This is a genomic window from Salinicola corii (assembly GCF_008298015.1).
GTDB classification, from domain to species: domain Bacteria; phylum Pseudomonadota; class Gammaproteobacteria; order Pseudomonadales; family Halomonadaceae; genus Salinicola; species Salinicola corii.
This window is the reverse complement of record NZ_VTPX01000007.1, coordinates 1-113501: the sequence shown is the minus strand read 5'-3', so window position 1 is coordinate 113501 and position 113501 is coordinate 1. Positions and strand designations below refer to the sequence as shown.

Below are 113501 nucleotides of genomic sequence, written 5' to 3'. Positions count from 1 at the left end.
GAGAACGAGGCCCAGGGCGCCTTCCGCACCAATGGTGCCCTGATTGGCCAGACCTGGGATAGCACCGCGTTTCGACTCCAGAGCGAGGACCAACCGATTGCCTACGGGGCGCCCAAGGAAGGGGCGCTAGCCTGGATGGAAGGTTTCGTCATTCCTCAGAACGCACAGAATGTCGACGCGGTCTACGAGCTGATCAACTGGTACTACACCCCGGAAGCGGGGGCGATGTTCGTCAAGTCCACGGGCTATAACTCGACCGCCGTCGGCGCCGAGGAGCTGTTGCCAGAAGCGACGCGTCGGTTCTTCAAGGACTCCTACACGCAACAGGACCTGGACAATCTGTGGTGGTGGCCGGTGCAGGACCCCTGGTACGTCGCGTTGCGTAACGAGTATCAGGATCGATACCTGTCGGCATGAGCGTCGTTTTTGACGAACGAAGACCCCGTGCCAGCTGGCACGGGGCTTGCCGAAATTCGGCAGGTTCCCGGCTCGGATACCACGCTAAGCTCTGTCTGAAAAATCGACGAGCGATAGCCAGGAAAGGCAAAAATCGGCGAAAAAGCGGAGTTTACACGGGGTAAATGAGTATTTTGAGCCGATTTTTAACGCCGTATGGTTGAGCGCAGGCATTTTTGAGACAAAGCGTAAGAGGACGTCATGGACGGTCGCGTAACCCTGAGCCAAGTCGCGATGCGATTCGGCGATTTCACGGCGATTCAGCCGACCTCCCTGGAGATAGCGTCGGGAGAATTCTTCAGTTTTCTCGGCCCTTCCGGCTGTGGAAAGACCACGCTTTTGAACATGATCAGCGGGTTTCTCACTCCCAGCGAGGGCTCGGTCGCTATCGGCGGTGTCGACATGACTCGAGTGCCGGTCAACCGCCGGCCCACCGCGATGATCTTTCAGAATCTGGCGCTTTTTCCGCTGATGAGCGTTTATCGGAACATCGAATTCGGGCTGGAAGTCCGTGGCGTCGACCGGGAAAAGCGCAGGGACAAAGCTGACGAATTGCTGGATCTGGTGGCACTGGCCGGTAGTGGCGACAAGCCGGTCGCCGAACTGTCCGGAGGCCAGAAGCAACGGGTTGCGATCGCCCGTGCGCTGGCCGTGGAACCCCGCGTTCTGCTGCTGGACGAGCCACTCTCTGCCCTGGATCTCAAGTTGCGCCAGCACATGCGCACCGAGCTCAAGGCGATTCAGCGCAAGACGGGAATCACCTTCATCTATATCACCCACGATCAGGGCGAGGCATTGACCATGTCCGACCGGGTTGCCGTGATGTGCGATGGCCGTATCCAGCAGGTCGCCGATCCGATGACGCTGTATCGACAACCCCGGACCGATTTCGTGGCCGGTTTCGTGGGCGAGAACAACCGTTTCCCCGGGCGTGTCACGGCCGTGGACGGTGGGATGGTGACGTTGGACGCGGGACTGCCTGCGCCGTTGCGCGGATACGCCACCTCGCCGCTCGCGTCCGGCGACGAGGCCACGCTCTATGTGCGGCCGGAACAGTGGCGGGTAGGCAGTGCCGGCGATTCGTCGCTGTCGTTCGGCGGCGTGATCCAGGCCGAGCACTTCGAAGGCGCATGGCTGACGCTCGAGATCGCTCTGGACCGGGGAGGGACGGTGCGGGCGCACGTGCCGCAGGCGCTGGAAAGCACCGGCATCGGATCCCAGTTTACGGTCGGCAGCACCTGCCGGCTGGATTACTCGCCGCGTGGGGCGCTGGTCCTGCCGGGCATCGAGCGAGGACGGGCGAACGAGGAGAGCGTCGATGTGGCGGCAACTGCATAGCCGCTTCGGACTGCCGTTGACCATGGCGATCGTTTCGCTGATGGGGATCTGGCTGATCGTGATGGTACTGCTGCCGCAGTGGCAGATGATCGATTACTCGTTTCACCCGGCGCTGCTGCCGGCCGAGCGCGGCGGGGCGAAGGACGTCTGGTCGCTGACCAATTACGCCACCTTCTTCCACAACGAGATTCATCTCGCGATCTTCTTCAAGACGATATGGTCCAGCGTCCTCGTGACGACACTGACCCTGATCGTCAGCTATCCGCTGGCCTACTATCTGGCCAAGGTGGCGACACCGGGCCAGGCAGCCCTCTGTCTGCTGCTGTTGATCATTCCATTCTGGATCAACGAGATTCTTCGCACCTTTGCCTGGTACATCATTTTCGCGTTCCGGGGGCCGCTCAACGAGCTGCTGTTCGCCCTGGGGCTGATCGATCGACCGATCCGCTTTCTCAACGGCGACACCGGCGTGTTGGTGGGCATGGTCTATGCCTACATTCTTTTCATGGTCTTCCCGCTCTACAACGCCATCGAGAGTCTCGACACCAACCAGATTCGAGCTGCGCGGGATCTCGGTGCCGGCTGGGGGCGAACTCACCGGCGTATCGTGATTCCTCACGCCAAGCCCGGCATCGCCACCGGATGTATCATGACGTTCATGCTGGCTGCGGGCAGTTATGCGGTGCCGGCGCTGCTGGGCTCTCCGGGAAGCCGCTGGTTCACTCAGATCATCTACAACTGGTTCTTCGAGGGCGGCGACTGGAATCAGGGCGCGGCCTACGCGTTCTTGCTGCTGATGCTGTGTATCGTCTTCGTCACCGTCATCATGCGGATCTTCAAGGTCGGTCTCGGCGATATCGCCAAATAGGAACGGTGCTTAATGAGTTCTTCGCGATTCTTCTCCTGGGCGTTCAAGGCCTACCTGGTGATTTTTTTCGCCTACCTTTTCCTGCCGTTGTTGATCATGGCGGCAGCGACGTTCAACGAGAGCCGTTTCCCCACCGTCACGCCCTGGACCGGAACGACCCTTCGCTGGTTCTCGGCGCTGTGGGCCGACGGGGGGATGTGGGATTCGTTGGCCAACAGCTTGCTGGTCGCCGTGGGAGTGCTCTGTCTGGCGCTGCCCATTGGGGTGGCCAGTGCGCTTTTTCTGACCACGGTAGATGGTCGTGGCAAGTCCTTCATCTATGCGCTGATCCTGTCGCCGCTGCTGACGCCAGGTGTCATCATCGGTATCTCGACGCTGATCTTCTGGCGCGACTGGGGGGTGAACGGAGGTATCGCGTTGACCGTCATTGCCCAGAGCGCATTTATCGCGGCGTATGTCATGTTGATGGTGGCGGCCAGGCTACAGCGTTTCGATCGCACCCTGGAGCGCGCGGCGCTGGATCTCGGGGCCAGTCAGTGGCAGGTGTTCCGCCGAATTCTACTGCCATACCTCAGGCCGGCCATCCTGTCGGCGGCGGTCTTGGCATTCCTCCAGTCACTGGAGAACTACAACACCACGCTTTTCGTTGCCGGCTACGACACCACGCTGACCGTCTACATTGCCTCCAAGGTCCGTACCGGCCTGACCCCGGCGGTCAACGCGCTGGCGCTGGTGATGATCGTGTTCACGGTGGGGCTGGCGGTGATCTACGAACTCAAGCGCCGCCGCGAGGCCGCCAGGCGAATCGCCTGAGACGGCTCGCGCGGTGCAAGCCGTTCACTGACGCGTCAGTCTGACCAGCCGATGGCGCAGCTCCGGGTCGAAAAGTGCCCGACTGCGCATCTGCGTTTGCCGCACCGAATCGTCGTAGAACAGTCTCTCGTTCTCGACGCGCAACCAGCCCTGCTCTTCGAGCGTCTCCAGCATGCCGCTGAAAAGTCGTTTGTCGAAGAACTCAGGGGCGTTGAGACCCGACAACAGTGTCAGGCGCTCGGCCAGCTGGCGGCTGTGCTCCTCGAGCGCCTCCTGGGTCAACTCACCACTGGGATAGCGCAACAGCGATGCCAGCAACAGGTAGGCGCGCTCCAGGGTTGGCTGTACCGGCTGCCCCAGCAGTCTCAGGTGCTCGCTGGATTCCAGGTGTCCCGGCTGCCGACGCCAGCCGTTGTCGGTCACTTGCAGCAGGCCTTCCTCGGTCAGCGCGGAGAGCGTAGCGCTCAGACGCTCGCGCGGATCGGCAGGGGGCGCGAAATAGAGCTCGTTTGCCAGTAGCGGCCAGGCCGGCGACAGCAGCGTATCGAGATCGTCCAGCGTGAATGCCGCATTATTGCGAAAGGCGAACGCCACCAGGCCCAGGTGCATGAACAGGTGCAAGACGTTGTTGCGATACCAGGTCAGCAGCGTCGCTTGTTCCGGGCGTGCGGTGACCAGTTCGCCAAGGGCCTGGGACTGCCGTGTCACGAAGCCAAGACTGGCCACGTGCTCGATCCAGTCGGCCGGTTCGCCCGCCGGCAGTTGGCAGTGCCGGCTCCCGGGCAGGTTGCGCTGCAGCCTGACCAGAAGGCCGATGTGATGGGCCAGAAGATCGGATTCGATGGTGTGATGGGGTGTCGCCAGCAAGGTCATGGCGACCAGCGAAACGGCGTTCAGGCTGGCGGCGTCGTTGATCCGCCGCGCCAGCGTCTTTCCCAGCAGTGGCACGGCGCGATGCAACCACTCCGGACGCGCCGAAACGGGATCGTTCTGCCAGCCTGGAACGGCCTCGTTCAGGAAGTCCGTCAGCGACAGCGGCTCGCCAACGCTGACGGTGACCCGACCGTGGGGCTCGCGCAGATGCTTGAGTACGCGAAGCAGGTCGAGGGGCGACTCCTTCTTCTTCTGGCCGCCACGCAGCTCGCGCAGATAGCTGTTGCTCTCCAGCACGCGCTCGTAACCGACGTGGACCGGCACGAAGGCGACGTCCCGGATGGCGTCGCGGGCGAACGAGCGCAGCGTCATGGCCAGCATGCCGGGACGGGGCGACAGCATTCTCCCGGTGCGCGAACGACCGCCTTCGATGAAGTACTCCACCGGGTGACCGCGTGCAATCAGGCGGTGCAGGTATTCGTTGAAGACCGCGGCGTAGAGCCGATTGTCCTTGAAGCTCCGGCGCAGAAAGAAGGCACCGCCCCGGCGCAGCAGAGCGCCGATCACCGGCATGTCCAGATTGCGACCGGCGGCGATGTGTGGCGGCATCAGCCCTTCCCGATAGAGCACGTAGGAGAGCAGCAGATAATCGATATGACTGCGGTGGCAGGGGACGTAGATCAGTGTCCGCTCGCCGGCTATCGCCTTGACCGCGTCCAGTCCGTATACGTCGACGCCCTCGTAGAGCCGGTTCCACAGCCGCTTGAGTAACTCGTAGAGAAATCGCATGACCGGGTAGGACATGTTGGAGGCGATCTCGCGCGCGTAGCGTTCGGCCCGACGCCGCTCCCGGGCCGGGGTGCTGCGGTCGGCCTCGACGGCTTCCCGGATGGCTTCCCGCACCGGACGACTATCGACCACGCCGCGCATCAGCGTCCGGTGATGGGAGATATCCGGCCCCAGTACGCGTGCGCGAATGCGCCTGAAGTGGACCCGCAGCACGCGGGCCACCTTGCGTTGGGTCAAGGTGACCTCGGGGTCGTCGATCAGCGGTCTCAGCCGGATTGGCTCGCCGAAGTGCGCTTCAAGGTGGCGGCCGTTGACGATCACCGACAGCAGTCGGCGCAACCGCCCGCTCCAGGCCCAGTCGTCGGCGGCCAGCATCTTCCAGAAGCCGAAATCCTTGCCCGGCGCCCGGCTCCAGAAAACGCTCACCGGCACCAGTTGCGCATCCAGAGTGGCGTCGGCCTCGAGGGCATCCAGCAGATGCTGCAGGTGAGCCGAGTGCTGGCCCTGGATCGCGCCACGGCTGAGTCGCAGACGTGGCAGCGCAAAGCAGCCGGGAAGCGAGGCGTGACCGAGCTGATGCCACTGGCCGGCGTCGGGGAGGTCGAGATCGCGGCTCAACCGATCGATGGCGATTTCATCGGTCAGGGCGGGGCGGGCAATGACATAGAGCGTGGGGAGCGTGGCGTCGAGCTGGAATGGCTCCGGTTCGACCAGGCGGAAGGCGAGCCAGCGATCGAGCAGACGACTGGCCAGACGATGCCACAGCCGTTGAAGTCCCATGGATGCCTGCATCGACGCCATTTCCCCCGCAAATCCATGAGTATAGCGATATCGTCGCGGCGCAGCGATGACAGGATCGACAGGCTTTCCCTGAAACGCCAAACGTGCGTCAATCGGCAGCGACCAGGGAGGCGCGGTTCATGCAAGCGACATGGAAGGATGGCAATCGATTCGAACTGTTGCCGGAAGGCAAGCGCTTCTGGCCGGCCATGCGGGAAGCCATCGAGGGCGCCCGGCATCGCTTGTGGGTCGAGCTCTACTTGATGGAGTCGGGGACGCTGGCCGATCGCTTCATCGAGCTGCTGGTCGCGGCGGCGTCCCGCGGCGTCGAGGTCAAGCTGATGCTCGACGGCGTGGGAAGCATGGGGCTGTCGCGTAGCGACCGGCAGCGGTTGCGGGAAGGCGGCGTCGAGCTGAGATTCTTCAACCCGCTGTCGGTGACGCGGTTGGGCGGCAACCTGATGCGCGATCATCGCAAGCTCGTGATCGTCGACGGCAGCACCGCCTTCACCGGAGGGTTCGGGATCGTCGACGAGTTCATCGATGCCTGGTACGAGGTCGCGGTGCGCATCCTGGGGCCGGTCGTGGAGGACTGGATGCGGCTGTTCGTCCAGGTCTGGGACTCGCCGTTGACCCGGGGAGAGGGCGCCAGGACGCGCCTGGCATCGTCTCTGCAGGCCCTGCCGCCACCCGAGCCGTCGGCCGCAGGCGTGCGTGGCAGAGCGATCTGGGGGCGAGGGCACCGCTATCAGGCCATTCGTGTCTCGCTGCAGAGCCGCATCGGCACCTCCCGCCGCCGGCTGTGGCTGTGCACGCCCTATTTCGTGCCGACGCTCAGTCTCCGCCGTGCGCTGGCCCGCGCGGCGCGGCGTGGCATCGATGTGCGCCTGCTGCTGGCCGGCGGCCATCACGACCACCCTGGCGTTCGCTACGCCGGGCAGCGATTCTATGGCCGACTGCTCAAGGCGGGGGTCAAGATCTACGAGTTTCAGCCCAACTTCATTCATGCCAAGTTCAGCGTGATCGACGACTGGGTCTCACTGGGGTCGTGCAATTTCGATCACTGGAGCCTGCAGTGGAATCTCGAGGCCAATCAAGAGATCGACAACGCGGCGTTTGCCACCGAGGTGTCGCGGCTTTTCGAGCGCAATTTCGCTACCAGCCGGTGTATCGATGCCGCCAGTTGGGCGCAGCGTTCATGGTGGCAGCGAGTGAGGGAGTGGCTGTTCGGGACGCTCAACGCCTGGGTGACGCGTCTCAAGTAGCATCCGGCCCGCTCAGCGCTTGCCGCCGCGCTTCCGGCTTGCGGCGGTCTTCGTCCTGACGGCACCCTTGCCTCTGGGCGGTTCGGGCGGAACCCGAAAATGCAGGTAGAGATCCAGCGTCAGTTCGGCCAGTTGACCCGCCAGGGCGGAAAACTGCGAGTCGTCGGCCACCATTTCCGCCATTTCGGGTTCGTCGTCGAACAGTCCCGACAGCGCCATGAACGGCAGCAGCAGGGCCGCCACATGGGCCTCATCCTGGGAGAACCAGGCGGCCTCGTCCACGAACACGCCTTGCATGAAACCCGCGCACCAATCCTCGATGGCCGCGACCATCTCGCCGTCCGCATCCAGTTCGGTATCGAAAGGCAGTTCGATCCGGTGGCAGCGTTCCATGATGCTCCCGGCGTTGTTCTTGAGCGCCTCGAGCAGCCCCAGAACCTCGTCGCGCTCGGCGGCATGCTCGAACGGTGGCTCGCCCTCGAACAGCTCGGCGAGCCAGACGTCCGGCGGGACCTCGCCGGGAGATACCGCCAGCGCGACCAGATAACCGTGTGTGCCGATCAGGTCGGGCGCTTCCTCGCCGAGGCGCTCGGAGGCCAGGTAATCGTCGAGCCTGGCAAGTGCGTCATCGTCCAATGGCGGCTGGCTGTCGATGGCGTCATCCTGGGCTTCAGGCATGCAACTCTCCGTGGCGTGATGGGGGGCGGGCTGGACGCCCATGGCTGTCGTCGGCATTCTATCACCCCATGACGAATCTGCGTTCCTCCTCTCCCGCCCCCGCGCTCGGGGAAAGCGATGCCCAGGCGCTGGATGCGCTTGACCCCGCCGCGCTCGAAAGACGGCTCTTGCGTCAGGCGGAGGCGGCCTGGCAACTGGCACGGGAGGTGCATCCGGCGCTGCCCCGGCCGCGGATCTGGTTCGATCTGCGTGGACGAAGCGCAGGGCAGGCCCACTACCAGCGTGGCGGGCTACGCTTCAATCGCACGCTGCTGCAGGGAAATCGGCAGGCTTTCATCGATGAGATCGTACCTCACGAGATGGCGCACTGGCTGGTCTTTCATCTCGAAGAGGGCGCGCGGGCCCGTCCCCACGGACGCGAGTGGAAGACGGTGATGCGGAATCTCTACGGCCTGGCGCCAGTCGTCACGCACCGCTTCGACGTGGCGCGCGCCAGTCCCGCGCCCTATCTCTACCGCTGCCGTTGCGAGACACTGCATCGCTTTACCGGTCGGCGTCATTCGCAGGCACTGAAGGGCACCCGTTACCGGTGCCGTCACTGCCGAGCACCACTGAGCTTCGCTCACCGGGAAACGCCCCAATAGCATGAGTGTCGCGCCGGGCCGTCGCTTGCCGGTTTCGTCAATTGCCGCCATCGCCTCGTTCACGGAATTGGCGCAACGGCGCAGGTTGACCGAAACTCGGTGAGACGAAGGTCTAATAGGGGGTGGCCGGTGCCGCCGTTATATGCTGACGGACCGCGCAAGCGAGGGTCTATCACATTGAGTCGGCTAGGCTTTCACCGTCGAATGGGTTCGAACGAAGGGGGATTGGAGCATGAGCGAACAGCAGCGCATATATCCTGTCGATGAGCGCTTGGCAGCCGATGCCTGGATCGATCGCGATCGTTACCAGCAGCTCTATCGCCAGTCGGTGGAAGACCCCGAAGGCTTCTGGCGGGAGCAGGCCGACAGCCTGAGCTGGAGCAAGAAGCCCTCCACCATCAAGAACACGTCGTTTGCCTCCGATAACGTCGATATTCGCTGGTTCGAGGATGGTGAGCTCAACGTCGCCCACAACTGCCTCGATCGTCATCTCGATTCCCGCGGCGACCAGCCGGCCATCATCTGGGAAGGCGACGATCCGAACGACCATAAGATCATTACCTATCGCGAGTTGCATCAGCGAGTCTCGCAGCTCGCCAACGGTCTCAAGTCTCTGGGCGTCGGCAAGGGTGATACGGTCACGCTCTACATGCCGATGGTGCCGGAAGCGGCCATGGCCATGCTCGCCTGTGCCCGGATCGGCGCAGTGCATTCGGTGGTGTTCGGCGGATTCTCTCCGGACGCACTGGCGGGACGTGTCGTCGACTCCCAGTCCCGCGTCGTGATCACCGCCGACGAATCGGTACGCGGCGGCAAGCAGGTGCCGTTGAAGGACAACGTCGACGCGGCGTTGACGCGAGAGGGCACCGACGTGGTCGAGTCGGTGCTGGTAGTCAGGCGCACCGGTGGTGATATCCAGTGGCACGAGGGGCGCGATCGCTGGTTCGACGACGTGGTCGATCAGCAGTCCACCGATTGTCCCGCGGAGCCGGTGAACGCCGAGGACCCGCTGTTCATCCTCTATACCTCGGGCTCGACAGGAACGCCCAAGGGGTTGAAGCACACCTCTGGCGGGTATCTCCTCTATGCCGCGCTGACGCATCGCACGGTTTTCGATTACCACGAAGGCGAGGTCTACTGGTGCGCCGCCGATGTCGGCTGGATCACGGGGCACAGCTATATCGTCTACGGGCCGCTTGCCAACGGTGCCACGACGCTGATGTTCGAAGGCGTGCCGACTTACCCGAGCCACGGGCGTATCGGCCAGATCGTCGACAAGCATCAGGTGGCGATTCTTTACACCTCGCCGACCGCCATTCGCGCGCTGATGGCGCATGGCGAGCACATCATGGACGACAGCCGGCGCGATTCGTTGCGGATCCTCGGCTCGGTCGGGGAGCCGATCAACCCGGAGGCCTGGGACTGGTTCTATCGCGTGGTTGGCAACTCCCGTTGCCCGATCGTCGACACCTGGTGGCAGACCGAAACCGGCGGGCACATGATCACGCCGATGCCGGGGGCGACCGATCTCAAGCCGGGGTGCGCGACCAAGCCGTTCTTCGGCGTTCAGCCGGCGCTGGTCGACAACGAGGGCAGGCGGCTCGAGGGGGCGGCCGACGGCAATCTGGTCATTCTGGACTCCTGGCCCGGGCAGGCCCGCTCCATCTGGAACAACCACGACCGTTTCGTGCAGACCTATTTCTCGACCTACGAAGGGGTCTACTTCACCGGTGATGGCTGCCGTCGTGACGAGGATGGGGATTACTGGATCACCGGGCGCATCGACGATGTGCTGAACGTATCCGGTCACCGCATGGGCACGGCGGAGATCGAGTCGTCCCTGGTCGCGCATGAGTCCGTGGCCGAGGCAGCCGTGGTCGGATACCCGCACGACATCAAGGGACAGGGCATCTACGTCTATGTCACGCTCAATGACGACGTGGAGCCCAGCGACGAATTGAAGCAGGAGCTCAAGCAGTGGGTGCGCAAGGATATCGGTCCCATCGCCACTCCCGACGTGATCCAGTGGGCGCCGGGGCTGCCGAAGACCCGCTCCGGCAAGATCATGCGCCGTATCCTGCGCAAGATCGCAGCCGACGAGTGCGATGGCCTGGGCGACACCTCGACGCTCGCCGATCCCGGCGTCGTGGAGGATCTGATCGAAAATCGTCACGTACGTATCTGAGGGGGCGATGACGAGGGCTAAATGACAATGGCTTTTTCCATTATCAGGGTAACAACTATATGACTAGTTAATATGGGCCATGAGCGCTTATTTTGACTGATGATTGTCGTTCGGTCGTCTTGAAAGAGGCTTTCCTCGCAGTGAGTTTCGTGCCACTCCGAAGGGAGGGAAGCGCGCCAGCTTTCCGGGACGACCGAACTTTTTTTTCGCATATACCACGTGCCTACCCACCGACTATACGGGGATTTTCCCCGCGTTGATTTGAGGCTTGGGATTCCACGATCGCATGGGGTAACATGCCGTTAATCAATAGTTGGATTATATTGTCCAGATGGCGATAGTGAACCGGCTATCTCGCCACATATCTCGACAGCGCCGGAGGAGAATCAATGGCTTTTGCCCAGAAATTCATCGTTGCCGATGACCACCCACTCTTCCGGGCGGCGCTCAATCAGGCATTGCGACAGGTGTCGCCGCAAGCGGAGATCGTCGAGGCGGATACCATGGAGGCGACGACGGAAGTCGTCACTCGCCATCCCGATGCCGATTTGATCCTGCTCGACTTGCACATGCCCGGCGCTCACGGATTTTCGGGGCTGATCCAACTTCGTGGACAGATGCCGGATATCCCGGTGACCGTGGTGTCGGGCAGTGAAGAGGTGGATGTCGTTCGTCGCGCCATCGATTATGGCGCCTCGGGTTTCATTCCCAAGTCCGCTTCGCTGGATACCATTGCCGAAGCCATTGGAGAAGTCCTCAAGGGGGAGGTCTGGTTGCCCTCGGACCTGGCCGATGCCATGGGGGAAGGCAGCGAGGAAGATGCCCGCTTCGCCGAGGCGATCGCTTCGCTGACGCCGCAGCAGTTTCGCGTGCTCAACATGCTGACGGAAGGCTTGCTCAACAAGCAGATCGCTTATGAGCTCAACGTCTCGGAGGCCACCATCAAGGCGCATGTGACCGCGATATTGCGCAAGCTGGGGGTTCATTCCCGTACCCAGGCCGTCATCGCCGCTCAGAAGCTGGAAATCGAGCCGCCCAAGGTGACCGACAACTGAATCGCTTCGATTCCGGATTGTTCGGGCCGTCGCATCCTCGAGGATCGGCGGCTTTCTCGTTTCAGAGCGATTTTTCTCGTGCCCGGCCTAGCGTGCGCTGCCCGCGCTGCATGGGGAAGGCACGGTCGCCGCAGGCGCTGTCGTCTCGCTAGCGCCGACCGGAACCTGTGACCGCTGGTTGGACGCCGACCGGGCCTGATAGAGTGCTTTTCCCATCAGCAACAGTTCGATGCTCGCGAACAGCAGCAGACTGTAGCCGGTCAGTTCCGTTATCTCTTCCGCCGCATCCTTGACGACCCGTAGATAGTGGTCGCCCATCAAGGCTTGCCACAGTTCGCTGCGCCCGTAGAGACGAGAAAATACGTAGGTCGTCAGGAAACCACCCGCGAATAGTCCAAATCCCAGGCTATTACTCACTTGCGCGAACTCGTCGACAAAATCGTGACGAGTACGGATCGTCACGACGAGAGACGGCAGCGCCACCAGCGCGACCAGGCATTCCCAGGCTCCGTCGAAGACATAGGTATCCAGCCACAGATCGTTTTCGCGAATCAACGACATCGCGAAGAAAGCCCCCATCAGCAGGCTGATGGCGCGCAGTACCCTGTAACGGTAGCGTATGTAACCCATCATGACGGCGCAAAGCAGCAGCAGCAGCGCCTGGGTCAGCTCGGTCAACGATGTCTCGCTGAAGTTGGGAGCTTCAGCATGTCTGGCATCGATCGTCAGTACCGCTTGCATGAGCCCCGCGAGGAGGAGGATGTAAGCGCCTGCTCTTGCGGAAACTGCCCGAAAAGAGAATCCGGTCATATTCTATGCCTGCGAGAATTAGTAGCCGGCTAAGAATATCAGGCTTAAGTTTCTTAAGAAACGGTGTTTTCCGATTTTTAAGGAATTCTTAATCTTTTGGTGCGAGTCCCACGCTCAAATGGGCGGCCTCGATGCCCGCGATGGCGGCCTTCTCATCATTCTCGGAGCTATCCCCGCTGACCCCGACCGCGCCGATGACGCGCTCCTGAGAGTCGAGAATCAGCACGCCCCCGGCAACGGGAATGAACTCTCCTCCAGAAGCCGCCGCGACGGTCGAGAGGAACGCCGGGCGCGACTCGTTGCGCTGACCGATGGTTCCGCTGGACACGCCGTAGCCCAGTGCCGCCCTGGCCTTGCCGTGTGCTACAGGCATGCGCAGCGTGGCGCAGCCGTCGGCTCTGTCGCAGCTCAGCGGATGTCCGCTGATATCCATGACGGTCACCGTGATGGGGTTCATCTCCTGTGCCGTCGCATGAGCCAGTGCGGCATCGATGATCCGACGGGCCTGGGTCAGCGACAAGGTCTGGTGAGTCGGGTAGACGTTGCGCATGCTCGTTCTCCTTTTGCTGTTTTGTATTCATAATTCACTTTGGGTGGCGCTATCCATGCGCCATTGGGAGAATAGGGCAAACGAACCCGTCATGAGTGCCCCATGATCAAGATTCAGCAGAACACGCTATACGGCGAGGCGGCAGCCCGTATCCGCGACATGATCAACGAAGGTCTCCTGCTTCCCGGAGCGCGTATCCCCGAGAAAAGATTGTGCGAACAGTTCGGCATTTCCCGAACGCCACTTCGGGAAGCGCTGAAGGTCCTGGCGTCCGAAGGTATGGTCGAACTCCTGCCCAATCGCGGCGCGCGAGTGATGCGCTTGACCCGGCAGACACTGGAAGAGACCTACAGCGTGATGGGTGCCCTGGAAGGGTTATCCGGGGAACTGGCCTGCCGCTACATCACCGAAGAGGAGGTTGCCGATATCCAGGCGCTGCATTACCAGATGATGGCGCATTACAAGCGCAAGGAGATTCGGCCCTACTTCGAGTTCAATCAGCGTATTCACGACGCGATCATGCTGGCATCTCGCAACGAGGTGCTCCGGGAGACTCACAGCAGTCTGAGCTATCGAATTCAGCGTGTGCGATATTCCACCAACATGATCGATGAGTATTGGAAGCAGGCAGTGGCCGACCATGAAGCCATGATCGACTGCTTGCTGGACCGTGACGGCGAGCGACTGGGTAATATTCTGCGGGAACACCTGCGCCACAAGCTTGTCGTCGCGGCCGCGAGCGGCGTGATCGACGACGATCGTGCCGCTTCGTCCTGAGTTTTACCGTTGTCAGTCTCCGGGGCGCTGTGCGAAACCTGCCCGTGCCTGGTAGGGCGGCACTGGCAGTCGGCAGCGCCAGTTCGAGCCAGAGGATCGTCACCATCGCGTGACCCCTGATCCGGCCCGGCCCCTCCGTCGCCGGTTGTCGCCTTGCCGCCGCTCGTCGGCTTCTCCCCCAGCCCTGCACGGGTTGCACCTGTTTCGGTTCCGCCGACCCGCACTTCCTCCCTGGCAGTCATTGCCTCGTCCCGACCGCGGGCCGCCGACGCCGTCGGCACCCTCCCTGGCGAAAACCCGAACTGAATTCATCGAGTCGGGCGATCTCGTGCCGCTCCCCGCAGCCGATGGTCGAGCCCGGGGCGGTGGTGAGACTTTACGCCAATAGACAAATGTTGGATTGGTTAAAATTGAATTATGAATTCATAATTCGATTGCAAGATCCCAAGGTGCTCGCATTTGCGGGGTATCGGCCGAGCGTTGCCCTGATCCGGACGGCGCTTTTTCGGCCCATCGTTCAGGCGAGCCAATACAAAAAGACGGAAGGACGCCAGTGATGAAAAGTCTCAAAGTTGGACTGGTAGCGCTCGCGCTGTTGGCCGGGGTCAGCCACGCCAGCGCTCAGGAAATCCAGGTCAAGTTTGCCCATGTCGGCGAGCCGGGGTCGCTCTTTGCCAATGTGGCCCAGGAATATGCCAAGCGCGCCAACGAGAAGCTGGCGGGCGAGGCCAAGGTGGTCGTCTATGGCTCCAGCCAGCTCGGTGGCGACTCCGAACTGCTGAAGAAACTCAAGTTGGGCACCGTCGATCTGGCGCTGCCCTCGACCGTGATGAGCAGCGTGGCGCCCCAGTTCGCGCTGTTCGAAATGCCGTACCTCATCGCCGATCGCGACCATATGGCCAAGGTGCGCGACGAGGTGGTGAGACCCCAGCTCTACCCGGTGGCCGAGGGCCGCGGCTACCACATCATCGGCGTCTGGGAGAACGGCTTCCGCCAGATCACCAACAACGTCCGTCCGATCAACACGCCGGCCGATCTTTCCGGAATCAAGCTGCGCGTACCGCAGGGCGTCTGGCGGGTCGAGATGTTCAAGAGCTACGGTGCGAATCCTTCACCGATGGCGCTTTCCGAGGTGTTCGTCGCCCTGCAGACGGGCGCGATGGACGGCCAGGAAAATCCGCTGGTCCAGACCTACGCCTCGCGCCTGCAGGAGGTGCAGAAGTATCTCTCGCTCTCCGATCACATCTATACCCCCGCCTTCGTGACCGCCGGCATGAGCTGGAACCGGCTGCCCCAGCACGTGCGTGATGTGCTCCAGCAGACGGCCGTGGAGATGGAGCCCTATGCGTTGGAGCAGGGCGCGAAGCTCGACGAGGAGACGCTCGCCAAGATGCGTGAGGCCGGGCTCGAGATCAACGAGGTCGATCGTCAGGCCTTCATCGATGCTTCCAAGCCGGTCTACGACATGTTCGTCAAGGATGTGGACGGGGGCCAGGAGATGCTCGACAAGGTGCGTGAACTGCAACCCGCCAGTTAACTCGCGCGTCCGGTCGCGTCCGCCAAGCGGGGCGTGGCCGGGCTGCGGACGAAGGAGCCGCCTGTGAAAATCCTGAATACGCTGCGCGATGGCTTCAGCCGCCTGCTCGAGGTCATCGTGGTCATCAACATGATGACGCTGGCGGGAATCGTCATCGTCGGTTTCCTGTCGCGCCTGGTGGGGTCGCCGTTTACCTGGTACGACGAAGCGGCCTCGATCAGCCTGGCCTGGCTGACCTACTACGGTGCGGCGCTCGCCGCGGCCAAGGGGGCACACATTGCCTGTCCGAGCATCGTCAATGCGTTTCCGCCCAGGATACGGCTGCCGATCGCACTGCTGGGAGAGGCGGTGACCATCGCCTTCTTCGTGCTGCTGGCGGTGACAGGGTGGCAGGTCGTCCAGATCCTGGCCGGTTCCACCATGATCAGCCTGACCAGCGTCTCGCTGCAGTTCACCCAGTCGGCGCTGCCGATCGCCTCGGTCCTGTTCATCATCGCCGAGCTGCTGCGTCTGCCGGAAGTCATCCGCCAGGCACGCGGGGAGGGCTTCGTCGATCACGAGCTGGAGGAGGTGGGCCTGAGTCCGAACATGGCAAGTCAGTCCGACGCGGGGAGTGTGACACGATGATTCTGGCGCTGATGTTCGCAGGACTCCTGGTATTGATCGTGCTCAATGTTCCCATTGCCATCGCGCTCGGTCTGGTCGGCGCCATCGCGGTGTACTCCAGCTACGGCGTCTATGCGCTGCCCAATATCGGGCTGACCATGTTCGAGGGTGCGACCAACTTTCCGCTGATCGCCATCCCGCTGTTCATTCTTGCCGGAGCGATCATGAATGCCTCGAGCATCTCGCGGCGTCTGATCGACTTCGCGGCATCGCTGGTCGGCTTCGTCAAGGGCGGCCTGGCCATGGTCACCATCGGTTCGTCGATCTTCTTTGCCGAAATTTCCGGCTCTGCCGTGGCCGGGGTATCCGCATTGGGCAGTCTGCTGATTCCGGCGATGAAGAACCGGGGTTACTCCAAGGAGTTCGCCGCGGCGATCTCGTCGTCCGCCGCCAGCCTGGCGATCATCCTGCCGCCCTCGATCCCGATGATTCTCTACGCGGTGATGTCGGGAGAGTCGGTGGTCAAGATGTTCGTCGCCGGTATCTTCCCGGGGCTGCTGGGCGCCCTGGGCCTGGCGATCGTCTGCTACTTCCTGGCGCGCAAGCACAACTTTCCGTCCGAAGGCCGTTTTCAGGCCAGCCGGGTATGGAAGTCGTTCAAGGCGGCGATCTGGGCGCTGCTGATTCCCGTGATCATTCTCGGCGGTATCTTCGGTGGCATCGTCACTGCCACCGAAGGTGCGGCGTTGGCGGTGGTGGTCGCCATCTTCATCAGCGCGGTGGTCTATCGCGAGTTCTCGCTGAAGACGCTATGGAAGTCCTGTCTGGACGCCGGCATCCAGACCGCGGTGGTGATGCTGCTGGTCGCCAGCTCCGCGCTGGTGGGGCTCTATCTCACCGAGTCCCAGCTGCCGCAGCAACTGGCCAACTCGATCAGCGGCCTCACCGACAACAAGTACGTGATCCTGGCGCTGCTCAACGTCATCTTCCTGATCCTGGGGGTCTTCCTGCACTCGGCGGCGGCGATCATTCTGGTGGTGCCGATCGTGTTGCCACTGATCATCAGCGTCGGGATCGATCCGCTGCATTTCGGGCTGATCGTCACGCTCAACCTGGCCATCGGTCAGCAGACGCCGCCGGTGGCGAGCGTGCTGATCGCCTCATGCTCCATCGCCAAGGCCGATATCTGGCGCACGACCCGAACCAACCTGTGGTTCCTCGGCGTGCTGTTCATCGTGCTGCTGTTCAATACCTACGTCCCCGACTTCGCGCTGCTGCTGGTGCACATGATCTACGGCAGCTGAGACGGGACACCGAATCTGCGGGATCGAGCATGTCTCGATCCGAGGAGAAGCCGCAATGATTCAAGACGACGAGATCCGCTGTTACCAGGAGGGCGGGATCGGCTGGATTCGCTTCAACCGACCCGAGGCTCGCAACGCGATGACCTGGCACATGTACGAGACCATGCACCAGGCCTGCCGGCAGTTCGATGAGGACGAAGAGGTCAGGCTGATCGCCTTTCGCGGCGAGGGTGGCGAAGCCTTCGTGGCGGGTACCGATATCAAGCAGTTCGCCGAGTTCAACGGACCCGAGGATGGCATCGACTACGAGCGCCGGATCGACCGCATGATCGGCGGCCTCGAACAGCTTGCCACGCCGACGGTGGCGCTGCTCGATGGCTACTGCATCGGGGGAGGGGCGGCCATCGCCCTGGCCTGCGATTTCCGTTGCGCCAACGAGAGCCTCAAGTTCGGGATTCCCATCGCCAGGACGTTGGGCAACTGCATGTCGATCACCAACGTGTCGAGGCTGGTCGATCTGATCGGGATCCCGCGCACCAAACGGGTGCTGATGCTGGCGCAGACGATCGAGGCAGAGGAGGCGTCGTCCATCGGCCTGATCGACGCTGTCGTCGAGAGTGGAGCACTGGACGAGGCTGCCAAAAGGCTCGCCGGGAAACTCTCCGGCCACGCACCGTTGACGATGCGAGCCGCCAAGACCTGCATCAATCGCATCCTGGAGGAGCGCCGACCCGCGCATGACGCCGCCGATGACCTGATCGCGCTCTGCTACACCAGCGACGACTTTCGCGGCGCCGTCAGGCGTTTCGTCGACAAGACGCCATACACCTGGCAGGGCCGTTAGGCGACGCCGCCCCGTTCCCACACGCCGGAAAGCGCGGATGCCGAACCCGTCCGCGGTGGGAACGTGCGTGCCCGACCTGTCACGCCACTCGCAGCCGTGCTGCTCGCCATTCGAAGGCCGTTAGGGGGAATCGCCATGTTACCGTTGGAAGGCATGAAAGTACTCGACATCTCGCAGATCATGGCCGGCCCATACTGCACCATGGTGCTGGGGGACATGGGCGCGGACGTGATCAAGGTGGAGAAGACCAATGGCGGCGACGACAGCCGTCAGATGGGACCCTACGTCAATGATGAATCCACCTGTTTCGCGCAGATCAACCGCAATAAGCGCAGCATTTCGCTCAACCTCAAGGAGCCCGACGGGCTGGCGCTGTTCTACCGGTTGGCGAAGGAAGTGGACGTCGTGGTAGAGAACTATCGCCCCGGCGTGACCCAGTCGCTGAAGATCGACTACGACACGCTCAAGGAGATCAACCCCGGTCTGGTCTACTGTTCGATCTCCGGCTACGGGCAGACCGGCCCGTATCGGCGCAAGGGCGGTTTCGACCTGGTCGCCCAGGGGATGACGGGGCTGATGTCGATGACCGGCGAGCCGGGGCGGCGGCCATTGAAGACCGGCGTCGCGGTCTACGACATCGGGGCCGGGATCACCGCGATCTATTCGATACTGGCGGCCTACATCCACAAGCAGAAGACCGGCGAGGGGCAACTGGTCGATGTCGCGATCGCCGAGTGCGGCCTGCCGTGGTTCACCTGGGAAGCGGCCGCTTACTTCGCGGAGGGGCGAGTCCCGCAGCCGACCGGATGGCGGCACCGTGTGTCCGCGCCTTACCAGGCGGTCAAGGTCCAGGACGGCTACATGATGCTGGGATGCGCCAACCAGCGCACCTGGGAGCGGTTCTGCAACGACGTGCTGGAGCGTCCTGATTTGACCGAGGATCCTCGCTTCCTCACCAACAGTGACCGCGGTCGCGACGTCGATGTCCTGGAGTCGTTGCTGGAGGAACTGATGTGCACCGCCGACACGCAGCACTGGCTGAGCCGGTGCGACGAAGCCGGCGTGCCGGCGGGGCCGATCAACGACTTTGCCCAGGCGATGGACGACCCACACTATCGGGAGCGGGGAATGGTCCAGGAACTCGACCATCCCGTGATCGGGCGCATGCAGACCATCGGCTTCGCCAGCAAGCTGTCGGCGACGCCGCCGCAAATCCGGCGGCCGGCGCCGGTCTTCGCGCAACATACCGAAGAGGTGCTGGCGACGCTGGGCGTGGAGGGGGAGCGTCTCGCCGCCTTGCGCGAGCGCGGCGTCGTTCGCTGAAGCCGGGCGAGCGCGCCTCTCTCGGTCGACAGAGCCTTGGTCGACAGGATCTTAGTCGACAGGACTTAATCGACAGGATCTTAGTCGACGGAACCGGAAGAGGGGGCGATCTCCTGGGATCGTCTCGCTTCCTCCTCCAGCCAGTCGTGCACTGCCTGAACCCGACGGTCGTCCAGCGCGCCTTGCTGATAGACCAGCCCGTAGCGCTTGCCGGTCGCGACGGAACCGGCAAACGGTGCAATCAGGCGTCCGCTGGCCAGTTCATCGCCGATCAGCGTTCGCCGGGCGATCGCCACGCCCATGCCGGCGATCGCCGCTTCCACCGTCAACTGGTTGCGGTTGAACGTGTAACCCCGTCTGACATTGACCCGCTCGCCGCCGATCGCCTTCAGATAGTGTTCCCACTCGGCATAATCGTGGCTGCCACGCCAGGCCGTCACGTCGTGTAGCAGGGGGTAGTAACCCAGGGCCTCGGGATGTGTGAGAGGGGGCCGTCTCCTGAGTAACTGCGGCGAGCAGACGGCAAAAATTTTCTCGTCGATCAAAGAGGTGGTCTGAAGGCCGGGATAGTGGCCGTCGTTGAGGTCGATGGCCAAATCGTAGCCGCCGTCCAGCAGCGAGAGGTTGCTGTCCTCGGCGGTGATGTGCATATCGATATCGGGAAAGCGGGCCTGCAGGCGCGGCAGCCTCGGCATCAACCACTTGGCCAGGAACGAGGGCAGGCAGCGTAGCCGCAGCACACCGCTCATGACACCGCCGCGCAGGCGGTCGACTTCCAGCCCGACGGCTTCATAGGCCTGCGACACCACGCCCGCCAGCCGCTCGCCCTCTTCCGTCAATGCCAACTGGCGCGGCAGGCGCCTGAACAGTCGAAAGCCCAGGCGATCCTCCAACTGCTTGATCTGCTGGCTGACGGCGCCAGTGGTGACATGGAGCTCCTCTGCCGCACGGGTGAACGACAGATGGCGGGCGCTGACCGCGAACACCTTGAGCCAGGCGTGAGTCTGTGCGTTGAGTGTATGGATCATGGTTTAGCCAGGCTATAAGGTTCGGCAGTTTTTATCGATTGTTTCCGGTGTAAACGGCTATCACACTGAAGTCAAACTACATCTCGTGCCTGTTCCGACTGCGACGGATCCTTGTGCCCGAGCGACGACGGAGGTGGCGGCATGACATTCAGCGTGTTCGACCTGTTCAAGATCGGTATCGGCCCTTCGAGCTCGCATACCGTCGGCCCAATGCAGGCCGCCCATGACTTCGTCTCGGCGCTGCGCCAGCGCGAGCTGTTGAGTTCGGTGAAGCGGGTATCGATCACGCTCTATGGGTCGCTGTCGGCGACCGGCAGAGGGCACAACACGGATAGCGCTGTCATTGGCGGCCTCATGGGGGAGCGCCCGTTGACCGTCGATCCCGACGACCTGGCGCTTCGGCTGGCGGCGCTGCATCGCGACGGAGAGTTGAAGCTGGCGGGCGTCCAGGCGATCGCCTTCGACGCCCATCGGGACATCCAATGGTGCGACGAGATTCTCGACTACCATACCAACGCCTTGCGGCTCAGCGCTCACGACGAGCATGGCACCGTGCACGACAACACCTACTACTCGGTCGGTGGCGGCTTCGTGGTCGATGCCGAACAGGCCGCCCAGGGCGATGCCGCGTCGTCTGCCGTTCATCTCCCTTACCCTTTCAGGAACGCGGTCGAACTGCTGGAAATCTGCCGTCGTGAAGGGATCTCCATCAGCGATGTGATGATGGCCAACGAACGGGTCTGGCGTAGCGAGACCGAGATTCGCGACGGGTTGTGGAAGATATGGCTGGCGATGAAGGCGTGCGTGGACAGCGGCCTGGACCAGCAGGGCGTGCTGCCCGGCGGCCTCAACGTGAGGCGGCGGGCCCCCGCGCTGCATCGCCGTCTGCTGGCGATGGACGACGAGAAAAGCCTGATCGCCAGCACGTTCTCGGCAATGGACTGGGTCAATCTCTTCGCGCTGGCGGTCAACGAGGAGAACGCCGCCGGGCGTCGCATGGTGACCGCACCCACCAACGGGGCGGCGGGCATCGTGCCGGCGGTGCTGCACTACTACATGAAGTTCCAGCCCGACGCCTGTGAGCGGGACGTGGTCCGTTTCCTGCTGACGGCGGGCGCCATCGGCGTCCTGTGCAAGACCAATGCCTCGATCTCGGGAGCGGAGGTAGGTTGCCAGGGCGAGGTCGGGTCGGCCTGTGCGATGGCTGCCGCCGGGTTGGCGGAGTTGATGGGCGGCACGCCAGCGCAGGTCGAGAATGCCGCCGAAATCGGGCTGGAGCACAACCTGGGGCTGACCTGCGATCCGATCGCGGGTCTGGTGCAGGTGCCCTGTATCGAACGTAACGCCATCGCGTCGGTCAAGGCGATCAACGCCGCCCAGATGGCACTCCGCGGCGATGGCGAGCATTTCGTCTCCCTCGACAAGGTGATTCGCACCATGCGGGATACGGGGCGTGACATGCAGGACAAGTACAAGGAGACGTCCCGCGGCGGGTTGGCAGTCAACACGATCGAGTGTTGATCCGCCGATCGTGACGTGGCCCGGGCCTCCCCGGCCCGAGCCCAGGTCGTCGACCCTGATGCGTGATAACGACAATCGCGTCTGGCTGTGCCAATATCGACTTCCTGAATACAGGGGGCCTGACACGGTCGCACAGGAAGCACGTAACAAGGGCAAGGGTAATGAGCCAAGACAGTTGCATTATCTGTCATTTCAAGCACTACGGTGAGCTTTCCGAGAATGACGAGGCCCTGCTGGCCGAGCTCGAGCAGAGCCCGACGGAAATCAAGGGCGACCAGATACTGTGGCAGGAGGGCGATACCGCCCACGAGTTCTGTACTCTGAGCAAGGGCTGGGCCTACTCTTTCCGTCACATGGAGGACGGTTCCCGTCAAATTCTCGAGATCTACCTGCCCGGCGATATCATCGGCCTGCGGGAGTTCGCCTTCAAGGAGCGGCTGACCGGCGTCGCCATGCTCGAGGATGGTGTCGTGTGTCATTTCCCGCATCGCCGGTTGATCAACGTCTTCCGCGAATCGCTGACCCTGTCGACCATTTTCTTCGCGATCTCCTCGCACCAGCAGGCCCTGCTGACCGAGCGTCTCGTCAACCTCGCTCGTCGCAGCGCGCGTCAGCGCCTCGCCCACCTGATCTACGAAATGTACGTGAGACTGGAGCGCACCAAGGCCCGCCAGGGCAACAGCATCCGGTTGCCACTGTCCCAGCAGCACCTCGGCGATGCCCTGGGGCTGTCGTCGGTGCACGTCAGCCGCACCCTGACCGCGTTCCGGGAAGAGGGGCTGCTGCTGCGCTCGCGCCAGCGTGTTGAGCTGCCCGATCCCGCCGCACTGGCGCGGGAAGCGGAGTTCGGCGATGCCTACCTCAACGACGGTATCGATCACTTCTTCCATCATTGAATCGACGATTCGCGATGTGCCGGGCCGGGATGTCGCCGGCCCGGATGGCCTGCAGTCATGGCGCGAATGCCTAACCGGCCGCAATCGCATCCGGCAGCCGCCCGGCCAGGAAATCGACCAGCAGGCGAATCTTGGAGGAGAGCTGGCGGTGGCGGGGATACACCGCCCACACCGCGGTGTCGGTGAACTGGTAGCGGTCCAGCACCGCCGTCAGCTGGCCCTGGCGGATTGCCGTTTCCACGTAGTAGTCCGGCAGCTGCGCTAGGCCGATGCCCTTGCAGGCGGCATCCAACAGCGCCGGCCCCGAATTGCCCCGCCAGTTCCCCGCCACGCGAACCTCGCGCTGTCGGCCATCGACGCTGAACAGCCAGCTGTCCCGCGATCCGACCAGGCAGTTGTGGTGCGACAGCTCCGAGAGACTGTGCGGCGTCGGGTATCGTTGAAAATAGTCTGGGGCGCCGACGACGTATTCGCGACGCTGGCACAGCCGCCGCGACAGCAGGCTCGAATCCCTGAGCACGCCCATGCGAATGGCCACGTCGAAGCCCTCGTCGATCAGCTCGACCGTGCGATTGGTGAAGTGAAGGCGCACGTCGAGCTGGGGATAACGACAGTGGAAGTCATTGACCAGCGGCGCGATGAAGCGCTCGCCGAACGTGGTTGCGCAACTGATGGCGAGCCGCCCCTGAGGCTGGGACTGAAGCTCGTTGAGCGCGGCCTCGGCTTCCTTGAAGCCGTCGAGCAGCGAACGGCAGTGTTCGTAATACACGGCGCCGCCATCGGTCAGCCGAATCTGACGCGTCGTCCGATAAAGCAGCGGCGTTCCCAGCTCCTGTTCCAGTTGGCTGACCAGCCGACTGACGTGGGAATTGGACACCTTCAGTGACTGGGCGGCGCGCGAGAAGGTGCCCAGTCGGACCACGGCAACGAATGCCTCGATACCATCCCAGCGCGACATACAGGCGGCTCCTCTCTCCTCATTGCGGGGTTATTATTGTTGCATGGCAACAATCATCTGCGAAATGCCAGGTTTATTGCCTGGCGGCGTGCGCCTAGACTGAGACCGGAAGAGTCGCCATGGCGCCGGCCGGATGTCGAGCGACCCGAATCGAAGTTTCTCAAGCTCATAGTGGAGTTCTGGTATGAAATCGCGTGCCGCAATCGCCTGGGAAGCAGGCAAGCCGCTCTCGCTGGAAGAGATCGATGTACAGGGCCCCAAGGCGGGCGAGGTCATGGTGCGTATCGTTGCCACCAGCGTCTGCCATACCGATGCCTATACGCTTTCCGGCAAGGATCCGGAGGGCCTGTTCCCGTCGGTGCTGGGCCACGAAGGAGCCGGCGTCGTCGAGGAAGTGGGAGAGGGCGTCACCAGCCTGAAACCGGGCGATCACGTCATCCCGCTCTACACCGCCGAATGCGGCAAGTGCAAGTTCTGCCTCTCCGGCAAGACCAACCTCTGTGGCGCGGTGCGCGCGACCCAGGGCAAGGGGCTGATGCCGGATGGCACCACCCGTTTCTCGAAGAACGGCACCTCGCTGCACCACTACATGGGCACCTCGACCTTCTCCGAGTACACCGTGCTGCCGGAAGTCTCGCTGGCCAAGGTCTCGAAGGAAGCCCCGCTGGACAAGATCTGCCTGCTCGGCTGCGGCGTGACCACCGGTATCGGCGCCGTGTTGAATACCGCCAAGGTCGAACCCGGTTCCACCGTTGCCGTATTCGGCCTCGGCGCTATCGGCCTGGCGGTGATCCAGGGCGCGCAGATGGCCAAGGCGTCGCGGATCATCGCCATCGATGTCAATCCGGACAAGTTCGAGCTGGCGCGCCAGTTCGGGGCGACCGAGTTCGTCAACCCGAAGGATTACAGCGATCCGATCCAGCAGGTGATCGTCGACCTGACCGACGGTGGCGTCGATTACTCCTTCGAGTGCATCGGCAACGTCAACGTGATGCGTTCGGCGCTGGAGTGCTGCCACAAGGGCTGGGGCGAATCGATCATCATCGGCGTTGCCGGCGCCGGTGAAGAGATCTCCACCCGCCCGTTCCAGCTGGTCACCGGCCGGGTCTGGAAGGGCTCCGCCTTCGGCGGCGTCAAGGGCCGTACCGAGCTGCCGGGCTACGTCCAGCGCTATATGGACGGCGAGATCAAGATCGACGAGTTCGTCACCCACGACATGCCGTTCGACCAGATCAACGAGGCGTTCGAGCTGCTGCACGCGGGCAAGAGCATTCGTACGGTGTTGCACTTTTGATACGCGCCCGAAGTCGCGCGAAAAGCCTTCAACACGCGTCCAAAGCTGCGAAGAGCATCTGATCTATCGCGCCCGAGGTCGCGGGAGGAGCATCTGATTACCGCGCCCGAGGCCGCGCGAACCGCGTCCAATTCGCCGGCGGTGATGCCGCCGGTGCTGCAAGGAGAAAGCCATGTCGATGAGCGAGCAGTTGGAGCTGGTCTCGGCCACCAAGAGTTTCGGTGGCTGGGTCAAGCGCTACAAGCATTACTCCCGGGCGCTGGATTGCGACATGATCTTCACGATCTACCTTCCGCCGCAGGCCGAGGAGGGGCGCGTGCCGCTGATGTGGTGGCTCTCCGGTCTGACCTGCAACGACGAGAATTTCATGCAGAAGGCGGGGGCGCAGAAGACCGCGGCCGAGCTGGGTATCGCGATCGTCTGTCCGGACACCAGCCCCCGCGGCCTGGACCTGCCCGGCGAGCACGACAGCTACGATTTCGGTTCCGGCGCGGGTTTCTACCTCAATGCCAAGCGGGAGCCGTGGTCGAAGCACTACCGGATGTACGACTACGTGACCGAGGAGCTGCCCTCGGTGGTCCGTCTGCATTTTCCGGTCAACGGCCGCGAATCGATCAGCGGCCACTCCATGGGGGGACACGGCGCACTGGTACTGGCGCTGCGCCAGCCGGGCCGCTACGCGGCGGTCTCGGCCTTCGCGCCGATCGTCAACCCGATCCAGGTGCCCTGGGGCCAGAAAGCGTTCGAGAACTACCTGGGCGACGACGTCGGCCTGCGCACGCAGTACGACGCCTGCGAACTGGTCGCCAAGGGCTCGTCGCGCCAGCCGCTGTTCATCGACCAGGGCGAAGCCGACAACTTTCTCGAAGAGCAGCTCAAGCCGGAGCGGCTGGAAGCGGTCTGCGAAGAGCACGATCACCCGCTGACCCTGCGCCGCCACCCGGGCTACGACCACAGCTACTTCTTCATCGCCAGCTTCATCGACGAACACCTGCGCTACCACGCCGAGAGGCTGTACGCCAAGCGCTGAGGCGGCGACGGGTTACTCGTGTTTCCGAAGCCCGCCGCCAGGCGGGCTTTTCATAGGTGGCTCAACCGGAGAACACGTTGGCCGGTGACCATTGTGGCTTCGCGTCCACGTAGTAGGGTTTGTCGCCTTTGATGGTGACGCGTTCTCCACTGCGTGTCTGGCCAGCGTAGTCGTAGATCGCCCGATGTAGCACGCAGCGGTTGTCCCAAATCGCCAGTGTGTTCGGCTTCCAGCGGAAGCGAACCGTGAATTCAGGCTGGGTTTGGTGGTGGTAGAGGAAGTCGAGTAGCGCCCGGCTCTCCGCTGGCGCCAGATCGACGATCTCGGCGGTGAACCCCGGATTGACGAATAACGCCTGACGTCCGGTCTCCGGATGGGTCCTGACGACGGGATGGATCGCTTCAGGGTAGGTCTGCCCGTTCTGGAAGCCGTAGGCGCTTCGATCCTGGGCTTGTCGACCGGCATAGCGCAGCTTGTAGTTCTCCTCCCCTGAATGTCTTGACTTCAGCCCCGTTAAGAATGTTTGCATTGCTGGTGACAGAGCCTCGAATGCGGCGTAGCCGCTGGCGAACAGCGTATCCCCGCCGACAGGTGGGACTTCGTGAAGATACAACAGACTCCCTAATGGTGGCTCCTCGTCGCAAGAGACATCAGAGTGCCAATGATTACCGTTGATGGCGCGCCGCCGACCTTGCCGAATCTCTCGTACATCATTCGATGAATTGGCATCGGCATGAATGGGGAAAATTTCCGGGTAGCCCTCAGGTCCGGGCGTCATCGGGTGAATATGCAGTTCGCCAAATCGCCGGCCCAGCGAGAGATGCTGATCCCGTGTCAGCTGCTGGTCGTAGAAGAACAGCACCTGATATTCCTGAAACGCGAGGTTGAACTCGTCCCATTGGCGTGCAGAGAGCGGGGTTCCCAAATCCAGCCCGCTGATCTCGGCGCCGATGGCGCCCGCTGTGGGTTTAACGTCTAGCGTTCGGTAAGGCATGGCTAGTTCCTCTAGCGTGATTCATAAGTCGAATGATCCTTCACCGAGACGCCTGTGTTAAATCCATTATTGTGTAAAGCAAAGGCGGTTTTTGCTTAGCAAACGTTGTGATTAGCAATGGCCAAACTCTGATTGGTGGCCATTGCCTCGCTTGCCTTAACGTGTTCGGGGTAACGGGTGAGTTTTCTGTGATGATTTACGAATGAAGGAATGACATCGATGCTATCGCGACTATCAACGGCGAATCTGCGAATCTCGGTTATTGCCGGCGCCTTGGCTATTGCGACGTCCACGATGACTATGAGCGAGAATGCCAGTGCCGAGACATTGCGCATCGCCGAGCAGTACGGGCTCGTCTACCTGCCGCTGCATGTGATTCGAGATCAGGGTCTGCTCGAGGAAAAAGCTAAGGCCGCAGGCATTGATCTTGACGTAGAGTGGGTTCAGCTCTCGGGCGGAGCCAACGTCAACAGCGCGCTCCTGTCGGATAGTGTCGATATCGCGAGTGCGGGTGTCGGGCCGCTGCTGACGGCGTGGGATCGCACGCGAGGGAGCCTGGATGTCAAGGCATTTGCAGCATTGGGCGAGTTCCCCAATGATCTGGTAACCAATAACCCTAAAATCGAGTCGCTAAAGGATTTCGGTCCTGGGGACAAGATTGCGGTGCCGGCCGTGAGCGTGTCGGTTCAGTCGCGTCTTCTGCAGATGGCCACGGCCAAGGTGTATGGAGAGGAACAGTACGACAAATTGGATGACCTTACCGTATCGCTACCCCACCCTGATGCCACGGCGGCATTGATCTCGGGAGAGACGGAGATTAGCGCTAATTTTTCCAATATTCCTTATCAATATCAGTCGCTTGAAGACCCGGACGTCCATCGAGTGCTGAGTTCCTACGATATCGTCGGTGGACCGATCACTCCGACGCTGATCTATGCCAAGTCGAGCTTTTATCAGCAGAGCCCGCAGCTCTATCAGTTATTCGTCGAGGCGCTGGAAGACGCCGATCGCTTCATCAACGCACATCCCGAGCAGTCTGCCGAAATCTATCGTCGAGTGACGCATTCAAAGCTCGATACGGCGACGCTAGAGTCGATCATCACCGATCCGAAAATTCGATTCACGCCCGTTCCTCGTAATACATACCCGCTGGCAGCGTTTCTTTATCATGTGGGCGCCATCCGCAATCAGCCGGCGGACTGGCTGGATTACTTCGTCGATGACGCGAGCCGCTGGGAGGGTAGTTAAGTGGGTGTATTGAACCCTCTGGCTGCTCCCGATTTTGAAAAGCCGTCAGTAAACGGCAAAGCGAGGCCGCGGCTGGCAGTCGATGGCGTGACGTTGGATTACGTTACGAGAGAGCGGCGGGTCAGGGCCACGCAGGCGGTCAGTTTCGACGTGCTGCCTGCCGATCGATTCGTGTTGCTGGGGCCGTCCGGATGTGGCAAGTCGACTCTGCTCAAGGCGATTGCAGGTTTCATCTGTCCAACGGCGGGTGCTATTCGGCTGGATGGAATGACCATTCGTGGACCAAGCCCCGATCGCCTGGTGGTATTCCAGGATTTTGACCAGCTCATGCCATGGAAGAGCGTTCGGCAGAATATCGGCTTTCCGCTCCGAATCGCTCGGGGGCTCGATCGTCGAGCTGCCGAGGACAGAGCGAATGAGGTGCTGGAAACGGTGGGGCTATCGAATTTCGCCGATGCCTATCCTCACACGCTCTCCGGCGGAATGAAGCAACGTGTGGCGATCGCCCGGGCATTGGCAATGGAGCCGAAAATCCTGCTGATGGATGAACCTTTTGCAGCGCTTGATGCCCTGACACGCCGAAAGATGCAGGAAGAGTTGCTGGCGCTTTGCGAGCAGACGGCCTCGACGCTGCTGTTTGTCACCCACTCCATCGAAGAGGCACAGATCGTCGGGAACCGGGTATTGCTGCTGTCGCCTCATCCTGGCCGGGTCAGGGCTGAACTCGACTGTGGTACCGATTCGCTGAACAGTCTGGGTAGTCCGACCACACAGCAACGCGGGCAGCACATTCATCGATTGTTATTCGAGGCACCAACATGAACCAGTCCTCCTTCAGGACCCGCGAGGACCGATACGTGGATTTGGCGCCCATCGATAATCGCTCACTGGTGCAAACACGGCCCTTTCGGCAAAGACTCTGGGATATAACGCTCTTCCGCAAGGGTGTCATCCTGTTGGTGCTGGCGCTAATCTGGGAGGCACTGGCGCGCTATCAGAACAATCCGTTGATGCTGCCGGGAGCACTGGAAACGGCGGATGCGTTGCTAGCCGGCACGCTCGACGGCACTTTGCCCGTGAAAGTGGCCAATTCTATTTCGGTGTTGATTAAAGGCTATGCCTTGGGCGTCATCGGTGCTCTCGCACTGACCACTGGCGCGCTATCCACGCGCCTGGGACGAGATCTGCTGGGTACGCTGACCTCGATGTTCAGCCCGTTGCCAGCCATCGCATTGTTTCCCGTTGCGCTGCTGTGGTTCGGCCTGGGGGAAGGGAGTCTGATATTCGTGCTTGTTCACTCCGTGCTATGGGCGATGGCCGTCAACATTCACGCCGGTTTTCAGGGTGTCTCCGAAACCCTGAGGATGGCGGGACGAAATTATGGTCTGCGTGGCATTCGTTACGTGATCCACCTTCTGATCCCCGCGGCGCTCTCGTCGATTCTGGCCGGACTGAAAATCGGATGGGCGTTCGCCTGGAGAACGCTGATCGCGGCCGAGTTGGTATTCGGCGCGTCCTCCGGCGGCGGGGGGCTCGGCTGGTACATCTTCCAGAATCGCAATGAGTTGTATACGGACAATGTATTCGCCGGCTTGGTCGTCGTTATCCTGATTGGCCTGCTGGTGGAGAATCTGGTGTTCGAAAGTCTGGAGAGGCTGACTGTGCGTCGATGGGGCATGCAGAACTCGGGCTGAATTCATCACTAGTGCCGATTTATCAAATTGGGAGGGCTTTCTGATGCCACTTATGCAAGTCGTCGACTATTTCAACCGGCACCTGGATACTTTTAATCCCCGGTCAACGTTATCGGAACATGCCCGATTCCACTATCAGAATGGTGTAGTGTCGGCGACACTGCTTGATCGTCATCTGCATCCAAGACAGCGCACGGTATATTCTCTCAAGCGCCTCGATCACGAGGCACGGGAAGCTTATACCGAGATTCATGATGTGCACGGTAGTGCTCTGGTCGCTGACTCGCTTTACTTTCTTGCGTGGGATAGTGAGGACGTCGTTTTTGTCGATCGCTTTCAGCGGGTATTACACGCGCTCAATCACCTGACCTATGATCCCGAGGCCAAGAAACGTCTCATCGTCGACGTGCACTGGCGTCATATTCAAGCCGTCGAAGCGTCTCACGGTTCGGTCTTCGAAGGGCTGCTCGCTCGTCTCGGCATGTCGCCGGACCGGGTCATCCTTAGGCTTCAGGGTGAGGCATTGCTCGAACACGCACATGCTCGAGATGCCGCGTTGAGCTTTCACCGGCGGGGATATCCTCTGCTGGCGGTGGACGTGGTAACCGAGACGCCCGAACGGGAATGGCTGCTGCTATACGAGCACGGCGTTCGCTGGGTTTCGCCGGCGCGGGATGCGCTGATAGAGGCCAGGAGAGGCAATCTGAGCTTTCCCCGCCTCGATGAATGGACCCGGCAAGCCAAGCGCGGCGGTTTGGACGTTTGGTGGCCCGGACTGAACGAGCCAGGCGATCTGGGCAGGGTATCTCGCTTTGAGCCGGACTTCGTCAGTGGTAACTGGGTCGAGCGAGTCATTTCCGAAGCGTCGGTTTGACTGTCGTTGCTTCACATACCGTCACTTTGTATCTTCCGCTGCTTATAGCTAATGCCGGCTGACGGCCAATACGTCACGATAGCGTATCGCTGCTCGCACCTATATGTAGATCTCCTACGAGCATCACAAACGATAATGTGATCAAGAGTATTTCGTCTTTTATGCAATAGGTATGAATATTTTTTATAAAAGAAACCGATTATATCCATTCGTGATGTACTACTTTGTGGCAATATTACCAACAGGTGAATTCATCCCACTTATAGTGTGAGTCCTTGGCGTATTGTTATGAATTTTCTGAAAAACATCAGACGCCTAGCCGCTTTTGATTATCAAGGTGTCCATACCAAACGTATTGCGGAAGGTGAATATTACAGAATCACACTGCATGATATCGGAAGTGACAAAACCGTCATCAGTTTTGCCTTCCTGGGAGCGGGTGTTTCGGATAAAGGCAGTGACCGGGATTTTTGCCTCAAGAACGGTTACAACAATATCTATGTCTCTTGTTCGGACGAGGACAGATTTCAGAGTCTATCCATTGAAATCTTCGAAAGCGCCGTGACTCCTTACATCAGGGACAAGCAGGTCATAAGTTATGGCACTTCTGTCGGCGCCTATGCTGCGATCTATTTCGGCGGGGGGATCAATGCCAGAATCGTCGCATTCAGCCCAAGAAATTCATTTCACCCGATTTTCAATTGGCAATCGAAAAAATTCAAACACTGCTATTTACGCGACACGGTATGTTCATCAATAACGCCGACGATTATTTATGATCCGTTCGAAAAAACGGACCACCGGTATGTTACGGAATGCATCATGCCGGCCTATCGGAAACTCAATGTCGTCACGTTGGATAACTGTGGGCACACCACATCGCTAGCACTATCACAAGCCGGGCTTTTAAAAGGCTTTGTGTTAAAGGCCTTTCAAGGTGTTATCGAGGTCCCAGAACTACCCAATCTACAGAAGGTGTGGTACTTGACCAAAAAGGTGGAAAGCTTGATTCAGACGGGGCAGGCCGCCAAACGCTACCTTATCCCCCTGCTCGAACTTTCCCAGGATAGCGAGATCATCAAATTGGCCGCACAGTACAATCTGAACTCAGGAGATAACGTGCCGATTCCCAGGCCCAGCCAGAATCGTATCAGAGCCAGCCTGCAGAAATTGAACGGCAGATGCAGTGACAAGCCAATCGGCACCGTCCTTCTGGACATCGCCACTCGGCTAGAAAATGTGGGGGCCTACCGGGAATCGATAGAAATATTATCGCTGGCGCTGATCACAAAAGGTGCGGATGAGAAATTGAGTAAAAGAATGCAAAATCTGAAAAAGTTGGCAGCGACCCAGGTTTGAAACGGACGACGCAGTCGCCATCGCCCCCGGTAGCCATGCGCAATCGGTGGCTCTGATTGTTATCCAAATTGTTTATGGTCGTGAGGTAAGTCGTGAAAAAGAATATTGTTTTGATTGGTGGCGCGGGAGCGCCCAATTACGGGGACGAGCTCATCGTCCGAGGGTGGCTGAAGTTCTTCGGAAACCATGCGGAAGAGTGCAACATCACCTTCTATGAAAACCTGGCAGAAAATTCCAGGAAATTACATGATCAGCACGCCACAGGAAAAAACAGAATCCAATTTCAAGATGATCTGGTTCAGGTCGCCAAAAGCTATGTCGGCATCAACTTCTGGGAACAAATCATTCGTGGTTATACGTTCATCGAAAAACGGGGGCTGGAAAAATACGCAGGATACCAGCTAACGCCATTGCTGGAGGCGGATATCATCCACCTCCATGGTGGCGGCTATCTGAACAACTACGACCCCGAAAAGGGTTTCTATATTGGGCTGCTGGCTGCGCTGAAGGAGAAGCACGGAACCGAGATTTTTGCGACCGGCATTGGCTTTGGCCCGGTACCTGTGCCGGGGGCTGAGATTCAAGGTGTGATCCACGATATATTCAAGCAGTTCAGATTATTCGAGCTACGAGACGTAGACAACTTCCGCTTCTTGAAGAAAACCTTCGGAGAAGCCGCCTTCCACTACGGGCTGGATGACTGCTACCTGTTATCGACCGGAGACCTCTTTCAGCGAGATGAAACCGGTCCACGGCTCTACCTCTCCTATCTCTCCTACAATATCAGTCAGGCCAGTGAAAGATATTGGGATAGACTAAAAAAATTCTCCGAAAAGTTCGAAGAAACAATCTTCTGGGAAAGCTATCCCTGGCAAGATAAAGAGGTCTTCACCTATCTGAAAAAGAAGCTTCCCAACCTCAAAAAACTGGAAGTCAAGGATGCCCTGGATCATAAGGTCAAAATCGGCTCAAAAGACTTCGTCATCTGTTCTCGCTTTCATGTCCATTTCGTCTTAGCCCGAGCCGGATTGCATGGCATATACATGAAAGACAGCAAATACTATGACATTAAGCACCAGTCGATAGTCGATCGGGGGTCGACGTTTACGGTTGCCAACTTTAGTTCGAGTGCCATCGTCAATAAGGGTAAAATATTTGATTCTCCTATCACGGTGTGTGACATGTCCAGTCATGAAAGTAAACTTGAACTCTCTAAGAGGATGTACAGTCTGTGTTCTCCGTAAATAATATATAGATGTCGGGTCCCGTGTGATTGACCATCCGTTTGGTCAATAACTCAGGATGTTGGGTCTGCCATTCCTTCATCACCGCAATCGGTGATTGATGGTGCAGGGCCTTCTGCGGGATGTGGTGATTATACAGCCAAGTGTAGCGTTTGAGCGTCTGCTCCAGGTCCTCGCCTGAGGTATAGCGCCGAGTTGCCAGCACGTCGCTGATACGGCCGTTGAAGCGTTCCACCATGCCGTTCGTTTGTGGTTTTCCTGGCTGGATCAGGCGGTGTTCGATACCATGGACTTGGCACTCTTGATCGAAGGGGGCGGGGGGCGCTGGGCTTGCGCTCACCCGTCCGCGTGAAGCGATCGGTGAACGATTTGCCGTAGTTGTCGACGCCGGAGCTATAAGTCCGTAAATCATCAAAACAGATTGCCCCCCGACCCGCATGACCTTTCCTTGCTGGTGACCAAACCTGTAAGGGCCGCGCCATGCTGAGCCGAGAGGACTTTCTCATGATAAGGCAACTTCACCAGCGAGGCGCCCACCTCGTGGACATCGCTCATCAGATTGGCTGTTGCGAACGGACCGTGCGTCGCCATTTGGCCCGCGAGGAGGCACCCTCCGGGCGACCGACCAAGCCGCGGGTCAGCAAGCTGGACCCCTACAAGCCAATCATCGATCAGCTGCTGGCCGACAATGTCTGGAACCCCGAGGTGATATTCCAGTTGATCCGTGAGCAGGGCTACACCGGCGGCAGCACCATCGTACGCATGTACATCCAGCCCAAGCGAGCGCTACGGCCGAGCAAGCAGACCGTGCGCTTCGAGACTCAGCCCGGCTTCCAGCTCCAGCACGACTGGGGCGAAATCGAGACGGTCATCACCGGCCAGCGCTGCAAGGTCAATTTTGCGGTCAACACACGCTGGGCTATTCGCGGCGCTTCCATGCCTGGGCGGCGCCCAGCCAGGATGCCGAGCACACCTATGAGGCGCTGGTGCAGGCCTTCCGCCACTTCGGCGGCGTACCGCGCACGGTGCTGGTCGACAACCAGAAGGCGGCGGTGTTGAAGCACGACCGGGACCACCGTGTCATCTTCAATGCCGGCTTCCTGCAACTGGCCAACCACTACGGCTTCGCCCCCAAGGCGTGCCGTCCACAGCGCCCGCGCACCAAGGGCAAGATCGAACGCATGGTGGGCTATGTGAAGCAGCACTTCTTCCAGCGTTACCGGCAGTTCGAGAGCTATACCCACCTGAACCAGCTGCTCCAGCTGTGGCTGGAACGGGTCGCCGATCAGCGGCCGTTACGGCAGTTCCGCCAGACCCCGGCCGAGCGCTTTACCGCTGAGGTGGGGGCCTTCCAGGCGCTGCCCGCCACCGACTTCGATACCCGCTACCACGACCTGCGCCAGGTCGGCTGGGACGGCTACATCGAAGTCCGTGGCAACCGCTACAGCGTCCCCGAGCGCTACTGTGGCCAGGCGGTGGTGATCCGGTTGAGCCTGGACGTTGAACTGACCGTCTACTCGCCGGCCGGTGATGCCATCGCCCAGCACCGCCTGCAAGCACCACAGGCCGGATGGCACACGGTCCCGGAGCACCATGCCGCCCTGTGGCAGCAGACCCTGTCAGTGCAGCAGCGTGACCTGCGGGTCTACGAGGAGGTGCTGTGATGGCTCTGGAACAGCGACTCAACCGTCTGAAGATGGAGCATCTCCAGGCCTCGCTCGGCAGCCTCTGCGAGCATGCCAGCAAGCAAGACCTGAACTACCGCGAGTTCCTCGAGCAGGCCCTCGTCCAGGAGTGGGGCGGACGCCACCAGAAGGGGCTGGAATCCCGTCTGAAGCAGGCCCGCCTGCCCTGGATCAAGACCCTGGAGCAGTTCGACTTCAGCTTCCAGCCCAGCATCGACCACAAGATCGTGCGCGACTTGGCCGGCCTGGGCTTCGTCGAACGCGGCGAAAACGTGGTGCTGCTCGGCCCGCCCGGCGTGGGCAAGACGCACCTCGCCGTCGCCTTGGCGGTGAAGGCCGCCGAAGCCGGCCACCGCGTGCTGTTCATGACTCTGGGCTGGTCAGCACGCTGATGCGCTCACGGCAGGAGAATCGTCTGGATCGCCAACTCCAGCAGTTGACCTACCCCAAGGTGCTGGTGCTCGACGAGATGGGTTACCTTCCCATGACCCGCGAGGAAGCCAGCCTGTTCTTTCGCTTGATCAACCGGCGCTACGAGCGGGCCAGCACCCTCCTCACCTCGAACAAGTCGTTCATGGACTGGGGCGAGATCTTCGGCGATCAAGTCATCGCCACGGCGATCCTGGATCGACTTCTCCACCACTCCACGACACTGAACATCAAAGGCGAGAGCTACCGGCTGAAGGACAAGCGACGAGCCGGCTTGGTGACTACACCTGCCACGAAGGAGGACGAGCACTCACACGACCCTGAACCTGTTCCGATGAAAGAGCACTGATAAAAACCGGACAATCTGAAGTGATGAAATCCGGACAGCCTTCAATGGCGTTGACATAGTTCCTACGGAATGACTTTCCAGGGGCAGCCATCGTGGCCTATGAGGTCCTTGTGTGACCCTCATCACAACAAGGAGACCGCCGTTATAGGGAATATTGCCAGCATATTCATTGCCATTATTGGTAGGGTTAGCGAGTTGACGAGGGAATATACCGGAACCACCTCGTTATTCAGAGTGGACGACCTTCGGTCTCGCTTTCAGGAGCTCCATCCGATGACTTATCCCAAACGCCATTATCGTGAGATTCGCCAGGCTCTGTTGGACAAGCAGGAATTGGCGCTGGTAGACGTACGCGAGGAAGCCCGGTATGCCGAGAGCCATCCACTGTTTGCGATCAATATCCCATTGTCTCGACTCGAACTGGTGGACGTCTATGCGAGATTGCTGCGTTTTCACACGCCCATCACGATCTACGACAATGGCGAAGGGCTGGCCGAGCGGGCACTGAGAAAACTGAAAGACTGCGGTTATCGGGATGTTGCCCTGCTGGCCGGCGGGTTGAAGGGATGGGAGGAAAAGCCCCATCGGCCTTGACGGTGGGGCTCTTGGCTTTTGTCATCGCCTTTGGATGGCATTCGGGTACGACTAACATTGGTTCAATCAGCGCCAGGACGCTTACTGGATAGCGGTCTCCGTCTCCAGTCGTGCCTTACTCACGTCTACGGCATTCGGGATCAGACCTATCTCCCTGAAGGTATCGGCCAGATCTTGCTGCTCCGCGAAAATATCGTCGGTCACGGGTTCCAGTGCGTATTGTGTTCGTTCGATGGCGCGCTGCCAGATGGGGGCTGACAGGTCGGTGGCTTTCGACAGAATCTCGGCCGCCTCTTCGGGATGCGCCGTTGTCTGCTGGCTGACATCCGCTATCTGCTGATTGAAAAGTTCGATGAGCGCAGGGTATTTCTCCGCAAAATCCCGGCTCGACAGGTAGAAGCTATAGTGTGGCACCAGGCCCGTGGCGTCGGCTAGCTTGCGGGCACCGGCATTGGTTTCCGCTTCGGCGTAGTAGGGGTCCCAGATCACCCACGCATCTACCGATCCTTGTTGAAAAGCAGCACGGGCATCGGCGGGCTTGAGATATCGCGGTGTGATATCGGTGTATTCGAGCCCTGCGGATTTCAACGCCACCGGCAATAGGTAATTAACGTCAGAGCCTTTGTTCAAGGCAATGGATTTACCCTTGAGGTCTTTCAAGGACCGTATCGACGAGTCCTTGGGTACCAGGATCGCTTCGGTCTTGGGGTTGGCAGGGGTTCGTGACACGTAGACCAGATCGGCATTAGCCGCTTGGGCGAAGATGGGAGGAGCATCGCCAGTGGTGGCGAAATCGATACTGCCCAGGTTCAGCGCCTCCAGCATCTGAGGTCCGGCGGGGAATTCGATCCACTCCGCATCGATATCCTGCTTCTCCAATGCTTCGTCCAACGTCCCCCGCGCTTTGAGAAGTGCCAGAATACTGCCTTTCTGAAAGCCTACCTGCACACTTTCGGGATCATCGGCCGCCACGGCAGAGGCGGCTGAAAACATCAGAATTAGTGCAGAGAGTGTGAGGCATTTCAGTCGCTTTTCATGAGGTGTTTGAGAGTGTTTCCTGACATGTTGTGGTGTTAAAAGCCGCTTTTCGGTGGACTTCATTTCAGAGATCCCTTGGTGACATATGTGAAGGTTAGAATGTAAGTAAGACTTTCTGATGAGAGAAGTGTTTTTAGATAACAAACTTATTCAAGAAAAACAAAAAAAGGGCCGCAATGGCAGCCAGGTATGTACTTTCTATATGTTGTTTAGGATGTCGTTGGGTGGATAATTTTTATGCGGTAGATGCAGATTTTGGTCTTTCAATATTGGCAATTGTTTCGCCAAAAGGCCCCATGTTGGCAGTCTTATCCGATGTATTGATTTCCGTCTCCAGGGGTAGAAGCGGCAGCACGGATTCGCCGAAACGCCACGCCTCTTCAAGATGCGGATAGCCCGACATGATGAAAGTGTCGATACCGATCCCCTGATACTCACGCATACGCGCCGCGACGGTTTCAGGACTGCCGACCAGGGCGGTACCGGCGCCGCCGCGCACCAGCCCGACGCCGGCCCACAGGTTAGGGCTTATTTCGAGTTCAGTGCGGTTACCCTGATGGAGTTTTGCCATTCGTGACTGGCCAACGGAGTCCATCCGTGAAAAGACTTTCTGTGCGGCGGCGATCGTTTCGTCGTCGAGATGTTCAATCAATTTATCTGCCGCCTGCCACGCCTCTTCATCCGTTTCCCTGACGATGACGTGCAGCCGGATGCCAAACGTCACCTCACGCCCGACTCTGGCCGCCGCAGCACGCACGGTAGCAACCTTTTCGGCGACCTGCTCGGGCGGCTCGCCCCAAGTGAGATATTTGTCGATAGTGTTTGCCGCGACATCGATTGCCGAGTTCGAAGAGCCGCCAAAGTAAAGGGGAGGGCCATTCGGCGTGACTGGCTGGAAAATTAGCTTGCCGTCTTCGATGCGAAGATGCTTTCCAGTGTGATTGACGGTGTCGCCCGCCAGCAGACGCTGGTACACATCGAGAAACTCGCGTGTTACTTCATAGCGTTCGTCATGATCCAGGAAAACGCCGTCGCCTTTATTCTCGATCGGGTCGCCTCCCGTCACGACATTGATCAGCAGTCTGCCTCCAGAGATCCGGTCAAGCGTTGCCGTCATGCGCGCGGCTACAGAAGGGGACTGCAGGCCGGGGCGGACCGCGACCAGGAATCGCAGACGCTGCGTCAGAGGCGCCAGTGCCGAGGCGACGACCCAGGAGTCCTCGCAACTGCGGCCAGTTGGAAGTAGTACACCGTAGTAACCGAGCTGGTCGGCAGATTGGGCAATCTGCCGGAGATAGTTGATATCGACGTTACGACCACCTTTCGAGGTTCCCAGGTAATGGCCGTCACCGTGAGTCGGTAGAAACCAGAGCACTTTAAGCTTGGCTGGCGTGTCGGTCGTTTGCGAAGCCATGATCATTGCTCCTCGTTTGTGGGCTCATAAATGTGTGCATCGCGCGTATCGACTTTGCGCGGCAGCACGCCGGCTTCCAGGAATGCATCCACGATTTGCTGCTGCTCGTCGAATTGGGCTTTTGATACTGGCTCGACCTGATAACTGCGATTGCTGAGCGCCGCTTCGATAATCTTCGGATCGATCCCGCCCCAGAGTGGACTCAAGCGTTGGGCCGCCTCGTGGCGATGGGCGCGCACCCAGTCGCCGGCCTCCTTCAGCGTGCGATAAACGGTTCCAACGACTTCCGGATGGGACTCGGCGTAGGGCGTGGCGGCGAGATAGAAGCGGGTATAGTTTGCGAGGCCATCGCTGCCGTCCACTATCGTGCGGGTGTCGTCCTGGGCACGTGCCGTGGAGAGATAGGGCTCCCAGGCAATCCAGGCATCGACGTTCTTCTGTACGAAGGCTGCGCGGGCGTCCGAGGGCGTCAGATAAGAGACCTGGACGTCATCGAGCGTAAGCCCGGCGCGATTGAGCGCGGCCAGCAGCAGATAGTGATTCCCGGCGCCGCGAGTGACCGTGACGCGCTTGCCTTTTAGATCGGCGACACTGTCGATACTGCTGTCGGCATGCACGATCATCGCCTGTCCTGCCGGTGATGGCGCCTCGGTGGCGTAGAACGTCAGATCGACGTTGGCGGCCTGGGCAAAGATCGGCACGGTGTCGGCCACGTCCGCACTGAGATCCAGATCGCCCAAGTTGAGCGCTTCGAGCATGGGCAATCCGCTGGTGAATTCATGCCAGCGAATGTCCACGCCCTGCTGCGCGAGGCGATCATCCAACACGCCACTGTCGCGTATGAGCCCCATCAGGGTGGACGAACGTTGATAGCCGATACGAACGGTATCGCTGGCGAATGTCTCCATTGGTGCCGCGATCAGCGTCATGGCGAATAGTGCCGCGATTGTGCGCGGGAAACGAAGGGACATTGTCTTTCCTCGGGTCCAAGGGAATCGATGGTGCGTCAGCCCCAGAGGTTGGGCACGACATCGGATGAGAATCCCGAAACGAACGGTTTCACCGCGCCGTCCTCGGTAAATACGTGACGTCGAACGCGGCCGATGTTGGCCCCGTAGACATGGATGCTGATCGAGGTGCGATCGGCATGGGCGTTGCGGACCCGGTGGATGTCACCGGTTCTCGGTTCGAAGGTCTCGACGTCGCCGGGGTGCAGGCGAACCGGTTCACCGGCCGTCAGTCTGTCGGCTCCGGAGCGGTAGGGGTGGAAATTTCACTGCCCCGCAGCATGCCGATCAGACCCCAGACGCCATGGTCGTGAATCGGTGTCTGCTGCCCCGGTCCCCAGACGAAGCTGACGACGGAGAAGCGCTCCTGGGCGTCGCAGTGCAGCAGATATTGCTGGTAGTGATCATCGTGGGGCACCGTAAAGGTCGGCAGCAGCCAGTCGTCGTCGCGCAACAGAGCCTGCAGCGCCGGGGTGATCCGACGCAGGGTCTCCGTCGCCGGCAGACGCTCGTCGACGATCGCGGTGACGAACTGGACGAAGTCTCTTAGTGCCACGGTGCGCTGGGCCGCCGATTCGGGCGCTACCGGGGATGCGGCTGTCGCCGCGACGCTACTCATGACAGCAGCTCCGGCTGGCGCGAGGGCGCCGCCTCGTCACGCACGGTGTCCTCGCGGCCGAGGACACGATGCAGAACTTGCGTCTCCAGCGCCGAGACGCCGGGCGAGGCCGGTTCCCGTGGCCGTGGCCGTGGCAGTGGTATCTCTAGATCCAGGCCGATGTGGCCGTCTTCCAGCACGATGACACGGTCGGCCAGTTGCACGGCTTCGGGCACGTCATGGGTGACCAGCAGTACGGTAAAACCGTGGCGTTGCCACAGTTTCTCGATCAGCGCGTGCATCTCCAGCCGGGTCAGTGCATCCAGTGCACCCAGCGGCTCGTCGAGCAGCAGCAGACGCGGCTGATGGATCAGTGCCCGCGCCAGGGCGACGCGCTGCCGTTGCCCTCCGGAGAGCTGTGACGGCCACATGGCCGCCTTGTCCTCCAGTCCCACCTCGCGCAGCGCCTCCAGCGCGCGCATGCGCCAATCTCCCTTGAGACCGAGCCCGACGTTATCGAGCACGCTCTTCCAGGGCAGCAGGCGCGCCTCCTGAAACATCAATCGCGTGTCGTCGCGGTGGGCGGAGAGCGGCTGGTCGTCGGCGCTCAGCTTACCGTCACTGAGCGTCTCCAGCCCCGCGATCAGCTTCAGCAGCGTGCTCTTGCCGCAGCCACTGCGGCCGACGATGGCGACGAACTGGCCCTTGGGTATCTCCAACTGGAGCGCCTCGAGTACCGGCAGGTCGCCGAAACGCTTGGTGACGCCATCGAGCCGCAGATGGCTGCCACCCCGGTGTCGGCTCGCCGCCGAGGTCTCGCGGTAGACGGCCGTCTGGTGGGCGTCGTCATGGCACTCGGAAAAACCGCCGCGACGATGAAAGATCGTGGATGGACTCATTGGACTTGACCTCCGCTATAGGCGGGATTCCAGCGCAACCAGCGGCGCTCGAGAAAACGGGCGGATTCATCGGCGAGCTTGCCGAGAATGGCGTAGAGCACGATGGCGAGAACCACCACATCGGTTTGCAGGAATTCACGGGCGTTCATCGCCAGATAGCCGATACCCGAATTGGCCGAAATGGTTTCGGCGACGATCAGCGTCAGCCACATCAGGCCCAGCGAGTAGCGCACACCGACCAGAATGGAGGGCATCGCGCCGGGCAACACGACGTTGGTAAACAGTGCCCGTCCTGAAAGGCCATAGCTTCTGGCCATCTCCATGAGATCGGCGTCGATGCTGCGGATGCCGTGAAAGGTGTTCAGGTAGATGGGAAAGGCGGTGCCCAGGGCGACCAGAAAGATCTTCGCGGTCTCGTCGATGCCGAACCACAGGATGACCAGCGGGATCAGCGCCAGATGGGGGACGTTGCGCACCATCTGCACGGTGCTGTCGAGGAGCTTCTCGCCCCACCACGAAAGACCGCTGATCATGCCGAGAAGCAGTCCGATGCTGCCACCGATCAGAAAGCCGAACGCGGCCCGCTGGAAACTGATCAAGAGATGATGAAAGAGCTCGCCGTTACGGGAGAGTTCCCAGCCGGCTTGGAGCACGGCCGAGGGCGCCGGCATTACGCGGCTGGAGATGAAACCGGCGGATACCGCCAGTTGCCAAATCAGTAATATGGCAACGGGAACCAGCCACGGAAGGACGCGATTCAGCGTGCGTCGATTGATCGGAGCCATCGCTATTTTCCTCGGATACGGACAATGATGTCGTGCAGTGTTGAAGAAAGTAACAGCGTCCGATCGTGCTGGTGAAATGAGAAATAAAGAATTGGATATGTAGCGAGAAATGGCCATTAATAAGCAAATCACGAAGAGCTTTTCGTGATTTTCATTGAAGCTGAGATGCGCCGAGGGCGATCGATGCCGTCGGCGCGTTTCGTCTGGGGCTCAGCGTGTCGTGTCAGCGGTCGACGCCGTGTCGGTATGGGTGTTGTCGCGGAGCGCGCGGGCGAAGGAGTCATCGAACAGTCGCGAGATGTCGTAGGTGTCGATCAGGCCGATACCGGCGAAGAAATCGACCGTCTGCTGGGAGCCATCGATCACCGCTGGCGTGATCGGCTCCACGCGAGTCCGAGAGCGGGCAAACCACGCCTTGGCGATATCGGGGTCCGCGTGTGTCTTGCCGGCCCAGGCTTCGGCGTAGGCATCGTTATGGCCGGGGTCGTTAAGCGACCAGGCGCGGGCCTGTTGCACCCGTTGCAGGAAATCGCTGATGACCGCGCGCTTATCGCCGATGGCGCTGTCGCTGACAATGATGAAGCTCTGGGCCGGAATCAACCCCTTGGCGGTGGCCAGGACGCAGGCGCCGCGACGTTCGAGCTGAATGACGTAGGGGTCCCATGTGCCGATGGCATCGACCGCACCGCTGTCGAGCGCGTGCGAGGCGTCGAGCGCGTCTAGATAGCGCAACTCGACCGCATCGCGAGGAATGCCGGCCTTTGCCAGCGCATTGAACAGCAACTGCTGACTCCATGAGCCGCGCCAGATCGCGATGCGTTTGCCGCGCAGATCCGCCAGCGAGTGGATATCCGAGTCGCCGCGTACCACGATAGCGACGCCATCCAGGTTCTGACGTGAAACGCCGATGATGTCGAAATCGCCTCCCAGCGCGCCGAGGAACAGCGGGGGAGCGTCGCCGACGAAACCGATGTCGATGTTGCCTGTGTTGAGTGCTTCCGCCACCGGCGAGCCGGAGCTGAACTGCTTCCACTGCACCTCGTAGGGCAGATCGTCGAGCACGCCGGAGGCCTCCATGATCGACAAATTGTTGTAGGCCTGATCGCCAACGACGAGTGTCTCGCTGGCCTGGGCGACAGTGACCATGCCGTCAGTCAGGGCGGAGATGACGACGAGTGACGACAGCAGTCGGGTGAATCGTTTCAAGCGTGGCAAGGTCGAATACCCCCTGGCGTGGGGGGACGGGGAATGATGGCTGCGGCGCTAGCGGGCGTCACCCGCTGGCAGCGAAAAGCTCGTATCGAAGGTCTGGGGGACGTCGAGCGGTTCGGGAATCAGGCCGACACGGTGATAGAAGTTGGCGGTCTTCTGCTGCGCCTCGCGAGTGGTATCGTCGATCGCTTCCCAATGCAGCTCGCGGCGCACGTACTGCTGGCGTGCCACTGCTTCCGGGAATCCGATGATCTGGGCGAGCTTGCGGGCGTACTCGTCGATGTGCTGATAGGACCAGATCTGTGCCTGCTGCAGACGAGCGAGATAGTCCTGAAGGGCGGCACGTTTGACCGGGTCGGCGATCGCCGCGTCGGTCGCCGCGTCGGTCGCCGCGACGAAGCTGTTGCCGAATACCAAGCCGTTGCCTGGCGCAACGACGCGGGCGCCGTCCACCAGCTCGGCATAGCTCGTGTAGGGCTCCCAAGTGCCCCAGGCGTCCACCGAGCCGTTGGCCAGCGCGATGCGAGCGTCCACCGGACCCATGAAGCGCAGTTCGGCATCCTCGGCGGAAAGTCCCGCGCTCTCGAGTGCCTTCAGCGCCACCAGATGGCCGATCGAACCGCGTCCGACGGCGATCCGCTTGCCGGCGAGATCGGCGGACGTCTTGATATCGGAATCGCCGTTGGCGATCACGGCGGTGCCGTAGGGATTGGATTTGTCGACCGCGATGGCCTTGACTTCGGCGCCTGCGGCGAGTGCGAAGACGAGCGGGGCATCACCGATGATCCCGGCGTCGACCGCACTGGCGTTGAGCGCTTCGACCAGCGGTGCGGCGGCCGGGAACTCCGACCATTGAATGCGATAGTCGATGCCTGTCAGCGCATTGGCGGCTTCGAGCTGCGCGCGCATGTTGCCCTTCTGGTCGGCGATCCGGAGCGTGGCGGGGTCGGCCTGGGCCGTGACCGAGAGCAGGACGACGGCAAGGGGCAGTAATCGTGACAGCAGGCGGTGGGTTGGCCGCATGGCAGAGGTTCCTTGATGACGTTGGGACGAATATTGGATGGCGCGGCGCTCGGCCATGTGCTAGGCCAGGCCGGCGAGAAAGGCGTCATCGAGAGGCGTCATTCAACACGGTCTCCTTCCGGTCGCTGATCGCGACATCAAGCGGGTTGTGCCTGGGCCTCGCGCTCGGCGATGCGCTGCCTGACCAGTGGGATGAGCTCCCGGCCATACTCCTCGGCATCGTCGATTGGTGAAAAGCCGCGGATAAGGAAGGTGGTCACGCCCAGCTCGTGATAGGCGAGCAGCGCGTCGGCGACCTGCTCCGGCGTGCCGACCAGGGCGGTCGAGTTGTAGCTGCCGCCGACGAGCGCCGCGATTCCCGTCCACAGGCAGTGGTCCACGCGATCGCCACTGGCCACGGTGTCGCGCAGCCGACGAGCGCCTTCGCTGTCGGTCTTGGTCGGAAACACCGTGCCTTCTCTCTCCAGCCGTTCGCTAGCCTGGGCGCGGATCGTCTCGGCGCGCCGCCAGACCGCGGCCTCGGTCACGCCGAGAATCGGACGAAACGACATGCTGAATTCGATATCGCGGCCATGGCGCGCCGCTTCGGCTCGGATGTTGGCGATGGTCTCTCGGGCCTGCGCCAGCGATTCGCCCCACAGGGCGTAGGTATCGGCGTGCTTGCCCGCAATGCGCTGCGCGATGGGCGACGAGCCGCCGAAGTAGACGGGCAGGTCGCCTTTCGGCTTGATCGCCGAGTAAGCCCCCTCGGCGCGGTAGAAAGAGCCCTGGTGATCGAAGGGCGTGTCGCTGCGCCAGACGCGCTTGACCACATCGAGGTATTCGTCGGTGCGTAGGTAGCGCTGCTGGTGGGGTTCGTAGTCACCATCGCGACGCTGCTCCACGTCGCTGCCACCACTGATGACATGGACCGCCAGCCGGCCATCGACCAGATGGTCCAGCGAGGCGAGCTTGCGTGCCGCCAGGGGCGGGGAGACGAAGCCCGGACGATGGGCGAGCAGCAGCTTCAGGCGGCGGGTGGCCTGTCCGGCCAGCGCTGCGACGATGAAACCGTCGGGTTGATCGGACCAGTAGCCGATGAGAATGCGGTCGAATCCCGCCTCCTCGTGGGTGCGCGCGAAACGCTCGATCACCGGCTTGTCGAAGATAATGTCGCCCGGCGGGAGGGTTTCGGAGGTTTCCCGGTGGCCGATCATGCCGATGAACTGGACACTCATGCGCTATCTCCTTGCGGATCTTTTCAGGGACTGTTGGCGCCGGCCTCGGGTCGAAAGCACGGCATCGCTGCAGGTTTTCGGTCATCAAACCCGAGTTTCGGAGGACAAGGAAGTCACAATCATCGAAGTGTTATTCGGCACCAATCGATAAGCTTTTTCATCCGCAATAGCTATCGATAGGGTCATGAGGTTATCAGTAATCTTGCCGTTACCATCGATGCAATCCTGATAGATTGCTTCGACCTGTTGGCCCGCAGATGCTGGAAAACAGCGACGCTTTGGCCTGCATCTGTGAAAGCCGTAAATGTCGAAAATCCATCACTCAGGAGGCCTCGATGTCGCAGCCACTACGTTATTTTCAAGATATTCACGAAGCGCTCGTCAGCTCGCAGGAGTTGGCGCTGGTCGATGTGCGCGAGGAGGCGAGTTTCGCCAACGCGCACCCGCTGTTCGCTGTCAATCTGCCGCTCTCCCGGCTGGAACTCGACGTGCTGGCGAGAATTCCCCGGCGGGACACGCCGATCACGCTCTATGACGATGGTGAGGGGCTGGCGCAGCGCGCCCGCCACAAGCTGATCGAGATCGGTTATCGGGACGTGGCGCTACTCGCCGGCGGCCTGCAAGGGTGGCGGGAGGCCGGCGGCGAGCTGTTTCGTGACGTCAACAGCCCCAGCAAGGCGTTTGGCGAGTGGGTCGAACACCATCGCGGCACGCCCTCGCTGAGCGCGATCGAGGTCAAGTCGCGGATCGAGACGGGGGCGAATATCGCCATTCTGGATGCGCGCCGTTTCGACGAGTTCGAGACCATGAGTATCCCCGGTGGCGTCAGCGTCCCGGGTGGCGAACTGGCGCTGCGGATCGATGAACTGGTGCCGGATCCCACCACCGAGGTGATCGTCAACTGCGCCGGTCGGACACGCAGCCTGATCGGGGCGCAGTCGCTCGTTGATATCGGCCTGCCCAACCCCGTCAGCGCGCTGCGCAACGGCACCATCGGCTGGACACTCGAGGGGTTCGAACTTGCTCACGGCCAGCGCGCCCGCTATCAGGAGCTTGCGCCCGGCGAGCGTCCGACACTGCGTGCCAGGGCCGGTGCACGTGCCCTTGAACTCGCCACGAGATCCGGCGTGAAACGGCTGTCGCGCGACACCCTCGAGAATTTCCTCGGCGCTGACCGCACCAGCTATCTGGTCGACGTGCGCGCGCCGGAGGAATACCGGCAGGGCCACTTGCCGGGATCGCGTTCGGTACCCGGTGGACAACTGGTGCAGGAGACCGATCACACGCTCGCAGTGCGCGGCGCCCGCGTGGCGCTGATCGACGATGATGGTACCCGGGCCAACATGAGCGCGACCTGGCTGGCGCGGATGGGATGGGAGGTCTTCGTCGTCGATGGCCTGACCTCGGCGGATTTCAGCGAAACCGGTACGGAGCGACTGCCGCGACCGCCGCTGCCCGAGGTCGCCACGATCTCGCCGGCGCACCTGCGCGAACGCCTGGTGGACGGCGAGATCGAACTACTCGACGTCACCAGCCACGCTAATTACCGGTGTGCCCATGTGCCGGGAGCTCAGTGGATTCTGCGCGCCGAGCTGGCGGATCACGTCGCGCGGCTACCCGCCACGACATCGGTGGTGCTGACCTGCGCCAGCGATCTGCTGGCCCACTATGCCTGGGGGGATCTATCACCCGCCGATGTCGGCCGGACCCGGGTGCTGGCCGGTGGTACCGCGGCCTGGCGTGATGCACGACTACCGCTCGAGAGCGGCGATGGCGTGACGTTGTCGCCGACGATAGACCGCTACCGTCGTCCCTACGAGGGCACCGACAGCCCACGCGAGGCGATGCAGGCGTATCTCGACTGGGAGTTCGGCCTGGTCGAGCAGCTGCGACGCGACGCGACCCACGGTTTCGCGACAATCTGACGTTGTGAGTGCCGGCAGGGAAGGGAGGCCGGCTTTGCAATCGCCCGCCGTGTGATGCTGGCACCGCCGGTCGCGGAATGGCCCGGAACGGTGCCCCAGGTCTGGGACGCCACTTCGCGTCCCGATGAGGGTCAGGCCAGCGCGAGCCGGGCCGCGTGCCGTGTTCGGGGTTCGGCGGTCGCGGGGGCGATGGCGTCGATCAGTTCGTCGATGACGACGTTCAGTCGCGATTGCAGTTCCTCGCCGAGGCGGTAGCGGCCGTCCATCTCCTTCTCGATATGCAGCGGCGAGGCGTAGACACCGGCGAGCTGGTGGCGGGCACCCAGCGACGAGAGCACGGGCTTGAGCGCGTAGTCGAGCATCAGCAGGTGGTGGTCGCTGCCGCCGGTGGCCAGCGCCAGCACCGTCTTACGGGTCAGCGCGCCCTGGGGCAGCAGGTCGAGCATCAGCTTGAGACCGCCGCTGAAGGAGGCCTGGTAGACCGGTGTGGTGATGACCACGGCATCGGAGGCGAGGACCGCGTCACGCAGCGCGGCAACGTCGGGGTGGTCCCAGTGCCCCTGAACGAGTGCGTTGGGATCGAAGTCGTCGAGGGCGAAAGACGAGAACTGCGCGTTTGCCGCGCCGATTCGCTGTCTGAGGTAGTCCAGCATGCTGGTGGAACGGGAGTTGGCGCTAGGGCTGCCGGCGAGAGTGACGATATGCATGACGGTTCTTATCCCAAGGAAGTGTTCGTGTGATACGACACTAGCAGGGCCGATCGGCATCCGATAAATGAGAAATGCTGCAGAGGTTATCGCGATAAGGACGTCTCGCACGGCAGGCGACGTAAGCGGGGCGGGAAGCGTCGGATTCACACGACGCTCCCTGAACGACGGCAGTGATCCGTTAGACGGCTTCCTCGAGCGCTGGTGCCGTTTCCTGATGAAACCAGTGCAGATGATGTACCCGGATGCCGACCACCTCGCCGACCTCGAGCGCCAGCGCCTTGAACGCCTGGCGTGTCAGTTCGACCGTCAGGTAGTCGTTCTCGACTTGCGGCCCCTGGACGGTATCCGTGACCGGTGTGACCTCGACGTGATAGCTGCTGCCCATGGGTTGGACGTGGCGAATGCGAACCGGCCACGGCGTGTCGGGGGCGCGAACGATTTCGATGTCGTGCGGCCGTACGAAGGCATCCTGCCTCCTCGAGCGCAGGTTGGCGTCGGCGTCGGGAATCGGCAGGTGCCAGCCGCCGGTGTCGAAGTGGCCGTCGCGAAGGGTGCCATGAAGCACGTTGACGCTGCCGATGAAGGTCGAGACGAAGGGAGTGGCCGGGTAGTCGTAGACCGTTTCCGGTGTGCCCACCTGCTCGATGCGGCCGTGATTCATCACCACGATGCGGCTGGCGACCTCCATCGCCTCCTCCTGGTCGTGGGTCACGAACAGGCTGGTCACGTGCAGCTCCTCGTGCAGTCGTCGCAGCCAGCGGCGCAGCTCCTTGCGCACGCTGGCGTCGAGTGCGCCGAACGGCTCGTCCAGCAGCAGATAACGGGGCTCCACCGCCAGTGCTCGGGCCAGGGCAATACGTTGGCGCTGGCCACCGGAAAGCTGCGGCGGGAAGCGTTTAGCCAGCCAATCGAGCTGAACCAGGTCCAGCAGTTCGTGGACCCGCCGGCGAATCTCGGCCTCCGGCGGGCGCTGGGCGCGGGGTCTGACGCGCAGTCCGTAGGCCACGTTCTCGAATACGCTCATGTGGTTGAACAGCGCGTAGTGCTGGAAGACGAAGCCTACCTGGCGATGACGGATCGGTTCGAAGGTCATGTCGCGACCCTCGAGCAGGATATTGCCGCTGTCGGCGAACTCCATGCCGGCGATACTGCGCAAGAGCGTCGTCTTGCCGCAACCGGAGGGGCCGAGCAGCGCGACCAGCTCGCCGTCGTCGATGGCGAGATCGATGTCGTCGAGCGCGGTGAAGTCGCCGTAGCGTTTGGTGAGATGATTGACCTGAATGCTCATGACGAGGCGTTCTCCCATTGACGTTGCTGGCGCCACTCGACGATCGACTTGATGATCAGTGTGACGATCGCGAGCCCGGCCAGCAGCGTGGCAACGGCGAAGGCGGCGCTGAATTGATATTCGTTGTAGAGGATCTCGACGTGCAGCGGCAGGGTATTGGTGGCACCGCGAATATGACCGGAGACCACCGAGACGGCGCCGAACTCGCCCATGGCGCGGGCGTTGCAGAGGATGATGCCGTAGAGCAGCCCCCACTTGATGCGCGGCAGCGTGATCGTCCAGAACATGCGCCAGGCGCTGGCGCCGAGCATGATCGAGGCCTCTTCCTGCTCGGCCCCCTGTTCCTGCATCAGCGGGATCAACTCGCGGGCGACGAAGGGCAGTGTCACGAACATGGTCGCCAGCACGATGCCGGGCAGGGCGAAGATGATCGGAAATCCATGGCCGGCGAACCAGCCGCCGAACCAGCCCTGGCTACCGAAGATCAGAATGAACACCAGGCCGGCGATGACCGGCGATACCGAGAAGGGCAGATCGATCAGCGTGGTCAACAGGCTGCGCCCCGGAAACTGGAAACGGGCGATGCACCAGGCCGCGGCGATGCCGAACAGCGTGTTGAGTGGCACGCAGATCAAGGCGGTGATCAGCGTCAGCAGGATGGCGTGACCGGTATAGGGATCGGTGATGGCGTCCACGTAGGCGCCGACGCCTTCGCGAAACGCCTCGAACAGTACGGCCACCAGCGGCAGAATCAGAAACAGCGCGATGATCAGCAGCGCAAGCGTGCTCAAGGCGTAGCGCACCCACGGGATCGATTCGGCGGGCGCCATATCGGTTCGCTGCGCCGGTCGCAGGATATTCTGGGTCGTGCTCATGACTCGTTCCTCAGTCGCGTCCGGTGCGTTGGCGTGTCCACTGCTGCAGCCCGTTGATGATCAGCAGCATGACGAAGGCAACCACCAGCGAGGCGAGGGCGATGACGGTGGCCCCCGGATAGTTGTATTGCTCCAGCTTGGTCACGATCAGCAGCGGCACGATTTCCGACTTCATCGGCATGTTGCCGGCGATGAAGATGACCGAGCCGTACTCGCCCAAGCCGCGGGCGAACGCCAGCGAAAATCCGGTGAGCAACGCTGGCACCAGCGGCGGCAGCAGCACACGACGAAACGTTTGCCAGCGAGAGGCGCCGAGACTGGTCGAGGCCTCTTCCTGCTGGCGATCAAGATCCTGCAGCACCGGTTCCACGGTTCTGACCACGAAGGGCAGGCCGATGAAGATCAGCGCAATGGTGATTCCCAGCGGCGTGAAGGCCACGCGGATGCCGAGCTCGGCGAAGAACTGGCCCAACCAGCCATTGGGCGAGTAGAGGGTGGTCAGCACGATACCGGCGACGGCCGTCGGCAGCGCGAACGGCAAATCGATCAGCGAATCCCATGCACGCTTCAGCGGTAGCGGGTATCGGACCAGCACCCAGGCGACGATCAGCCCGAGGAAGAGGTTGAGAAAGGCCGCGGCGAACGCGGTGGAGAAGCTGACCCGGAACGCCGCGAGGACGCGGCGATCCGCCAGCGTGTGCCAGAGTTCGCCGAGACTGAGCTCGGCGGACTTGGTAACCAGAGCCAGCAGCGGGATTAGCACCAGCAGCGAGACGGTGAAGACGGTGACGCCCAGACTCAGTCCGAAGCCGGGGAGCAGTGATCGGCGTTGGCTCATTGCGATCGTGATGTCCTGTCGTCGAAAGGGAATCTTCAGGGTTGATAGATCTGGTCGAACACGCCGCCATCGTCGAAGTAGGTTTCCTGCGCGTTGCGCCAACCACCGAAGACTTCATTGACAGTGTGCAGTTCCAGATCGGGGAAGCGTGCCAAATCTTCTTTCGCGGCGGATTCAGGATTGACCGGGCGGTAGTAATTGGCCGCTGCAAGGGCCTGTGCTTCGGGCGAGTAGAGATGTTCGAGATAGGCGTGGGTGGCTTTCTCGGCGGCCTCGCCCTTGTTCTTGACGTTGCCCTCGACCACGGCGACCGGCGGCTCGGCGAGGATGCTGACCGACGGCACGACGATATCGAACTGATCCTTGCCGAGTTCCTGAGTGGCTAAAAACGCCTCGTTCTCCCACGCCAGTAGCACATCGCCCAGGCCGCGCTGTACGAAGGTGTTGGTGGCGCCGCGAGCACCGGAGTCGAGCACCGGTACATGGCGGTAGAGATTGCCCACATATTCCTCGGCGGCGACCTTGGCGGCCTTCACCTCATCGGCATACTGCGGGTCGTCCAGCTTGCCGAGATCGCCCAGCTCGCGCTTGAGGACGTAGATCCAGGCGGCGAGGAAATTCCAGCGCGCGCCACCCGATGTCTTCGGGTTAGGGGTGATCACCTCGACGCCATCGCGGGTGAGATCGTCCCAATCCTGGATGCCCTTGGGGTTGCCCTTGCGAACCAGAAAGACGATCGTCGACGTATAGGGTGCACTGTTGTGTGGAAACGCGCTCTGCCAGTCCTCGGGTATCTTGCCGGTGCGATCGGCAATCGCGTCGATATCGTAACCCAGCGCCAGCGTCGCCACATCCGCTGGCAGGCCGTCGATGATGGAACGCGCCTGACTGCCAGAGCCTCCATGGCTCTGTTCGATGGTAACGTCGTCACCGGTCTGTTCCTTGTACCACTTGCTGAACAAAGGGTTATAGGCTTGATAAAGCTCACGCGTCGGATCGTAGGAGGCATTGAGTAGCCCGATGTCTTCCGCCTGTGCGAATGCCGTGGCGCCCAGTGCGGAAAGCCCCAATGCGCTGGCCAATGCCCAAGAAGTCAATTTTCTCACTGTTTTCGGTCCCCTGGAGTCGATCGGTAGGAGTTTCTGTCCGATGACTCTAAGTGAGCTGCTATCTATTGAAAAAGTAATAAAAAATGAATTGGTTATCGCATTTTTAACTTAGCGGGTCAGCGCGCACCGAGCGCCTGCTGCACGGTCGTTTCGTCCAGCGCGGCGCTGCAGAGGTGGAGGAATTCGTAGGCGAAGGCGTGCAGGAAATGCCCTCGCCTGAGGGCGAGATAGGTGGTATTGCGGGGGAACAACGACTCTCCCGACAGCAGTTCCAATCCACGGTCGCGATCGGGGTGGTAAGCCAATGACGCGATGATTCCGATCCCCAGGCCGAGCTCGACGTAGGTCTTGATCACGTCGGCATCCAGCGCGGTCAGAACGACATTGGGTACCAGCGAGGCCTTCTCGAAGGCCTGATCGATTCTGACGCGGCCGGTGAAGCCTTCGTGGTAGGTCACGACGGGATAGTCGGCCACGTCCTCCAGGGTCAGGGGCGAGGCTCTGGTCAGCGGATGGTCGTCAGGCACGATGACGCTGTGATGCCAGTGATGGAACGGGAAGCGCACGAACGACGCGCCATCCTCGTTGACGGCCTCGGTGGCGATGCCGACATCCACCGTCCCGGCTTTCAACAGGGAGACGATCTCCCCGGGGCTGCACTGGTGGAGCTCGAGATGGACTTTTGGAAACCTCTCCTTGAATCGGGCGATGATCGGCGGCAGGGAATAGCGCGCCTGGGTGTGCGTCGTGGCTATTGCCAGCCGGCCCTGGTCTTGGTTCGCCAGCTGGTGGGCCGAGCGCTTGAGGTTTTCGGCATCGAGAAGGATGCGTTCGATCGTCTCGAGCAGCGTGCCGCCTGCGGTCGTCAATCCGAGTATCCGCTTTCCGCGGCGTTCGAACAGCTCGACGCCGAGCTCGTCCTCGAGGTCGCGAATATGCTTGCTGGCACCGGATTGCGAGGTGAAGAGCGCGTTCGATGCCTCGGTCAGGTTGAAGCGTTGGCGCACGGTCTCGCGGACGATGCGTAGTTGCTGGAAGTTCATGGGCAGGGCCGGTGGTGGTCGTTATCGTGGAATATAAATCAGGTTTTTTATTCTCTTTAATACATATTGCTCATATCCATATCGACCAGCCGGCACTGCTGTTGCCGCTTGGTGTGTAGTGGGTGTCGTCTGGGGTCAATCATCGGCCAGCGGGACCGTCACAGTAGAAGTGTTTCATTCGATAACAAGTCAAGGGAGATAACCCATGGATCATTCCAGCCTGAAACGTCACCTCATCACCGCCGCGCTGCCGCTGGCTCTGCTGACGGCGGGATCGGCGCAGGCCGATCTCGACACCGTGCGTTTCGGTGTGCCGCCGTGGCCGGGCGTGACGGTGAAGTCCGAGGTCGCTTCGCAGATTCTCGAGGCCATGGGTTATCAGACCCAGCAGAGCGAGCTGGCAGTCGGCGTCATTCTCAATGGCCTGGCCAACGACGATCTGGACGTCTACCTGGGCGGCTGGTACCCGATCGAGCAGGAGATGATCGATCCGCTGGTGGCCGACGACAAGGTCGACAAGGTGGCCAAGAACATCAGCAACGCCAATTCCGGCCTGGTCGTGCCCGAGTACGTCCACGAAGCGGGCGTCAACAGCGTTGCCGATCTCGATCGCTACAAGGATCGCTTCGACGGCGAGATCCAGGGCATCGAGGCGGGCACCGGCATCAACGATGCGATCCTGGCGGCGATCGACGAGGATTCGGCGGGGCTTGGCGACTGGCAGCTACGGGAAAGTTCGACCTCGGCGATGCTGGCCTACGCCGACCAGAAGATCAGCGACAAGCAGTGGGTGACGTTCGTGGGCTGGGAGCCGCACTGGATGAACGTCAGCTACGATCTCTATTACCTCGAGGACTCCGACGATAGCGGCGTGGCCCAGATCGAGAGTACCGTCTGGAGCGTGGTGCCGGCGGGGCTGGAGGCGGAGGACGCCAACCTCTACCGGTTCCTGTCGCAGTATCAGGTCGCCATCGCCGACCAGAACGACTGGGTCTACCAGTACAGTCACGAAGAGCGCCCCGCCGACGAGGTGGCCAGCGAATGGATTCGCAACCACTACGATACCGTGGGCGAGTGGCTGGATGGCGTGAAGACCAAGGAGGGCGAGCCCGCCATCGACGCCGTCAAGGCGCAGCTGGACGGCTGAACCCAGGGGGACGATTCAGGCCCCGTCGTCGAGCCGTCCCTCGATCGCCTGGCAGAAATCCTGCCAGGCGATCTGCATTAGCGGTAGTTCCGCGTGACCATGCAGCGCCGAATGCACCATGTCGGGCGCGCAGCGATAGCCCACCGAGGCGCCGGCCTGGCGCCAGCTCCCGATGGTCCGCTCCAACGGCAGGGTCAGCGGATCTCGCTCCACCGCGAGGGCTTCGATGGTCATGGCCGGCGGACGCTCGGTGTCGATGGCCGGCACGTCAGGTGCCGCCGCTTGCCATAGCGAGAGCACGTCCGCTCGTGACAGCAACGGGGCATCCGCGCCCAGCGTATCCAGGGTAGGTGTTCCCACCACCGGATAGATCAGGCCGAGGACGCCTTGCCATTCACCGGTATGGGCGACATCGATCGCCAGCCGGCCGCCGGCGCTATCGCCGATGACGGCGACGGGCGCGGTCGTCTCGACCACGGCCTGGCAATCGGCCAGCGCCTCGGCGTAGCTCGCTTCCGGCAGCAACCGATAGTCGACGCTGATGACCTCGCGCCGCAGGCGCTCGGCCAGATCGGCGGTGATACCGTGGTGGCTGTCGACCGAACCCAGGTTCCAGCCGCCCCCGTGCAGATAGACGACAACGCCGGTCCGGCAGTGAGCGGGCTGGAATCGGCGGACTTTCACGTCGGCGATACGTTCGTTGCGAACCTGCATCCCGGCGGGATCGACAGCGCGGCGTCGCGCATGCAGGGCTTCATACGCACGGCGTTTCGCCGTCACCGGCGCCTCGGCGGCGGCATCGGCGAGGCTGAACTGGTGGATGAAGTCGTCGATTCGCATCGGGTATCCTCTGTCGGTGGCTGCGCCTACCACGGTAATCGGCCGAATGGCACCATGCCAGCACGCTCGCCGGCGCACGAGTTGCGACGAGGCGATCGAGACGAACCCATACCAGCAAGCCCTTGTTATACTGGGCGCCTACTTCTTCGAACACGAGCTCTCGTTCATGCCGTCAGGTTGGCCGCGCACGTTCCTTCGCTATCTGGTGATCGCCATCGCGGCCTTCGTGGGGTTGTCGGTGCTGTTCGCGCTGGTCTTTCGCTTCGTGCCGGTGTTCGGCTCGATGGTGATGGTGGAGCGCAAGGTGAGTTCCTGGTTCCATGGAGACAACCTGACCATCGAACAGCAGTGGGAGCCGTGGTCCCGGCTATCGGACAACGCCAAGGTGGCGGTGATGGCGGGGGAGGACCAGCGCTTCCCCGAACACTGGGGTTTCGACGTGGCCCAGATCAAGCGCTCGCTCGCCAGCTGGTCGGACGGCGGCGACCTGCGCGGCGCCAGCACGCTGAGCCAGCAGACCGCCCGCAACCTGTTCCTGTGGACGGGGCGCAGCTGGATCCGCAAGGGGCTGGAAGCCTGGTTCACGCTGCTGCTCGAGGCGCTATGGCCCAAGCAGCGCATCCTCGAGGTCTATCTCAATATCGCCGAGTGGGATACCGGCGTGTTCGGGCTGGAGGCGGCGGCGCAGCACTATTTCGGCACTTCCGCCGCCAATCTCAGCGTGTCCCAGGCCAGCCGACTCGCCGCGATACTGCCCAACCCCCGCGGCTGGAGCGCTTCCCAACCCTCGGCGCACGTCCAGCAGCGGGCGGCATGGATCCAGCGTCAGATGCGTCAGCTCGGCGGCACCGCCTTCCTGCAGCGCCTCGACTGATCCCCCCGGCCTGCTCACTCGTCCGTCCAATCGGCCAGCACCGCGTCGCGTTTTTCCAGCAGATGGCGCTCCATCAACGCTCCCAACGCAGGCCCGTCACGCGCTTCCAGCGCGCGCAGCATGTCGCGATGTTCCTCCACCGCCTTGCGCCACTTGGCTTCCGAGCGATTGGAGGAGAGCCGCAGCGGGTGGAGGCGCCGGTTGAGCGACAGGTACGTCTGGCGCAGGGCGTCGTTGCGGGCAGCGCGGTTGATCAGGTCGTGAATCCGCTGGTTGGCATGGTAGTAGGCGGGCAGGTCATGGCGCTGCCAGTGGCCCAGCATCGCTTCATGGGCTTCACGCACGGCCGCCAGCTCTTCCACGGTGATCCTGAGGGATGCCAGCTCGCCGGAGAAACGCTCCAGCGCGCTCATCAGCTCGAAGGTGTCGCGAATCTCCTGGCGGGTCATGCGGGTCACGAAAGTGCCGTAGTTAGGCGAGATCGTCACCAGCTTCTCGGCGGCCAGCACGCGCAGCGCCTCGCGTAGGGGCGTGCGCGACACCGCCAGCCGCTCGGCCAGTTCGCGTTCGTTGATACGTTCGCCGGGTTCCAGGCCGCCTTCGGTGATCAGGTCGTGTAGCCGCTCCACGATCTTGTCGTGCAGCGCGGCGCGCTCGATGCGCAGTGGTCGTGCGTCGAGGCCGAGCGCCGTATCGTCGGATGTCTGCATGCATTGAACCCTGTTGGTTTCCCTTCTTTCTATCGCAAGCGTTCGATCGTGGCTACTGCGCATCGGCGGTCGACCGACCGATCTTCGACCCCGCCAACGGCCTCCGCGTTCCGCCGCCGAGCTATCGGTCGGGCCCTGCGACTTATGTCGTGGTTTGTCGGAGGGCGATTATTCGGCATATTGCGTAATGAATGCAAAAAACCATATGAGTGCCACAAAACGATGTGAGGCGTGCCGTTGGCTTCACTTCTGGTTTACCTCTGGAGATGCCGCCATGCTCGAGCTCGACCAACACCCTTCCGGCCGCCATTTTCTGCAGATCCCGGGGCCGTCGCCCGTGCCGGATCGCATCCTGCGGGCCATGAGTCTGCCGACCATCGATCATCGAGGCCCGGAGTTCGGTGAGCTGGGTCTGAAAGTGCTGGGAGGCATCCAGAAGATCTTCCAGACCCGGCACCCGGTGATCATCTACCCGGCCTCGGGTACTGGCGCCTGGGAAGCGGCGCTCTCCAATACGCTCAGTCCCGGCGACGCGGTGCTGATGTTCGAGACCGGGCATTTCGCCACGCTGTGGAAGCAGATGGCGCTGCGTCTCGGGATCCAGCCGGAGTTCCTCTCCTTGCCAGCGTCCCAGAGCTGGCGTCATGGCGTGCAGCCGAAGCTGATCGAGGAGCGCCTGCGGCAAGACCACGAGCATCGAATCAAGGCGGTGTGCGTGGTGCACAACGAGACCTCCACCGGGGTCACCAGCGATATCGCCGCCGTGCGCCGCGCCATCGACGCCGCCGATCACCCGGCGCTGCTGCTGGTCGACACCATCTCGGGGCTGGCGAGCGCCGACTACCGTCACGACGAGTGGGGCGTCGACGTCAGCGTTTCCGGATCGCAGAAAGGGTTGATGCTGCCCCCCGGAATCAGTTTCAACGCGCTGTCGCCCAAGGCGATCGAAGCCAGCCAGCGCTCGACCATGCCCCGGGGGTTCTGGGCCTGGGACGAGATTCTCGCCGCCAACGCCAATGGCTACTGGCCCTACACGCCGAGCACCAATCTGCTCTACGGTCTCAACGAGGCGCTGGAAATGCTGCTGGAGGAGGGGCTGGAGCAGGTCTTCGCTCGCCACGAGCGCTGGGGGGAAGGCGTGCGGCGCGCCGTCAACGCCTGGGGACTGGAGATCCAGTGCCAGGAGCCGGCGCTCTATTCGCCGGTGTTGACCGGGGTGGTGACGCCGGAGGGCATCGATGCCGACGAGGTCCGGCGCACCATCTACGACCGGTTCGACCTGTCGCTGGGGACCGGGCTCGGCAAGGCCAAGGGGCGAATGTTCCGCATCGGCCACCTCGGCGACTGCAACGACCTCACCCTGATCGCCACCCTTGGCGGTTGCGAGGCCGGGCTCAAGCTCTGCGGGGTCGAGCTGTTCGGCAGCGGCGTGCAGGCCGCGCTGGACTTCTTCGCCGAGAACCCGGCGCCCGGCACGCCGGCGGCCCGCAAGCTGGCGACTCGCGAATCGGCGGGTCACTCACAGGCCGGTGCCGTTCGCGCCTGACAGGAGATCGCCATGAGCGTGATGCCGAAAAGTCCGGTCGCAAGACGGCCCCGACAAGCCGCCATGAGCGAATTCGAGCGTCGGCTGCGGGGTGAAATGAAAGGCGAAGTGGCGTTCGACGCCGGATCGCGCGGGCGCTACGCCACCGACGCCTCGATCTATCAGATCATGCCGCTGGGCGTCGTGGTGCCGAGGGACCAGCAGGATCTCTCCCTGGCGCTGGATATCGCCCGCGAGTTCGGCGCACCGGTGCTGCCGCGAGGCGGCGGCACCAGCCAGTGCGGGCAGACCGTCAACGAGGCGCTGGTGATCGACACCAGCCGCTGGCTGACCGGCATCGGCGACCTCGACCTCGAGGCCCGCACCGTCACGGTCGAGCCCGGCGTGGTGCTCGACCATCTCAACGCCTGGCTCAAGCCCCATGGGCTGTGGTTTCCGGTGGACGTCTCCACCTCGGCGCAGTGCACGCTCGGCGGCATGGCGGGCAACAACTCCTGCGGTTCGCGCTCGATCCGCTACGGCAACATGGTTCACAACGTGCTGGGGCTCGAGGCGGCGCTGGCGGATGGCCGCGAGGCGGTGTTCGGCCGCTTCGACGAGATCGCGCCCGGCTCGGCGTTGGCGGGGCTGGCCGGTTCGGTGTCGGCCATTATCCAGCGCGAGGCGGCGGCGATCCGCGAGCACTATCCGCAGGTGCTGCGGCGGGTCGGCGGCTACAACCTGGACCTGTTCGACTGCCGCAATCCGATTCCCTACGACGCCGAAGGCCGGGCCAATTTCGCCCACCTGCTGATCGGCTCGGAGGGGACGCTGGCGTTCACGCGAAAGCTGACCCTGAAGCTGTCGCCGCTGCCGGTACACAAGGTGCTCGGCGTGGTCAACTTCCCGACCTTCTACCAGGCGATGGACATGACCCAGCACATCGTCGAGCTGGGCCCTGCCGCGGTGGAGCTGGTCGATCGCACCATGATCGAACTGGCGCTGGAGAATCCGGCGTTTCGGCCCACGGTGGAGAAGTCGCTGATCGGGCGTCCGGATGCGCTGCTGCTGGTGGAGTTCGCCGGCGAGGATCTCGATTCGCAGTTGCGCCAGTTGAAGGCGCTCGAGACGCTGATGGGCGATCTGGGGCTGCCGGGCAGCGTGGTCGGGTTGACCGCCGGCGCGGAGCAATCGGCGCTATGGAACGTGCGCAAGGCCGGGCTCAACATCATGATGAGCATGAAGGGCGACGGCAAGCCCGTGTCGTTCATCGAGGATTGCGCGGTGCCGCTGGAGCACCTGGCCGAATACACCGAACGGTTGACCGAAGTCTTCCATCGCCACGGCACCGAGGGCACCTGGTACGCCCATGCCAGCGTCGGTACGCTGCACGTGCGGCCGATTCTCGACATGCGTCGCGGCGGTGCCGCCAAGATGCGCGCGATTGCCGAGGAGGCCTCCGAACTGGTCCGCCGCTACAAGGGGGCCTACTCGGGAGAACACGGCGACGGCATCTGCCGTGGCGAATGGGTGGCGTGGCAGTTCGGCGCCGGGCTCAACGCCGCCTTCGGCGAGATCAAGCGGCTGTTCGATCCGGACAACCGCTTCAACCCCAACAAGATCGTCGACACGCCGAAGATGGATGACGCGCGACTGTTTCGCTTTCCCGCCGATCACCAGGTCATTACGGTGGCCACCGAGCTCGACTGGTCGGCCTGGGACGTGACCCGCGATCCGCTGAGCGGTGCCCTGGGCGAGCCCGGTAGCGGCGGCGATCCGGCCCACGGCCTCGCCAAGGCGGTGGAGATGTGCAACAACAATGGCCACTGCCGCAAGTTCGACGCTGGCACCATGTGCCCCAGTTACCGGATCAGCCGCGACGAGCGACATCTGACCCGGGGGCGCGCCAATACCCTGCGGCTGGTGCTGTCGGGCCAGGTCGGCGACCGGGGCCTTGCCAGCGATGAAGTCGCCGACGCGCTGGATCTGTGCGTCTCCTGCAAGGGCTGCAAGCGCGACTGCCCGACCGGTGTCGACATGGCCAAGTTCAAGATCGAGGCGCGAGCGGCGCGGGTCAGGGCACAGGGTCTGAGTTGGCGTGACAAGCTGGTCTCCGAGCTGCCGCGCTACGCCCCCTGGATGCGCCATGTGGGCAAGATCGCCGCGCGCTTCGAAGGGATTTCCTGGCTGGGCGGGCGCGGCAAGCGCTGGCTGGGCTTCGCCGAGGCGCGCTCGCTCCCGGTTTTCAGTGGAGATTATCTGAGGACGGCTAGCGCTGAGCCTCATCACCCGGCAGCAAACCCAACGGGTGAGGTGCTGCTGTTCGTCGATACCTTCAACAACTACTTCGAGGGCGACAACGCCGCCGCGGCGCGGCGCGTGCTGGAAGCCGCGGGCTACCGTGTCCATTTCAACGTCCATGAGGGCGAGCGGCCACTCTGTTGCGGACGAACCTACCTGGCGGCAGGGCGCGTGGATCGGGCCAAGGAAGAAGCACGCCGCACCCTCGAGACCCTGATGCCCTACGTCGAACGCGGCGTCAAGATCGTCGGGCTCGAGCCCTCGTGCCTGCTGACGTTGCGCGACGAGTTTCTGCACTATGGTTTTGGTGATGAGGGGACGCGGCTGGCGGAGGCCGCCATGCTGTTCGAGGAGTTCCTGGTCGCGGAGAAGCAGGCGGGGCGGCTGAACCTGGCACTCGAGCCGCTGGCGGTCGGTCGAGCCAAGGTCCACGGTCACTGCCACCAGAAAGCCTTCGAGGCCTTCACGCCGGTGATGACGGTGCTGAACTGGATTCCCGGGCTCGAGGTCGAGGCGATCGTCTCTTCGTGTTGCGGCATGGCGGGCAGCTTCGGTTACGAGGCGGAGCATATCGAAGCCTCGCAACAGATGGCGGAGCTTTCGCTACTGCCGGCGGTTCGTGAAGCGGGCGAGGGCGCCTGGATCGTGGCCGACGGCACCAGCTGCCGCCATCAGATTCTCGACGGCGCCGGACGCGAGGCGCTGCACGTGGCAAGAGTGCTGGAGGCGTCTTTACCCGGCAATCCGCATTAGACATTGGTCGTATCTTTCGTATGACTGAAAGGGCCAATCGTCCCTGGTGATCTGGCAATGCCAAGGCGCTCGTCGACCATGCGGCGGGCGCCTTTTGCACTCCCGAGTCATGCAACCCGCTGTCCGGGAATGGAATTTCGACCGTGTGCTGACTAACCTTTGGATCGTGAACGCCTGAATGGGCGTCATCGCGACGGATGGCCATTGGTGCCATCGCGCCGACATCGCTCGCCAAAACAACCACAGATCAAAAGCGAACGCGCTCATGGATGATCTTCAATTCTGGGATTTTGCGGTCATCGCGGCCTATTTCCTGATCGTCACCTTCATCGGCTACAAGATGGCCCGGGGCAAGACCACGCCGGAGGAGCTGTTCCTGGCGGGGAGAAGCCTGGGCCCGCTGGCGATCGGCTTCTCGCTGTTCGCCTCCAATATCTCCTCGGACACGCTGATCGGCCTGCCCGGGGCCGCCTACCAGCACGGCATCTCCGCCGCCAACTACGAGTGGATGGCCGGCGTGGTGCTGATGTTCACCGCCATCTTCGTGCTGCCGGTACTGATGCGGGCCCGTATCACCACCATGCCGGAACTGATGGAGCGCCGCTTCGACTCCCGGCTGCGCAAGTATCTCTCGGTGATCACGCTGTTCCTGTCGATCATCCTCGATACCGCCGGCACGCTCTATGCCGGTGGCCTGATCGTCACCACCTTCATCCCCGGCACCAACCTGTGGGAGGTGTGCGCGCTGCTGGCGCTGTTCACCAGCATCTACACCGCCTTCGGCGGGCTGCGCGCGGTGGTCTACACCGACGTGATGCAGGCCTGCGTGCTGATCGGCGGGTCGGCGGCGATGACCTGGATCATCTTCGGCCACTTCGACTACAGCTGGTCGACGGTCAAGGAGGCGGTCAGCCCGGAGAAGCTGTCGCTGATTCGGCCGCTGGACGACCCCAGTGTGCCGTGGCTGGGCCTGATCACCGGGGTCCCGATCGTCGGCTTCTACTACTGGTCGATGAACCAGTACGTGGTTCAGCGTCTGCTGGGCGCGCGGGACATCCAGGCGGCGGGGCGGGCCTCGATCTTCGCCGCGGCGCTGAAGCTGTTGCCGATCTTCATCATGACCATTCCCGGGGCGATGGTGATACCGCTGCTGCCGGGGCTCGAGCATCCCGATCAGGTCTATCCGAAAATGGTGCAGGAGTTCACTCCGACCGGGCTTACCGGGTTGATCCTGGCCGGCCTGATCGCGGCGCTGATGTCGACGCTCTCCTCGACGCTCAACTCCTCGGCGACGCTGCTGACGCTGGATTTCATCAAACCGGCCAGACCCAATCTCAGCGATGCCCAGCTGGCCAAATGGGGGCGAATCTGTACCTTCATCCTGGCCGCCATCGCCGCACTCTGGGGGCCGATGATCCAGTACTTCTCGGGGCTGTGGTCGTATCTGCAGCAAGTGTTCGCCTTCGTCGCCTCGCCGCTGGTGGCGACCTTCCTGATGGGACTGTGGGTCAAGTCGCTGGGCTCGTCGGCGGCGTTGCGGGGGCTAGCCAGCGGCCATGCGCTCAGCGCGGTGCTGTTCGTGCTGGTGGAAACCGGCGTGCTGCCGATCCACTTCACCATCATCGGCGGCATCCTGTTCGCGGCCACGGCGCTTTTCACCTGGCTCTGGAAGGTGCAACTCGGCGCCGGCGACCGACCCGATGGCGAAGATGCACGGATCGCGGTCATCGCCAAAGAGGGATTGGAGCGGGTACCTCGTGATGTCATGATCGGCATCGTCATCGTCTCGGTGCTCACCGCCATCATCGTCTATCTGCTGCGCTGAGGGCGCCGCCGGGGCCGTTTCCCTTTCCAGGGTCGCTCGGTATGCCAACGCCGGGGCGGCTTTTGATTTCAAGGCTGCTATTCACAAGGACCTGTCATGGACACCCTTCGTCTCGCGATCGTGGGCTACGGCAAGATCGCTCGCGATCAGCATCATCCGGCCATTGCCAATGATCCCCGCCATCGACTGACGGCCGTTGCCAGTCGCAACGCCTCCGTACCCGAAGTGGCAAATTTCGAGAGCCTCGAGGCGCTGCTGGAGCAGGGCCCCGAGATCGACGCGGTCTCGCTGTGCACGCCGGCCGGGGTTCGTACCCAGCAGGCGCGGCTGGCCATGGCTCATGGCAAGCACGTGATGCTGGAGAAGCCGCCCGGCGCCACGCTGGCCGAGATCGAAACCCTGCGCGAAGACGCCGAACGCCATGGCGTCACGCTGTTCGCCTCCTGGCACTCCCGTCACGCCCACGGGGTGGCGGGTGCGAAGCGCTGGCTGGCGGAACGTCAGGTTCGCCGTGTCGATATCGAATGGAAGGAGGACGTGCGGGTCTGGCACCCGGGGCAGGCCTGGATCTGGCAGCCGGGCGGCATGGGCGTGTTCGACCCCGGCATCAACGCGCTGTCGATCGCCACCGCGATCCTGCCGCGCCCGTTTCACCTGGTCGATGCCCAGTTGCAGGTGCCCGGCAACTGCCAGACGCCGATCGCCGCCTCGCTGGATTTCGTCGACGGCGAAAACGTGCCGATCCACGCCGAGTTCGATTTCCGCCAGCAGGGCACCCCGCCGATCTGGGAGATCCATGTCGAGACCGATGCCGGGCGGATGACACTGGAAGCGGGCGGCAGACGGCTGCTGATCGACGGCAAGCTGCAGCAAGAAGGCCCAGACGCGGAGTACGCCGGACTCTATGCGCGTTTCGCCGAACTGATCGCCGAGGGCCGTTCCGACGTCGACGTCAGTCCATTCCGGCATGTCGCCGACTCGCTGATGTTGGGATACCGCCATACGGTGGAGGATTTCATCGAGTGATCGCGAATCGCGAGGCGAAGTGGACGAGGCCGCGTTATAAAAGTGAAAGGGCGTCCAATGGCGTCTCCTTGACCTCCTGTCACTTGTTGCTTGGCCTGGCCACTTCGTCATACATTTCTCGCCAGATTACCAACTGACCACGGCGCCGTCGGTCCGTGGCTCGGTGCCACCCGTCAGTACACCAGTCTCGAGATCACGAAGAATGATCTGCCCGCGCCCGAAAGTCAGACCGTCGGTGCGCTTGATCACTTGGTGGCCGCGGCGTTCCAGCGCTTGAACGAGGTGGTTGGGAAAATGCGGCTCGACCTCGATCTTGCGCTGCGAGACCCATTTCCAACGCGGTGCATCCAGTGCCGCCTGGGGGTTGAGGTGATCATCGAGCAGGCTCGTGATTACCTGCATATGTCCTTGGGGTTGCATGAAACCGCCCATCACGCCGAACGGCCCGATCGCTTGGTCACCCCGCGTGATGAACCCAGGAATGATGGTGTGATAAGGGCGCTTACCTGGAACCAGGGCGTTGACGTGGTTCGGATCAAGAGAGAATGACCAGCCGCGATTTTGCAGGCTGATACCGGTACCCGGCACGACCACACCGGAACCGAAACCTTTGTAGTTGCTCTGGATGAACGACACCATATTGCCTTCGCTGTCGGCCGTGGCGAGATAAACGGTTCCACCGCGAGGCAGTTCGCCAGGAGCAGGCAGCAGCGCGCGCTCTCCAATCAATGCTCGACGGCTGTCGGCGTAGCTGGTACTCAACAGCGCTTCGACATCCACATGCATGTGTGTTTGTTCGCTGATGTAATGGAAACCGTCGATGTAGGCGAGTTTCAAGGCTTCGATACGGCGATGTAGGGTTTCCACCTCGGCACGATCAGGATCGAATCCCGCGAGAATGTTGAGCCCCATCAGTGCAATCATGCCGGAACCGTTGGGTGGAATTTCCCAGATATCGTGGTCGCGATAGCGCACGCCAACCGGCTCGACCCACTCTGGTCGATAGCCGGCGAGATCCTCGCGCGTCAAGAAGCCGCCGTGTGCTGCCGCATGATCCGCCATACGGCCTGCCAATCCACCCTGATAGAACGCCTCGGCGTGGCTATCCGCAATCTTCCGTAGCGTCTCGGCATGATCAGGTGCTTGCCAGATCTCTCCGATTTGCGGAGCCCGACCGCGTGGGGCAAAGGTGGCATGCCAGGATTCGAACACGGCAGCCTCATCGACGCTGTAGATCTCGAAGGCTTCCGCCCACATTTGATGCAGAGTCGGTGTGATGGCATAGCCCTGTTCGGCAATCTCGATGGCGGGGCGGAACAATTCGGCAAAGGGCAGTTTGCCGAAGCGCTTGGAGAGCGCTGCCCATCCGGCCGGGGTGCCAGGCACCGTAACGGGTACCCAGCCATAGGCCGGCATGCTCTCGTGGCCGAGCGCTTGGACCGCCTCCAGCGTCAAGCTTCGCGGTGCAGGCCCGCTGGCATTGAGGCCGTAAAGCTTGCCATCGATCCAGACAATCGCGAAAGCATCGCTGCCGATACCGTTGGAAGTGGGCTCGACCACCGTCAAGGCGGCGGCGGTGGCAATGGCGGCATCTATCGCGTTGCCGCCTTGCTTGAGGATGTCCAGGCCAGCCTGGGACGCCAGTGATTGAGAAGTGGCCACCATTCCACGACGCCCCAGCGTGACGTTGCGTTGTGAAGGGAAAGGATAATAAAGCGGATCTTGTGTCATTGGAGCGTCCGTCAGCAGCGTCAGTCTTGATAGGGTGTCGGAAAATCTAATGATCGAACTGGGCATTCGAAGTGGTCGCTATCGGGCGTTGCCGATCACGAAGGCGGTGTCCGGGACGCTTTCGACGCGCGGGCGATGCGCTGGTTCTGGATCAGAGAGAACACCACGGAAGCCAGTGCCAGAGCCAAAAATGCCGCCGACAGTGGTCGGGTGAAGAACGTGGTCCAGCTGGGGTCGAGTTCCAGCGCTCGGAAGAACTGGTTCTCCAGGTTCTTGCCCAGTACCACGCCCAGAATCATCGGTGTCAGAGGCACACCGGCTTTCCAAAGCAGATAGCCGACGATGCCGAACAGGAACAGTACCCAGACATCGAACAGATTGTTGTTGAGGGCGAACGAGCCCACCGCACACAGCACCAGAACCACCGGGACCAAGATCTGCTGGGGGACACGCGATATTTGCGCAAACCAGCGAATCAGCAGCAGTTGCACGAGCACCATGGCGAACGCGGCCACCATCAGGCTGACATAGATTCCGCCTATCAGTACCGGGTTCTGTTCGAACATCAACGGTCCCGGCGTGATGCCATGCAGAATCAATACGCCCATCATGATGGCCATGGGGAGATCGCCGGGAATTCCGAGAGCCAGCGTGGGAATGAAGGCGCCACCCAGAACTGCATTGTTGGATGACTCCGAAGCGACGATACCGTCCGTAATGCCGGTGCCGAAGCGCTGGGGATGACGAGAGAACTTGCGTGCTTGATCGTAGCTCAGGAAGTTGGCGACGCTGCCCCCGGTGCCTGGCAGGGCGCCGACCAGACCGCCAATGATGGAGGAGCGCAGAGTGTTGATCTTCTGTCCGGCAATATCCTTGAGGATGCGTCGGTAGGGGATGGATACCGAGCCTTGGGCTGGCGCCTGCTTCGATGGGGTGTCCGTCGATCGGCCGCGACTCGAGAGCTGCTCAAGGTTGTTCATCAACTGCGAAAAGGCGAACGCGCCTATCATCACCGGCAGGATCTCGAAACCGGATTCCAGCGCGGGGAGGCCGAAATCAAAGCGTAGATTGCTGTTACGGTCGTACCCGAAGGTGGTGATCAGCAGGCCGATCGCTGCCGCCATTAAGCCCTTGAGCATGGCGCCGCTGGACATACTGGCGACTAGGGTCAATGCGAAGACGATCAGGCCGGTAATTTCCCACGGGCGAAAGTTCATGCTGAACTGCGCAATGAGCGGGCCCAGGAAGATCAACATCAATACGCTGATCAAGGTACCGAAGAACGATGACAGCATACCGATGCCGAGCGCGCGCCCCGGCTCTCCCTGCTGAGCCATGGGGTAGCCATCGTACACGGTGGTGATCGAGGAAGGCGTCCCCGGAATACCCAGCATGACACCCGATATGATGCCACCGGAGTAGCCACCGACGAACACGCCGATCATCAGTGCAATGCCGTCTACCGGGTCCATGGAGAAGGTGAACGGAAACACCACCAGAATGGCCATGGTGACCGTGAAACCCGGGATACTCCCGCCAATGATGCCGAAGATGACCCCCAGCGTGATCATGGCCAGGGTATAGAGATTGGAGACTTCGGCTAGGCCCTGTAGAAAAAATTCACTCATGAGAGAACTCCCGGGTCAAGGCAGCCAGACGTTGAGGCCGTATTCGAAAATGACGAAGATCAGCGGCGCCAAGATGCCGGCCGTCACCAGGTTGATCAGCCATTTTCTCGGCGTATCGACGCCCAGCAGCAGTGCCTGGGCGATGATCAGGAATGCAAGCGTGGCGATCAGATAGCCGAGCAGGGGAAGAGACCACGTGTAGAGCCCGAAGAGCACGAAAAGACTCGGAACCTGATAATGGAAGCGCGGTCTGGCCGTATATTCTTCAGGGGTAGGCTCGATGGTCTGCGCCTCTGTCAGGGCACTGTCTTCTCGTGTCTCCTGAAGGGGCGTGGCTCGCCGGGAAGCCAACAGTGACTGAATCCACAGCAACGTGGCCAGTATCCCGATGACCCCCAGCAGTAGGCGGGGAAAGATCGCTGAATCGAACATCTGCCAGCTGGTCTTGTCGGGAATATTGCCCGATTCGACGGCGAGGATGGCGACCATCCCTAGGACGACGGTCGCGAGAATACGATCTCGGATCGTGGACATGACATTACCTACAGGGCAAGGGTGATCCCTGGATCACCCGTGGAGACGAAGCCCGATGTTGGTACCCATACATCGGCACACTAGCGAGCGACCGGCTCAGCGTGAAAAATCAATGTTTCCCGCGACACGCTCTAGTGCAGTCGAGTTCTCTTCCAGGTAAGCGGCGTAAGCTTCAGGCCCCATGTAACTGACCACCGAACCAAACTCTTTCTCGATGCGGTTGGCGACTTCCTTTTCCTGCAAGGCTTGTTCGTATGCGCTGGCGATCACCTCGATGTTTTCCTTGGGCGTCTCCTTAGGAGCAAAAACGCCGCGCGCCGTTGTGTTGACCAGGTCGATATTCTGTTCGCGAAGCGTGGCGACTTCCGGCAGGGCGGCCAGGCGTTCTTCACCGGCAACACCCAGCGGACGGAAGGCGCCATCTTCATAGAACGATGCGCCGGAAGGCATGTTGAGCAGCGTGAAGTCGATTTCGTTGGCCAGTAGCGCCGATACCTGGGAGCCAGTGTCCGGGTAGCTGATCATGCGCACGTCCTGCATTGGAATGCCGGCGGCTTCGAAGAACTGCACCCAGAAGAAGTGGTCCGTCGAGCTGGGAATCATGCCGACTCTGACTTCACCGGGGTTGGCCTCGACATAGGCAGCGATATCGGCAGCGGTCTGTACCTCGTGATCGCTGTTGGTCGAAGGGATATTTATGGTTTGCGTCAGCAGTGCCATGGGTTCGAAGGCGTCGTAGGAGTAGTCCGCCATGCCGGCGAGGTAGGATAGCTGAATCGATTGGTGGCTACCCAGCAGCGTGTAGCCATCCGGTTTGGCATTCTTGACTTCACGAGAGCCAAGGGTGGCACCGGCACCTGCCATGTTGACGGGCACGATCGATTGGCCGAGGGACTGCTCGGCCTGGCGTGAAACCAGGCGAAAGATCACGTCGGTAGCGCCGCCAGGGCCGAAGGGGATGATCAGGCGCACATCCTGATCGGGGAAGTCATCGGCGGCGGCCGCCGGCATCAGAGAGAAAGGCGATAGCAGCAAGGTGGCGCCCAGCGCCAAAGCCGAGATTGAACGCTTCATCAGTCGTAACCCTTTTGTGAGTTGTCATTGGGAATCGAGTGCGATTGCGACGAGCCAGGGGGTAGCCGGATCATTGCAAAGAGAGCTTGTTACAAAGGATCGCAGGTTTGTCGTTTTTTTTGTAAAAAATCGATTTTCTGTATTCGAACCTAAATTGACCCATATCCGTTGTCAAGAGCGATGTGCTAACCGTAATCCCAAGGAGGACTGCCATGCCTCGACCGACGCCCGGCTTTCAAATCGAGGCTGCGTCTGAAGATAAACGTGACGATGCGCCCGATATCCGCGTTGATCCACTCGACAGCCCGTTGGCCGCCGGTAGCCTGTTCGAATCGCTGCGACGCGATCTGATCGATGGTCATTTCGTGGCGGGGGAAAAACTTGTCATCAGCGTTCTGAAGGATCGCTACCGTGTGGGCCTGAGCCCGCTTCGAGAAGCGTTGAACCGGTTGGCGGCCTACGGCTTGTTGGAGCAGACACACCAGCGTGGGTTTCGCGTACCGGCCCTCATGCAGGACGATCTCGAAGAGATTGCCAAGATGCGCCTGGAACTGGAATGTATGGCTTTGAGACGGGCCATGGAGCGGGGCGATACCGAGTGGGAATCTCGGCTGTTGGCGGCCGTGCATCGACTCCGGCGGGCCGAAGCGAATCAGCTACCGCTGCATGAGTGGGAAGTGCTGCACCGAGCCTTTCATCGTACGCTGATCAGCCCGTGTGGATCGCGATGGCTGTTGCGTTTTATCGACCAATTGCATGATCAGTTCGATCGTTACCGGCGCCAGGCGCCTACCAATGCGAAGATCCGCAGCAGGCGCGACGATCAGCATTATCAACTCGCGGCGCTGAGCATCGAACGCGACCAGTCGGCGGCGATCACGTTGATGGAAGACCACATTCGATTTTCCTTCGAAGTCGCGCTGGCAGCGGTCAATCCGGCAGTAACGCCGGATTGACCGGACCCAAGGTCCGCGTCCGTTCATTGTCTGCGGCAGATCTAGCGGTTCATCGCCTGCGGCAGGTAGAGCACGATCTCCGGGAAGGTCCGCATCAGAACGATGGCGAACAGCATCAGCAGGAAGAACGGCAGCGTCGCCTTGGCGATGGTGAAGATATTCTTGCCGGTCAGCCCCTGGATCACGAACAGATTGAAGCCCACCGGTGGCGTGATCTGCGAGATCTCCACCACGATCACCAGGTAGATGCCGAACCAGATCGGGTCGATGCCGGCGGCGTTGATCAGCGGCATGATGATCGAGGTCACCAGCAGGATCAGCGAGATCCCGTCGAGGAAGCAGCCCAGCACCAGCAGAAAAAGGGTCAGCATCACCAGCAGCACGTTGGGCGAGAGCCCCATGGCGGCGATGGCGCTGGCCAGCTGCGTCGGCAGCTGGGTGAAACTCATGGCCGACGACAGGAACGAGGCACCGGCGATGATGAACGCGATCATGCACGAGGTGCGCAGCCCGGCGAACATCGACTCCAGGAAGGTCGACCTGTCGAAATGGCCGTTGCATCGCGCGATCACCATCGACAGCACCACGCCCACCGCGGCCGCCTCGGTGGGGGAGGCGACGCCGCCGTAGATGCTGCCGAGAATGCCGCCGATCAGTACCAGCAGCGGAATCAGCCGCCAGCTGTTTCTGACCTTGTCGAGAAACGGCATCGGCGCCTCGGCATGACCCGCGCCGCCATTCCTGCCGGCGGTCAGCGACCAGATCACTAGGTAGATCATGAACAGTGCCAGCAGCAGCAGGCCAGGGCCGATGCCCGCCATGAACAGGCGCGAGATCGACTGCTCGGTGACCACGCCGTAGACGATCATCATGATCGACGGCGGAATCAGCAGGCCCAGGGTAGAGGCGCTGGCCAGCGTACCGATCGCCAGGGTTTCGTCGTAGCCGCGGCGCTCGAGCTCGGGCAGGGTCATCTTGCCGACGGTGGCGCAGGTCGCGGCGGAGGAGCCGCAGACGGCGGCGAACAGGCCGCTACCGATGATGTTGGAGTGCAGCAGCCGGCCGGGTAGACGGTTGAGCCAGGGCGACAGGGCGCGGAACATGTTGTCGGCCAGGCCGGAGCGGAACAAGATTTCGCCCATCCACACGAACATCGGCAGGGCGGTCAGATCCCAGCCGTAGCTGGCGCCCCAGAAGTCGGAGGCGAGAATGGGGCCGACCTCGAAGCTCGTAAAAAAGGTCAGCGCGATCCAGCCGGTGCCGAGCAGGGCGAAGGCGATCCACACGCCGCCGCCGAGCAGAATCGCCAGGGTAAAAAGCGTTGCAAGACTGAGCGTGAGCACGAGTCGAGTCCTCGGTTCAGGGAAGCAGCGTATAAATGTCTGCGCGGGCGAAGTGCTGCATTACGCGGTGCTGGAAGACTCGCCTAACCCCATGTTATGTCTCGTCTTCTGCGCTCCGTGCGCCTTGCTCTTCATCCCGCTCGCCGATTTATTCAGCGCTTCCTCGCTGGTTGTTGGAGCGAAAAGTCACTCGCCGCCGAAGCTGTCGTTGTCGCCAACGCCATCGTCGCCGCCGGGCGCCACGTAGCGCGAGGGGGCCGTCATGGCTTGCCTCAGCGTTGTCAGCAGCGCTTCCAGAATGGCCAGACACAGCAGCGCGAGGCCGACGACCAGGACGGTCTGCGGGATCCACAGCGGAATCGCCATCAGCCCCGAGGAGACGTCGCCGTAGTCGAGGCTCTCCTGGATCAGGCCGATCACTTCCCAACTGAGCAGGGCGCTGAGTGCCAGGGCGATCGCCAGGCACGCCACTTCGCACCAGACCCGGATCGCCGCCGGCAGACGGGCGATGACCAGCGTGACGCGGATATGGGCGTGATGGGTGAAGGTGTAGGCGAGGCTCAGGAAGGTCGCGCCGACTAGCAGGTAGGAAGCGATCTCCGAGACGCCGCTGATCTCGTAGCCGAGGCGGCTGGCGCCGACCAGTACCAGCACGGCATCGAGACAGCGCAGCAGTACCTGAAAGGTGACCATGGCGCAGATCGCCAGCATGCAGGCCGCGGCGCCCCAGGCGCCCAGCCGGTAGAGCGGATTCAGTCTGAAGATCATGGCGGAGACTCACCGGGTGCGAGTGAAGGAAGTCTGCAGCGTACGAGGCCCGCGGCGAGACGGGCCGTCGCACCGAACGTCACTGGCTCTGCTTGGCCTGGCGTTCGCGGTAGCGATCGACCAGCTGCTGGGCCTGATCGCCGGCGCGCGCCTGCCAGTCTTCGAACAGCTTCTGTCCGGCGGCTTTCAACTGCTGCTGGAGGGCATCGCTGGGTTCGCTGACGGTGATACCGTGGGATTCGAGGGCCTTGGCACTCTCGGCGCTGTCTTCCTTGCTCATCTGCCAGCCGCGCTGCTCGGCCTTGGCAGCGGCGTCGAGAACGGCCTTCTGCGTGGCGTCATCGAGACGATCGAAGGCGCGCTTGTTGACGAAGACGATGTTCTTCGGCAGCCACAGGTTGGCATCGCTGTAGTTGGACACGTAATCCCACGCCGACATCGACTTGCCGGTGGAGACCGAGGTGATCATGGCGTCGACGCGCCCGGTGCTGAACGCGGTGGGGATATCCGCCTCCTCGGTCTGGGTCGGGATGCCGCCCAGGTTCTCGACGAAGCGCTGGGTGTTGATGTTCGGCGCGCGGACCCGTAGCCCCTCGAACTGGGAGGCATCGGTCAGTTCGAAATCGGTGTAGATACCCTGCGCCGGCCACGGCACGGCGTACAGCGGCATCAATCCTTCCTTGGCGAAGAGCTCGGTGATGATCGGCTTGGAGGCCTGCCACAGGTCGTAGGCGTCGGCATAGCTGCCGGCCAGGCCGGGCAGGGTGTCGACTTCGTAGATCGGCGATTCGTTGGAGAGCGTGGAGAGGAATATCTCGCCGGCCTGTACCGTGCCGCGGCGCACCGATGGCTTGATCTCCGCGTGGCTGATCAGCGAGCCGCCGCTGTGCACGGTGATGGTCAGCTCGCCATCCGTCGCGTCGGCGACATCCTCGGCGAACTGCTTGGTGTTCTGGGTGTGGAAGCTGGCATCGCCGTAGGGAGAGGCGAGGTTCCACTGGTCGGCGAGTGCCGGCGTCGCGACGGCGAGCGATCCCGCCACGGCGATCGTCGACAGCTGAACATGGAATATGCGCATCGTTGGATTCCGTTTGTTATTGAGAAGGTCTTCCTGCACGCCGCTTGTTATTGACAGGGGTCGTGACCGGGACATGGCACCCCTGCATTCTTCAAGTCGGCCGGCGACGGCGTCAAATCGTTAATTCTTATCCAAACTATCGGGCCAGACTTTCACCTCCTCCCACTGTCCGTCACCGACGGGGTCGCGGGGGTGCTCCGTGGCATAGCGGGCAGCGCACTCCTGGGCGAGTCGCGTGACTCCCCGACAAAAGCTGGGATAGCTGCTGGTGCGCCAGATCGCGTCGTAGAACATCGCCGGCAGTGGCGTGGGCAGCGCCAACCGCAACAGCTCGCCGCGCTGGCAGGCGTCCGACACCGTGGAGACCGGCAGCGAGCCAATGCCGACGCCGTCGATGCTCATGCGGACGATGGTCATCAGCGTGGTGGCGCAGTGGATCTTGGGATCGTCGATGCCGAGTTCGGCCAGATAGGCCACGAGTTCGCCATAGGGGCGAGCCAACTTGCTGAACGAGACGAACGGCAGGCGGGATAGCGCCGACACGCCACCCTGTCGCAGGCGATCGGCATGCTGCGGTGCCACGAACAGGCCCATCTCGTAGGTGGCCAGCGGTAGCTGCGTCACCGAGAGGCCGGGGGCGACGCCATCCATGGCGAAGATCATGTCGAGATCGTTGTCCGCCAGGCGCTGGTGAAGAAACGGCGAGATGTCGACGGTCAGTTCGATGGTGAGCTGCGGGTGCCGTTCGGCCAGTTGGGTCAGGAAGGTGCTGAACCAGCTGTGGGCGATGGTCTCGATGACCCCGAGCCGCAGCGTGCCGGAGAAGTCCTCCTGGTTCTGGAACAGCTGCAGCGCCTCCTCGCGGCTGTCCAGCAGGCGTTCTGCATGGGCGTAGAACTCCCGGCCGCGCAGCGTCGGCTGCACCGGCCGGGCACTGCGGTCCAGCAACGACTCTCCGACCGCCGCCTCCAGCCGGGTGATGCGGTCGGAGATCGAGGGTTGGGTCAGGTGTAGGCGCGCTGCCACCTTGCGAAACGAGCCCAGCCTGACGACCCAGACGAAGGCTTCGAGCTCCTTGAAGTCGAACATGGGGTTCTCTCTAGGTATTCAAAAAGCGCTAGGTATTCAAAAGGCGCTGCGCACTTGAACGGGGATGGCCGATTCTTCGGCGCGGCGTCGTGAACGTCAACTCTCCGGCATCCATCCACCGGCATCGTGCCATGGGAATGAAAGATTGTGCCGATACTGCGCATCGCGAAAAACGATTGGACCCTGCGGCTGGCGGTTTCTTAAAGTGCGGTAAGGCGTCTTCGGGATGCCCACTGTCCACGGCACGCTGGTGAAAAGCTTTCGTGACGGCTTTTCCGAATGGCTCCTCCGACGGACTCGTCCGCTGGATTCCCGTGCCGGACTCCCTACAACAACGATACGAGGTAATGCGATGCGCGCGCCCCTGCTCAACTGCGACATGGGTGAAAGTTTCGGCAACTGGGCGCTGGGGCTCGACGAACAGGCGATGCCCTTCGTCGATTGCGCCAATATCGCCTGCGGTTTTCACGCCTCCGACCCCGACGTCATGCGCAAGACCGTGGCGCTGGCAGTGGCCCATGGGGTGAAAGTCGGCGCGCATCCGGGCTATCCGGACCTGATGGGGTTCGGTCGCCGCTCGATGGCCTGCTCGCCGCAGGAAGTCGAGAACCTGATGCTCTACCAGATCGGCGCGTTGGAAGCGTTCTGTCGCGCCGAGGGCATCCGTATCCAGTACGTCAAGCCCCACGGCGCGCTCTACAACGACATGGCCGGCGACTTCGATCTGCTGCAGGCGGCAATGCAGGCGGTGGTGCGTTACGATCGGGAGCTGCCGCTGCTGGTGATGTCGACCGCCAATCCCGAGCCGGTGCGTGAACTGGCCGCGGAGATGGGCGTGACGCTGTGGTTCGAGACGTTCGCCGACCGCGCCTACGACGCCAGGGGACGCCTGGTCTCGCGACGCCTTCCGGGCGCCGTGCATCACGATCGCGGCGCCATCGTCGAGCAGGCCGTGGCCCTGGCCAGGGGCGAGCCGCTGATCGCCAACGACGGCAGCGAGCTACGCCTGCCCGCCGATACGCTGTGCGTTCACGGCGACAACGCCGAATCCGTGGCTGCGGTGAAAGCCATTCGCGAAGCCTTCCAGCAGTTGGCCGACGCATGAGTCAGTCTCCTTCCCTCTCTACTGCGCCCTCTTTTCGAATGGAAACGGTCGGCATGGACGCCCTGATCGTCAGGCTGTTCGCCGCCATCGACGAGGCCCACATGCCCTGGATCCTGGCCGCCGACAACGCGCTGCGGGAACGCTTCGGCGAGGCGCTGATCGACCTGGTGCCGTCCTACACCACGCTGCTGGTGCACTACGACGTGGCCCGGCTCTCCCAGCGCGAGGCCAGGCAGTGGATCGACGACGCCCTGCGGGGATTGAAGCCGGCCTCCACCGAGACCGGGCGGGAGCATCGCATCCCGGTGTGGTACGACGACAGTGTCGGCCCCGAACTCACCAGGATCGCCGAGCGCCTCGGCGTCGATACCGACGAGATCGTGCGTCGCCACGCCGGTCGCGACTATTGCGCCTTCGCCCTCGGCTTTTCGCCAGGCTACGCGTTCATGGGCATGGTCGAGGAGGCGCTGGCCACGCCGCGGCTGAAGACGCCGAGACGGAAGGTAGCGGCGGGCAGCGTAGGCATCGCCGAACGCCAGACCGCCATCTATTCGATGCGCTCGCCGGGTGGCTGGAACATCCTGGGCCGCACCGCCGTCGAGCTGTTCGATCGCGAGCGCGACGAAATCAGCCTGTTTCGCCCGGGCGATCGGGTGCGATTCGAACCGATCAGCCGCGAGGCTTTCATCGAACAGGGCGGCGACACCACGCCGCTGGAGGAGCGCTGATGGCGACGCCGGAAATCTCCCGGGCGGCGAGTGGCAATGCCGCTCTGGTCGTCGAGGGCACGGGGCCGCTGGCGCTGGTAGAGGATGCCGGTCGCTTCGGGGCCCGCCATCTCGGCGTGACTCAGGGGGGAGCGCTGGACTGGATCGCGCTGGGCTGGGCCAACTGGCTGCTCGGCAACGCCCCGGATGCCGCCGGCATCGAGATCGCCATGGGTGGGCTGACGCTGAAGGCCACGGGCAGGATGGCGGTGGCCATCGCGGGTGCCGATCTCGGCGCCACGCGGGATGGCGAGACGCTGCCCGCCAATGGCAGTTTCGTTCTCGAACCGGGACAGGTGCTGGCGTTCGACCAGCCCAGGGCGGGGCTGCGTGCCTACCTGGCGTTGCCGGGCGGGATCGATGCCGAGCCGTTCATGGGGAGCCTCTCGACCGTCGCCCGCGAACAGCTGGGCGGTCTCGACGGGCGGGGAAGCGCGCTTCGGGTCGGCGATCGGTTGACCGCGGCCTCGGTGGCCGCCGAGACCCGCGAAATGCCATGCGCGATGGCCATGCCGCAGGACGAAGCCACGCTCGAATTGGTCACCGGGGCGCAGATCGCGCACTTCGATGGTGCCAGTCTGTACGCGGCCTTCAATCAGGCCTGGCAGGTGGACAGCCGAGCCGATCGCATGGGCGTTCGCCTGACAGGCCCGGCGTTGCATTGTCGGTTGGAGGGCATGATCTCGGAGGGAATTCCGCTGGGCGCGGTCCAGGTTCCGCCGGATGGCCAACCGATCATTCTGCTCAACGACCGGCAGACCATCGGTGGCTATCCGCGTCTCGGGGCGTTATCGCCGATTGCCTGCGCGCGCCTGGGGCAGTGCGCTCCCGGCACCTCGATAAGACTCTCCCCGGTCTCTCCGCATCAAGCGCGGCGAGCCTATCTGCGTCAACTCGCGCTATGGCGCTGATCGCGAACCGGTTCTCCGCCATCGTTTGCCGGCGGGCGCCTGAACCGAAGGGCGTCCGTCGAGGCGCGCTGTCGCCCCTTCAGTCGTCGCCCGCCTGGCGCATCGGCATCCTGTCGATGGTGGCGTAGATCTCCTGGAGGTCGACCTCGCCCTGGAGCTGTACTTTCTTGCCGCCATCCTTGCCGATCAGGATCGTGGTCACGCCCTGTTCGGGGCTGACGTCCACGGCATCGAGCAGCGCCTTGGTCTCGTAAGCGGTCATCGGACGGCCATGACGGGTGCCGCTCTCTCCTTCGATCGTGTAGAGCAGCATGTCGCGATCATCGAACTGCGCCTGGGTGCGGTCGAGCTGCTGGCGCAGGTGCCGGTAGGCGGGCTGCCCGGCATCCGGCGTCACCACGATGAGCGGGCGGAAGTTCCACTTGTCGGTAATCAGCGGATTGGCTGGATCGTTGCCGTTCGCCTGGGCCGAAGCCCCCGTCGCGAACGAAGCCCCGGCCATCAGTACTCCGGTCATCAACCAGTGTTTCATGGGGATCTCCTCCGAGTGTCGTTAGCGAGTCCGCCGTTCATTGTGACTCCGAAGGCTGCAGGGGGTTCAAGCTGGCTGGAGTTCCCGCTGGCGCTGTTATAACGGGAACTCCTAATATAACGGACACCAATAGCAAAAATATTTCTAAGTTCGTAAAAATATTTGCAGGTAGTGAGACCTCGGTATAACCTTGCAAAACTGAAACGGAGGGATGAGGCATGGCCGATCGCGATGGTTTCGATATGCCGCCGACATCGATAGCCGCCTTGCAGGCGCTCTCGATCGCCGCGCGTCGAGGAGAGCCCCGGGCACCGAAACTGACGCCGGGGGCGCTCAAACTGCTCGAGCAACTGCTCGCCGCTCCGGAGCTCGCGGCCACGCTCAGTATCTCGGCGCTGGCGAAGCAGCATGACGTCAATGCTTCCAGCCTGACCCGGCTTTCGCACGCCTTGGGCCTGACGGGATTCAAGGCGTTTCAGGCGCTGTTTCGCGCCGATGCCACCACCGGCGCCTTCTACTCCACCCGTGCGGAACGCCTGCTCGATCTCGGTCAGATTCCGAGTGACGGCGACTATCCCGTCCAGCGCCAGACGCTGTGGCAGGAGGAGATGGGCAATCTCTCGCGAACCGCGGAGAGGCTCGATGAGGCGATGCTGGCGCGTGCCGCCAGGGCGCTGATCGATGCCCGGCGGGTCCACGTCGTTGGCCAGCGTGCCTGCTTCGCGGGGGCGCACTATCTGGCCTACTACCTGGGCTACCTGCGCAGCGACGTGCGCCTGATCGACTCTCTCGGTGGAATCAACCTCGAGACGGGGCGCGAGTTGGGGGAGGGCGATCTGGTGGTGGGCATCAGCTATCGCCCGGAAACCCGGGTCAGTGTCGATTACTGCCGCCAGGCGCTGGACCAGGGCGCTCGATTGCTCGCGCTGACCAACCAGGAGACCGCGCGATTGGCCACGATGACTGACATGACGCTGTTGGCGTCCGCCGAAGGACCGTTCTTCTTCAACCCCATGAGCAGTCTGTTCGTGACCATCGAGATGCTGCTGTCGCACATGGCCCACGAGATGGGGGGCGACGCCGTCGCCTCGATCCGCCGTCGTGAAGCCCTGATCGCCCGCTGGCAGATCGAATGACCTTTCCACCCCGACGACCCCATCGAACCCAGGAGACCAGTTGTCATGACCGCCTGCCCGGGGCTTGCCACCGCCCTGTTGAATCGTGCCTACGCCGATGACCTCGATGCCACACCGCCATCCGATACCCTGTTGATCAACGAACAGTCGCGACTGCTGGAGTCTCGTGGCGAGCGCGTCATCAAGTTCGGCTTCGGCCAGTCGCCGTTTCCGGTCTACGGCCCGGCGGTGGAGGCGCTGGCCCGCCACGCGGACCGCAAAGCGTATCTGCCCGTGCAGGGGCTGCCGGCACTGCGGGACGGGGTCGCGAGTTTTCACAGCGAGATCGATGGCACGCCCTGGCAGGCATCGCGGGTCCTGGTGGGACCCGGCAGTAAACTGCTGCTGTTCGCCTTGATCAAGGCGCTGCCCAGGGCGGAGGTCCTGATCCCGGCGCCAGCCTGGGTCTCCTATGCGCCGCAGGCGCGTCTGGCCGGACAGACGGCGGTCAAGCTGGCGGCCAGCTTCGAGACGCGCTGGCAGATCACGCCGGAGCAGCTCGAGGCGCATTGCCGAGAAGGCGGGAGCCGCACGCGGCTGCTGATTCTCAATGCACCTGGCAATCCGACCGGGTTGTCGCCCGATGCCGAGACTCAGCGCGCGCTGGCCGAGGTGGCTCGGCGCCATGGCGTGATCGTGCTGGCGGACGAGATCTACGGCCCGTTGGACCATCACGGCTCGCACCGCGCCTTCGCCCGCGACTATCCCGAGGGCACGGTGACCACCAGCGGGCTCTCGAAGTGGTGTGGCGCTGGCGGCTGGCGACTGGGCGTGATGCACGTTCCTGAAGCGCTGGGCGGTGAGCTGTTCGCACGCCTGCTCGGCATCGCCTCGGAGACGTGGTCGAGTGTCGCCAGCCCGGTCCAGGAAGCGGCCTGCGTCGCCTATCGGATGAGTCCCGAACTGGCGAACTATCTCGAGCGCCAACGGGCCTGGTTGGGCCTGATCGGACACTGGTGCGCCGAGCGGCTGCAGGCGGCCGGCGTTCGCACGCAGCTACCGGATGGTGGCTTCTATCTGTTTCCCGATTTCGACGCTCACCGGGAGGCCCTGGTCCGGCGCGGCATCACCACCAGCGCCGAACTGACCGCCCGGCTGCTGAAAGAGACCGGCGTGGCCCTGCTGCCGGGGAGTGCATTCGGCTGCGACCCCTTGCAGCTCACGGTGCGCCTGGCCTACGTCGACTTCGATGGCGGAGTGCTACTGGAGCACTGCCCGCAACGCTACGACGACCCCATGGGGTTGCCGACCCTGGACAAGGTCCGTGCCGGTATTCAGGCCATCGTGGAATGGTTACCATGACCGACGGGCGAGTGACGGTGGGAGATCGCCAGCACCGGGCGTGCCGATGTTTCCCGGCGAAACATTAAATTGCCGAGAGAAACATTTCGGAGGGAACTCTCCTTCCCACGCGGCATCCCACTAGGGCACACGCATAAAATCGATATCTGGAGGTATTCATGCAAAGGATCACTGCATTTCTCGCGGCGGCAATGATGACGACCGGTCTCGCCAGTGCGCCTGTCTTGGCCCAGGAGTCCGCCGACAGCGGTTCGCAGGCGCAGGCTCCGGCGCAAAACTTCTCCGATGACCAGCTCCAGCAGTTCGCTGACGCATCGCAGGACATCGCGATGATCTCCCAGGATTACACCGAGCAGCTGCAGAACGCCTCCGATGAAGGTGAGCAGCAGAAGATTCGCCAGCAGGCCAACGATGAAATGGTCCAGGCGGTTCAGGAGAGCGGCATGAGCGTCGAGCAGTTCAACTCGATCGGCCAGGCCATCCAGCAGGATCCGCAATTGATGCAGCGTGTGAAGGGTATGGTGCAGCAGCCCCAGCAGTAAGCATCGACAGGGCGATCTCGAGGATCGCCCATGAACGAAAAACCGCCGACCCCAGGGTCGGCGGTTTTTTTGCCATTGACCAACGCGAAACGAACTCAGTTGTTGTCGATCGCGTCGCTGGCGTCATTCAGCAGGTCGGACGTGGCGGCCTTGGTGTCTTCCCAGGCGCTGGAGGCGCCTTGCTTGGTGTTTTCCCAGGCCTCGGCGGCTTGGGTCTTGGCATTCCGCCACCAGTCGTTGGTGTACTCGGGCTGCTGTTTCAGCGCGCTTTCGTCCATGTCGAGGACGATGCGGTATTCGATATCGTCGAGGCTTTCGTCATGATTGGTCTCGACGGTGAAGTCGCCTTTCTGGACCACGAAGTTCTTGTCGCCCATATCCAGCACGCCACCGGCTTCGACCACCAGTGCTTGGACGCTCATGTCTTCGCCCAGCAGGATGTCCTCGACATCGCCGACATCCTCGTCGGGCTTGCTGGACAGAAACACGTCGGCGTCCATCAGCTCATCGGCGGAGTAGAGGCCCTGCGGGTCCTGCGTTTCCTGGGCCGTCGCGGCCTGGCTCATCATCATGCTGCCGGCTGCCAGCGTGGCCACGCCGAGTGTCTGCTTCCATGACAGATTTTGCATTTACGTCTCCTTGACTCATGGCTTCTATGGCGTGCAACTACCTGTAATCCATTAACTTTTAAAGATTACACTTTGTAATGTAGCTGCTCGGTGCGCATTTGCAAGCGAGCGGGAGGCCACGCTACAGCATGAAAGCCAATTCCAGCGGCAGGTAGACGAAGGCCAGCAGCGTCGAGCAGAAGACCAGGCCGGCGACGTACTCCGGTTCACGGCGTGAACGCTGGGCGAACAGGTAATTGTAGACGGCCACCGGCATGCTCATCTGCAGCGCCACGGCGCTGGCGGCAACCGGTGGCAGGCCGAGCCAGGCGGCAATGGCGAAAGAGAGGGCCAGCGCAATGGGCACGCGGCAGAGCGTGAACAGGAAGCCGGAGGAGAGGTTGCGAGCCTGGATACTGGCCAACGAGACGCCGAGCGTGATCAGCATCAACGGGATCGTCAAGCCGGAGAGCAGATGCACGGTGTTGCCGAGCCACGCCGGCAGAGACACGCTGGTCAGCATCAATGTCAGCGAGATCGCGATGCTGTAGAGCGTGGGGTTGCGTATCAGCGCCTTCCAGGGATTGCCACGCGTCGCCATCATCATGCCGACGGTGAACTGGATCAATGCGTTCGCCACCCAGGCCGTCATGGCAAACGTGAAACCTTCCTTGCCGAAGGCGTAAAGCGCGACGGGCAGGCCCATATTGCCGGCGTTCGGATACATCATCGGCGAAATGATGACCTGCCAGGGTTTGCGCAGCAGCTTGGCGACACCGAAGCTTGCCAGCGCCATCCCCGCGAGCACTAGAAAGGTCGTCGCGAGCGTGCGCCCGAAGGCATCTGGATCGACCTCGGCGTCGGCCAGGGAGGCCAGTACCAGCGCCGGTGTGCCGATGTTGAAGACGAGTTTGGTGACAAACTCGGTGGGGTAGCCGTAGCCCAGACGGATCCAGCCGAACCCGATGCTCGCGCCAACCAGGACAGGGGCCATGACGGCGAACAGTTGAGCGAGCATCGGGTGTCCTTGATCGTGATTGCGACGAAAGTTGAAGTGGTATTGTCGTCAATCCGTCATGGGGCTGGCAATGCACGATTGCCTGTCGATCAGGTTCCAGACCGGGCGATCAAGCCATCTCGACCACGATCCGACCATGGTGATTGGCGCAGGTTTCCAGGTAGCGATGCGCTTCGGCGATCTCTTCGAACGGGAATCGATAGTCGATCTGAGGCTTGAGTTCGCCACCCCGGGTCATCCGCTCGACATCGGCGATGGCGCGGTCCAGCGCTTCGCGATTCTGGGGAATTCCCAACTCGGGCTTGCCGCTGAAGTTGGAGAGGCAGTGCACATGGAACTGGATGTTCTTGCGGAACACCGCCTGGGCCGGGAACGTGGTCTGGTTGCCGTCCAGCATGTCATAGAGGATCAGTCGGCCGCGAGGCGCCAGGACATCGCCCAGCAGGTTCATCTGAGGGCCACCCAGGGCGTCCAGCACGATGTCGACGCCGTGGTGATCGGTCAGCTTGTCGATCCGAGTGGCAAGATCCTGGGTTTCCGTATGCACCACTGCCGAGGCGCCGAGGGATTTCAGATAGTCGACGGCGGCCTCGTGAGGGGTTGCCGCGATCACTCGGGCGCCCAACGCCCGCGCGACCTGCACGGCGTAAGGCCCCCCGATATGGCAAGCGCCGGTGATCAGCACCGTCTCGCCGGGCTCGAGGTTGGCGACCTCGCGAAATCCAAGCCAGGAGACCAACGACGGCAGGTAATGGACGCTGGCTTCGCTTGACGACAGACAGTCGGGGTAGGCGATGAGCGCCTCCGCCGGTAGCAGCGCGCGTTCGGCGTGTGCCGTATACTGGTTGGGGTCGAAGGCGGGAATCGAGGCGACGCGATCGCCTGGCGAAAACGCCGTGACGTCCGGGCCAACGGCGATGACCGTGCCGGCCATCTCGCTGCCCGAGCCGGCCGGCAGCCTGGCCAGCGTTGGTGCCATGTTGCGCCGCCACATGACATCCTGCCAATTGATGCCGAGCGCCTCGGTCTCGATCAGAACCTCCCCGGTGGCGGGGTGCGGATCGTCGCGCTCAATGATTTCCAGAACGTCGGCGTCGCCGAAACGTTGAAACTGTATCGCACGTAACATTGTGCACCTCAATGTATCCAGGGTTTGTCCCCGACTCTATCGACGATGGCGGACAAACACTATGCTCGAGGATCGATAGTGGTTATAACGCTTATCGATACAGCATTCGCGCCGAGGGTCGACGCCACCCGCCAATGGGAGACATGAATGAATCGTAGTGACCTGCGAGGGGTGGATTTCAAGCTACTGGTGGTGTTCGAGACACTGATGCAGGAGCGCAGTGTCTCGCGTGCCGCGGAGCGGCTGTTTCTGGGGCAGCCTGCGACCAGCGCCGCGCTGTCGCGACTCCGGGATGTCCTCGGTGATCCGTTGCTGGTGCGCACCGGCCGCCAGATGGTGCCTACCGCCCGCGCGGAGCAGATCTACGAACAGCTGCAGCCGGCTCTCGATGCGATTTCCAACGTCCTCAGCCGTACCAGCGAATTCGACCCGGCGACCAGCGAAGCGGTATTTCGGGTCGGGTTCAGCGACGACATCGAGTTCGCCCTGCTTCCGGCGTTGCTCAAACGGCTGCGGACCGAGGCGCCGGGTATCGTGCTGGTGGTGAGACGCGCCGATTTCCACCTGATGCCGCAACTGCTCAATACCGGCGAGGTGACCGTCGCCGCCGGGTATGCGCGAGATTTGCCGGCCAACGCCAAGCAGAAGATCCTGCGCCACAGTCACGCCCGGGTGTTGCGGGCGGATAGTCGTCCGGGCGCGCTGACCCTCGACGATTATTGCGAGCGGCCCCATGCCCTGGTTTCGTTCGACGGTGATCTCAACGGCTATGTCGACGATCTGCTCGCCGAGAAAGGGCGCAAGCGTCGTATCGTGCTGGCCGTGCCACAGTTCAACAGTCTGGCCTCGCTGCTGCGGGATACCGACATGGTCGCCACCGTACCCGATTACGCCGCCGACGTGCTGGCGGCGCAGGGCGGGCTGCGGGTCGACGAGTTGCCATTGGAACGACCCCCGTCACCGTTGAGCATGGTGTGGCAGAGCGTCTACGACAACGACCCCGCGGAGCGTTGGCTGCGTTCACGCATTCAGATGATGTTTGCCGACGACGAGGCGTGAGCACGCCCCGACCTCGGGGTGTGTTCGCTGCGGCTTGACTTCGTTAGTGAAGATTAGAATCATTCGCGCCTGCGGTTCGCCGTCGATCATCGGCGCCGTCTCTCTCGTTCGACGCCCGACAAGCGCTTCCGACCTGGCTGTTGCCGCGAAATACGGCGGCGAGTGCGTCATGCTTGCGGCGAACAACGAACCCCATCGCCGGCTACGGAACCCGAATGGAACTACTGCGCGTCGTCTTTCGTCACTATCGCTGGCCGTTCATCGGCGTCATGCTGCTCAGCCTTCTGAGCGCGGCGCTGGGGATCGGCGTCATCGCCTTCATCAACCACTACCTGATCGTCACCGATCCGGGTGGCGGTGAAATCAGTGCGGTCACCGCCCTGCTGCCGTTCATCGGGCTGGTGGCACTGCTGCTGGCGGTGACGCTGGGGTCGCAGCTGGCGTTGACGACCCTGGGGCACCACTTCGTCTACCGCCTGCGCGGCCGGCTGATCAAGCGCATCCTCGACACCGATATCGAACGTCTCGAGCAGCTTGGCAGCGCGCATCTGCTGTCGTGCCTCTCCAGCGACATTCGCAACGTGACCATCGCCTTCGTGCGCCTGCCGGAACTCGTCCAGGGGATCGTCATCACGCTGGCCTCCGTCGGCTATCTGTTCTGGCTATCGCCGCCGCTGCTGCTGGTGACCGCCATCTGGATCGCCGTGACCATGCTGGTCGGGTGGTGGCTGGTCTCGAAGGTCTACCACCATATTCGGATCACCCGCGCCACCGACAGCCGGCTCTATCAGGACTACGAGACGATCATCCACGGCCGCAAGGAGCTGGCGCTCAATCGCGATCGCGCCCGTCACCTGCTCGAAGAGGTTTACGGCGCCGACGCCCGAACCTACCGGGATCACATCATTCGCGCCGATACCTATCACCTGAGCGCCGGCAACTGGACCAACATCATGATGCTCGGCGCCATCGGCGTGGTGTTCTTCCTCGCCAATGGCCTGGGCTGGTCCAACACGGCCGTCGCCGCCACGTTCTCGCTGACGCTGCTGTTCCTGCGCTCGCCGCTGATCCAGGCCGTCGGTGCGACGCCAACGCTGATCACCGCGCAGGTGTCGTTCGACAAGCTGCGCGAACTGTCACTGGTGGAGTATCGCGAGGCGTTCGATCTGGTCGAGACGCACAGCGAGTGGCAGGTGCTCGAGATGCGCGATATCAGCTATCGCTATCCGGCCAAGGCGGGGCGGGAAGGATTTGCCGTCGGGCCGATCAACCTGCGTCTGGAACGTGGCGAACAGGTCTACCTGATCGGTGGCAACGGCAGCGGCAAGTCGACGCTGGCCAAGCTGCTGACTGGGCTCTATCGACCTCACTCGGGGGAAATCCGTCTCGACGACGAAATCATCGGCGAGTCGGACTGGCACCGTTATCGTCAGCGTTTCTCGGCGGTCTATACCGACTTCCATCAGTTCGATCGGTTGATGGGGCCACGTGGCGGCAGTGCCGATCCCGCCTTGCTGGACAACTGGCTGCAGACCCTGCAACTGGCGAAGAAGCTACAGCTCGACGACGGCAAGGTGCTCGATACCGAACTCTCCCAGGGGCAGCGCAAGCGCCTGGCGCTGCTGATGGCGCTGGTCGAACAGCGCCAGATCCTGCTCCTCGACGAGTGGGCCGCGGATCAGGACCCGCAGTTCCGGCGCGCTTTCTACCGTGAACTGATGCCGTGTTTCCGGGAACTGGGCATCACCGTCTTTGCCATCAGCCACGACGATCACTATTTCGCCCACGCCGACCGGCTGCTGGAGATGCGCGATGGTCATCTGCGCGAGCTGACCGGCGACGAGCGCGAGCTGGCCAGTCGAGATGCGGTGGCGCGGACCGGTACATCCTGACTGGCTGGACGGTGTCGCTCGCCGTCTAGCCTTCGTCGTCCGGCGATGGCTGGGAGAGGGTGGTCCTGGCGTCCGGGAGCGCCTTGCCCTTGCGCCGGCCCACGCTGCTCTCCTGGGCCAGGCGTTGCCCACCATGGCGCGCCCTGGCCTCCAACTCCGGAATCAGATCGCCCTCGCTGAGATGACGCCAGAACCGCTGCGGCATGTGCTGGGTCATCACCCTGTGATTGAGGCGTGCGGGATTGAAGGTGCTGACGAAATAGGTTCGCCACAGGTCGTGCTCCTCGTCGGCGTTGGCGCGCTCGGCGGCCGTCCTGGCCTCCTCGGTCCAGGCCGCCGGGCAGGGAGCGCGATAGTCCAGCGCCGAGCCATCCCAGCCTACGCCACCGTGGGGCGTGGCGATGATCCAGCGTGAACCGCCCATGCGGTCGGCAAAGTGCTCCGCGGCCAGGTCGAGCACGTCATGGGCGGGCTCGAACCATGCCACGTAGCGTTCACCTCGGGCCTCGTCGCGGCGATGGAAGCGCAGGAACGCATGCATGTGGTGGGCTTCCCGCTTGACCGCGTGCCAGCGCTGATGCAGCACGCGGCCATCCCTATCGGCGGGATGCATGGCCGCGGCGTCGCCCCGGGCCCATCGCCACAACACCCGGTACAGCAATGGCCAGCGCGGCTGGTCGTGGCCGTCCGCACGATAGCGCGCGGCGTTACCCAGCAGCGTCAGCTGGTCGCGACCGATCCGGATCGCTGCCGGCGTGGAGCCTGGCAACGTCGGCGGCAGCTCCAGCGAGGAAAAGAGATCGTCATGACCGTCGTTGCCGTCGTGCCAGGTCACACTGGCCGGTGGCACCCCGGCGTGGAGCAGTCGGCGCGCCTGGGCGCGCCACTCGTCGAAATCGTTGGCCCAGGCAGCGCAGGACGGCGGAAGCGGCGAGGCATTGCGCATGGCGGTATCTCCTGCGGAAGGCGGCGCTACCACAACGCCATCTGCGCCGGCTGGGGTTGGGTCAGGCTCTGGCGCAGGCGCGAGCTGTCGCGCTGGGCATCGGTGGGGCGATAGTCCTGGGTCACCACGAATGGCCGCAGGGTCTCCAGGCGACACCGCAGCGCCACCAGGTCCTGATAGCGGATGCGCCGCAGCCGCCGCAGATCGACCAGCCGTTGCACGCTGCGCAGACCGATGCCCGGAACGCGGGCAATCATCGCCGGCTCGGCGCGGTTGAGGTCGACCGGAAAATCGTCGCGGTGTGCCAGTGCCCAGGCCAGCTTGGGATCGATCTCCAGGTCCAGGTTGCCCGGTGCGTTCAGCAACTCCTCGGCCCGGAAGCCGTAGCCACGGATCAGGAAGTCGGCCTGGTAGAGCCGGTGCTCGCGCAGCAACGGCGGCGCGGCCTGGGGCAGCCCTGCGGGGCGCTCCGGAATCGGGCTGAACGCCGAGTAGTAGACGCGCTTGAGGCGGAAGTCGCGGTAGAGGTGCTGGGCGGACTGGAGGATGGTGCGGTCATCGGTGGCATCGGCACCGACGATCATCTGCGTGCTCTGGCCGCCGGGTGCGTAGCGTGGCGCCATGCGCTTGGGGTTGGCGCTGCGCGGCAGACGCTTCGCGTCCCGCTCGGCATCGTCGTTGGCGGCATCGATGCGCTGGCGCATGTGGCTCATGGCCGAGTGGATGGTGTCGAGCTCCTTTTCCGGGGCCAGCGTCTTCAGGCCGGTCAGGGTCGGCAATTCGATGTTCGCGCTGAGCCGGTCAGCGTAGCGCCCGGCTTCCTCGAGCAGCCTGGGATCCGCCTCCGGGATCGCCTTGAGATGGATGTAGCCCCGGAACTGGTGCGTCTCCCGCAGCAGCCGGGCCACCTGGATCAGCTGCTCCATGGTGTAGTCGCTGGAGCGAATGATCCCGGAACTCAAAAACAGCCCGCTGATGGTATTGCGACGGTAGAACGACAGCGTCAGGCGGACGACTTCCTCCGGCGTGAAGCGTGCTCGCGGCACGTTGCTCGAGCGCCGGTTGACGCAGTACTGGCAGTCGAACAGGCAGAAGTTGGTCAGCAACACCTTGAGCAGCGACACGCAGCGCCCGTCCGGGGTGAAGCTATGACAGATCCCCATGCCGTTCGACGAACCGAGCCCCGTCTTGCCGCGAGACGAGCGCTTGGGCGCGCCGCTGCTGGCGCAAGAGGCATCGTACTTGGCGGCATCGGCGAGGATGGAGAGCTTGTCGATCAGTTCCATGCGGCAATCCTGTGGCCCGTCTCGAATACTGTCTGAATATACAGTATTCGAGAACGCCGAGATCGACAAGTTGGAATGGTTGAAGCGTTCAGCCTGCTTGGGCTATCTGTTCCTCGACCCACGCCCTGACTTCGGGGTAGGGTCGCTGCTCGTGGACGCCGAACCCGTTCAACTGCCGCGCCTTGAGCGGCGTGAACACTGGCATCGACAGTCCGCACAGGAAATGGGCGATGCGCTGCGCGCCGGGCAACGTCCCGAGCTGTTCGCGGTGGCGTTCGATGAACGGCCCGGCCTGGCGGGCGAAGTCGGCATCGGTTAGCTCGGGCAAGGACGGCGCCCCCGGCAGACGCGCGATATGGCCATGGCAGACCGAGCAATGGCCGCAGTCCATTGGCGCGTCATCGTGCTCGAATCGCGTGTCGCCGAAGTAAGCGGCGAGCCGTCGGGTCAGGCAGGTGTCCGATTCGAACAGGTCCAGCATGGCCTGGAGGCGGTCTATCTCCGCCTGCTCCCGGGCTTGGCTCTCCGCCAGCAGTCGATCGGTCAGAGCGTCGATGTCGAATTTGGGCTGGCGCACCTCGTAGACGTCGGTCATGCGTTTGCCTTCCAGCACCACCCAGCCCTTGTCCTGGAAATACTCCAGTGCGGTGATGACCCTCGCGCGCGAGGCGTCGAGCCCCGCCGCTTCGCCGGCCCGATGGAGTCGTTCGAAATCCACCGTGCCCCAGGTCTTGGCGATGGCGATGTTGTCGACGAGCAGGCGTACGAAGTCGGCGCGCTCGCCCTCGAAGCGCACGACCAGGTTGGCGGTCTCGTCGAGATAGCGCAGCCGGTACTCGGCCAGGTAGGCGAAGCGGGGTACGATGACGCCATGCATCTCGAGCCGGACGAGCAGCGTCTTCAACGGCAGCAGACGGACGTTGCTGTCGCGGGAGAGCGTGTTGAGCAGCACCGGCCACTGGCGCGCCGATTGGCGGCCGGCGTCGGCGATCTCGCTCAGCACGTGGCGGATACCCTCGCGCTCCGGGGTATCGCCGTAGACGAAGTTCTCGAGCACGCGCAGGCCGTCCCGACCGGCCAGCATCAGGCAGCGCGACGGCTTGCCGTCACGCCCGGCGCGCCCGATCTCCTGGCTGTAGTTCTCGATCGACTTGGGCAGGTCGTAGTGAATGACGTTGCGGATATCGCCCTTGTCGATCCCCATGCCGAAGGCGATGGTGGCGACGATGCAGGGAATCTCGCCGTCCATGAAGCCCTGCTGGATCCGGTCCCGGGTCTCGCTGTCGAGGCCGGCATGATAGGCGCGGGCCGAAAGGCCCCGGCTCGCCAGCGCCCCGGCCACCGACTCGGCGGTCTGCTGCAGCGTGACGTAGACGATGGTGGGCGCTTCACGGCCAGGCTGCTGCTGCGGGACGAGCCAGTCGACCAGTGCCGGCAGGCGGTTATCGGCCTCTACCGGCTGCACCAGCAGCTCCAGGTTGTCGCGATAGAAGCCGGTGGTGACGACATCCTCCTCGGCGATGGCGAACTTGGCGCGCATGTCGTCGATTACCGCGGGCGTGGCGGTGGCGGTCAGCAGCAGCGCCTGGGGGATGCCGAACTCGCGCTGGTAATCCGGTAGCTTCAGATAGTCGGGCCGGAAATTGTGTCCCCACTCGGAGATGCAGTGCGCTTCGTCGATGACCAGCAGTGAGATCGCCACCTGACGCAGGAAGTGGCGAAAGCGTTCGTTCTTGAGCCGCTCCACCGACACCATCAGGATCTTCAACTCGCCGCTGCGGGCGCGCTCCATGATCTCGCGGGCGGTGTCGCGATCCTGGGTGGAGTCGAGGCTCGCGGCCGCCAAGCCGTGACGCTGGAGAAAGGCCAACTGATCCTGCATCAAGGCCAGCAGCGGCGAGACCACCAGGGTGAGATGCGGCAGGTGAAGCGCCGGCAGCTGATAGCAGAGCGACTTGCCGGCGCCGGTGGCGAAGATCGCCGCGGTGGAGCGACCGGCGATGACGCGTTCGACGACGGCCTGCTGGCCGCCGCGAAAGGCCGGGAAGCCGAATACGTCGAGCAGGGTCTTGCGGGCGCTTTCGATGTTCGCCTGGGTCATGTTCTCTCCTGGGGCCACGGCGCGGTCGTATCCAGCGAACGGTCTGCGGCCGACTCGTCGGTGGGCGGTTCGGTCTGGTGTGGCGTCAAGGCAGGCTGGGCGTGCCGCGACGAGCGATAGCTGACGCCGTGACGCAGGCGGGGCGCCTCCGGGCCGCTGTGCAGCGCCGTGACCCGATCGATGATGGCGCGGTCGGCCAGGGTCAACCGATCCAGCATGCGCAGATGCTGCAGCCAGTTGGGCACCAGGAAGACCTCCTGCCACAGGTCGCGATCGACGACATCCCGATAGAGCGACCAGCGCTTGGCGCCATTGCGCAGCCGCAGCCGGCGAAGCGGGCGGACCGCGCGGGCGAATTCCCGCAGGTGGTCACCGTCGATGCGGTACTCGACTGTCACCATCACCGAGCCCCGCGCCGGGTCGAACTCGAAATCGGGGCGATCGGTGTGGGCTTCCGGCGCCTCGACCAGATCGCCGGCGTCCAGGTTCGGCAGCCTGGAGGGAAGCAGCAGCAGCGCCGAAACGATCAGCAGCGTGCCGGCCAGCATCAGCGCCATCTGGACCCCCAGCCCGTCGGCCAGTTGCCCCCACAGCAGCGAGCCCAGCGTCAGCCCGGCGTAGAGCGCGGTCTGATACAGCGCCAGCGCCCGCGCCTTGACCCAGTCCGGTACCAGGATCTGTACCGAGGAGTTGTAGGATGCCACCGCCGCGATCCAGCAGCTGCCGCCGACGATGAGTGCCGGGAACAGCACCCACAATGTATCGAGACCGCCCAGTGCCAGCATCACCAGACCCAGCAGCATGGCGGAGAAACTGATCAGGCGGCTGCTGCCGACCCGCTGGCGCGCCCGGTTGACCAGCGTGCTGCCGGCGATGGCCCCGATGCCGAGGCCCCCGAGCATATAGCCGTAGAGCGAGGCACTGCCGCTGGGATGCTGATGGGCCAGCAGCGGCAGCAGTGCCCACAGTGCGCTGGCGGAGATCCCGAAGATGAACGAGCGCATCATCACCAGCCGGGTGACGCTGGAGTACTGGACGAAATGCAGCGCCGCCTTGACCCCTTCCCAGATCCTTTCCGGCGGCAGCGACTTGGGCAGCACGGCACGCTTCCAGCGCCACAGCGCGGCGATCAGCCCGCAGAAGCAGAGCACGTTGAGCAGGAAGATCCACGCCGGACCCACCGCGGCCAGCAGCAGCCCGCCGATGGCCGGGCCGATGGCGCGGGCGGCGTTGTAGTTGACGCTGTTGAGCAGAACCGCGCTCGAGACCAGATTGCGCGGTACCTGTTCGTTGACCGCCGCCTGCCAGGCCGGCGTGGTGATCGCACCGCCGATGGAGACGCACAGAATCGAGGCGATCAGCAGTGCCGGCGAGAGCAGGTCCAGAAAGGCGATCGCGGTGACGAACAGCCCGCCGAGCACTTCGATGCCCAGCCCGAACAGCATCACCTTGCGGCGATCGTAGTTGTCGGCGATCACGCCGGTGACGATCGACATCAGCACCAGCGGCAGCGCCGCCGCGACCTGGATCATCGCCACCGCCACCGCGCCGCCGTCGTTCGAGGTCACCACCCAGGCCGCCGCCACCGACTGCGCCCACAACCCGAGGTTGGCGAACAGGTTGGCGATCCAGATCATGCGGAAGGCGGGGACGCCCAGCGGGGCGAAGGTGCTGACATCCGCCGGGCGTGGCGGCGTCTGTTCGGGTTCGAGGGTCAGGTCGCTCTGGCGGGAAACGGGTTGCAGCATGACAAGCTCGCAGACAGGAGGCGAATCGGAAGGCACGACCGGGCGAGCGGACAAGGCCCAGCGCTAAAGGTTAGCATCCTGTCTATGATAGCGAGCGTCCAGTGCTATCGCTTACCGGCAAGCCATATGTCGATCAGGGATAGGTGTCGGCGTTGCGGTTACTGCAGCACCGCGATGGGGCAGGCGTCGGCGGGGTGGTTCATGACCCGCATCGGAATGCCGTAGATGGCTTCCAGGTTGATATCGTTCATCATGCTGGCGGGCGCCCCTTCGGCGAGGAGCTTGCCGCTGTGCAGGGCGACCAGGTGATCGCAGTAGCGTGCGGCCATGTTGACGTCGTGGAGCACGATGATCACGCCGAGCCCCAGCTCGCGACAGAGCTTGCGCACCAGCGCCAGCACCTCGACCTGATGGGCGATGTCCAGCGCGGCCAGCGGCTCGTCGAGCAGCAGGTAGCGGCTGCCCTGGGCCAGCAGCATGGCGAGCCACACGCGCTGGCGCTCGCCGCCGGAGAGGGTGTCGACCAGGCGGTCGGCGAAGGCTTCGGTATGGGTCAGGGCGATGGCGCGTTCGATCTGCTGATGGTCATGGCCGTTGAGGCGGCCCAGCAGGCCGTGCCAGGGGTAGCGGCCGAAACCGATCAGCTCGCGACAGGTGAGGTTCTCGGCGCTGGGCAGATGTTGCGGCAGGTAGGCGACGTGGCGGGCGAACTCGCGGGGTTTCCACTGCGACAGCGGTCGGCCATCGAGCCGGATGCCGCCCTGGCTGACCGGCTGCTGTTGCGCGAGCAGCTTCAGCAGGGTCGATTTGCCGGAACCGTTGTGCCCGATCAGGCCGTAGACCCGGCCTTCACCGAAGGTGAGATCGATAGGCGAGAGCAGTGTCTTGCCCGCAATCTCGAAGCTCGCCGACTGGACTTCGAACATGGCAGGGGCAACCTCGCGGTGAGTGGTGGGTCACGTGATGGAATGCAATCCTAATTCAAATACGAACGGTTATCAAAGGCGGTTGTCGCTGTTTATCGTCTGGCAGCGTCCGTTGACTGCCGAATAACCCTGTTCGAGGAGCATGAACCCATGAAAGTGTGGTCGTCGATTGCGCTGTTCGCGCTCGTCGGTGCGGGCGTGCTCTCCGCCGTGGCCTCCCATGAACCGTTCGAGCCACGCCTGGTGAGGCTGGAGACCCAGCGGGCGCTGCCGTCGCTGGCGGATGGGCTGGCCGAGGAGTCGGCGGAGATCAATGCGCTCTTCCTGGGCTACGCCGACGAGCCGGCGCTGTGGGCCAGCGCCTGGCTGGCGATCCAGAACCACGGTGATCTGGCCCGCAAGGCACTGCTCGATTACGGACTCGATCCGGCGTTCCAGCGGGTGCTGGTGCGCTACGGTGCGGATGCGGTCCTGCCGTTGGTCTATTACCGCGATCACGACATCGCCACGCTGCGGGCGCAGCACTGGCTGGGAACCCGCTATCGTCAGGCCAGCGAGCAGCTCGACCGCTGGTGGGGCGAGGACGAGGAGAGCGAGTCTCGAGACTCGTCCGGTGCGGCCAAAAACGCGAGTCAGGCCGAAAACGCGATCCCAGAGGAAAGCGACAAGGCCGACACATCGCTGACGCCCGTGCGCCGCGGCCAGGTCGCCATTGCCATTCTCGACGCCAAGGGCCACGCTTTCCTGCAGCAGTTCGTGGTCGATCCCGACGGCGAGGTGCAATGGCTGCAGAGTGAGCGCGTCGTGAGCGACCTCGGTGATCTCTTCACCAGCGGCCTGCGCGATCTGGAGAGCCAGTGGCGACGCGGCGAGGCGATCGGGGTTGCCGATATCGGCTGGGCGGGTGTCGACCTGCTGGTGATGACCAGCGCAGTCAAGGTGCTGCGGGCCGGACGCACGGCTCGTGTGGGCGCCGCCGCCGAAGGGCAGGGCGTGCGGGCAACTGGGCGCAGCATGCTGGTCGGTGGCGGACGCTTCGTCAATCTCTCGCGGGCAGCCAAGGTTGCGGCGATCACCGGCACCGCCTACGTGGTCGTGCGTCATCCCAGTCTGGTCAGCGCGCTGGGGGCCAACGTCTCGCGGTGGCTTGGCTGGCCGGTGTGGCTGGGGCAGTTCCTGATCTGGGTGATGGTGCTATTGCCGCTGTTGATCGTTGCCAGGTTCGTCTATCGCTGGGTGCTGGCGCCGCTGCTGTGGCTGTTGATGCCGTTGCTGAAAGCGACCTCGAGAACGCCGCGCTGGCTGACGAACAGGCAGCGCTCGCCTGGCGATGGCACACTGCAGGCTCGACCGGAAAACGATGCGAGAGTGGATCCCACGTTATGAAACACGACGCCTGCGATGATGAAGAAGCCTATCGCCTGGTTCTCGAGCCGCCCGATATCGAGACCTATATGCGGCTCCGCCGCGAGGCCGGCATGAACCCGCGCAGTACCGCCGGTGCCGAGCGCGGCCTGCCCGGCAGCCTATTCGCCGTGCAGGTCGTTCATGAGGGCGCACAGGGGAGCGAGACGGTGGGCATGGGCCGCGTCGTCGGCGACGGCGGCTGCTTCTATCAGGTGGTGGATATCGCCGTGCAGCCGGCGCACCAAGGGCGTGGCCTGGGCAAGCGGATCATGGGAGAGATCCGCGCCTATATCCTGCGCGAGGCGCCGGATAACGCCTTCGTCAGCCTGCTGGCGGACGGCGAGGCCCACCGGCTCTACGCCCAGTTCGGTTTCGAGCCCACCGCGCCTCATGCCATCGGCATGGCGTGGTATCCCGACCGAGCCGGCCATCGGTCGGCCGAAGGCTGACTGGCCGATCACCGGCAATCAGTGCCGTGGCTCGCCGTCCAGCGCCTCCAGCTCGTCCTGGCAGCGGGTCATCGCCTGGGCGATATAGCGTCCCGCCATGCGCTCCGAGACGCCGAGGCGCTGGCCAATTTCGCGCTGCGTCAACCCTTCCAGCCGGTGCCAGATCAGTGCCTGGCGCAGCCGTGCCGGGAGTGCATCCAACGTCCGCGTGAGCTGATGGACACACTGTCGTTGGCAGGCATCGGCCTCCGGGCAGACGCGCGGACAGACCAGTACCGGCTCCAGTGCGTCGATGGCGATCAGTTCGGGATGCTGGCGGCGCCGATGGTCGATCAGCAGGTTGCGAGCGATACGGAAGAGATAGGCGCGGGGATTGTCGAGCACCCGGCGCACGGGCGCGTCGAGCAGACGCAGGTAGGCGTCATGGCAAAGATCGGCGGCCTGGTCCCGTGAACCCAGTTGGCGATCGAGAAAGCCGAGCAACTCGTGGTGGTGCTGACGATAGAGGAATTCGAACATTGCTTCGCGCATGATGACGGCCCCGAGGGCAAGACGACAAATGAAGTGCCGCGATCATGGCAAAAATGAGAATCGTTATCAATAAGGGGCATTGGCGTTAAGTCGTATCGGCAGCAAGTCGCATTGCAGCCGTCGCTGGCCGGGCGCCGCGAGGGCGCGCCCGGCCGTGGCAACGCGTCCGCCTGGGGCGGTTCAGGTCGATACCACCCGCACTTCGCGCTCGCCGTTGTCTCCGCCCGAGGCGGCGGGAGTGGGTCGGCAGGCGGCGATGGGATTGACCAGCGTACCGGCGAACTGCAGGTTCTTCGACGGATCGGCGAGGTCGATCATCTGGCGGTTGTTGCGCAATTGCAAACGGTTGAGGCACGACAGCGTGAAGTCGGGCGCGAACAGATCGAAGCGTTCGAACTTGTCGGCGAATTTCGGATGCCGCCGCTGGTAATCGATCACGCACGCCGCCACCAACTGCCAGAAATCGTCCTCCTGGAGCTGGTTCGAGGCCACCAGGATCTCGGCGAGGAAACGGAAGAAGCAGTCGAACAGATCGGTGAAGATCGACAGGATCTTGAGGTGCTCCGGCACCTCCACCGCAATGCGGCGGGCCGCTTCCGGCAGCGACTGGCCGTTGTCGAAGATGCCGGTCTCCTCGCCGATATCCTTGAGGATCGCGCCGACCGGCACGTGATCCTCGAGCTGCAGGATCAGGTTCTCGCCGTGGGGCATGAACACCAGGTCATGGGCGTAGAAGCAGTGCAGCAGCGGTGTCATGTAGGCCGCTAGATAGCGCTCGATCCAGTTGCGTGCGCCGATGCCGGAGGCGTCGATCAGTGCCGGCAGCAGCGCATCGCCATCGGCGTTCCGGTGCAGCAGCGCAGCCATGGTCGTCAGCCGCCGATGGGGTGCGATGCGGGTATAGGGGCTCTCCCGCCACAGGCACGCCAGCATCTTCTGATACGGACTTTGCTTGTCGGTAGCGGCCTCGAAACCGGCATGGTGATAGCCCAGCGTGGCGACTTCACGCAGCACGCTGAAACCCTGCGCCTGCAGTTCCGGGTCGCCTGCGACCAGGTTCTCGACCCAGGCATTGATGGCCGGCGTGCCGCGCATGTAGTGGGGCGAAAGCCCGCGCATGAAACCCATGTTGAGGATCGACAGCGCGAACTTGACGTAGCGACGCTGGGGCCGCGAGACGTTGAACCAGGTCCGAATCGACTGCTGGGCAAGGTAATCGTCGTCCGCCTCGCCGAGCAGCACCAGGCGCTGTTCGGCCACTTCGCCGGCGAAGGTGATCGCCAGCTTGTGGCGCCACTGCCACGGGTGGACCGGCATCAACAGGTAGTCATCGGGATCGAGCCCGAGCGCCCGCAGGCGGCCGGCGAAACGCTCCCGTACCGAGGCGTCCAGCTCTTCGGCAAACAGGGTCTCGGCATCGAGGCCCTCGATGGCGCTGTACTCGGTGCACTGGCGCGCGGCGGCCAGCCACAGCGGACGGATCGCGGCACCGGCTTCCGGCGCGTAGCGGTGATAGTCCTCGATATCGAAGCCGATCCGGCCGCTGTTGGCGACGAAACAGGGGTGACCTTCGCTCATCGCCGTCTCGAGGGTCTGGAAGTCGGCCAGCGCGAGTTCGGCGGCCGGCGGTACGTCACGGCCGAACTTGTACGCCATGCCGGCCAGGGTGCTGGCGATCTCCTCCAGGTAGGTCGGCAGGTTGGCGGGGTCGATGCCCAGCCGCGCCCGGCACTCGAGCAGGAACTGCGTCACGTCCAGCGGCTGGGAGGCGCCGTCGCGCATCTTGGCCAGCGTGTTCTTGTCGATCCACCAGTGATCCAGTGCCATCCGGCGCGCGCGGAACCGGTAGCGGATGCCGTCACTGTCGGTGGCGAGGGCGTAATCGGCCCAGCCGTCGGCGTCGATCTCGGTTTCCGGTACCGGCTGCAGCAGACGCTCGTGGGCGAACTCGCTGATAGCCTTGCACAGCAGATCGCGATTGGCGCGGCGCCAGCGATCGGGCCGCAGATGGGCGCTGGCTTCGCCCGTGGCGGTATCACGGCGCCGCGAGGCGTGCAGCGACTCGAACCGCTCGCGGGTGCAGAAGCCCAGGCGGGCGGTCTTCTCCGCCAGTCGGATCTCACCCGCGTAGACGAAGCCCGCCCGGCGGTTGAGCGGGTGGATCCTGTCGTTGGTGACGTCTGGCTCGACGACGATGCGGCGCGTCCCCGGATCGCTGAACAGGAAGGCCACGATGGTATCGATCACGGCCTGACTGAAGCCGTGGATCGGCGTGGCCGCCGGCGCTTTCGGCGCGACCAGGAAGTGCATGCCGCGGTCGCCGGGTTGGACGGTGTACTGCTCGCCGACCGGGTCCTGGCGGGGATCGTAGCACTCGACCAGAAACGCCGGCTGGCCGTTATGGAGGCCGATGAACGCCTGGGCGCCCTCGCTCTGCTGCATGTCCCGGTAGAAGGCGGCGACCTGATCCCGGGTGTCGCCGTTCATGCCCCAGAAACGGGCGCGGTCGCTGCTGACCCAGTCGTACACGAGCGGGAGATCCTGATCCAGCGCGAGGGGGCGAAGGGCAAGGGTGCCGATGCCCGGCCAGTCGCGACGAAAGCGAACCTCGGGCGAATAGAGGCTGCTGGGCGATGTGGCCTTCGTCTCGAGGTCGCTCACGCTGCCCGTGGCGTCGCCCATCCTGGCGGCGGGCAGCCGGCTCTGCGGTAGATTCATGCGTCTCTCTCCTGACGGCAAACGGTAATGGCGAACTGGCGCGCGACAGCGGTCATGCCGTGGCTCGCTGCGGCTGGAACACGCGGTCGTCGGGTGCGCCGAAGTCCTGGAAGGTGAAGCCGCGCTCCACGGGATAGACCTCGCGGCCGGCGAGTTCGCGGATGATGCAGGCGTTGCGGTAGCACGCCATGCCGAGATCGGGGGCGACCAGGCCGTGGGTATGCAGCTCGGCGTTCTGGACGAAGATGTCGTCGTCGATGCCGATGCCGTAGTAACGGCTGACCGCATAGCGTCCGGCGCCGTCGCGGCGGATCCGCTGCTCGATCGGAGCGAGGAAGGCGGGTGTCTGCGCCGCGTAGCCGGTGGCCAGGATCACGCCCTCCGTCTGGTGTTCGAAGCGCCGGTCCTGCTCGGTGTGGGTGAAGGTCAGGTCGAAGCGGCGATGGGCGGCATCGAAGCGGCAGCTCTCGAGCTGGGCGCAGGTCAGCAGGTGGGTATCCACCTTGCCCTGCAGGCTCTTGGTGTAGAGGCGGTCGTAGATGGTGTTGATGAGCTCGAGATTGATGCCCTTGTAGAGCCCCTTCTGCTGGCGCATCAGCTCGTCCCGGGTCGCCTCGGGCAGGGCGTGGAAATAGTCGATGTAATCCGGCGAGGTCATCTCGAGCGTCAGCTTGCCGTACTCCAGCGGGAAGAAGCGCGGCGAGCGGGTGACCCAGCTCAGGGTATAGTCGTGGGTGTCGATCTCCTCGAGCAGGTCGAGATAGATCTCGGCGGCGCTCTGGCCGCTGCCGACGATCGTGATCGCCGACTTCGCCTGCAGCGCGGCCTTGTGATCGAGATAGCGGGAGGAGTGCACCACGCGCTCCGCCACCGGCTGGCAGCACGTCGGAATCATCGGCTCGTTGCCGGTGCCCAGCACCAGTCGGCGGGCGCGGTAGATACGATTCTCGTTCTTTCGAGTATCGCGGCAGCGGATGCGATAGCACTGCTCGGCGTCGTCGTAGGTGATGCTCTGGACATCGCGATTGAAGCGCAGCGACTCGAGCTGCGTGGTGACCCACTGGCAGTACCGGTTGTACTCGCTGCGCAGCAGGAAGAAGTCCTCGCGGATGTAGAAGTTGTAGAGTCGCCCCTGGGATTTCAGATAATTGAGAAAACTGAAACGGCTGGTCGGGTCGGCCAGGGTGACCAGATCGGCCATGAAGGGCGTCTGCAGGGTGGCGTCCTCGAGCAGCAGCCCGGGGTGCCAGTCGAAGCTCGAACGGCGCTCGAGGAACAGGCCGTCGAGATCGTCGATGGGATCGGTCAGGCAGGCCAGGCCGAGGTTGAACGGCCCCAGGCCGACGGCGATGAAGTCGTAGATGCGGCTCAGCATGATGACTGGCTCCAGACGGGGGATGGACGAGCGGACGGCGATGTCAGGGACGGTGCCAGCGATTCGCCGATCCGGGCGATCTCCGCGACCAGCGCCACCAGCTCCGCGAGGCGGGTCATGGGGTTGAGCAGCGTGAACTTGAGATGGAAGCGGCCGTCGACCCGGGTGCCGGCGACGACCGCCTCGCCGCGTCGCGACAGTGTCTGGCGGATCTGCTGATTGAGCGTGTCGAGATCGCCGTCGTCGTCCACGTCGTCGGGACGGTAACGGAAGACCAGCGTGCTCAACGCCGGCGGCAGCAACACCTCGATGTCGTCCCGCTGGCGCATGGCCCGGTAGGCCTGCTGCGCCAGTTCGATCACCTGGTCGAGATGGTCGCCCAGGCGCTCGGCGCCCAGCGTGCGCAGGCTCATCCACAGCTTCAGGGCGTCGAAGCGCCGGGTCGTCTGCAGGCTCTTGTTGACCAGGTCCGGGGTACCTCCCTCGGCCTGATCGCGGGGATTGAGGTAGTCGGCGTGGTAGGTGATGTGGCGCAGCTGGCGGCGATCGCGAACCAGGCAGGCGCTGCAGCTCACCGGCTGGAAGAAGGTCTTGTGGTAATCGATGCTGACCGAGTCCGCCTGCTCGATCCCGGCGAGCCAGTGACGGTGCCGGCGGGAGAGCAGCAGCCCGCCGCCGTAGGCCGCATCCACATGCAGCCAGATGCCGCGCTGGCGGCAGAGTTCGGCCATGGTGGGAATCGGGTCGATGCTGCCGAAGTCGGTGGTGCCCGCGGTGGCGACGATCGCGAACGGGATCAGCCCCGCCTCGTCGCATTCCTTCAGCGCCGCCTGCAGCGCGGCGATATCCATGCGCTTGCTGGCATCACTCGGCACGGCGATCACGGCGTCATAGCCGAGACCCAGCAGCGCGGCGGCCTTCTGCACGCTGAAGTGGCTGACCTCGGAGGTGAGGATGCGTAGCTGGCGGAAGTTCGAGGGGAGCCCGTGATGGCGATTGCCGGCGTGTCCGGGCATCGCTTCGCAGGCACTGTCGCGGGCGATACTCAATGCCATCAGGTTGGACTGGGTGCCGCCGCTGGTGAACACGCCGTCGGCATCCTCGCCGAGCCCGACGCGGGCGGCGGTCCAGTCGATCAGCTTCTGTTCGATCAGGGTCGCGCCGGCGCTCTGGTCCCAGGTCTCCACCGCCGTGTTGAGCGGCGTGGCGATCGCCTCGGCCAGGATTGATGGCAGCGTGATCGGGCAGTTGAGATGCGCGACGTAGCGCGGGTGGTGGAAATACACGGCGTGATCGAGATAGAGCCGCTGCAGCTCCTCGAGACTGGCCTCGAGATCGTCGAGCGGTCGGTCGAGGTCGATCGCTTGGAAGGCGGGCTGCAGCTCCTGGGGCTCGATGCCGCTGCAGGGATTCCGGGCGCGGGTCAGGGTGTGCCGGACCAGCTCGACGCAGCGCTGCATGCCGCTGCGGTAGGCGTCCAGCGACTGCTCGTTGAACAGGGCCAGCGGGTCGTTCCGGCCGTCGGGCCGGGAGCGTGGTAGCACAATGGCGGGAGCAAGCTCCGTGTCGTATCGCATGGCAGATCCTCCTGATTGCCTCTCTTCGGGCGCCTGAGCCGATGGCCGGAATCGCCGAGATGACGTTCCATCGGACAAAGGCGCGGCCTACGCGACGCCGTGGGCGCGCGTCGATGAACCTCGAGTGCGTTGATGCGTACTTGATGGCCCGGTGGCGTTGCCGCCAGAGACTGCCGGGCCGGATTGTCGCGTGGCGAGTCGAGACGGGAAGGCGTCCTTGCCTCCCGGTTCGCCTGGCGGGCGCTACGCTTTGTCTGAAAAATGTCTGCGCTTAACCATACGGTGTTAAAAATCGGCTCAAAATGCTCATTTACACCCTGTAAACTGGAGCGCCAGCCCGGTCCTCTTTCGCCGATTTTTCAGACAGAGCTTAGCCAGGCGCCCGCGTGGTCGAATGGTCTGTGTGGGGTTTCCTTCCGGTGAGATCAGAACTGATAGGAAACGGTCGCGGTGACGTTACGCTCCGCGCCGAAGTAGCAGTACTCGAGGGAGTTGCACGACGCCACGTACTCCTTGTCGAGCAGGTTGCCGACGTTGACCCGGGCGCTGACCCCTTGCAGACCGACCTGGCTCAGGTCATAACCCACCGCGGCATCCACCAGGGTGTAGTCGGGCACCGTTTCGGTGTTGGCGCGATCGGCATAGACATCCGCGTAGTAGCGCACGCCCAGGCCGGCATCGAGCCCGTCGAGCGCACCGCGATCAAAGGCATAGTGCCCCCACAGGCTGGCCTGGTGGCGCGGCGCATAGATGGCGTAGTTGCCGTCCTCTTCCGGGTCGTCGCTCTTGGTGTAGCGAATGTCGGTATAGCTGTAGCCGGCCTGCAGTCGGAAGTTGTCGGTCATCCAGGCCCGGGCCTGCAGCTCGATGCCCTGGGAGCGGATCTCGCCTACGGAGCGATAAGGGTCGTTGGGCTGCTCCTTGGTGGCCACGTTTTCCTGATTGATCCGGAATAGCGACAAGGTATAGAGATCGCGGCTTCCTGGCGGCTGGTACTTGAGCCCGGTCTCCCACTGTTCGCCTTCCATGGGTTCCAGTAGATCGCCTTCCGCATCGACGAAACTGGTCGGCGTGAAGGCGGTGTTGTAGCTCAGGTAGGGCGCGAGGCCATTGTCGAGCAGGTAGAGCGCGCCGGCACGACCGCTGAACTGGGTGTCGTCGAGTGTGCTTTCGCTATCGTTGAGATGGTTCTTGTTCTTGATATCGACCCAGTCGTAGCGGCCGCCCAAGGTGAGGCGCCACTGATCGATCGCCATCTGATCCTGCAGGTAGATCCCGGTCTGGCTGAGTTCATGACGCTCATCGGCCGACGTGTAGATACCCGGCACTTCGGGGTCCGCACCATAACTGGGGTTGAAAGCATCGAGATTGGGGAAGGAGCCGTAGGTCCAGGTGACGTCATTCTTGCGCTTCTGATAATCCACGCCGACCAGCACGGTGTGGTCGATGAAACCGCTCTTGAGCTTCGCTTCCACCTGGTTGTCGACGGTCCACGCCTGCAGCGACTCGCGTCCGCCGGAGTAGTAGCGGTTCAGCTCGTTGGAGTCCGGCGATACCCAGCCGAAGCCGTAGACCTGGTTCAGCTCGACGTCCGAGTTCAGGTAGCGCAGTTTCTGACGACCGGTGACGTTGTCGCTGAAGCGGTGCTCGAGGTTGTAGCCGAACATGCGCTGGGTGCGTTCGAACTTGTCGTAGTCGGCCTCGCCGTCGAAGAAGTCGTTGCTGATATGGCGGCCGTTGTGGCGGCTGACGGCGCCCTCGTAGGGCACGCCGGAGTGATAGCCGCCTTCCGGATCCTTCTGCAGGTAGGCCATCAGGGTGATGCTGGTGTCGTCGGTGGCGTCCCAGGTGATCGAGGGCGCGATGGCGTAGCGCTCCTCTTCGACATGATCGAACTGGGTGTCCGCCTTGCTGCCGATGCCGACCAGGCGATAGGCGACGCGACGCTCGTCGTCCAGCGGGCCGGAGAAGTCGAACGCGGCACTGCGCTGGCTATTGGTGCCGGTGCTGAAACGGAGCTCGTTGCGGTTCTCGAACAGCGGCTTCTTGCTGGTCAAGGCCACGAGGCCACCGGGAGACGAGCGCCCGTAGAGCACCGAGGCCGGCCCCTTGACGATCTCGACGTTATCCAGGAACCACGGATCGATCACCATCGAGCTGTAGCCGTTGGCGTCGCCCATCACCTTGAGCCCGTCGAGATAGGTGTTGCTCAGGCTGCCGTCGGAGAACCCCCGCATGACCAGATAGTCGTACCGATTGGAGGCGCCGACCTGGTTGGTATAGACCCCCGGCGTGTACTGCGCCGCTTCGCGCACCGTGCGCACGCCGCGTTCGTCCATCTCGGCACGGTCGACGTTGGATACGGTCTGCGGCGTCTCGACGATGGGCGTTTCGGTCTTGGTCGCGGCCGACTGCCCGGTCACCGTGACGGTATCGAGGTTGGCGGTTTCAGCCGACGCCGGGGTGGCGACGGTGTTGTCGCCCGTCTGCTGGGCCCAGACGGGAAGCGACAGGCAGGCGCAGGCCAGTGCACTTGCTGGGTAGCGCAGAACGTAATGCATGAACGACAGACTCCCCTTGAATGAAAATCGTTCTTATCCATGAGTGTTGCCAATAAGAAGACGTAGGGGCGTCCGGTTTCTGAACCGCAATGACAATTATTTTCAAAAAAGAGAAGAACGATACGGTGAGGGCGGCGAGTGCCGGACGATCCGGGGAAGAGGGAAGAGGGAAGAGGGAAGAGGGAAGGGCCGGGGTGTGCCGGCCCGGCCGCTCACCAGGCAATGATGGCGATGATCACGATGGCGAACAGTGCCCACTTGATGGCGTAGTAGAGCGACTTGTTGCGCTTCTTGAGCGCCTTGCCCTGGCGCCGCACCGCGTAGATGTACTTGAAGGCGCGATTCAGCCCGCCGGTGCGGTCGCTGTCGTCGTTGGGCGAGCTGGCGGCGGCCATCACGGTACGCCCGAAGAAGTGGTTGAGACTGCGGGCCCAGCCATATTTCATCGGACGTTCGATGTCGCAGAACAGGATGATGCGGTTCTGCTCGGAGCCGTTTTCGGCGCGGTGCAGATAGGTCTCGTCGAACATCACGGCCTCGCCGTCGCGCCAGCTGTACTTCTCGCCATCGACATCGATGTAGCAGCGATCGTCGTTGGGTGTGATCAGGCCCAGGTGATAGCGCAGGGAGCCGGCATACGGGTCCCGGTGCAGGGTCAGATGACTGCCCGCCGGCAGCTCGGCGAACATCGCGGCCTTGACGTTGGGAATGCCTGCCAACAGCTGCGTGGTCCGCGGGCAGAGCTGCTCGGCGGAGGCGTGGCTCTCGCCGTACCACTTCAGGTAGAAGCGCTTCCAGCCGCGGCGGAAGAAGGAGTTGAAACCGGCGTCGTCGTAGCGGGAAGAGGCCTTGATGTGGTCCTGCAGCGCCATCGCCTCGTCGCGGATCGTCTCCCAGTTGCCGGTCAGGCGTTCGAGCTCCGGGTAGTTCCGCAGGTCGTGGTAGGGGCGATCCTTGTCGCGCCCGAACAGCGTCATCAGCGCATTGATCGGCGACATGAAGGTCGAGTGATCGGAGAGCTGGCGCAACGGCTTGTGACGCACGCGCCCGCGATAGTGCGTATAGAGCACGCTGGCGACGAAAAGCAGTATCAGTATCCACTTGATCATGGGATCAGGTTCCGCTGGCGAGCCGATCGCACGGGCGATCGCGCTTCAGTGAAATTAGTTTGGTCGCTCACGATTCTCGCGAGATCGCGATCAGCGTCAAGAGATAGTCGTCGATTTTCGCCACCTGCCCGGTCAGCCGAGCGCCGGCCCGCCACTCCGGCGACAGTGTCTCCAGCAGTTCGATCGCGACGGTTCCTTCGTCGGCGTTCCAGGCGGTCACTTGGGCATGGGGAAAGTAGAAGCGCCGACGCACCAGCGGGTAGAGCGCCTTGAACAGGCTCTCCTTGAGCGAGAACGCCACGGTGAGGAACTCCCCCTGTCGCTCACCGGGCAGGTCGTCGAACCAGGCGCGTTCCGATGCCACCAGGATCTGTGGCGCCAGACGTCGCGCGCGTTCAGCGGTCATCTCCACCTCGGCATCCAGGCCGATGCCGCGACACGCTTCCTGTCCGGCGACCACCGCCGCCGCCAACCCCCGGCTGTGGGTGATCGAGCCGACGGTACCCGCTGGCCAGCGGGGGAGCCGCTCGGGATCCTGCGCCGGCGTCGCCGGTGAACCTGTCAGCTCGGCGAACGCGTGGCGGGCGCTCAGGCGGCCAGCCAGGAATTCGGCCCGACGCTTGGCCGCTGCCGTTGCCAGACGATCCGGTAGCGAGAGGTGCCAGGCATCGAGATCGGCTTCGCATAGCATCCCGGGATCGAAACGCAGGGCACTGAACCTCGCCCAGGGCCAAGCCTCCCGCCAGGGCCATTCGCTCAGTGGCGAGTGGCACCCCGGCGGCAGTGCAGTGGCGGCGGCTTCGAATCCGGACATCGCTCAGCGATCGACCAGCACGGCATCCAGCTCGACCGGCACCTCGTCGCCAATCTGCTGGTATCCCATCAACGAGAGAATCGAACGCACGGTCTGGTTCTTCATCAGTTCCCTGCCGTCCAGCGACACCGGTTCGGCATTGCGGGCGCGCACGACGTCGGCCGCCTCGCGGGTAAACCGCACCGGCAGCTTCTCCTGGCGCTGTTCGCCGTTGGAATCGGTACGGAGCGTCAGTATCTCGACCGTCGACTGGCCGACGGCCAGCGAGTTGATCCGCTCCGGCGGCAGGTGAGTGACGATCGTCACCAGGGTGGTGTTGGTGAGCGAGGACATCCATGGTGGCAGATCGCCGAGGCGATCCAGCACGTCGGTCTGGTTGAGCCGAATGGGCAGCTTCAGCGTGCCGTCCGCGCTGATCTGGCCCTCCATGCGGCGCAGGGCGTGCTCGTGGGTGATCGACTCGCCTCCGCTGGTGATCTCGGTCACCGTGGCCGTGACGCGGGACTGAACGGGGTCGAGTTGCCACGCCGCCTGGGCCAGGCCGCAGGACAGGGTCAGCCCGGCGGCCAGGCCGATACCCATGACGCGGCGAATGATCGGTTTCGGTGACATCGTGTCCTCCCTGGACATTCATGGCCTGCAATAGCGGCTGGCCTGTGCCAACCGCTTTGGTTATCATACGGCTCCCGCGTTTCAGGGCCTATAGCTCAGTTGGTTAGAGCAGGGGACTCATAATCCCTTGGTCGCAGGTTCGAGTCCTGCTGGGCCCACCATTTAAAACAGTGACTTAGCAATCTTCTCTGGTGAGTCCCATGTTCCAAGGGTACAGTTTCGGTACAGTGCCGATCCTTCAGCCCCCTGGAGATTTTCATGGCCACCATCGTCAAGACCCCCTCAGGTAGCTGGAAAGCCGTCATTCGCAAGACCGGCTGGCCGACCACCGCCAAGACCTTTCGTACCAAACGTGACGCTCAGGACTGGAGCCGCCGCACCGAAGATGAAATGGTGCGTGGTGTCTATATCCAGCGCAGTGCTTCCGAACGTATGACGCTTGAAGCGGCGCTCAAGCGTTACCTGGCCGACGTTACTCCCACCAAGAAGCCCAGCACCCAGAAGAGTGAGCGCCATAAAGCCACTACGCTCATCGAGCACTTGGGCAAATATTCCCTCGCGGCCCTGACGCCGGAGCTAATTGCGAAATTCCGCGACACGCGGCTGAACAGTCTGGGGCACCGGGGGCAGCCCATCAGCCCTAATACCGTGCGCCTCGAGCTCGCCCTGCTTGGCCACCTCTACACCGTGGCTATCCAGGAATGGGGCTTGGGCCTGACTTACAACCCCGTTCAGAACATTCGCAAGCCCAGCCCTGGAGAGGGACGCGACCGGCGCCTGAGCCCCGACGAGGAGAAGCGCCTGTTCGCCGTGCTCCGGCAGCACAGCAACCCGATGCTGGCCTGGATCGCCAGAATCGCTCTGGAGACGGGCATGCGCTCCTCGGAGATCCTGACCCTCACTCGCTCCCAGGTTGACGTAAAACGCCGCGTGGTGCGTCTCACCGACACCAAAAACAACGAAGCCCGCCTGGTACCGCTGACCCAGGCCGCCACAGAGGTGTTCAAGCAGGCGCTGAACAACCCAGTACGACCGTTCGACTGCGAGCTGGTGTTCTTCGGTGAGCCTGGCAGGGATGGAAAGCGCGGCCCCTATGCGTACACCAAGCTCTGGAACCAGGCAAAGAAGCAAGCTCGACTGGATGACTTCCGCTTCCACGACCTACGTCATGAAGCCGTCAGCCGGCTGGTGGAGGCGGGGCTATCCGATCAGGAGGTCGCCGCGATCAGTGGGCACAAATCCATGCAGATGCTCCGGCGGTATACGCATTTGAGGGCGGAGGATTTGGTAGCGAAGCTGGATATGATTACTTAACGGGTAGATAGCGCGTGATATAATATTTAGTGCTGTTGTTTGGATTTGATAAGGTAGTGGAATACGAAGTTCGGTTTTTAAGGTATGGAGGATGAGTCATGGGTGATGATGAACCATTGGAAATTGAAAGAGCTATTATTCTTGATGAAGAGAATCCTTTAAAAAATATCGACACAAGAAGTAATCAAGTGCCAATCAATAGTGAGCTTGATAAATATATATATGGTTGCTCGCAGGCGCTGTCAGCAATTAGCTCGGCCGTTGATAAGGTTAAGATATCAATAATAATGCTCGAAAACTCTAGAGATTTGCTGCCGAAAGATTCTCCATATAATGAGGCCGAGCACATAGAGTATGCTATTGAAAATTACTTCATAAGAAGCTCTTGTTTGTATGATAGATGTCTAATATTCACGGTAAAGCTGCTCGACTTGGGGGTTGCCAATGAAAGTGTTACTCATAATGTTGTTGTTACTAACGAACATGTGAAAAACAATGGTCTTTGTAAGGCTTTAAAAAGGATAAGTAAAGCATGTAAAGAGTTTTCTACTGAGCGAAACAAAATCATTCATCATGGGAGCTACAATGATGAATCCTTCTTGACTGTATCTGCAGTTCACAAGGCTAATCAGCTTTCTGTTAGTAATGGGGCAGAGCCACCGTTTGGACAAGACGTGATTGACCATTTCACTAACAAAGCTATTGAAGAGAAAAAAGTAAACTTCAATGCTCATTTAGATAAGATTCAAGGTGAAGTTCATGGTTTTTTTATAAAGGCGCTTCCGGTTTATATCTCCATGAAAGAAATTCGTAGGAGGATGTGATATAAAGATGTGTCGGGAAATTTTCCTCTGATTGTTCATCTTTACAGTGATGATATTTACCTGACACATGCCTCATGGGTTCACTATAGTTAAGCATCATTTTCTGCCATTTTCCTGGATTTTGTCGTCTTGGAGAGCCCTTTCTTGAAAGCTGGAAGACCTTGTCTCGAAGCTAGACCGAATTCAAAGCCAATAGAAAAATTCCTTGATTATAGTTGGCTGCGCTGATGCTGGTGCTTCGTTGCCAGTGGTTAAGGAACCAGCGAGCAGTCCGTTAATGATGCAGATATCCATCAATAATAATAAGAATAATGATATTATTATTCTTATTATTATTGCCCCGTTTCGGTTGCCTTTGCCTCATTGCTGTGGTATTTGTTAAATTTTGTTAATTATTTAAGTCTCTGAAATTTATTGATATTTGCGCGCGTAATTTCTTCAAAATAATACACCTTGATAATCAATATATAGTGCATTGATTGCTGTGAAAGAAGCGTGCGCTTGAGCTTTGGCTTTGCTTGGTTAGCATTGATTACATCGATATGTGATTGATGGAGTGCTAGCCATGAAAGTCGAAGACTATCTTGTTGATCGGTTCGGCCTACTGATGAGCATAACAGACCTGGCGGATCTTCTTGGTCGTTCGCCCGATGGTGTGCGAGTTTCTCTTTATTCAGATACTGAGGTCTCTCGAAAGCTGAAGCCGACGATGGTGAAGGTAGGGCGTCGTGTCTATTTCCGGACGCTCCAAGTAAAAGACGCTCTGGATTTGGAGCCTTCTGAATATGGCGCGTGTTAGTCCCTCGGTAGTACAGAAGATCCTAGGTAGGGTAGTTGCTTATCATGCCGCATTTACGCTTCTTCCCGGCGTTTCAGTTCCTGGTGCAGTTTTTCTCAGCCAAGCATTTTACTGGACGCGTAACACCAAGGCGGAGGAAAGAGGCGGGTGGTTTTATAAAAATCAGCGTGGCAGAGATAGTTGGGAGTCAGAAACAGGGCTTTCTCCAAAGCAGCAGGCTAATGCTAGGAAATCGCTAGTGGAAATTGGCGTATTGGAAGAGGAAAGGAGAGATGTACCTGCAAAAATGTGGTATCGGGTGAACTGCGAGCGCTTGCTTGAGCTTCTGGCGGAGAAATTCGACGACGACCCTTCTGGAAGTGATTGTAATTCCCAGTTTTTCCCTTTGGTCGATTCTACTATCCCTTCTGGCCAATCTGGTGATCAGGATGGTCAAACCTTGAATCGACCAAAGGGCAAATCTATTACAAAGAATACAACACAGAGTACATCAAGAAATAAAAGCGAGGCGGCCAATGCCAAGAGTCATATTGGGTCCGAATCAAAATTAACGCGGGCGGAGATGGCTGAGTTATTGGGCCAGCAAAGAGCAGACCTCATAGCCAGAAACTACGGCAGCGACAAAGTTGGAGCTCCTGCAGTAGAAGAAATGCGTAGAACCCTTCGCACGTAGGATTCAAACGGCGCGGAACGGGGGGGATGGCCCCGGCCGCGCCTAACCACGACTGCCTGCATAGGAGGCATACATGGCTAACAGACAGGGTATCACACCCGTCTTCACCGGCAGTGGCCTGTCACGGCTGTACCGATCACACGCTGTCGAACAGCACGCCATCCAGAGTGAGATTCAAACTCTGGTGATCATCGCCGGTTACGCTTGCGATTTTCTCACCGAAGGGCTGGAAGCCCTTCCCGAAGACTTCTTCACCTGCATCGAGGAGATGAAAGAGGTCATGGAGTCCATCGACCTGAAAAGTCTGGATTTTGAAAAACGGTCGCTCACTCTCCAGAGGACAAAACGGCGTCTGGAGGCCAAAGAGACCCGCCAGAATCGTCAAAAGGAGGTTTGATCATGAGCATCACAATTTCGTGCGCACGAAAAATCGCTGGTGTCGCTCTCGCGGCCACCGTCGCTCTATCGCAGCCCGCCATGGCGGGCGGGATTCCCGTGATCGACGTGTCGAATCTGACTCAGCAGATTTTGCAGGTCCAGCACATGCTTAACCAAATTGAGCAACTGAAAAGCCAGCTCGAAACGGCCAACAAGGAGCTGGACAGCATGAGCGGCGTTCGTGGCCTGGGTAATGTCATCGACTCGGCCTATGACACCGCCGTGAACGTCGATCTTAACCAGGTGCTGAATGACGCCGGCATCAGGGGAGCGAGCGAACACGGCCTGACCGGCGACGTGGCGGACCTGTACGACAGCGGCAACCAGAACACGGCGACCTGGCTTGGCCAGTCCCAAAAGTCGCTGGAACAGACGCAGGAGCGTTTCAGCGAGCTGACCGGCTTGGTGACCGAGGTCAACAACAGCCCTGACCAGAAAGACGTTCTGGACCTCCAGGCTCGTATCGGCGCCGAACAGGTCATGCTGCAAAACGAGATGGCCAAGCTGTCCATGCTCCGCTCGCAGGCCGAGGCCAATCAGGCGATGCACAACCAGCGCGTGCAGCAGATGCGCGTCGCGTCATCAGGGGAACCGTTCGAACTTGATTGGTAAGGAGGTCTTATGGATGTCAGGAAAATTTCGTGCGCACGAAATATTGCCATTGTGGTTCTGATCAGCGTTGCGCTGACTGGGTGTTTTGATGACACCCCGGATACTGGCCCGGTGCAGACCGTGGACTGGTACAAAGCGCATGACGACGAGCGCAAGGTGACACTGGAGACGTGTGGCAACAACCCTGGCGAACTCCAGGAGGCGCCGAATTGCATTAATGCACTCCAGGCGGAGCGGGCACTGTCTAGCGGTGAGCCCTTCGAGCTCGACCTGTCTAGCCTCAAAAGCGAGGAGGACTCATGAACCTGTTTGAAGGCATGTTCTCCGTCGTTGATCAGGCACTGGACCAGTACATCGTCAACACGGCTACTGACCTCATCGCTTATATCACTCCGATGTTCACCAGCATGTTGATCGTCTGGATCGCCATCTGGGGCTATTTGATGATGTTTGGCAAGGTCAGTGAGCCCTTGCAGGAGGGCGTTTTTCGCATCCTTCGCATCGGCTTCATCATGACTTTGGGGCTGACGGTCGGTACCTATATGGGCGTCGTGGTGGACGTACTGGCTCACGGCCCGGAAAAGGTAGCTGCAGTCATCACTGGCTCCAATGGAGGCGCAGCGGCCATTTTGGATAGCCTATTCTCCCGCGTTCTCGCCGTAGCTGATCAGGCCTGGGATAAAGCGGGAGTCATGAGTGGTGATTTCGGCATGTATCTGGTGGCAATTCTGATCATGGTGTTTGGTGGTGGTGTTGCCATCGTAGTGGCGTTTCTCCTGCTGGCCAGCAAGGTGGCAACGACAGTGCTGCTAGCGATTGGTCCGCTCTGTATCATCGGCCTGCTGTTTAACAGCACCCAACGCTTTTTCGAGAGCTGGCTGGGCATGGTGATTAATTTCGGCATGCTGCTGGTTTTAGGTTCAGCTATTGGGCGCATGGTCATCGATGTCAGCGAGGCGTTCATGAACATTGTGGAGTCGTCGGCAAGCAGCATGGCCAGTATGACCACAAGCGCCTATCTGATTGCTTTTTTCGCCCTTGGCATCCTTGTGCTGAAGCAGGTGCCGGCCATTGCTTCTGCATTGGGCGGTGGTGTGGCATTGGCAACTCAGGGCGCTCTGGGCTCTGCTATGTCCGCGATGCGTCCCTCAGCCATCCGCCGTCAGTATCGCGGCGTTCAACGTGATGCACGCTTAGCAGGCAGTGCGGCAACCTCTCCTTACCGTGGCGCCAAGTCTGCCTATCGTGCCTACCAGAAGCGTTTCGGTGCTGGCAACACGATGACAGGAGGATAAGTCATGAATACCAATATCAAGTGGTTAGATACCTGGCGCGTCCGCGTGGCGCGGGTAAAGCGTGGGATGGGGCTGGTCATCTCGGGCCTGTTACTGGTGGTGGGTATCCTGTTGTCTGTGGCGTTGCTCCCTGAACTGCCTGGTTTGGTCAGCGTCGCTCTTACTGGCGATGGCGAGGCTGCTCGTACCCTGTTTGTCTGCGTGGCCGGTATTGCTGTGTGTGTTCTCCAGTGGCTATGGCGCGCAACGATATATCCCGAGCTTCGGCGTGATCCATCTCAGAAGGAGACCTCATGAGCTACCGGCGCTTGACACCCGAAGAGATCGAAGACCTGCGAGCTGAGTGTAGTGGTTCAATGAAACCGGACACCAGCGTAGGTGGTATTCTTCCCACCTTGAGCGAGGTGTCATATGGCAAGAAGACAACGACGATCCTTCAGCCCTGAGTTCAAACAGGAAGCAGCACAGCTG

At 62.2% G+C, this 113501-nt stretch carries 102 protein-coding genes, 1 tRNA gene and 3 pseudogenes (1 of these 106 running past the window's edge); 56 read left to right on the top strand and 50 right to left on the bottom strand.

What is annotated here, in order from left to right:
- From F0A16_RS13315 to F0A16_RS13300, 4 genes are all read left to right on the top strand, one after another.
- Positions 1-417, top strand: the end of a protein-coding gene (locus F0A16_RS13315; protein WP_149435888.1) for an extracellular solute-binding protein. Its footprint begins 696 nt before the window's first position; only the last 417 of its 1113 coding nucleotides appear in the window; its start codon lies beyond the left edge, outside the window; its stop codon occupies positions 415-417.
- A gap of 240 nt (positions 418-657) precedes the next feature.
- On the top strand, positions 658-1794 hold the full coding sequence (locus tag F0A16_RS13310; RefSeq protein WP_149435887.1) for an ABC transporter ATP-binding protein: 1137 nt from the start codon (positions 658-660) through the stop codon (positions 1792-1794).
- Positions 1775-2662, top strand: coding sequence for an ABC transporter permease (locus F0A16_RS13305; RefSeq protein ID WP_149435886.1), 888 nt, complete (start codon positions 1775-1777; stop codon positions 2660-2662). The genes F0A16_RS13310 and F0A16_RS13305 overlap by 20 nt, the downstream gene beginning before the upstream one ends.
- A 12-nt stretch (positions 2663-2674) precedes the next feature.
- Positions 2675-3475 (top strand): ABC transporter permease, encoded by an 801-nt coding sequence (locus F0A16_RS13300; RefSeq protein ID WP_149435885.1) that lies wholly within the window; start codon positions 2675-2677, stop codon positions 3473-3475.
- Between the two features lie 24 nt (positions 3476-3499).
- Here the strand turns inward: F0A16_RS13300 and plsB are convergent, their stop codons facing one another.
- Positions 3500-5929 carry a glycerol-3-phosphate 1-O-acyltransferase PlsB gene (gene plsB / locus F0A16_RS13295; protein WP_420853082.1) on the bottom strand — a complete coding sequence of 810 codons (2430 nt, stop codon included), beginning with the start codon at positions 5927-5929 and terminating at the stop codon, positions 3500-3502.
- A 128-nt stretch (positions 5930-6057) separates the two neighbouring features.
- On the opposite strand from plsB, the gene F0A16_RS13290 reads away from it, so the two are divergent.
- A complete protein-coding gene (locus F0A16_RS13290) occupies positions 6058-7182 on the top strand; it encodes a phospholipase D-like domain-containing protein (RefSeq protein ID WP_149435884.1) in 1125 nt (374 codons plus the stop codon).
- A gap of 12 nt (positions 7183-7194) precedes the next feature.
- Here F0A16_RS13290 and F0A16_RS13285 read toward each other — a convergent pair whose 3' ends face one another.
- Positions 7195-7860, bottom strand: coding sequence for a YecA/YgfB family protein (locus F0A16_RS13285; RefSeq protein ID WP_149435883.1), 666 nt, complete (start codon positions 7858-7860; stop codon positions 7195-7197).
- Between the two features lie 68 nt (positions 7861-7928).
- Here F0A16_RS13285 and F0A16_RS13280 point away from each other — a divergent pair, with 68 nt between their 5' ends.
- The 3 genes from F0A16_RS13280 to F0A16_RS13270 all read left to right on the top strand — a co-directional run bounded on the left by F0A16_RS13280 (position 7929) and on the right by F0A16_RS13270 (position 11744).
- Entirely contained in the window at positions 7929-8504 is a 576-nt protein-coding gene (locus tag F0A16_RS13280; protein WP_149435882.1) for a SprT family zinc-dependent metalloprotease, read from the top strand.
- A 232-nt stretch (positions 8505-8736) separates the two neighbouring features.
- Positions 8737-10689, top strand: a complete 1953-nt coding sequence (gene acs, locus F0A16_RS13275) for an acetate--CoA ligase (RefSeq protein WP_149435881.1) — start codon at positions 8737-8739, stop codon at positions 10687-10689.
- A 389-nt stretch (positions 10690-11078) separates the two neighbouring features.
- Entirely contained in the window at positions 11079-11744 is a 666-nt protein-coding gene (locus tag F0A16_RS13270) for a response regulator (protein WP_149435880.1), read from the top strand.
- Positions 11745-11831: 87 nt separating this feature from the next.
- Here the strand turns inward: F0A16_RS13270 and F0A16_RS13265 are convergent, their stop codons facing one another.
- Both F0A16_RS13265 and F0A16_RS13260 read right to left on the bottom strand, forming a co-directional pair.
- On the bottom strand, positions 11832-12485 hold the full coding sequence (locus F0A16_RS13265) for a hypothetical protein (protein ID WP_187776007.1): 654 nt from the start codon (positions 12483-12485) through the stop codon (positions 11832-11834).
- A 157-nt stretch (positions 12486-12642) separates the two neighbouring features.
- Positions 12643-13104: a GlcG/HbpS family heme-binding protein gene (locus F0A16_RS13260; protein ID WP_149435879.1), complete on the bottom strand. Its 462-nt coding sequence runs from the start codon at positions 13102-13104 to the stop codon at positions 12643-12645.
- A gap of 102 nt (positions 13105-13206) precedes the next feature.
- On the opposite strand from F0A16_RS13260, the gene F0A16_RS13255 reads away from it, so the two are divergent.
- The 6 genes from F0A16_RS13255 to F0A16_RS13230 all read left to right on the top strand — a co-directional run bounded on the left by F0A16_RS13255 (position 13207) and on the right by F0A16_RS13230 (position 19495).
- A complete protein-coding gene (locus tag F0A16_RS13255; protein ID WP_149435878.1) occupies positions 13207-13881 on the top strand; it encodes a GntR family transcriptional regulator in 675 nt (224 codons plus the stop codon).
- A gap of 556 nt (positions 13882-14437) precedes the next feature.
- On the top strand, positions 14438-15418 hold the full coding sequence (locus F0A16_RS13250; protein WP_149435877.1) for a TRAP transporter substrate-binding protein: 981 nt from the start codon (positions 14438-14440) through the stop codon (positions 15416-15418).
- A gap of 63 nt (positions 15419-15481) precedes the next feature.
- Positions 15482-16045 carry a TRAP transporter small permease gene (locus F0A16_RS13245; RefSeq protein ID WP_239023826.1) on the top strand — a complete coding sequence of 188 codons (564 nt, stop codon included), beginning with the start codon at positions 15482-15484 and terminating at the stop codon, positions 16043-16045.
- The gene (locus F0A16_RS13240; protein WP_187776006.1) at positions 16042-17328 is read left to right on the top strand and encodes a TRAP transporter large permease; all 1287 of its coding nucleotides are present in this window, start codon (positions 16042-16044) and stop codon (positions 17326-17328) included. Before F0A16_RS13245 ends, F0A16_RS13240 begins: the two co-directional genes overlap by 4 nt.
- A gap of 55 nt (positions 17329-17383) precedes the next feature.
- Complete coding sequence (locus F0A16_RS13235; protein ID WP_149435876.1) at positions 17384-18172, top strand: enoyl-CoA hydratase/isomerase family protein; 789 nt, start codon at positions 17384-17386, stop codon at positions 18170-18172.
- 135 nt (positions 18173-18307) lie between these two features.
- The gene (locus tag F0A16_RS13230) at positions 18308-19495 is read left to right on the top strand and encodes a CaiB/BaiF CoA transferase family protein (RefSeq protein WP_149435875.1); all 1188 of its coding nucleotides are present in this window, start codon (positions 18308-18310) and stop codon (positions 19493-19495) included.
- 80 nt (positions 19496-19575) lie between these two features.
- On the opposite strand, the gene F0A16_RS13225 is transcribed toward F0A16_RS13230, so the two are convergent.
- A complete protein-coding gene (locus F0A16_RS13225) occupies positions 19576-20523 on the bottom strand; it encodes a LysR substrate-binding domain-containing protein (RefSeq protein WP_149435874.1) in 948 nt (315 codons plus the stop codon).
- A gap of 141 nt (positions 20524-20664) precedes the next feature.
- Here F0A16_RS13225 and F0A16_RS13220 point away from each other — a divergent pair, with 141 nt between their 5' ends.
- A complete protein-coding gene (locus F0A16_RS13220) occupies positions 20665-22044 on the top strand; it encodes an L-serine ammonia-lyase (RefSeq protein ID WP_149435873.1) in 1380 nt (459 codons plus the stop codon).
- 161 nt (positions 22045-22205) lie between these two features.
- Positions 22206-22940, top strand: coding sequence for a Crp/Fnr family transcriptional regulator (locus F0A16_RS13215; RefSeq protein ID WP_149435872.1), 735 nt, complete (start codon positions 22206-22208; stop codon positions 22938-22940).
- A gap of 70 nt (positions 22941-23010) precedes the next feature.
- Here F0A16_RS13215 and F0A16_RS13210 read toward each other — a convergent pair whose 3' ends face one another.
- On the bottom strand, positions 23011-23898 hold the full coding sequence (locus F0A16_RS13210; protein WP_149435871.1) for a LysR substrate-binding domain-containing protein: 888 nt from the start codon (positions 23896-23898) through the stop codon (positions 23011-23013).
- 184 nt (positions 23899-24082) lie between these two features.
- Between F0A16_RS13210 and F0A16_RS13205 the strand changes: the two genes are divergently transcribed.
- Positions 24083-25192: an S-(hydroxymethyl)glutathione dehydrogenase/class III alcohol dehydrogenase gene (locus F0A16_RS13205; protein WP_149435870.1), complete on the top strand. Its 1110-nt coding sequence runs from the start codon at positions 24083-24085 to the stop codon at positions 25190-25192.
- Positions 25193-25364: 172 nt separating this feature from the next.
- On the top strand, positions 25365-26222 hold the full coding sequence (gene fghA / locus F0A16_RS13200; RefSeq protein WP_149435869.1) for an S-formylglutathione hydrolase: 858 nt from the start codon (positions 25365-25367) through the stop codon (positions 26220-26222).
- Between the two features lie 61 nt (positions 26223-26283).
- Here the strand turns inward: fghA and F0A16_RS13195 are convergent, their stop codons facing one another.
- On the bottom strand, positions 26284-27216 hold the full coding sequence (locus F0A16_RS13195; protein ID WP_149435868.1) for a TauD/TfdA dioxygenase family protein: 933 nt from the start codon (positions 27214-27216) through the stop codon (positions 26284-26286).
- A 219-nt stretch (positions 27217-27435) separates the two neighbouring features.
- Here F0A16_RS13195 and F0A16_RS13190 point away from each other — a divergent pair, with 219 nt between their 5' ends.
- The 6 genes from F0A16_RS13190 to F0A16_RS13165 all read left to right on the top strand — a co-directional run bounded on the left by F0A16_RS13190 (position 27436) and on the right by F0A16_RS13165 (position 33635).
- On the top strand, positions 27436-28464 hold the full coding sequence (locus F0A16_RS13190; protein WP_149435867.1) for an ABC transporter substrate-binding protein: 1029 nt from the start codon (positions 27436-27438) through the stop codon (positions 28462-28464).
- Complete coding sequence (locus tag F0A16_RS13185) at positions 28465-29286, top strand: ABC transporter ATP-binding protein (protein WP_223119789.1); 822 nt, start codon at positions 28465-28467, stop codon at positions 29284-29286. It begins immediately after the preceding gene.
- On the top strand, positions 29283-30158 hold the full coding sequence (locus tag F0A16_RS13180) for an ABC transporter permease (RefSeq protein WP_149435866.1): 876 nt from the start codon (positions 29283-29285) through the stop codon (positions 30156-30158). Before F0A16_RS13185 ends, F0A16_RS13180 begins: the two co-directional genes overlap by 4 nt.
- A gap of 52 nt (positions 30159-30210) precedes the next feature.
- Positions 30211-31032, top strand: coding sequence for a hypothetical protein (locus F0A16_RS13175; protein WP_149435865.1), 822 nt, complete (start codon positions 30211-30213; stop codon positions 31030-31032).
- A 288-nt stretch (positions 31033-31320) separates the two neighbouring features.
- The gene (locus F0A16_RS13170) at positions 31321-32391 is read left to right on the top strand and encodes a hypothetical protein (RefSeq protein ID WP_149435864.1); all 1071 of its coding nucleotides are present in this window, start codon (positions 31321-31323) and stop codon (positions 32389-32391) included.
- Positions 32392-32483: 92 nt separating this feature from the next.
- A complete protein-coding gene (locus tag F0A16_RS13165; protein ID WP_149435863.1) occupies positions 32484-33635 on the top strand; it encodes a polysaccharide pyruvyl transferase family protein in 1152 nt (383 codons plus the stop codon).
- Here F0A16_RS13165 and F0A16_RS13160 read toward each other — a convergent pair.
- Positions 33604-34009: pseudogene (locus F0A16_RS13160) on the bottom strand (integrase core domain-containing protein); the annotation flags it as partial. The gene F0A16_RS13165 and the pseudogene F0A16_RS13160 overlap by 32 nt on opposite strands.
- Positions 34010-34115: 106 nt before the next feature.
- Between F0A16_RS13160 and istA the strand changes: the two are divergent.
- The 3 genes and pseudogenes from istA to F0A16_RS13145 all read left to right on the top strand — a co-directional run bounded on the left by istA (position 34116) and on the right by F0A16_RS13145 (position 36692).
- Positions 34116-35299: pseudogene (istA, locus tag F0A16_RS13155) on the top strand (IS21 family transposase).
- Positions 35299-36098 (top strand): annotated as a pseudogene (gene istB / locus F0A16_RS13150) (IS21-like element helper ATPase IstB). The pseudogenes istA and istB overlap by 1 nt, the downstream one beginning before the upstream one ends.
- A 273-nt stretch (positions 36099-36371) precedes the next feature.
- On the top strand, positions 36372-36692 hold the full coding sequence (locus F0A16_RS13145) for a rhodanese-like domain-containing protein (protein WP_149435862.1): 321 nt from the start codon (positions 36372-36374) through the stop codon (positions 36690-36692).
- Between the two features lie 81 nt (positions 36693-36773).
- On the opposite strand, the gene F0A16_RS13140 is transcribed toward F0A16_RS13145, so the two are convergent.
- The 9 genes from F0A16_RS13140 to F0A16_RS13100 form a co-directional block, all read right to left on the bottom strand.
- The gene (locus tag F0A16_RS13140) at positions 36774-37793 is read right to left on the bottom strand and encodes a sulfonate ABC transporter substrate-binding protein (RefSeq protein WP_149435861.1); all 1020 of its coding nucleotides are present in this window, start codon (positions 37791-37793) and stop codon (positions 36774-36776) included.
- A gap of 172 nt (positions 37794-37965) precedes the next feature.
- Entirely contained in the window at positions 37966-39144 is a 1179-nt protein-coding gene (gene ssuD / locus F0A16_RS13135; RefSeq protein ID WP_149435860.1) for an FMNH2-dependent alkanesulfonate monooxygenase, read from the bottom strand.
- A 2-nt stretch (positions 39145-39146) separates the two neighbouring features.
- Complete coding sequence (locus F0A16_RS13130; RefSeq protein ID WP_149435859.1) at positions 39147-40115, bottom strand: aliphatic sulfonate ABC transporter substrate-binding protein; 969 nt, start codon at positions 40113-40115, stop codon at positions 39147-39149.
- A gap of 265 nt (positions 40116-40380) precedes the next feature.
- Positions 40381-40770 (bottom strand): cysteine dioxygenase family protein, encoded by a 390-nt coding sequence (locus F0A16_RS22015; protein WP_239023825.1) that lies wholly within the window; start codon positions 40768-40770, stop codon positions 40381-40383.
- Entirely contained in the window at positions 40767-41648 is an 882-nt protein-coding gene (locus F0A16_RS13120) for an ATP-binding cassette domain-containing protein (protein WP_149435858.1), read from the bottom strand. The genes F0A16_RS22015 and F0A16_RS13120 overlap by 4 nt, the downstream gene beginning before the upstream one ends.
- Positions 41645-42433 (bottom strand): aliphatic sulfonate ABC transporter permease SsuC, encoded by a 789-nt coding sequence (gene ssuC / locus F0A16_RS13115; RefSeq protein ID WP_149435857.1) that lies wholly within the window; start codon positions 42431-42433, stop codon positions 41645-41647. The genes F0A16_RS13120 and ssuC overlap by 4 nt, the downstream gene beginning before the upstream one ends.
- A 210-nt stretch (positions 42434-42643) precedes the next feature.
- Positions 42644-43648: an ABC transporter substrate-binding protein gene (locus F0A16_RS13110; protein WP_223119788.1), complete on the bottom strand. Its 1005-nt coding sequence runs from the start codon at positions 43646-43648 to the stop codon at positions 42644-42646.
- Positions 43649-43696: 48 nt separating this feature from the next.
- Positions 43697-44668 carry an ABC transporter substrate-binding protein gene (locus F0A16_RS13105; RefSeq protein ID WP_149435856.1) on the bottom strand — a complete coding sequence of 324 codons (972 nt, stop codon included), beginning with the start codon at positions 44666-44668 and terminating at the stop codon, positions 43697-43699.
- Between the two features lie 137 nt (positions 44669-44805).
- On the bottom strand, positions 44806-45885 hold the full coding sequence (locus F0A16_RS13100) for an LLM class flavin-dependent oxidoreductase (RefSeq protein ID WP_149435855.1): 1080 nt from the start codon (positions 45883-45885) through the stop codon (positions 44806-44808).
- Between the two features lie 335 nt (positions 45886-46220).
- On the opposite strand from F0A16_RS13100, the gene F0A16_RS13095 reads away from it, so the two are divergent.
- Positions 46221-47810 (top strand): rhodanese homology domain-containing protein, encoded by a 1590-nt coding sequence (locus tag F0A16_RS13095; RefSeq protein WP_149435854.1) that lies wholly within the window; start codon positions 46221-46223, stop codon positions 47808-47810.
- 131 nt (positions 47811-47941) lie between these two features.
- On the opposite strand, the gene ssuE is transcribed toward F0A16_RS13095, so the two are convergent.
- The 6 genes from ssuE to F0A16_RS13065 form a co-directional block, all read right to left on the bottom strand.
- Positions 47942-48517 carry an NADPH-dependent FMN reductase gene (ssuE, locus tag F0A16_RS13090; protein WP_187776005.1) on the bottom strand — a complete coding sequence of 192 codons (576 nt, stop codon included), beginning with the start codon at positions 48515-48517 and terminating at the stop codon, positions 47942-47944.
- A gap of 181 nt (positions 48518-48698) precedes the next feature.
- Positions 48699-49808, bottom strand: coding sequence for a sulfate/molybdate ABC transporter ATP-binding protein (locus tag F0A16_RS13085; protein WP_149435852.1), 1110 nt, complete (start codon positions 49806-49808; stop codon positions 48699-48701).
- Positions 49805-50638 carry a sulfate ABC transporter permease subunit CysW gene (gene cysW, locus F0A16_RS13080; protein ID WP_239023834.1) on the bottom strand — a complete coding sequence of 278 codons (834 nt, stop codon included), beginning with the start codon at positions 50636-50638 and terminating at the stop codon, positions 49805-49807. The genes F0A16_RS13085 and cysW overlap by 4 nt, the downstream gene beginning before the upstream one ends.
- 55 nt (positions 50639-50693) lie before the next feature.
- Entirely contained in the window at positions 50694-51521 is an 828-nt protein-coding gene (cysT, locus tag F0A16_RS13075) for a sulfate ABC transporter permease subunit CysT (RefSeq protein WP_149435850.1), read from the bottom strand.
- Between the two features lie 35 nt (positions 51522-51556).
- The gene (locus F0A16_RS13070) at positions 51557-52627 is read right to left on the bottom strand and encodes a sulfate ABC transporter substrate-binding protein (RefSeq protein WP_338100609.1); all 1071 of its coding nucleotides are present in this window, start codon (positions 52625-52627) and stop codon (positions 51557-51559) included.
- A gap of 119 nt (positions 52628-52746) precedes the next feature.
- A complete protein-coding gene (locus tag F0A16_RS13065) occupies positions 52747-53673 on the bottom strand; it encodes a CysB family HTH-type transcriptional regulator (protein WP_149435848.1) in 927 nt (308 codons plus the stop codon).
- A gap of 205 nt (positions 53674-53878) precedes the next feature.
- On the opposite strand from F0A16_RS13065, the gene F0A16_RS13060 reads away from it, so the two are divergent.
- Positions 53879-54820, top strand: coding sequence for an ABC transporter substrate-binding protein (locus tag F0A16_RS13060; protein ID WP_149435847.1), 942 nt, complete (start codon positions 53879-53881; stop codon positions 54818-54820).
- Positions 54821-54835: 15 nt separating this feature from the next.
- Here F0A16_RS13060 and F0A16_RS13055 read toward each other — a convergent pair whose 3' ends face one another.
- Positions 54836-55660: an alpha/beta hydrolase fold domain-containing protein gene (locus F0A16_RS13055; RefSeq protein WP_149435846.1), complete on the bottom strand. Its 825-nt coding sequence runs from the start codon at positions 55658-55660 to the stop codon at positions 54836-54838.
- A gap of 166 nt (positions 55661-55826) precedes the next feature.
- Here F0A16_RS13055 and mtgA point away from each other — a divergent pair, with 166 nt between their 5' ends.
- A complete protein-coding gene (gene mtgA, locus F0A16_RS13050) occupies positions 55827-56534 on the top strand; it encodes a monofunctional biosynthetic peptidoglycan transglycosylase (RefSeq protein ID WP_149435845.1) in 708 nt (235 codons plus the stop codon).
- 14 nt (positions 56535-56548) lie between these two features.
- Here the strand turns inward: mtgA and F0A16_RS13045 are convergent, their stop codons facing one another.
- A complete protein-coding gene (locus F0A16_RS13045; RefSeq protein WP_149435844.1) occupies positions 56549-57244 on the bottom strand; it encodes a GntR family transcriptional regulator in 696 nt (231 codons plus the stop codon).
- Positions 57245-57518: 274 nt separating this feature from the next.
- Between F0A16_RS13045 and F0A16_RS13040 the strand changes: the two genes are divergently transcribed.
- The 4 genes from F0A16_RS13040 (at position 57519) to F0A16_RS13025 (ending at position 64674) form a co-directional block, all read left to right on the top strand.
- Positions 57519-58790 carry a pyridoxal-phosphate-dependent aminotransferase family protein gene (locus F0A16_RS13040; protein ID WP_149435843.1) on the top strand — a complete coding sequence of 424 codons (1272 nt, stop codon included), beginning with the start codon at positions 57519-57521 and terminating at the stop codon, positions 58788-58790.
- 12 nt (positions 58791-58802) lie between these two features.
- A complete protein-coding gene (locus F0A16_RS13035; RefSeq protein WP_149435842.1) occupies positions 58803-61823 on the top strand; it encodes an FAD-binding and (Fe-S)-binding domain-containing protein in 3021 nt (1006 codons plus the stop codon).
- Positions 61824-62088: 265 nt separating this feature from the next.
- On the top strand, positions 62089-63648 hold the full coding sequence (locus F0A16_RS13030; protein ID WP_149435841.1) for a sodium:solute symporter family transporter: 1560 nt from the start codon (positions 62089-62091) through the stop codon (positions 63646-63648).
- Between the two features lie 96 nt (positions 63649-63744).
- Complete coding sequence (locus F0A16_RS13025) at positions 63745-64674, top strand: Gfo/Idh/MocA family protein (RefSeq protein WP_149435840.1); 930 nt, start codon at positions 63745-63747, stop codon at positions 64672-64674.
- Positions 64675-64800: 126 nt separating this feature from the next.
- Here F0A16_RS13025 and F0A16_RS13020 read toward each other — a convergent pair whose 3' ends face one another.
- The 4 genes from F0A16_RS13020 to F0A16_RS13005 form a co-directional block, all read right to left on the bottom strand.
- Positions 64801-66405, bottom strand: a complete 1605-nt coding sequence (locus F0A16_RS13020) for a gamma-glutamyltransferase family protein (RefSeq protein ID WP_149435839.1) — start codon at positions 66403-66405, stop codon at positions 64801-64803.
- 95 nt (positions 66406-66500) lie between these two features.
- Positions 66501-68033, bottom strand: coding sequence for a tripartite tricarboxylate transporter permease (locus F0A16_RS13015; RefSeq protein ID WP_149435838.1), 1533 nt, complete (start codon positions 68031-68033; stop codon positions 66501-66503).
- Between the two features lie 15 nt (positions 68034-68048).
- Positions 68049-68567, bottom strand: coding sequence for a tripartite tricarboxylate transporter TctB family protein (locus F0A16_RS13010; RefSeq protein ID WP_149435837.1), 519 nt, complete (start codon positions 68565-68567; stop codon positions 68049-68051).
- Between the two features lie 96 nt (positions 68568-68663).
- Complete coding sequence (locus tag F0A16_RS13005; protein ID WP_149435836.1) at positions 68664-69641, bottom strand: Bug family tripartite tricarboxylate transporter substrate binding protein; 978 nt, start codon at positions 69639-69641, stop codon at positions 68664-68666.
- 212 nt (positions 69642-69853) lie between these two features.
- Here F0A16_RS13005 and F0A16_RS13000 point away from each other — a divergent pair, with 212 nt between their 5' ends.
- On the top strand, positions 69854-70597 hold the full coding sequence (locus tag F0A16_RS13000) for a GntR family transcriptional regulator (protein WP_149435835.1): 744 nt from the start codon (positions 69854-69856) through the stop codon (positions 70595-70597).
- A 41-nt stretch (positions 70598-70638) separates the two neighbouring features.
- Here the strand turns inward: F0A16_RS13000 and F0A16_RS12995 are convergent, their stop codons facing one another.
- The 4 genes from F0A16_RS12995 to F0A16_RS12980 all read right to left on the bottom strand — a co-directional run bounded on the left by F0A16_RS12995 (position 70639) and on the right by F0A16_RS12980 (position 74875).
- Complete coding sequence (locus F0A16_RS12995; protein ID WP_149435834.1) at positions 70639-71940, bottom strand: TRAP transporter large permease; 1302 nt, start codon at positions 71938-71940, stop codon at positions 70639-70641.
- Between the two features lie 186 nt (positions 71941-72126).
- Positions 72127-72708, bottom strand: coding sequence for a TRAP transporter small permease (locus F0A16_RS12990; protein ID WP_149435833.1), 582 nt, complete (start codon positions 72706-72708; stop codon positions 72127-72129).
- A 79-nt stretch (positions 72709-72787) separates the two neighbouring features.
- Positions 72788-73786 (bottom strand): TRAP transporter substrate-binding protein, encoded by a 999-nt coding sequence (locus F0A16_RS12985; protein WP_149435832.1) that lies wholly within the window; start codon positions 73784-73786, stop codon positions 72788-72790.
- A gap of 120 nt (positions 73787-73906) precedes the next feature.
- Positions 73907-74875 (bottom strand): LysR family transcriptional regulator, encoded by a 969-nt coding sequence (locus tag F0A16_RS12980; RefSeq protein ID WP_149435831.1) that lies wholly within the window; start codon positions 74873-74875, stop codon positions 73907-73909.
- A 352-nt stretch (positions 74876-75227) separates the two neighbouring features.
- Here F0A16_RS12980 and F0A16_RS12975 point away from each other — a divergent pair, with 352 nt between their 5' ends.
- Genes F0A16_RS12975 through F0A16_RS12965 form a run of 3 tightly spaced genes read left to right on the top strand, consistent with a single transcriptional unit; the run spans position 75228 to position 77658 of the window.
- Complete coding sequence (locus F0A16_RS12975; protein ID WP_149435830.1) at positions 75228-75980, top strand: 5-oxoprolinase subunit PxpA; 753 nt, start codon at positions 75228-75230, stop codon at positions 75978-75980.
- Positions 75977-76708, top strand: coding sequence for a 5-oxoprolinase subunit B family protein (locus tag F0A16_RS12970; protein ID WP_149435829.1), 732 nt, complete (start codon positions 75977-75979; stop codon positions 76706-76708). Before F0A16_RS12975 ends, F0A16_RS12970 begins: the two co-directional genes overlap by 4 nt.
- Positions 76708-77658, top strand: coding sequence for a 5-oxoprolinase subunit C family protein (locus tag F0A16_RS12965; RefSeq protein WP_149435828.1), 951 nt, complete (start codon positions 76708-76710; stop codon positions 77656-77658). The genes F0A16_RS12970 and F0A16_RS12965 overlap by 1 nt, the downstream gene beginning before the upstream one ends.
- A 79-nt stretch (positions 77659-77737) precedes the next feature.
- Here the strand turns inward: F0A16_RS12965 and F0A16_RS12960 are convergent, their stop codons facing one another.
- Positions 77738-78190, bottom strand: a complete 453-nt coding sequence (locus F0A16_RS12960) for a DUF4174 domain-containing protein (protein WP_149435827.1) — start codon at positions 78188-78190, stop codon at positions 77738-77740.
- A 218-nt stretch (positions 78191-78408) separates the two neighbouring features.
- Here F0A16_RS12960 and F0A16_RS12955 point away from each other — a divergent pair, with 218 nt between their 5' ends.
- From F0A16_RS12955 to F0A16_RS12945, 3 genes are all read left to right on the top strand, one after another.
- Complete coding sequence (locus tag F0A16_RS12955) at positions 78409-79326, top strand: MurR/RpiR family transcriptional regulator (protein WP_149435826.1); 918 nt, start codon at positions 78409-78411, stop codon at positions 79324-79326.
- Between the two features lie 45 nt (positions 79327-79371).
- Positions 79372-80667 carry a pyridoxal phosphate-dependent aminotransferase gene (locus F0A16_RS12950; protein ID WP_149435825.1) on the top strand — a complete coding sequence of 432 codons (1296 nt, stop codon included), beginning with the start codon at positions 79372-79374 and terminating at the stop codon, positions 80665-80667.
- Between the two features lie 158 nt (positions 80668-80825).
- On the top strand, positions 80826-81209 hold the full coding sequence (locus F0A16_RS12945) for a DUF4168 domain-containing protein (protein WP_149435824.1): 384 nt from the start codon (positions 80826-80828) through the stop codon (positions 81207-81209).
- Positions 81210-81304: 95 nt separating this feature from the next.
- On the opposite strand, the gene F0A16_RS12940 is transcribed toward F0A16_RS12945, so the two are convergent.
- The 3 genes from F0A16_RS12940 to F0A16_RS12930 form a co-directional block, all read right to left on the bottom strand.
- Positions 81305-81838 (bottom strand): PRC-barrel domain-containing protein, encoded by a 534-nt coding sequence (locus tag F0A16_RS12940; RefSeq protein ID WP_149435823.1) that lies wholly within the window; start codon positions 81836-81838, stop codon positions 81305-81307.
- 121 nt (positions 81839-81959) lie between these two features.
- Positions 81960-82835 (bottom strand): AEC family transporter, encoded by an 876-nt coding sequence (locus F0A16_RS12935; RefSeq protein ID WP_149435822.1) that lies wholly within the window; start codon positions 82833-82835, stop codon positions 81960-81962.
- A gap of 109 nt (positions 82836-82944) precedes the next feature.
- On the bottom strand, positions 82945-83964 hold the full coding sequence (locus tag F0A16_RS12930; RefSeq protein ID WP_149435821.1) for a zinc-dependent alcohol dehydrogenase family protein: 1020 nt from the start codon (positions 83962-83964) through the stop codon (positions 82945-82947).
- 147 nt (positions 83965-84111) lie between these two features.
- Here F0A16_RS12930 and F0A16_RS12925 point away from each other — a divergent pair, with 147 nt between their 5' ends.
- Together F0A16_RS12925 and F0A16_RS12920 are read left to right on the top strand one after the other, a co-directional pair.
- Complete coding sequence (locus F0A16_RS12925) at positions 84112-85023, top strand: LysR family transcriptional regulator (RefSeq protein WP_149435820.1); 912 nt, start codon at positions 84112-84114, stop codon at positions 85021-85023.
- 215 nt (positions 85024-85238) lie between these two features.
- The gene (locus F0A16_RS12920) at positions 85239-86915 is read left to right on the top strand and encodes a multidrug ABC transporter permease/ATP-binding protein (RefSeq protein ID WP_149435819.1); all 1677 of its coding nucleotides are present in this window, start codon (positions 85239-85241) and stop codon (positions 86913-86915) included.
- A gap of 25 nt (positions 86916-86940) precedes the next feature.
- On the opposite strand, the gene F0A16_RS12915 is transcribed toward F0A16_RS12920, so the two are convergent.
- The 5 genes from F0A16_RS12915 to F0A16_RS12895 form a co-directional block, all read right to left on the bottom strand.
- A complete protein-coding gene (locus F0A16_RS12915) occupies positions 86941-87861 on the bottom strand; it encodes a TIGR03915 family putative DNA repair protein (protein WP_149435818.1) in 921 nt (306 codons plus the stop codon).
- A gap of 26 nt (positions 87862-87887) precedes the next feature.
- On the bottom strand, positions 87888-89147 hold the full coding sequence (locus tag F0A16_RS12910; RefSeq protein ID WP_149435817.1) for a putative DNA modification/repair radical SAM protein: 1260 nt from the start codon (positions 89145-89147) through the stop codon (positions 87888-87890).
- Positions 89148-89235: 88 nt separating this feature from the next.
- Positions 89236-91248, bottom strand: a complete 2013-nt coding sequence (locus tag F0A16_RS12905) for a RecQ family ATP-dependent DNA helicase (protein WP_149435816.1) — start codon at positions 91246-91248, stop codon at positions 89236-89238.
- Complete coding sequence (locus tag F0A16_RS12900; RefSeq protein ID WP_149435815.1) at positions 91245-92996, bottom strand: MFS transporter; 1752 nt, start codon at positions 92994-92996, stop codon at positions 91245-91247. The genes F0A16_RS12905 and F0A16_RS12900 overlap by 4 nt, the downstream gene beginning before the upstream one ends.
- Before the next feature lie 158 nt (positions 92997-93154).
- Positions 93155-93922: an ATP-binding cassette domain-containing protein gene (locus F0A16_RS12895; RefSeq protein ID WP_149435814.1), complete on the bottom strand. Its 768-nt coding sequence runs from the start codon at positions 93920-93922 to the stop codon at positions 93155-93157.
- Positions 93923-94072: 150 nt separating this feature from the next.
- Here F0A16_RS12895 and F0A16_RS12890 point away from each other — a divergent pair, with 150 nt between their 5' ends.
- Positions 94073-95308, top strand: a complete 1236-nt coding sequence (locus F0A16_RS12890) for a hypothetical protein (RefSeq protein ID WP_239023823.1) — start codon at positions 94073-94075, stop codon at positions 95306-95308.
- The gene (locus F0A16_RS12885; protein WP_149435813.1) at positions 95305-95778 is read left to right on the top strand and encodes a GNAT family N-acetyltransferase; all 474 of its coding nucleotides are present in this window, start codon (positions 95305-95307) and stop codon (positions 95776-95778) included. The genes F0A16_RS12890 and F0A16_RS12885 overlap by 4 nt, the downstream gene beginning before the upstream one ends.
- Before the next feature lie 18 nt (positions 95779-95796).
- On the opposite strand, the gene F0A16_RS12880 is transcribed toward F0A16_RS12885, so the two are convergent.
- From F0A16_RS12880 to F0A16_RS12845, 8 genes are all read right to left on the bottom strand, one after another.
- A complete protein-coding gene (locus F0A16_RS12880) occupies positions 95797-96309 on the bottom strand; it encodes an RNA polymerase sigma factor (RefSeq protein ID WP_149435812.1) in 513 nt (170 codons plus the stop codon).
- Positions 96310-96489: 180 nt separating this feature from the next.
- A complete protein-coding gene (locus tag F0A16_RS12875) occupies positions 96490-99027 on the bottom strand; it encodes a GNAT family N-acetyltransferase (protein ID WP_275401760.1) in 2538 nt (845 codons plus the stop codon).
- 52 nt (positions 99028-99079) lie between these two features.
- The gene (locus tag F0A16_RS12870; RefSeq protein WP_149435811.1) at positions 99080-100402 is read right to left on the bottom strand and encodes a lysine N(6)-hydroxylase/L-ornithine N(5)-oxygenase family protein; all 1323 of its coding nucleotides are present in this window, start codon (positions 100400-100402) and stop codon (positions 99080-99082) included.
- Positions 100396-101979, bottom strand: a complete 1584-nt coding sequence (locus F0A16_RS12865) for a pyridoxal phosphate-dependent decarboxylase family protein (protein WP_149435810.1) — start codon at positions 101977-101979, stop codon at positions 100396-100398. Before F0A16_RS12865 ends, F0A16_RS12870 begins: the two co-directional genes overlap by 7 nt.
- A gap of 425 nt (positions 101980-102404) precedes the next feature.
- A complete protein-coding gene (locus F0A16_RS12860) occupies positions 102405-104540 on the bottom strand; it encodes a TonB-dependent siderophore receptor (RefSeq protein WP_149435809.1) in 2136 nt (711 codons plus the stop codon).
- 212 nt (positions 104541-104752) lie between these two features.
- Complete coding sequence (gene lpxO / locus F0A16_RS12855; RefSeq protein WP_149435808.1) at positions 104753-105649, bottom strand: lipid A hydroxylase LpxO; 897 nt, start codon at positions 105647-105649, stop codon at positions 104753-104755.
- A 67-nt stretch (positions 105650-105716) separates the two neighbouring features.
- Complete coding sequence (locus tag F0A16_RS12850) at positions 105717-106463, bottom strand: 4'-phosphopantetheinyl transferase family protein (RefSeq protein WP_149435807.1); 747 nt, start codon at positions 106461-106463, stop codon at positions 105717-105719.
- 3 nt (positions 106464-106466) lie between these two features.
- On the bottom strand, positions 106467-107075 hold the full coding sequence (locus tag F0A16_RS12845; protein WP_239023822.1) for a hypothetical protein: 609 nt from the start codon (positions 107073-107075) through the stop codon (positions 106467-106469).
- Positions 107076-107159: 84 nt separating this feature from the next.
- Here F0A16_RS12845 and F0A16_RS12840 point away from each other — a divergent pair.
- The 11 genes from F0A16_RS12840 (at position 107160) to F0A16_RS21745 (ending at position 113476) form a co-directional block, all read left to right on the top strand.
- Positions 107160-107236: transfer RNA gene (locus F0A16_RS12840), tRNA-Ile, on the top strand.
- Positions 107237-107333: 97 nt separating this feature from the next.
- Positions 107334-108389, top strand: a complete 1056-nt coding sequence (locus tag F0A16_RS12835; protein ID WP_149435806.1) for a tyrosine-type recombinase/integrase — start codon at positions 107334-107336, stop codon at positions 108387-108389.
- 98 nt (positions 108390-108487) lie between these two features.
- Positions 108488-109213: a Cthe_2314 family HEPN domain-containing protein gene (locus F0A16_RS12830; protein ID WP_149435805.1), complete on the top strand. Its 726-nt coding sequence runs from the start codon at positions 108488-108490 to the stop codon at positions 109211-109213.
- A gap of 565 nt (positions 109214-109778) precedes the next feature.
- Positions 109779-110012: a hypothetical protein gene (locus tag F0A16_RS12825; RefSeq protein WP_030073720.1), complete on the top strand. Its 234-nt coding sequence runs from the start codon at positions 109779-109781 to the stop codon at positions 110010-110012.
- The gene (locus F0A16_RS12820) at positions 109999-110685 is read left to right on the top strand and encodes a hypothetical protein (protein ID WP_149435804.1); all 687 of its coding nucleotides are present in this window, start codon (positions 109999-110001) and stop codon (positions 110683-110685) included. The genes F0A16_RS12825 and F0A16_RS12820 overlap by 14 nt, the downstream gene beginning before the upstream one ends.
- 73 nt (positions 110686-110758) lie before the next feature.
- On the top strand, positions 110759-111082 hold the full coding sequence (locus F0A16_RS12815) for a hypothetical protein (RefSeq protein WP_149435803.1): 324 nt from the start codon (positions 110759-110761) through the stop codon (positions 111080-111082).
- A 2-nt stretch (positions 111083-111084) separates the two neighbouring features.
- Positions 111085-111735 carry a TrbJ/VirB5 family protein gene (locus tag F0A16_RS12810; RefSeq protein ID WP_149435802.1) on the top strand — a complete coding sequence of 217 codons (651 nt, stop codon included), beginning with the start codon at positions 111085-111087 and terminating at the stop codon, positions 111733-111735.
- Positions 111736-111744: 9 nt separating this feature from the next.
- The gene (locus tag F0A16_RS12805) at positions 111745-112038 is read left to right on the top strand and encodes an EexN family lipoprotein (protein ID WP_149435801.1); all 294 of its coding nucleotides are present in this window, start codon (positions 111745-111747) and stop codon (positions 112036-112038) included.
- A complete protein-coding gene (locus tag F0A16_RS12800) occupies positions 112035-113030 on the top strand; it encodes a TrbL/VirB6 family protein (protein ID WP_149435800.1) in 996 nt (331 codons plus the stop codon). Before F0A16_RS12805 ends, F0A16_RS12800 begins: the two co-directional genes overlap by 4 nt.
- Before the next feature lie 3 nt (positions 113031-113033).
- On the top strand, positions 113034-113327 hold the full coding sequence (locus F0A16_RS12795; protein WP_149435799.1) for a hypothetical protein: 294 nt from the start codon (positions 113034-113036) through the stop codon (positions 113325-113327).
- Entirely contained in the window at positions 113324-113476 is a 153-nt protein-coding gene (locus F0A16_RS21745) for a hypothetical protein (RefSeq protein WP_187776004.1), read from the top strand. The genes F0A16_RS12795 and F0A16_RS21745 overlap by 4 nt, the downstream gene beginning before the upstream one ends.
- The last annotated feature ends 25 nt before the right edge of the window (positions 113477-113501 follow it).

Coding starts and splice junctions, on each gene's coding strand:
- F0A16_RS12940 (WP_149435823.1), bottom strand. CDS start 81,838: ATGCAAAATCTGTCATGGAAGCAGACACTCGGCGTGGCCACGCTGGCA.
- F0A16_RS13005 (WP_149435836.1), bottom strand. CDS start 69,641: ATGAAGCGTTCAATCTCGGCTTTGGCGCTGGGCGCCACCTTGCTGCTA.
- F0A16_RS12870 (WP_149435811.1), bottom strand. CDS start 100,402: ATGCTGAGCCGCATCTACGACTTCATCGCCGTCGGCCTGGGGCCGTTC.
- F0A16_RS12965 (WP_149435828.1), top strand. CDS start 76,708: ATGGCGACGCCGGAAATCTCCCGGGCGGCGAGTGGCAATGCCGCTCTG.
- F0A16_RS13055 (WP_149435846.1), bottom strand. CDS start 55,660: ATGCGAATCGACGACTTCATCCACCAGTTCAGCCTCGCCGATGCCGCC.
- F0A16_RS13105 (WP_149435856.1), bottom strand. CDS start 44,668: ATGCGGCCAACCCACCGCCTGCTGTCACGATTACTGCCCCTTGCCGTC.
- ssuD (WP_149435860.1), bottom strand. CDS start 39,144: ATGGCTTCGCAAACGACCGACACGCCAGCCAAGCTTAAAGTGCTCTGG.
- F0A16_RS12810 (WP_149435802.1), top strand. CDS start 111,085: ATGAGCATCACAATTTCGTGCGCACGAAAAATCGCTGGTGTCGCTCTC.
- F0A16_RS12910 (WP_149435817.1), bottom strand. CDS start 89,147: ATGGAACTGATCGACAAGCTCTCCATCCTCGCCGATGCCGCCAAGTAC.
- F0A16_RS12920 (WP_149435819.1), top strand. CDS start 85,239: ATGGAACTACTGCGCGTCGTCTTTCGTCACTATCGCTGGCCGTTCATC.
- F0A16_RS13250 (WP_149435877.1), top strand. CDS start 14,438: ATGAAAAGTCTCAAAGTTGGACTGGTAGCGCTCGCGCTGTTGGCCGGG.
- F0A16_RS13010 (WP_149435837.1), bottom strand. CDS start 68,567: ATGTCCACGATCCGAGATCGTATTCTCGCGACCGTCGTCCTAGGGATG.
- F0A16_RS13015 (WP_149435838.1), bottom strand. CDS start 68,033: ATGAGTGAATTTTTTCTACAGGGCCTAGCCGAAGTCTCCAATCTCTAT.
- F0A16_RS12970 (WP_149435829.1), top strand. CDS start 75,977: ATGAGTCAGTCTCCTTCCCTCTCTACTGCGCCCTCTTTTCGAATGGAA.
- F0A16_RS13035 (WP_149435842.1), top strand. CDS start 58,803: ATGAGCGTGATGCCGAAAAGTCCGGTCGCAAGACGGCCCCGACAAGCC.
- F0A16_RS12885 (WP_149435813.1), top strand. CDS start 95,305: ATGAAACACGACGCCTGCGATGATGAAGAAGCCTATCGCCTGGTTCTC.
- F0A16_RS12795 (WP_149435799.1), top strand. CDS start 113,034: ATGAATACCAATATCAAGTGGTTAGATACCTGGCGCGTCCGCGTGGCG.
- F0A16_RS12930 (WP_149435821.1), bottom strand. CDS start 83,964: ATGTTACGTGCGATACAGTTTCAACGTTTCGGCGACGCCGACGTTCTG.
- F0A16_RS13235 (WP_149435876.1), top strand. CDS start 17,384: ATGATTCAAGACGACGAGATCCGCTGTTACCAGGAGGGCGGGATCGGC.
- lpxO (WP_149435808.1), bottom strand. CDS start 105,649: ATGATCAAGTGGATACTGATACTGCTTTTCGTCGCCAGCGTGCTCTAT.
- F0A16_RS12955 (WP_149435826.1), top strand. CDS start 78,409: ATGGCCGATCGCGATGGTTTCGATATGCCGCCGACATCGATAGCCGCC.
- F0A16_RS13190 (WP_149435867.1), top strand. CDS start 27,436: ATGCTATCGCGACTATCAACGGCGAATCTGCGAATCTCGGTTATTGCC.
- F0A16_RS13270 (WP_149435880.1), top strand. CDS start 11,079: ATGGCTTTTGCCCAGAAATTCATCGTTGCCGATGACCACCCACTCTTC.
- F0A16_RS13230 (WP_149435875.1), top strand. CDS start 18,308: ATGTTACCGTTGGAAGGCATGAAAGTACTCGACATCTCGCAGATCATG.
- F0A16_RS13240 (WP_187776006.1), top strand. CDS start 16,042: ATGATTCTGGCGCTGATGTTCGCAGGACTCCTGGTATTGATCGTGCTC.
- F0A16_RS12850 (WP_149435807.1), bottom strand. CDS start 106,463: ATGTCCGGATTCGAAGCCGCCGCCACTGCACTGCCGCCGGGGTGCCAC.
- F0A16_RS12805 (WP_149435801.1), top strand. CDS start 111,745: ATGGATGTCAGGAAAATTTCGTGCGCACGAAATATTGCCATTGTGGTT.
- F0A16_RS12880 (WP_149435812.1), bottom strand. CDS start 96,309: ATGCGCGAAGCAATGTTCGAATTCCTCTATCGTCAGCACCACCACGAG.
- F0A16_RS12960 (WP_149435827.1), bottom strand. CDS start 78,190: ATGAAACACTGGTTGATGACCGGAGTACTGATGGCCGGGGCTTCGTTC.
- F0A16_RS12830 (WP_149435805.1), top strand. CDS start 108,488: ATGGGTGATGATGAACCATTGGAAATTGAAAGAGCTATTATTCTTGAT.
- F0A16_RS21745 (WP_187776004.1), top strand. CDS start 113,324: ATGAGCTACCGGCGCTTGACACCCGAAGAGATCGAAGACCTGCGAGCT.
- F0A16_RS13285 (WP_149435883.1), bottom strand. CDS start 7,860: ATGCCTGAAGCCCAGGATGACGCCATCGACAGCCAGCCGCCATTGGAC.
- F0A16_RS12800 (WP_149435800.1), top strand. CDS start 112,035: ATGAACCTGTTTGAAGGCATGTTCTCCGTCGTTGATCAGGCACTGGAC.
- F0A16_RS13255 (WP_149435878.1), top strand. CDS start 13,207: ATGATCAAGATTCAGCAGAACACGCTATACGGCGAGGCGGCAGCCCGT.
- F0A16_RS12860 (WP_149435809.1), bottom strand. CDS start 104,540: ATGCATTACGTTCTGCGCTACCCAGCAAGTGCACTGGCCTGCGCCTGC.
- F0A16_RS13120 (WP_149435858.1), bottom strand. CDS start 41,648: ATGAGTCCATCCACGATCTTTCATCGTCGCGGCGGTTTTTCCGAGTGC.
- F0A16_RS13170 (WP_149435864.1), top strand. CDS start 31,321: ATGAATTTTCTGAAAAACATCAGACGCCTAGCCGCTTTTGATTATCAA.
- F0A16_RS12890 (WP_239023823.1), top strand. CDS start 94,073: ATGAAAGTGTGGTCGTCGATTGCGCTGTTCGCGCTCGTCGGTGCGGGC.
- F0A16_RS13225 (WP_149435874.1), bottom strand. CDS start 20,523: ATGATCCATACACTCAACGCACAGACTCACGCCTGGCTCAAGGTGTTC.
- F0A16_RS13220 (WP_149435873.1), top strand. CDS start 20,665: ATGACATTCAGCGTGTTCGACCTGTTCAAGATCGGTATCGGCCCTTCG.
- F0A16_RS12935 (WP_149435822.1), bottom strand. CDS start 82,835: ATGCTCGCTCAACTGTTCGCCGTCATGGCCCCTGTCCTGGTTGGCGCG.
- F0A16_RS13140 (WP_149435861.1), bottom strand. CDS start 37,793: ATGAAGTCCACCGAAAAGCGGCTTTTAACACCACAACATGTCAGGAAA.
- F0A16_RS13180 (WP_149435866.1), top strand. CDS start 29,283: ATGAACCAGTCCTCCTTCAGGACCCGCGAGGACCGATACGTGGATTTG.
- ssuC (WP_149435857.1), bottom strand. CDS start 42,433: ATGGCTCCGATCAATCGACGCACGCTGAATCGCGTCCTTCCGTGGCTG.
- F0A16_RS13020 (WP_149435839.1), bottom strand. CDS start 66,405: ATGACACAAGATCCGCTTTATTATCCTTTCCCTTCACAACGCAACGTC.
- F0A16_RS12845 (WP_239023822.1), bottom strand. CDS start 107,075: ATGTCACCGAAACCGATCATTCGCCGCGTCATGGGTATCGGCCTGGCC.
- F0A16_RS12980 (WP_149435831.1), bottom strand. CDS start 74,875: ATGTTCGACTTCAAGGAGCTCGAAGCCTTCGTCTGGGTCGTCAGGCTG.
- F0A16_RS12875 (WP_275401760.1), bottom strand. CDS start 99,027: ATGAATCTACCGCAGAGCCGGCTGCCCGCCGCCAGGATGGGCGACGCC.
- F0A16_RS13195 (WP_149435868.1), bottom strand. CDS start 27,216: ATGCCTTACCGAACGCTAGACGTTAAACCCACAGCGGGCGCCATCGGC.
- F0A16_RS12815 (WP_149435803.1), top strand. CDS start 110,759: ATGGCTAACAGACAGGGTATCACACCCGTCTTCACCGGCAGTGGCCTG.
- F0A16_RS13175 (WP_149435865.1), top strand. CDS start 30,211: ATGCAAGTCGTCGACTATTTCAACCGGCACCTGGATACTTTTAATCCC.
- F0A16_RS12975 (WP_149435830.1), top strand. CDS start 75,228: ATGCGCGCGCCCCTGCTCAACTGCGACATGGGTGAAAGTTTCGGCAAC.
- F0A16_RS12865 (WP_149435810.1), bottom strand. CDS start 101,979: ATGCGATACGACACGGAGCTTGCTCCCGCCATTGTGCTACCACGCTCC.
- F0A16_RS13205 (WP_149435870.1), top strand. CDS start 24,083: ATGAAATCGCGTGCCGCAATCGCCTGGGAAGCAGGCAAGCCGCTCTCG.
- F0A16_RS13265 (WP_187776007.1), bottom strand. CDS start 12,485: ATGCAAGCGGTACTGACGATCGATGCCAGACATGCTGAAGCTCCCAAC.
- F0A16_RS13130 (WP_149435859.1), bottom strand. CDS start 40,115: ATGTCCCTTCGTTTCCCGCGCACAATCGCGGCACTATTCGCCATGACG.
- cysW (WP_239023834.1), bottom strand. CDS start 50,638: ATGGCGCCCGCCGAATCGATCCCGTGGGTGCGCTACGCCTTGAGCACG.
- F0A16_RS12915 (WP_149435818.1), bottom strand. CDS start 87,861: ATGCGCAATGCCTCGCCGCTTCCGCCGTCCTGCGCTGCCTGGGCCAAC.
- F0A16_RS13260 (WP_149435879.1), bottom strand. CDS start 13,104: ATGCGCAACGTCTACCCGACTCACCAGACCTTGTCGCTGACCCAGGCC.
- F0A16_RS12905 (WP_149435816.1), bottom strand. CDS start 91,248: ATGACCCAGGCGAACATCGAAAGCGCCCGCAAGACCCTGCTCGACGTA.
- F0A16_RS12945 (WP_149435824.1), top strand. CDS start 80,826: ATGCAAAGGATCACTGCATTTCTCGCGGCGGCAATGATGACGACCGGT.
- F0A16_RS12925 (WP_149435820.1), top strand. CDS start 84,112: ATGAATCGTAGTGACCTGCGAGGGGTGGATTTCAAGCTACTGGTGGTG.
- F0A16_RS13215 (WP_149435872.1), top strand. CDS start 22,206: ATGAGCCAAGACAGTTGCATTATCTGTCATTTCAAGCACTACGGTGAG.
- F0A16_RS13145 (WP_149435862.1), top strand. CDS start 36,372: ATGACTTATCCCAAACGCCATTATCGTGAGATTCGCCAGGCTCTGTTG.
- F0A16_RS13300 (WP_149435885.1), top strand. CDS start 2,675: ATGAGTTCTTCGCGATTCTTCTCCTGGGCGTTCAAGGCCTACCTGGTG.
- plsB (WP_420853082.1), bottom strand. CDS start 5,929: ATGCAGGCATCCATGGGACTTCAACGGCTGTGGCATCGTCTGGCCAGT.
- F0A16_RS13305 (WP_149435886.1), top strand. CDS start 1,775: ATGTGGCGGCAACTGCATAGCCGCTTCGGACTGCCGTTGACCATGGCG.
- F0A16_RS13095 (WP_149435854.1), top strand. CDS start 46,221: ATGTCGCAGCCACTACGTTATTTTCAAGATATTCACGAAGCGCTCGTC.
- F0A16_RS13085 (WP_149435852.1), bottom strand. CDS start 49,808: ATGAGCATTCAGGTCAATCATCTCACCAAACGCTACGGCGACTTCACC.
- F0A16_RS12825 (WP_030073720.1), top strand. CDS start 109,779: ATGAAAGTCGAAGACTATCTTGTTGATCGGTTCGGCCTACTGATGAGC.
- F0A16_RS13000 (WP_149435835.1), top strand. CDS start 69,854: ATGCCTCGACCGACGCCCGGCTTTCAAATCGAGGCTGCGTCTGAAGAT.
- mtgA (WP_149435845.1), top strand. CDS start 55,827: ATGCCGTCAGGTTGGCCGCGCACGTTCCTTCGCTATCTGGTGATCGCC.
- F0A16_RS12895 (WP_149435814.1), bottom strand. CDS start 93,922: ATGTTCGAAGTCCAGTCGGCGAGCTTCGAGATTGCGGGCAAGACACTG.
- F0A16_RS12950 (WP_149435825.1), top strand. CDS start 79,372: ATGACCGCCTGCCCGGGGCTTGCCACCGCCCTGTTGAATCGTGCCTAC.
- ssuE (WP_187776005.1), bottom strand. CDS start 48,517: ATGCATATCGTCACTCTCGCCGGCAGCCCTAGCGCCAACTCCCGTTCC.
- F0A16_RS13040 (WP_149435843.1), top strand. CDS start 57,519: ATGCTCGAGCTCGACCAACACCCTTCCGGCCGCCATTTTCTGCAGATC.
- F0A16_RS13060 (WP_149435847.1), top strand. CDS start 53,879: ATGGATCATTCCAGCCTGAAACGTCACCTCATCACCGCCGCGCTGCCG.
- F0A16_RS13100 (WP_149435855.1), bottom strand. CDS start 45,885: ATGAGTGTCCAGTTCATCGGCATGATCGGCCACCGGGAAACCTCCGAA.
- F0A16_RS12900 (WP_149435815.1), bottom strand. CDS start 92,996: ATGCTGCAACCCGTTTCCCGCCAGAGCGACCTGACCCTCGAACCCGAA.
- F0A16_RS13045 (WP_149435844.1), bottom strand. CDS start 57,244: ATGCAGACATCCGACGATACGGCGCTCGGCCTCGACGCACGACCACTG.
- F0A16_RS13290 (WP_149435884.1), top strand. CDS start 6,058: ATGCAAGCGACATGGAAGGATGGCAATCGATTCGAACTGTTGCCGGAA.
- F0A16_RS12985 (WP_149435832.1), bottom strand. CDS start 73,786: ATGCGCATATTCCATGTTCAGCTGTCGACGATCGCCGTGGCGGGATCG.
- F0A16_RS13210 (WP_149435871.1), bottom strand. CDS start 23,898: ATGTCGCGCTGGGATGGTATCGAGGCATTCGTTGCCGTGGTCCGACTG.
- F0A16_RS13025 (WP_149435840.1), top strand. CDS start 63,745: ATGGACACCCTTCGTCTCGCGATCGTGGGCTACGGCAAGATCGCTCGC.
- fghA (WP_149435869.1), top strand. CDS start 25,365: ATGTCGATGAGCGAGCAGTTGGAGCTGGTCTCGGCCACCAAGAGTTTC.
- F0A16_RS22015 (WP_239023825.1), bottom strand. CDS start 40,770: ATGAGTAGCGTCGCGGCGACAGCCGCATCCCCGGTAGCGCCCGAATCG.
- acs (WP_149435881.1), top strand. CDS start 8,737: ATGAGCGAACAGCAGCGCATATATCCTGTCGATGAGCGCTTGGCAGCC.
- F0A16_RS12990 (WP_149435833.1), bottom strand. CDS start 72,708: ATGATCTTCAGACTGAATCCGCTCTACCGGCTGGGCGCCTGGGGCGCC.
- F0A16_RS12820 (WP_149435804.1), top strand. CDS start 109,999: ATGGCGCGTGTTAGTCCCTCGGTAGTACAGAAGATCCTAGGTAGGGTA.
- F0A16_RS13310 (WP_149435887.1), top strand. CDS start 658: ATGGACGGTCGCGTAACCCTGAGCCAAGTCGCGATGCGATTCGGCGAT.
- F0A16_RS13065 (WP_149435848.1), bottom strand. CDS start 53,673: ATGAACTTCCAGCAACTACGCATCGTCCGCGAGACCGTGCGCCAACGC.
- F0A16_RS12835 (WP_149435806.1), top strand. CDS start 107,334: ATGGCCACCATCGTCAAGACCCCCTCAGGTAGCTGGAAAGCCGTCATT.
- cysT (WP_149435850.1), bottom strand. CDS start 51,521: ATGAGCCAACGCCGATCACTGCTCCCCGGCTTCGGACTGAGTCTGGGC.
- F0A16_RS13280 (WP_149435882.1), top strand. CDS start 7,929: ATGACGAATCTGCGTTCCTCCTCTCCCGCCCCCGCGCTCGGGGAAAGC.
- F0A16_RS13030 (WP_149435841.1), top strand. CDS start 62,089: ATGGATGATCTTCAATTCTGGGATTTTGCGGTCATCGCGGCCTATTTC.